This is a genomic window from Robbsia andropogonis, from assembly GCF_034047095.1.
Lineage (GTDB): Bacteria > Pseudomonadota > Gammaproteobacteria > Burkholderiales > Burkholderiaceae > Robbsia > Robbsia andropogonis.
Window position 1 is genome coordinate 3,054,449 of the sequence record NZ_CP139170.1, and the last position, 115,343, is coordinate 3,169,791.

93 protein-coding genes and 1 pseudogene (2 of these 94 running past the window's edge) are annotated in these 115,343 nt (G+C 61.9%); 48 read left to right on the forward strand and 46 right to left on the reverse strand.

The features are described 5' to 3' along the window. From SJQ66_RS26790 to fusA, 4 genes are all read left to right on the forward strand, one after another. Positions 1-467, forward strand: the 3' portion of a protein-coding gene (locus SJQ66_RS26790; RefSeq protein ID WP_036007147.1) for a pseudouridine synthase. 97 nt of this gene lie to the left of the window's left edge; the window shows 467 of its 564 coding nt (coding positions 98-564); its start codon lies off the left edge, out of view; it ends in the stop codon at positions 465-467. Positions 468-633: 166 nt separating this feature from the next. Continuing rightward, a complete protein-coding gene (locus SJQ66_RS26795) occupies positions 634-822 on the forward strand; it encodes a hypothetical protein (protein WP_024901723.1) in 189 nt (62 codons plus the stop codon). A gap of 240 nt (positions 823-1,062) precedes the next feature. Next, on the forward strand, positions 1,063-1,602 hold the full coding sequence (locus SJQ66_RS26800; RefSeq protein WP_407691576.1) for a DUF192 domain-containing protein: 540 nt from the start codon (positions 1,063-1,065) through the stop codon (positions 1,600-1,602). Positions 1,603-1,765: 163 nt separating this feature from the next. Continuing rightward, positions 1,766-3,874: an elongation factor G gene (fusA, locus tag SJQ66_RS26805; protein WP_024901725.1), complete on the forward strand. Its 2,109-nt coding sequence runs from the start codon at positions 1,766-1,768 to the stop codon at positions 3,872-3,874. A 94-nt stretch (positions 3,875-3,968) separates the two neighbouring features. On the opposite strand, the gene SJQ66_RS26810 is transcribed toward fusA, so the two are convergent. After that, positions 3,969-4,220: a hypothetical protein gene (locus SJQ66_RS26810; protein ID WP_024901726.1), complete on the reverse strand. Its 252-nt coding sequence runs from the start codon at positions 4,218-4,220 to the stop codon at positions 3,969-3,971. On the opposite strand from SJQ66_RS26810, the gene SJQ66_RS26815 reads away from it, so the two are divergent. The 6 genes from SJQ66_RS26815 to SJQ66_RS26840 all read left to right on the forward strand — a co-directional run bounded on the left by SJQ66_RS26815 (position 4,219) and on the right by SJQ66_RS26840 (position 12,660). Further along, positions 4,219-4,479, forward strand: a complete 261-nt coding sequence (locus SJQ66_RS26815) for a hypothetical protein (protein ID WP_024901727.1) — start codon at positions 4,219-4,221, stop codon at positions 4,477-4,479. The two genes, SJQ66_RS26810 and SJQ66_RS26815, sit on opposite strands and share 2 nt — an antisense overlap. A 244-nt stretch (positions 4,480-4,723) precedes the next feature. Further along, on the forward strand, positions 4,724-5,881 hold the full coding sequence (locus SJQ66_RS26820) for a porin (RefSeq protein ID WP_024901728.1): 1,158 nt from the start codon (positions 4,724-4,726) through the stop codon (positions 5,879-5,881). Between the two features lie 448 nt (positions 5,882-6,329). After that, a complete protein-coding gene (locus SJQ66_RS26825) occupies positions 6,330-8,252 on the forward strand; it encodes a PrkA family serine protein kinase (RefSeq protein WP_024901729.1) in 1,923 nt (640 codons plus the stop codon). A 126-nt stretch (positions 8,253-8,378) separates the two neighbouring features. Next, a complete protein-coding gene (locus tag SJQ66_RS26830) occupies positions 8,379-9,677 on the forward strand; it encodes a YeaH/YhbH family protein (protein WP_253463918.1) in 1,299 nt (432 codons plus the stop codon). A 55-nt stretch (positions 9,678-9,732) separates the two neighbouring features. Then, a complete protein-coding gene (locus tag SJQ66_RS26835) occupies positions 9,733-11,322 on the forward strand; it encodes a SpoVR family protein (protein ID WP_081764736.1) in 1,590 nt (529 codons plus the stop codon). A gap of 276 nt (positions 11,323-11,598) precedes the next feature. Beyond that, on the forward strand, positions 11,599-12,660 hold the full coding sequence (locus SJQ66_RS26840; protein ID WP_407691528.1) for an alpha/beta fold hydrolase: 1,062 nt from the start codon (positions 11,599-11,601) through the stop codon (positions 12,658-12,660). A 253-nt stretch (positions 12,661-12,913) separates the two neighbouring features. Here SJQ66_RS26840 and SJQ66_RS26845 read toward each other — a convergent pair whose 3' ends face one another. Next, positions 12,914-13,492 carry a superoxide dismutase gene (locus SJQ66_RS26845; protein ID WP_024901733.1) on the reverse strand — a complete coding sequence of 193 codons (579 nt, stop codon included), beginning with the start codon at positions 13,490-13,492 and terminating at the stop codon, positions 12,914-12,916. A gap of 853 nt (positions 13,493-14,345) precedes the next feature. Between SJQ66_RS26845 and lpxK the strand changes: the two genes are divergently transcribed. From lpxK to adk, 4 genes are all read left to right on the forward strand, one after another. Next, positions 14,346-15,395, forward strand: coding sequence for a tetraacyldisaccharide 4'-kinase (lpxK, locus tag SJQ66_RS26850; RefSeq protein WP_046153121.1), 1,050 nt, complete (start codon positions 14,346-14,348; stop codon positions 15,393-15,395). Beyond that, positions 15,376-15,597, forward strand: coding sequence for a Trm112 family protein (locus SJQ66_RS26855; protein ID WP_024901735.1), 222 nt, complete (start codon positions 15,376-15,378; stop codon positions 15,595-15,597). Before lpxK ends, SJQ66_RS26855 begins: the two co-directional genes overlap by 20 nt. A 22-nt stretch (positions 15,598-15,619) precedes the next feature. Continuing rightward, positions 15,620-16,585: a 3-deoxy-manno-octulosonate cytidylyltransferase gene (kdsB, locus tag SJQ66_RS26860; protein ID WP_051504153.1), complete on the forward strand. Its 966-nt coding sequence runs from the start codon at positions 15,620-15,622 to the stop codon at positions 16,583-16,585. A gap of 475 nt (positions 16,586-17,060) precedes the next feature. Continuing rightward, positions 17,061-17,720, forward strand: coding sequence for an adenylate kinase (adk, locus tag SJQ66_RS26865; protein WP_024901737.1), 660 nt, complete (start codon positions 17,061-17,063; stop codon positions 17,718-17,720). An 85-nt stretch (positions 17,721-17,805) separates the two neighbouring features. Here adk and SJQ66_RS26870 read toward each other — a convergent pair whose 3' ends face one another. Beyond that, positions 17,806-18,672 (reverse strand): SirB1 family protein, encoded by an 867-nt coding sequence (locus SJQ66_RS26870; RefSeq protein ID WP_024901738.1) that lies wholly within the window; start codon positions 18,670-18,672, stop codon positions 17,806-17,808. 1 nt (position 18,673) lies between these two features. Then, complete coding sequence (gene murJ, locus SJQ66_RS26875) at positions 18,674-20,221, reverse strand: murein biosynthesis integral membrane protein MurJ (protein WP_024901739.1); 1,548 nt, start codon at positions 20,219-20,221, stop codon at positions 18,674-18,676. A gap of 219 nt (positions 20,222-20,440) precedes the next feature. Here murJ and rpsT point away from each other — a divergent pair, with 219 nt between their 5' ends. Continuing rightward, positions 20,441-20,725 carry a 30S ribosomal protein S20 gene (rpsT, locus tag SJQ66_RS26880; RefSeq protein WP_024901740.1) on the forward strand — a complete coding sequence of 95 codons (285 nt, stop codon included), beginning with the start codon at positions 20,441-20,443 and terminating at the stop codon, positions 20,723-20,725. A 208-nt stretch (positions 20,726-20,933) separates the two neighbouring features. On the opposite strand, the gene SJQ66_RS26885 is transcribed toward rpsT, so the two are convergent. Then, a complete protein-coding gene (locus SJQ66_RS26885; RefSeq protein WP_024901741.1) occupies positions 20,934-21,251 on the reverse strand; it encodes a DUF3579 domain-containing protein in 318 nt (105 codons plus the stop codon). A gap of 404 nt (positions 21,252-21,655) precedes the next feature. On the opposite strand from SJQ66_RS26885, the gene argF reads away from it, so the two are divergent. Both argF and SJQ66_RS26895 read left to right on the forward strand, forming a co-directional pair. After that, on the forward strand, positions 21,656-22,600 hold the full coding sequence (gene argF, locus SJQ66_RS26890; RefSeq protein ID WP_024901742.1) for an ornithine carbamoyltransferase: 945 nt from the start codon (positions 21,656-21,658) through the stop codon (positions 22,598-22,600). 171 nt (positions 22,601-22,771) lie between these two features. Continuing rightward, on the forward strand, positions 22,772-23,998 hold the full coding sequence (locus SJQ66_RS26895; protein WP_024901743.1) for an argininosuccinate synthase: 1,227 nt from the start codon (positions 22,772-22,774) through the stop codon (positions 23,996-23,998). A 126-nt stretch (positions 23,999-24,124) separates the two neighbouring features. On the opposite strand, the gene murB is transcribed toward SJQ66_RS26895, so the two are convergent. Next, positions 24,125-25,366 carry a UDP-N-acetylmuramate dehydrogenase gene (gene murB / locus SJQ66_RS26900; protein WP_320534769.1) on the reverse strand — a complete coding sequence of 414 codons (1,242 nt, stop codon included), beginning with the start codon at positions 25,364-25,366 and terminating at the stop codon, positions 24,125-24,127. A gap of 159 nt (positions 25,367-25,525) precedes the next feature. Between murB and SJQ66_RS26905 the strand changes: the two genes are divergently transcribed. After that, complete coding sequence (locus SJQ66_RS26905) at positions 25,526-26,011, forward strand: YajQ family cyclic di-GMP-binding protein (protein WP_024901745.1); 486 nt, start codon at positions 25,526-25,528, stop codon at positions 26,009-26,011. Here SJQ66_RS26905 and plsY read toward each other — a convergent pair whose 3' ends face one another. The 4 genes and pseudogenes from plsY to queG form a co-directional block, all read right to left on the reverse strand. After that, on the reverse strand, positions 26,012-26,635 hold the full coding sequence (plsY, locus tag SJQ66_RS26910) for a glycerol-3-phosphate 1-O-acyltransferase PlsY (RefSeq protein WP_036007175.1): 624 nt from the start codon (positions 26,633-26,635) through the stop codon (positions 26,012-26,014). Positions 26,636-26,840: 205 nt separating this feature from the next. Then, complete coding sequence (locus tag SJQ66_RS26915) at positions 26,841-27,338, reverse strand: aminoacyl-tRNA deacylase (RefSeq protein WP_024901747.1); 498 nt, start codon at positions 27,336-27,338, stop codon at positions 26,841-26,843. A 2-nt stretch (positions 27,339-27,340) separates the two neighbouring features. Continuing rightward, a complete protein-coding gene (xerD, locus tag SJQ66_RS26920; protein WP_082102712.1) occupies positions 27,341-28,354 on the reverse strand; it encodes a site-specific tyrosine recombinase XerD in 1,014 nt (337 codons plus the stop codon). Between the two features lie 77 nt (positions 28,355-28,431). After that, positions 28,432-29,592, reverse strand: a pseudogene (gene queG / locus SJQ66_RS26925) (tRNA epoxyqueuosine(34) reductase QueG); the annotation flags it as partial. A gap of 68 nt (positions 29,593-29,660) precedes the next feature. Between queG and tsaE the strand changes: the two are divergent. Both tsaE and SJQ66_RS26935 read left to right on the forward strand, forming a co-directional pair. Then, complete coding sequence (gene tsaE / locus SJQ66_RS29820) at positions 29,661-30,503, forward strand: tRNA (adenosine(37)-N6)-threonylcarbamoyltransferase complex ATPase subunit type 1 TsaE (RefSeq protein WP_052738321.1); 843 nt, start codon at positions 29,661-29,663, stop codon at positions 30,501-30,503. 217 nt (positions 30,504-30,720) lie between these two features. Beyond that, entirely contained in the window at positions 30,721-32,265 is a 1,545-nt protein-coding gene (locus SJQ66_RS26935) for an N-acetylmuramoyl-L-alanine amidase (RefSeq protein ID WP_096335510.1), read from the forward strand. A 31-nt stretch (positions 32,266-32,296) separates the two neighbouring features. Here SJQ66_RS26935 and SJQ66_RS26940 read toward each other — a convergent pair whose 3' ends face one another. Continuing rightward, positions 32,297-32,974 (reverse strand): VTT domain-containing protein, encoded by a 678-nt coding sequence (locus SJQ66_RS26940; RefSeq protein WP_320534770.1) that lies wholly within the window; start codon positions 32,972-32,974, stop codon positions 32,297-32,299. 212 nt (positions 32,975-33,186) lie between these two features. Between SJQ66_RS26940 and mutL the strand changes: the two genes are divergently transcribed. Further along, positions 33,187-35,415, forward strand: a complete 2,229-nt coding sequence (gene mutL, locus SJQ66_RS26945; protein WP_407691529.1) for a DNA mismatch repair endonuclease MutL — start codon at positions 33,187-33,189, stop codon at positions 35,413-35,415. After that, positions 35,412-36,437: a tRNA (adenosine(37)-N6)-dimethylallyltransferase MiaA gene (gene miaA / locus SJQ66_RS26950; protein ID WP_024901754.1), complete on the forward strand. Its 1,026-nt coding sequence runs from the start codon at positions 35,412-35,414 to the stop codon at positions 36,435-36,437. The genes mutL and miaA overlap by 4 nt, the downstream gene beginning before the upstream one ends. A gap of 115 nt (positions 36,438-36,552) precedes the next feature. On the opposite strand, the gene purM is transcribed toward miaA, so the two are convergent. Beyond that, entirely contained in the window at positions 36,553-37,617 is a 1,065-nt protein-coding gene (gene purM, locus SJQ66_RS26955) for a phosphoribosylformylglycinamidine cyclo-ligase (protein WP_024901755.1), read from the reverse strand. A 318-nt stretch (positions 37,618-37,935) separates the two neighbouring features. Between purM and hda the strand changes: the two genes are divergently transcribed. From hda to panB, 6 genes are all read left to right on the forward strand, one after another. Then, on the forward strand, positions 37,936-38,778 hold the full coding sequence (hda, locus tag SJQ66_RS26960; protein WP_024901756.1) for a DnaA regulatory inactivator Hda: 843 nt from the start codon (positions 37,936-37,938) through the stop codon (positions 38,776-38,778). 11 nt (positions 38,779-38,789) lie between these two features. Next, complete coding sequence (locus tag SJQ66_RS26965) at positions 38,790-39,470, forward strand: histidinol-phosphatase (protein ID WP_024901757.1); 681 nt, start codon at positions 38,790-38,792, stop codon at positions 39,468-39,470. Between the two features lie 334 nt (positions 39,471-39,804). Next, positions 39,805-41,628, forward strand: coding sequence for a polynucleotide adenylyltransferase PcnB (pcnB, locus tag SJQ66_RS26970; RefSeq protein WP_236693512.1), 1,824 nt, complete (start codon positions 39,805-39,807; stop codon positions 41,626-41,628). Between the two features lie 26 nt (positions 41,629-41,654). Next, the gene (gene folK, locus SJQ66_RS26975; protein WP_024901760.1) at positions 41,655-42,185 is read left to right on the forward strand and encodes a 2-amino-4-hydroxy-6-hydroxymethyldihydropteridine diphosphokinase; all 531 of its coding nucleotides are present in this window, start codon (positions 41,655-41,657) and stop codon (positions 42,183-42,185) included. Between the two features lie 259 nt (positions 42,186-42,444). Then, positions 42,445-43,236, forward strand: coding sequence for a deoxynucleoside kinase (locus SJQ66_RS26980; protein ID WP_046153142.1), 792 nt, complete (start codon positions 42,445-42,447; stop codon positions 43,234-43,236). Next, positions 43,233-44,048: a 3-methyl-2-oxobutanoate hydroxymethyltransferase gene (gene panB, locus SJQ66_RS26985; RefSeq protein WP_046153119.1), complete on the forward strand. Its 816-nt coding sequence runs from the start codon at positions 43,233-43,235 to the stop codon at positions 44,046-44,048. Before SJQ66_RS26980 ends, panB begins: the two co-directional genes overlap by 4 nt. Positions 44,049-44,171: 123 nt before the next feature. Here the strand turns inward: panB and SJQ66_RS26990 are convergent, their stop codons facing one another. From SJQ66_RS26990 to hrcA, 7 genes are all read right to left on the reverse strand, one after another. Then, positions 44,172-46,403: a chorismate-binding protein gene (locus SJQ66_RS26990; protein WP_320534771.1), complete on the reverse strand. Its 2,232-nt coding sequence runs from the start codon at positions 46,401-46,403 to the stop codon at positions 44,172-44,174. A gap of 69 nt (positions 46,404-46,472) precedes the next feature. Next, positions 46,473-47,606: a molecular chaperone DnaJ gene (gene dnaJ, locus SJQ66_RS26995; RefSeq protein ID WP_024901764.1), complete on the reverse strand. Its 1,134-nt coding sequence runs from the start codon at positions 47,604-47,606 to the stop codon at positions 46,473-46,475. A gap of 164 nt (positions 47,607-47,770) precedes the next feature. Next, the gene (gene dnaK, locus SJQ66_RS27000) at positions 47,771-49,720 is read right to left on the reverse strand and encodes a molecular chaperone DnaK (protein WP_320534772.1); all 1,950 of its coding nucleotides are present in this window, start codon (positions 49,718-49,720) and stop codon (positions 47,771-47,773) included. Between the two features lie 231 nt (positions 49,721-49,951). After that, positions 49,952-50,539, reverse strand: coding sequence for a nucleotide exchange factor GrpE (gene grpE, locus SJQ66_RS27005; protein WP_320534773.1), 588 nt, complete (start codon positions 50,537-50,539; stop codon positions 49,952-49,954). Between the two features lie 516 nt (positions 50,540-51,055). Then, positions 51,056-51,529, reverse strand: coding sequence for an RNA-binding S4 domain-containing protein (locus tag SJQ66_RS27010; protein ID WP_320535385.1), 474 nt, complete (start codon positions 51,527-51,529; stop codon positions 51,056-51,058). A 32-nt stretch (positions 51,530-51,561) separates the two neighbouring features. Continuing rightward, positions 51,562-52,623, reverse strand: coding sequence for a ferrochelatase (gene hemH / locus SJQ66_RS27015; RefSeq protein WP_320535386.1), 1,062 nt, complete (start codon positions 52,621-52,623; stop codon positions 51,562-51,564). Positions 52,624-52,830: 207 nt separating this feature from the next. Beyond that, positions 52,831-53,862: a heat-inducible transcriptional repressor HrcA gene (gene hrcA / locus SJQ66_RS27020; protein WP_024901768.1), complete on the reverse strand. Its 1,032-nt coding sequence runs from the start codon at positions 53,860-53,862 to the stop codon at positions 52,831-52,833. Between the two features lie 252 nt (positions 53,863-54,114). Here hrcA and SJQ66_RS27025 point away from each other — a divergent pair, with 252 nt between their 5' ends. Together SJQ66_RS27025 and SJQ66_RS27030 are read left to right on the forward strand one after the other, a co-directional pair. Further along, on the forward strand, positions 54,115-55,038 hold the full coding sequence (locus SJQ66_RS27025) for an NAD kinase (protein ID WP_253463852.1): 924 nt from the start codon (positions 54,115-54,117) through the stop codon (positions 55,036-55,038). Between the two features lie 12 nt (positions 55,039-55,050). Then, positions 55,051-56,910 carry a DNA repair protein RecN gene (locus SJQ66_RS27030; RefSeq protein ID WP_024901771.1) on the forward strand — a complete coding sequence of 620 codons (1,860 nt, stop codon included), beginning with the start codon at positions 55,051-55,053 and terminating at the stop codon, positions 56,908-56,910. A gap of 90 nt (positions 56,911-57,000) precedes the next feature. Here the strand turns inward: SJQ66_RS27030 and glnE are convergent, their stop codons facing one another. After that, positions 57,001-60,243 (reverse strand): bifunctional [glutamate--ammonia ligase]-adenylyl-L-tyrosine phosphorylase/[glutamate--ammonia-ligase] adenylyltransferase, encoded by a 3,243-nt coding sequence (glnE, locus tag SJQ66_RS27035; protein WP_024901772.1) that lies wholly within the window; start codon positions 60,241-60,243, stop codon positions 57,001-57,003. 170 nt (positions 60,244-60,413) lie between these two features. Between glnE and SJQ66_RS27040 the strand changes: the two genes are divergently transcribed. The 3 genes from SJQ66_RS27040 (at position 60,414) to aroG (ending at position 68,476) form a co-directional block, all read left to right on the forward strand. Then, a complete protein-coding gene (locus SJQ66_RS27040; protein ID WP_320534774.1) occupies positions 60,414-65,315 on the forward strand; it encodes a YhdP family phospholipid transporter in 4,902 nt (1,633 codons plus the stop codon). A gap of 49 nt (positions 65,316-65,364) precedes the next feature. After that, positions 65,365-66,867 (forward strand): metalloprotease TldD, encoded by a 1,503-nt coding sequence (tldD, locus tag SJQ66_RS27045; protein WP_320534775.1) that lies wholly within the window; start codon positions 65,365-65,367, stop codon positions 66,865-66,867. A gap of 526 nt (positions 66,868-67,393) precedes the next feature. Then, entirely contained in the window at positions 67,394-68,476 is a 1,083-nt protein-coding gene (gene aroG / locus SJQ66_RS27050) for a 3-deoxy-7-phosphoheptulonate synthase AroG (RefSeq protein ID WP_253463850.1), read from the forward strand. 8 nt (positions 68,477-68,484) lie between these two features. Here aroG and SJQ66_RS27055 read toward each other — a convergent pair whose 3' ends face one another. Continuing rightward, positions 68,485-69,189 carry a YopJ family acetyltransferase gene (locus SJQ66_RS27055; RefSeq protein WP_024901777.1) on the reverse strand — a complete coding sequence of 235 codons (705 nt, stop codon included), beginning with the start codon at positions 69,187-69,189 and terminating at the stop codon, positions 68,485-68,487. A gap of 406 nt (positions 69,190-69,595) precedes the next feature. Here SJQ66_RS27055 and SJQ66_RS27060 point away from each other — a divergent pair, with 406 nt between their 5' ends. Beyond that, positions 69,596-70,270 (forward strand): hypothetical protein, encoded by a 675-nt coding sequence (locus SJQ66_RS27060; RefSeq protein WP_024901778.1) that lies wholly within the window; start codon positions 69,596-69,598, stop codon positions 70,268-70,270. A 63-nt stretch (positions 70,271-70,333) separates the two neighbouring features. On the opposite strand, the gene SJQ66_RS27065 is transcribed toward SJQ66_RS27060, so the two are convergent. Continuing rightward, positions 70,334-70,900 (reverse strand): cob(I)yrinic acid a,c-diamide adenosyltransferase, encoded by a 567-nt coding sequence (locus SJQ66_RS27065; protein ID WP_024901779.1) that lies wholly within the window; start codon positions 70,898-70,900, stop codon positions 70,334-70,336. A 209-nt stretch (positions 70,901-71,109) separates the two neighbouring features. Between SJQ66_RS27065 and SJQ66_RS27070 the strand changes: the two genes are divergently transcribed. From SJQ66_RS27070 to SJQ66_RS27090, 5 genes are all read left to right on the forward strand, one after another. After that, positions 71,110-72,585 carry an FAD-binding oxidoreductase gene (locus SJQ66_RS27070; RefSeq protein WP_024901780.1) on the forward strand — a complete coding sequence of 492 codons (1,476 nt, stop codon included), beginning with the start codon at positions 71,110-71,112 and terminating at the stop codon, positions 72,583-72,585. A gap of 79 nt (positions 72,586-72,664) precedes the next feature. Then, positions 72,665-73,039 carry a CidA/LrgA family protein gene (locus tag SJQ66_RS27075; protein ID WP_024901781.1) on the forward strand — a complete coding sequence of 125 codons (375 nt, stop codon included), beginning with the start codon at positions 72,665-72,667 and terminating at the stop codon, positions 73,037-73,039. Continuing rightward, positions 73,036-73,776 (forward strand): LrgB family protein, encoded by a 741-nt coding sequence (locus tag SJQ66_RS27080; RefSeq protein WP_046153109.1) that lies wholly within the window; start codon positions 73,036-73,038, stop codon positions 73,774-73,776. Before SJQ66_RS27075 ends, SJQ66_RS27080 begins: the two co-directional genes overlap by 4 nt. A 148-nt stretch (positions 73,777-73,924) precedes the next feature. Next, a complete protein-coding gene (locus SJQ66_RS27085) occupies positions 73,925-74,689 on the forward strand; it encodes a YggS family pyridoxal phosphate-dependent enzyme (RefSeq protein ID WP_024901784.1) in 765 nt (254 codons plus the stop codon). Between the two features lie 75 nt (positions 74,690-74,764). Next, positions 74,765-76,117, forward strand: coding sequence for a hypothetical protein (locus SJQ66_RS27090; protein WP_320534776.1), 1,353 nt, complete (start codon positions 74,765-74,767; stop codon positions 76,115-76,117). Positions 76,118-76,188: 71 nt separating this feature from the next. Here the strand turns inward: SJQ66_RS27090 and SJQ66_RS27095 are convergent, their stop codons facing one another. The 9 genes from SJQ66_RS27095 to recG form a co-directional block, all read right to left on the reverse strand. Further along, a complete protein-coding gene (locus tag SJQ66_RS27095) occupies positions 76,189-77,544 on the reverse strand; it encodes a GntT/GntP/DsdX family permease (protein WP_024901786.1) in 1,356 nt (451 codons plus the stop codon). A gap of 61 nt (positions 77,545-77,605) precedes the next feature. Further along, positions 77,606-77,995 carry a RidA family protein gene (locus SJQ66_RS27100; protein WP_024901787.1) on the reverse strand — a complete coding sequence of 130 codons (390 nt, stop codon included), beginning with the start codon at positions 77,993-77,995 and terminating at the stop codon, positions 77,606-77,608. Between the two features lie 92 nt (positions 77,996-78,087). After that, positions 78,088-79,617: an N-acyl-D-amino-acid deacylase family protein gene (locus tag SJQ66_RS27105; RefSeq protein WP_320535387.1), complete on the reverse strand. Its 1,530-nt coding sequence runs from the start codon at positions 79,615-79,617 to the stop codon at positions 78,088-78,090. 65 nt (positions 79,618-79,682) lie between these two features. Next, on the reverse strand, positions 79,683-80,564 hold the full coding sequence (locus tag SJQ66_RS27110; RefSeq protein ID WP_024901789.1) for a MurR/RpiR family transcriptional regulator: 882 nt from the start codon (positions 80,562-80,564) through the stop codon (positions 79,683-79,685). A 124-nt stretch (positions 80,565-80,688) separates the two neighbouring features. Beyond that, positions 80,689-81,987 (reverse strand): amino acid deaminase, encoded by a 1,299-nt coding sequence (locus tag SJQ66_RS27115; RefSeq protein ID WP_253463908.1) that lies wholly within the window; start codon positions 81,985-81,987, stop codon positions 80,689-80,691. 155 nt (positions 81,988-82,142) lie between these two features. Next, positions 82,143-83,009, reverse strand: coding sequence for a 4-hydroxybenzoate octaprenyltransferase (ubiA, locus tag SJQ66_RS27120; RefSeq protein ID WP_320535388.1), 867 nt, complete (start codon positions 83,007-83,009; stop codon positions 82,143-82,145). Between the two features lie 311 nt (positions 83,010-83,320). Beyond that, a complete protein-coding gene (locus SJQ66_RS27125; RefSeq protein ID WP_024901792.1) occupies positions 83,321-83,809 on the reverse strand; it encodes a Dps family protein in 489 nt (162 codons plus the stop codon). A gap of 786 nt (positions 83,810-84,595) precedes the next feature. Then, on the reverse strand, positions 84,596-85,555 hold the full coding sequence (locus SJQ66_RS27130; protein ID WP_024901793.1) for a LysR substrate-binding domain-containing protein: 960 nt from the start codon (positions 85,553-85,555) through the stop codon (positions 84,596-84,598). A gap of 109 nt (positions 85,556-85,664) precedes the next feature. Beyond that, positions 85,665-88,067: an ATP-dependent DNA helicase RecG gene (gene recG, locus SJQ66_RS27135; protein ID WP_320534777.1), complete on the reverse strand. Its 2,403-nt coding sequence runs from the start codon at positions 88,065-88,067 to the stop codon at positions 85,665-85,667. Between the two features lie 193 nt (positions 88,068-88,260). On the opposite strand from recG, the gene queA reads away from it, so the two are divergent. From queA to secF, 5 genes are all read left to right on the forward strand, one after another. Further along, on the forward strand, positions 88,261-89,433 hold the full coding sequence (gene queA, locus SJQ66_RS27140; protein WP_024901795.1) for a tRNA preQ1(34) S-adenosylmethionine ribosyltransferase-isomerase QueA: 1,173 nt from the start codon (positions 88,261-88,263) through the stop codon (positions 89,431-89,433). Further along, positions 89,420-90,550, forward strand: coding sequence for a tRNA guanosine(34) transglycosylase Tgt (gene tgt, locus SJQ66_RS27145; RefSeq protein WP_320534778.1), 1,131 nt, complete (start codon positions 89,420-89,422; stop codon positions 90,548-90,550). Before queA ends, tgt begins: the two co-directional genes overlap by 14 nt. Positions 90,551-90,834: 284 nt before the next feature. Continuing rightward, entirely contained in the window at positions 90,835-91,101 is a 267-nt protein-coding gene (yajC, locus tag SJQ66_RS27150; RefSeq protein WP_024901797.1) for a preprotein translocase subunit YajC, read from the forward strand. A 229-nt stretch (positions 91,102-91,330) separates the two neighbouring features. After that, entirely contained in the window at positions 91,331-93,460 is a 2,130-nt protein-coding gene (secD, locus tag SJQ66_RS27155) for a protein translocase subunit SecD (protein ID WP_024901798.1), read from the forward strand. 15 nt (positions 93,461-93,475) lie between these two features. Beyond that, positions 93,476-94,441 carry a protein translocase subunit SecF gene (gene secF / locus SJQ66_RS27160; RefSeq protein WP_046153105.1) on the forward strand — a complete coding sequence of 322 codons (966 nt, stop codon included), beginning with the start codon at positions 93,476-93,478 and terminating at the stop codon, positions 94,439-94,441. 130 nt (positions 94,442-94,571) lie between these two features. On the opposite strand, the gene SJQ66_RS27165 is transcribed toward secF, so the two are convergent. Next, complete coding sequence (locus tag SJQ66_RS27165; RefSeq protein ID WP_024901800.1) at positions 94,572-95,168, reverse strand: YceI family protein; 597 nt, start codon at positions 95,166-95,168, stop codon at positions 94,572-94,574. Between the two features lie 313 nt (positions 95,169-95,481). Between SJQ66_RS27165 and SJQ66_RS27170 the strand changes: the two genes are divergently transcribed. Genes SJQ66_RS27170 through SJQ66_RS27185 form a run of 4 tightly spaced genes read left to right on the forward strand, consistent with a single transcriptional unit; the run spans position 95,482 to position 99,540 of the window. Continuing rightward, complete coding sequence (locus tag SJQ66_RS27170; RefSeq protein ID WP_320534779.1) at positions 95,482-96,207, forward strand: paraquat-inducible protein A; 726 nt, start codon at positions 95,482-95,484, stop codon at positions 96,205-96,207. Then, positions 96,204-97,004 (forward strand): paraquat-inducible protein A, encoded by an 801-nt coding sequence (locus SJQ66_RS27175; protein WP_236693509.1) that lies wholly within the window; start codon positions 96,204-96,206, stop codon positions 97,002-97,004. Before SJQ66_RS27170 ends, SJQ66_RS27175 begins: the two co-directional genes overlap by 4 nt. Beyond that, complete coding sequence (locus tag SJQ66_RS27180; protein WP_082102702.1) at positions 97,001-98,692, forward strand: PqiB family protein; 1,692 nt, start codon at positions 97,001-97,003, stop codon at positions 98,690-98,692. The genes SJQ66_RS27175 and SJQ66_RS27180 overlap by 4 nt, the downstream gene beginning before the upstream one ends. Next, complete coding sequence (locus SJQ66_RS27185; protein WP_024901804.1) at positions 98,689-99,540, forward strand: PqiC family protein; 852 nt, start codon at positions 98,689-98,691, stop codon at positions 99,538-99,540. Before SJQ66_RS27180 ends, SJQ66_RS27185 begins: the two co-directional genes overlap by 4 nt. A 15-nt stretch (positions 99,541-99,555) precedes the next feature. On the opposite strand, the gene purB is transcribed toward SJQ66_RS27185, so the two are convergent. The 14 genes from purB to dapB form a co-directional block, all read right to left on the reverse strand. Further along, positions 99,556-100,944: an adenylosuccinate lyase gene (gene purB, locus SJQ66_RS27190; protein WP_024901805.1), complete on the reverse strand. Its 1,389-nt coding sequence runs from the start codon at positions 100,942-100,944 to the stop codon at positions 99,556-99,558. A gap of 21 nt (positions 100,945-100,965) precedes the next feature. Further along, positions 100,966-102,288 (reverse strand): tRNA 2-thiouridine(34) synthase MnmA, encoded by a 1,323-nt coding sequence (gene mnmA / locus SJQ66_RS27195; RefSeq protein ID WP_320535389.1) that lies wholly within the window; start codon positions 102,286-102,288, stop codon positions 100,966-100,968. A 101-nt stretch (positions 102,289-102,389) separates the two neighbouring features. Then, positions 102,390-103,706 carry a THUMP domain-containing class I SAM-dependent RNA methyltransferase gene (locus tag SJQ66_RS27200; protein WP_024901807.1) on the reverse strand — a complete coding sequence of 439 codons (1,317 nt, stop codon included), beginning with the start codon at positions 103,704-103,706 and terminating at the stop codon, positions 102,390-102,392. Between the two features lie 59 nt (positions 103,707-103,765). Next, positions 103,766-104,263 (reverse strand): gluconokinase, encoded by a 498-nt coding sequence (locus tag SJQ66_RS27205; RefSeq protein ID WP_024901808.1) that lies wholly within the window; start codon positions 104,261-104,263, stop codon positions 103,766-103,768. 76 nt (positions 104,264-104,339) lie between these two features. After that, positions 104,340-105,017, reverse strand: coding sequence for a bifunctional 4-hydroxy-2-oxoglutarate aldolase/2-dehydro-3-deoxy-phosphogluconate aldolase (gene eda, locus SJQ66_RS27210; RefSeq protein ID WP_320534780.1), 678 nt, complete (start codon positions 105,015-105,017; stop codon positions 104,340-104,342). Positions 105,018-105,125: 108 nt separating this feature from the next. Further along, on the reverse strand, positions 105,126-107,090 hold the full coding sequence (locus SJQ66_RS27215; RefSeq protein WP_320534781.1) for a dihydroxy-acid dehydratase domain-containing protein: 1,965 nt from the start codon (positions 107,088-107,090) through the stop codon (positions 105,126-105,128). 157 nt (positions 107,091-107,247) lie between these two features. Further along, on the reverse strand, positions 107,248-107,670 hold the full coding sequence (locus tag SJQ66_RS27220) for a CopD family protein (protein ID WP_024901811.1): 423 nt from the start codon (positions 107,668-107,670) through the stop codon (positions 107,248-107,250). Positions 107,671-107,731: 61 nt separating this feature from the next. Beyond that, a complete protein-coding gene (locus SJQ66_RS27225; RefSeq protein ID WP_081764745.1) occupies positions 107,732-109,165 on the reverse strand; it encodes a glutamate-5-semialdehyde dehydrogenase in 1,434 nt (477 codons plus the stop codon). 72 nt (positions 109,166-109,237) lie between these two features. Next, the gene (gene holA / locus SJQ66_RS27230) at positions 109,238-110,341 is read right to left on the reverse strand and encodes a DNA polymerase III subunit delta (RefSeq protein ID WP_320534782.1); all 1,104 of its coding nucleotides are present in this window, start codon (positions 110,339-110,341) and stop codon (positions 109,238-109,240) included. Positions 110,342-110,351: 10 nt separating this feature from the next. After that, positions 110,352-110,888, reverse strand: coding sequence for an LPS-assembly lipoprotein LptE (locus SJQ66_RS27235; RefSeq protein WP_320535390.1), 537 nt, complete (start codon positions 110,886-110,888; stop codon positions 110,352-110,354). 133 nt (positions 110,889-111,021) lie between these two features. Then, entirely contained in the window at positions 111,022-113,640 is a 2,619-nt protein-coding gene (gene leuS / locus SJQ66_RS27240; RefSeq protein WP_024901814.1) for a leucine--tRNA ligase, read from the reverse strand. A 233-nt stretch (positions 113,641-113,873) separates the two neighbouring features. Further along, entirely contained in the window at positions 113,874-114,440 is a 567-nt protein-coding gene (locus SJQ66_RS27245) for an ExbD/TolR family protein (protein WP_253463834.1), read from the reverse strand. Continuing rightward, the gene (locus SJQ66_RS27250) at positions 114,440-115,240 is read right to left on the reverse strand and encodes a MotA/TolQ/ExbB proton channel family protein (protein WP_024901816.1); all 801 of its coding nucleotides are present in this window, start codon (positions 115,238-115,240) and stop codon (positions 114,440-114,442) included. The genes SJQ66_RS27245 and SJQ66_RS27250 overlap by 1 nt, the downstream gene beginning before the upstream one ends. Positions 115,241-115,290: 50 nt before the next feature. Beyond that, positions 115,291-115,343, reverse strand: the final stretch of a protein-coding gene (gene dapB, locus SJQ66_RS27255; protein ID WP_024901817.1) for a 4-hydroxy-tetrahydrodipicolinate reductase. 745 nt of this gene lie beyond the right edge of the window; 53 of the gene's 798 nt are visible here — the last part of the coding sequence; its start codon lies off the right edge, out of view; its stop codon occupies positions 115,291-115,293.

Below are 115,343 nucleotides of genomic sequence, written 5' to 3' on the forward strand. Positions count from 1 at the left end.
ATATCTATCCGGCCGGGCGACTGGACGCCGACAGCGAGGGCTTGTTGCTCCTGACCGACGACGGCGCGCTGCAGGCGCGCATCGCCGAACCGCGCCAGAAGCTGGTCAAACGTTACTGGGCCCAGGTAGACGGCGAACCCGATGACGCGGCACTCGCCCGCCTGGCACAAGGCGTGGACCTCGGCGATTTCAGGACGGCGCCGGCAAAGGCATGGCGCATTGCCACTCCGGACAATCTCTGGCCTCGCGACCCGCCGGTCCGCTTCCGGGCCACGATCCCAACCAGTTGGATTGCAGTGGAAATCAGCGAGGGCAAGAACCGACAAGTGCGCCGCATGACGGCGGCGGTGGGATATCCCACTCTGCGCCTGGTTCGCGTTGCCATTGGCGCCGTGGACCTGTTCGCGCTGGGACTTGCGCCGGGTGCCTACGTCCCGCTGGCGCCCGGTGCCCCCTGGAAACGATAACCCATGCGCCCAGCCCAGACCGGTACAGCGACGTGCGCGTACCTGGGACAGTCTGGCAAAAAAGTTTGCATTCGATGTCAACCGATGTCGCCGGGGTGCGTTATTGGCTATGACAGGCCGCAAAAGACGGCCGGTCTTAACCAAATTTCGAGATATCGAGGACGTCATGAAGAAACTGATCGCTGCCGTGATCGTTGGCCTGTTCGCAACCGCTGCTTTCGCGCAAACCCCGGCTTCGGACGCTGCTGCACCGGCAGCCGCTTCGACGGCTAAGAAGTCGACGCATAAGAAGCACGCTGCCAAGAAGCACGCCAAGAAGGCATCTTCGGCTTCGGCCGCTTCGGCTGCCAAGTAAGCAGCTCAGGCCCGCGCCGCGGGAGGCCTCACCGGCTTCACACAGCGGCGGCCGACGGCTCTCGCTGCGCAATACGCGCCAAGCAGGCGGATCACCCACCGGGTATCCGCCTGTTTTCAATTGTGCAGTACCATCTTGCACATTCCTTTAGACGGAGTGATCCTCTTGAATCGCCTGATGAAGCTTCTGTCACCGCGGTTGTCGCCGCGCCGGTCCCTACGGGACATTGCCGACCAGATCATGTCGCGTTTGACGCGACGGGCTGCAATGCACCCCTTACCGCCTCGCGCCGGCCTGTCCGCTGCCGTCGCGATCACGGGCATGGTGGCCGCCCTGGCGCTGCCGATGGCGCCCGCCGTCGCCCAGCCGCTGGCTGGGGCCACGCCGCCGATCAAGCAGCCGGGCGACTTTCCGACTGTGACACTCAGCGCTGGCATCAATGTCATTCATGCGGAAGTGGCGGCGAATGATGCGGATCGCGAACAAGGTCTGATGTATCGCAAATCACTGGCGAAAAATGCCGGCATGCTATTCGTCTTTCCAGATCGCGCGGGACATTGCTTCTGGATGAAAAACACGCTCATCCCGCTATCGATCGCGTTTATTGGCGATGACGGCACGATCACCGATATCGACGAGATGCAGGCGGAAACCGAGAATAATCATTGTCCGACCCGCGCGGTTCGTTATGCGCTGGAGATGGAAAAAGGATGGTTCGCCAGCCATGGCATCAAGCCTGGCATGCGGATCGATGGCCTTACCAGTGGTGGCGCGCAGTAGCACCCGCGACAACGCCACCGCCCCGCAATGGGGCTTACGCACGTTCCCCAGGCGCTTGGAGTATGCTGACGCTTGCAATATGAACCGCTGCCTGGGGCGGTAATCTGATTGTTTCGCCCCCTTCGCCCTTCGGCTGGCAGCGGCCCCTCTCTGGAGAGACACCGTGCCCCGCAAAACCCCCATCGAGCGCTACCGTAATATCGGCATCAGCGCGCACATCGACGCCGGCAAGACCACGACGACTGAACGCATCCTGTTCTATACCGGTGTGAATCACAAAATCGGCGAAGTGCATGAAGGCGCTGCGACGATGGATTGGATGGAGCAGGAGCAGGAGCGCGGGATCACCATCACGTCCGCCGCAACCACGACGTTCTGGAAAGGCATGGCCGGGAATTTTCCGGAACATCGCATTAATATCATCGACACGCCCGGACACGTCGACTTCACGATCGAAGTCGAACGTTCGATGCGCGTACTCGATGGCGCCTGCATGGTCTACGACTCCGTGGGGGGCGTGCAGCCCCAGTCCGAGACGGTCTGGCGACAAGCCAATAAATATGGTGTCCCACGACTTGCGTTCGTCAACAAGATGGATCGGGTCGGGGCCAACTTCTTCCGCGTTCGCGATCAGATCATCGCCCGGCTCAAGGGCAATCCGGTCCCTCTTCAGATTCCGATCGGCGCGGAAGACCATTTCCAGGGCGTTGTCGATCTCGTCAAGATGAAGTCGATCATCTGGGATGACGCTTCCCAGGGCGTCAAGTTCACGTACGGTGACATCCCCGAGAATCTGGTCGCGCTCGCGCAGGAGTGGCATGAAAAAATGGTCGAGGCCGCGGCGGAAGCGAGCGAGGACTTGCTCGACAAATACCTTGGCGGCGAAAAGCTGACCGAGGAAGAAATCAAGCAAGCCTTGCGCGCACGCACGATCAAGGGCGAGATCATGCCGATGCTATGTGGCAGCGCCTTCAAGAACAAAGGCGTACAGGCAATGCTCGATGCCGTGATCGAATACCTGCCGTCACCAATCGACGTCCCCGCAATCAAGGGTGTCCTCGAAAACGACCAGGAGGCCGAACGCAAGCCATCGGATGCGGAAAAATTCTCGGCGCTGGCGTTCAAGATCATGACCGATCCGTTTGTCGGACAGTTGATCTTTTTCCGGGTGTACTCCGGCTCGGTGACGTCCGGCGAGACGCTGTACAACTCGGTCAAGCAAAAGAAGGAACGTCTCGGACGTATTCTGCTGATGCATGCCAACCAGCGCGAGGAAATCAAGGAAGTCTACGCGGGCGACATCGCGGCGGCGGTGGGGCTGAAGGAAGCGACAACCGGAGACACGCTATGTGACCCCAACGCGGTCATCATCCTCGAACGGATGGTGTTCCCGGAGCCGGTTATTTCGCAGGCGATCGAACCCAAGACAAAGGCGGACCAGGAAAAAATGGGGATTGCGCTGAATCGCTTGGCGCAGGAAGACCCGTCGTTCCGCGTACAGACCGACGAGGAATCGGGTCAGACGATCATATCGGGCATGGGCGAGTTGCACCTCGAAATTCTCGTCGATCGGATGCGACGCGAATTCAATGTGGAAGCAACAGTGGGCAAACCACAGGTGGCGTATCGCGAGACAGTGCGAGGCACGGCGAAGGACGTAGATGGCAAGTTCGTCAAGCAGTCAGGCGGCCGCGGCCAGTACGGCCACGCCGTGATCACCCTCGAGCCCAACGAGGCCGGCAAGGGCTACGAATTCATCGATGCAATCAAGGGCGGCGTCGTGCCACGGGAATATATCCCGGCCGTGGACAAGGGCATTCAGGACACCCTGAAAGCCGGTATCCTGGCGGGCTATCCGGTTGTCGACGTCAAGGTCACGTTGACGTTCGGTTCGTACCACGACGTGGATTCGAACGAAAACGCCTTCCGGATGGCCGGGTCGATGGCATTCAAGGACGCCATGCGACGTGCGCAACCGAGCTTGCTTGAGCCGATGATGGCGGTGGAAGTGGAAACGCCCGAGGAATTCATGGGCAACGTCATGGGCGATCTGTCGTCCCGACGTGGCATTGTCCAGGGCATGGACGACACTCCGGGCGGCGGTGGCAAGATTGTTCGAGCCGAGGTGCCGCTGGCGGAAATGTTCGGGTATTCCACATCCCTCCGATCCGCCACACAAGGACGCGCTACGTATACCATGGAGTTCAAGCATTACTCGGATGCGCCCCGCAACGTGGCCGACGCGATCATCAGCGCGAAAGGCACGAAATAAGCGGCATGCGGCGTGTTTCTTGTCATGTGTCTTTGCTTTTTTTTGCGTTATGTCATACGTTGAAAATATTTGTCACTGCGGTGTCATGTTTCGTTCACCAATCCGGAGTATCGTGATCACTCCACTGGCTGCGCGTTGCATGACGTGAGCCGTCGCCCGGTCCTTCCGTGTCCGGTGCTGGCGTGACGGATTCCCGCAGCTGTTGTGCGAGGAATGCCGCGCCCTCTAGCGTTCGAACGTTTGTCCGCGCCTTCTTCCTCGCATAGAACATCCAACCGGGGTATTCACCTCGGTATCGCTCATTGGCGACAGCGAGCGCGGTAAAATCGAAGGAGGGAGCGGTCATGGCGGGCTACGAAATTCCCCGAAGTTTTTTCAGTCACGCATTCAAGCGGGCTGCGCTCGAACGCGTACTGCTGGAAGGCAAGGCGCCGGACGCTGTTGCCCGCGAACTGGCCATGCCGCTCCAGGTGCTGCAGGAATGGCTTGATGCCGAGGAAGCCATGCATACCCCACCGCTCGTCGTCCCCTTGCCGCCTGTCGGTCGCCGTGTGGGTAACACCGCGCCGATCTCGGGAACGTCGCGTGGCGGGGCATTCGAATAGCCCGTTCTTTGCACTATCGAGGCCGATGCCCATGCCGATGGCTAGCGTCACGTCCGTTTCGCAGCAATACCTCTCACAGCCAATTGTTGCATCTGTAGCGTCAAATAATTATTTTTGACGAACATTGTTTCGTTTGACGAAACAATGTTGTTAATTTCCGTTCCAGCTTCTCGCTTATGTCCCGCCTTCCGGCCTTGATAGGCCGATTCAAGGGCGCGACGAAAAACTGGATCGGAGATTACACATGAAGAAGACGCTTTTCGCGGTAGCAGCGCTAGCCTGCGCGGCAGGTGCTCAGGCACAAAGTAGCGTGACGTTGTATGGCGTGCTGGACCAATCCGTCGGCTACACGTCGAAAGTCTCAGGAGTCAACGAGAATCAAGGGCGGCAGGTCGCGCTCTACCCCGCAGGTGGCCTGGAAGGCAGCCGCTGGGGTCTTCGTGGGTCGGAAGACCTGGGCGCTGGCCTGAGCGCGTTCTTCAATGTCGAGAGTGGCATTAATCTCGCGAACGGTAAATTCGCGGAAGATGGCACGATCTTCAATCGGAAAGCCTTGGTGGGTTTGCGCAGCCGTGACTTCGGTAGCGTGTCGTTTGGTCGTCAGTCCGACATGGTGGTCGACTTCGTTGCCCCGTTCAGCCAGGTTGCACGGTATGCGCGGACCATGGGCGGTGCGCGATATGACCTGAATAATTTCGACTATTCGAACCAGTTACAGAACTCAATCAAGTATGTCAGCCCGTCATTTTCCGGCTTCTACTTTGGTGGAGCCGTCAGCATTCATGGTGTAGCGGGCGCAAACCGCGAAAATCTCGTATGGTCGGCAGGCGCCGGATATGACAATGGCCCGTTCAAGTTCGGTTTGGCCTATACGGATTCCAAGAATGCGAATTTCAATCCTTTGTTGACGTCTTACCGCAGGCTTGGCAATGAGGCAGCGCAGGGTTTGGCCACAAAGTTAGGGGCTAGCGACATCGGTAACGTACAGTCGCGTTATCGGGTAGGTGCTGTAGGCGGTTCCTATACGTTCGGTCCGGCGAGCATTGCCGCGACATATAGCAACGTTCGGACAAAGCTGGGAACGTTCGATAATTCCCACGATCGTAAGATGCATATTGCTGAAATCAGCGGTACCTATCAGGTGACTTCAGCCGTGGGACTTGGTCTTGGTTACACGTTCACCCGGGGCGACGAGAATAATACGGGCGATTCCCGACAGAAAATTCAATTCCATCAGGTGACCGCAGGTGCGAATTACGCTTTGTCGCGTCGCTCGGAAGTGTATGTTACCGTCGCCGCGCAACGTAACGCGAAGGACGGCGACACATTCATCAACGGTGTTGGACCCACCGATAACAAGACCCAGATTTCAGGTCGTGTTGGTCTGCGACATGCATTCTGATTCGTAAGCAGTAATCCTATGCTGTATCAAAGGCGAGCTTGATATTCCGGGCTCGCCTTTGCTTTTCTCGGTACGCGGATACGGCGCCACGATCTACGGGTGTGGCTGTTGCAAAACACCCACCCCTATTCGGGCCATTATTTTACGGCCCCGCATCGTCGGACATTGGCTTACCATGTGACTCATGCGGTCCGTTTCTCGCTGCTCGTAACATTTGGCGTAAAGTGCGCCAGACAAGGTGAGCGGTACCACCGGTGCGCAACCATCACCCAGATGCAATGGCATCCGGTAACGTGTTACGACAACAATCGGCACGGGTTGAGTGCACAATGGTACATAGACTGGTGAGAAAAGACCCGGATCAAATGCAATTCTTGGCAATAACTGGACAGACCGGCGAAGCATTACGTTTTACCGGGTATTCGTTTCACGTTGGCGAGGGGAAAGCATGGATATCTACAGCAGTTTCGCGACCCGTTTCGACAAGTCACGCGAGGAAGAGTTCACGCTCGAAGAGTATCTCGAGCTTTGTAAGAAGGATCCATCGGTATACGCGAGCGCCAGCGAGCGCATGTTGATGGCCATCGGTGAGCCCGAGGCCCTCGATACGCGCAATGATCCCCGCCTGTCGCGCATCTTCGCGAACAAGGTGATGAAGATCTACCCGGCCTTCCGTGAATTCTACGGCGCTGAGGAAGTCATCGAGCAAGTTGTCTCGTATTTCCGCCACGCGGCGCAAGGCCTCGAGGAAAAGAAACAAATCCTCTATCTACTGGGTCCGGTGGGCGGCGGGAAGTCATCGATCGCTGAACGGCTCAAGCAATTGATGGAGCGCGTGCCTTTCTATTCGATCAAGGATTCTCCAGTCAACGAATCGCCATTAGGTCTGTTCGACTATGAGGAGGATGGGCCGATCCTCGAAGAACAATTTGGCATTCCGCGCCGTTACTTGAAGAGCATCCTGAGCCCGTGGGCGGTCAAACGGCTGCATGAATACAACGGTGACATCCGCCAGTTCAAGGTAGTCAAGCGCTACCCGTCCGTGCTGCGTCAATTGGGCATTGCGAAGACCGAGCCTGGTGATGAAAACAACCAAGACATTTCGTCGTTGGTGGGCAAGGTCGACATCCGAAAGCTCGAACAGTTTTCCCAGGATGATGCTGACGCATACAGCTATTCCGGTGGCCTTTGCCTGGCGAATCAGGGTTTACTCGAATTCGTTGAAATGTTCAAAGCGCCGATCAAGGTGCTGCATCCGTTGTTGACGGCAACGCAGGAAGGCAACTTCAAGGGGACGGAAGGATTTGGCGCGATCCCGTTCGACGGAATCATTCTTGCGCACTCGAATGAGTCTGAGTGGAAGGTGTTCCGCAACAACAAGAACAACGAGGCAATGCTCGACCGGATTTATATCGTCAAGGTCCCGTATTGCCTGCGCGTGAGCGAAGAAGTCCGTATTTACGAGAAACTGCTGCGTAATTCTTCGCTGGCCGATGCGATCTGCGCGCCGGGCACATTGAAGATGATGGCACAGTTCTCGGCGCTGACGCGGCTCCATGAACCTGAAAACTCCAGCATCTATTCGAAGATGCAGGTGTATGACGGCGAGAATTTGAAAGATACCGATCCAAAGGCGAAGTCGTATCAGGAGTATCGTGATTTTGCCGGTGTCGACGAAGGGATGAACGGTACGTCCACGCGCTTCGCGTTCAAGATCTTGTCGCGGGTATTCAATTTCGACTCGACCGAAGTAGCCGCCAACCCGGTGCATTTGATGTACGTGCTGGAGCAACAGATCGAGCGCGAACAATTCCCGGCGGAACAGGAACAAAAGTACCTGTCCTTCGTCAAGGACCAGTTGGCGTCTCGCTACGTTGAATTTATCGGAAAGGAAATTCAGACGGCATACCTCGAATCGTATTCGGAGTATGGACAAAACATCTTTGACCGCTATGTCACCTATGCGGATTTCTGGATTCAGGACCAGGAATTCCGCGATCACGATACGGGCGAAAGTTTTGACCGGGCTGCGCTAAACGCCGAACTCGAGAAAATCGAGAAGCCGGCGGGCATCAGCAATCCGAAGGATTTCCGTAACGAGATCGTCAATTTCGTGCTGCGTGCGCGGGCCGGCAATGCGGGCAACAATCCGCACTGGACCAGTTATGAGAAACTGCGCAGGGTGATCGAGAAAAAGATGTTCTCGAACACGGAGGAGCTGTTGCCTGTCGTGTCGTTTAATGCGAAGGGCTCGGCGGAAGAGCAGCGCAAGCACGACGAATTTGTCAATCGGATGGTCGAAAAGGGATATACGCCCAAGCAGGTGCGCCTGCTGTGTGAATGGTATCTGCGCGTACGCAAAGCGTCGTGATGCCATCGGCACTGCCTGCGCAATGCGCAGGCAGTGCCGCACGGCGTGTGGCGGTGTCCAATAGTCCATCCACGTGTACACGCGTGCGGTGAGGGCGCCCCGCGACGACTCATCAGATGGAGACGCATCTTGCCGCAAATTATCGACCGCAGACTTTCCGGCAAAAACAAAAGCATCGCCAATCGCGAACGCTTTCTGCGGCGCTTTCGCAGTCATATCCGTGGCGCGGTAACCGAAGCAATCCGGGACCGTGGCATCAAGGATATCGAGAAGTCGGAAAAAATAACGATTCCCCGCAGGGATGTATCGGAACCCGTGTTCGGACACGGTCCCGGTGGTACGCGCGAAATGGTGCACCCGGGCAATTCAGACTACATGCGCGGTGACCGTATCCAGCGCCCCAATGGTGGAGGGGGCGGTGCGGGTTCCGGCAGTGGCCAGGCCAGCAAGGACGGCGAAGGGGAAGATGAATTTGCCTTCGAATTGAGTCGCGAAGAATTCATGCAGTATTTCTTCGAGGATCTCGAACTGCCACGGATGATCGCGAATGAATTCCTGACGGTTCCTAATTGGAAAAGCGTCAGGGCTGGCTATGCGGCGGAAGGCACGCCAAACAATATCCATATCGTACGTTCACTGCGCGGCGCGCTCGGCCGGCGTATCGCGCTGGGCGGCCCGCTGTCCGCGGAAGTGCGTGAGATGAAGGAACGGTTGCAAACGCTGGAACGCGCGCCAGCTATCCCGGCCGATCCCGCCAGGTTGGACGAGATCAAGAAGTTGAAAGCGGAGATCATCGCGCTGGAAGGACGTATCGCGCGCATTCCGTTTATCGATCCATTCGACTTGCGCTACGTCAATCGCACGCGGCAAAGCATGCCGTCGAGCCAGGCGGTGATGTTCTGTGTGATGGACGTTTCAGGATCAATGGACGAGCAACGAAAGGACTTGTCGAAGCGTTTCTTCATCCTGTTGTATCTGTTCTTGACGCGGAACTATGAGCGTATCGAGATGGTTTTCATCCGTCACCATACACGCGCCGATGAAGTGAATGAGGAAACGTTCTTCCACTCCCGAGAGAGCGGCGGTACGGTGGTATCCAGTGCGCTGGAACTGATGGCGAAGATCATCGAGGAGCGGTATTCGCCCAACGAATGGAACATCTATGGTGCACAGGCATCGGATGGTGACAACTGGAATGACGATTCGCCAAAGTGCAGGCAACTGTTGAGCAAGGACATCCTGCCCGCTTGTCGGTATTTCGCCTATATCCAGGTCGCGCCGGAAGAGCAGAATCTATGGCAGGAATACGAACAGATGGCGGTGGATCATCCGCAGTTCGCAATGAAGAAAGTGCAAACGGCCGCGGATATCTATCCAGTGTTCCGCGAGCTGTTTGAAAAACGCGCGAATGCGAAGCAAGGCTGATCCGGGATATTGATCCGTTTGCGCGCTCCCAGCCGGGAGCGCAGAGGGGAAAGCGATGGGCGAGACGAATACGTTGATCGACCAGGCAAATGAAGTAGCGCAACGCGTATCGAAAACCGCAAGTGGCGTGGCGACAAAGCGTGACCCGTTGCCAAATCCGTCGGACTGGACGTTCGAACTGATCGAGCAATACAACGACCATATCGCCGCCGCCGCAAAGGCATACAAACTCGATACGTATCCGAACCAGCTCGAGATCATCAGCTCCGAGCAGATGATGGATGCCTATGCGTCAATCGGCATGCCGGTCAATTACCGTCACTGGTCGTTTGGCAAGCATTTCCTATCGACCGAGAAAGGCTATCGTCGCGGGCAGATGGGTCTCGCGTACGAGATCGTCATCAACTCAAATCCTTGTATCTCGTATTTGATGGAGGAGAACACGCTGACCATGCAGGCGCTGGTGATCGCGCATGCGGCGTATGGTCATAATTCGTTCTTCAAGGGTAATTACCTTTTTCAGATGTGGACCGACGCCAGCGCAATCATCGACTACCTGGTGTACGCAAAGAACTATATCGCCGAATGCGAGCAAAGGCATGGGCTGGACCGTGTCGAGGAACTGCTCGATTCGTGCCATGCCTTGATGAACTATGGTGTGGACCGGTACAAACGTCCGCAAAAATTGTCGCTCGAGAAGGAACGCGTGCGGCAACGCGAACGTGAAGCGTACTTGCAGTCGCAAATCAATGAATTATGGCGAACGCTACCGCCGCGGAAGATCGAAACGATCGACGCGATGGAAGAGCGTTTCCCGGAAGAGCCGCAGGAAAATCTGCTCTACTTCGCGGAGAAGAAGGCACCATTACTCGAGCCATGGGAACGCGAAGTCATCCGGATTGTTCGCAAGGTCGCGCAGTATTTTTACCCGCAGCGTCAGACGCAAGTCATGAATGAGGGATGGGCCACTTTCTGGCACTACACCTTGTTGAATACCCTGTACGACCAAGGCAAGTTGACAGACGGCTTCATGATGGAGTTTCTTCATTCGCATAGCAATGTGGTCTTCCAGCCACCGGTCAGCAAGCCGTACTACACTGGGATCAATCCGTACGCGCTCGGTTTCTCGATGATGACTGATATCCGGCGCATTTGCGAACACCCGACCGACGAAGATCGGTACTGGTTCCCGGACATGGCGGGCTCCGACTGGCTGGAAACGTTGCACTACGCCATGCGCAATTTCAAGGACGAGAGTTTCATCGCGCAGTACCTGTCGCCAAAGGTCATTCGCGACATGCGCTTCTTCTCGGTGCTGGATGACGAACGCGACGATGCGCTGGCGATTTCCGCCATCCATGACGAGAGCGGCTATCGTTACGTCCGGCAGGCGTTGTCCAAGCAGTATGACCTGCACCATCGGGAGCCGAACATTCAGGTATGGTCGGTGGATCGGCGTGGCGACCGCAGCCTGACATTGCGACACGTTCGCGCCGATAATCGTCCGCTGGATACGTCGACCGACGAAGTCTTGCGCCATATGACGCGGCTATGGGGCTTCGACGTAAAGCTGGAAAGCGTGGATGCCGATGGCAATGTCATCGAACGTTATAAGTGCGACGGTTTGCGCGGCATCCGTCCGTGACCACTCGCGATGCCCAGTCAACGGCATCGCGATACCGTGCAACCGCAGATGCCCGTCACCTCCCGGCGCTTAAGCTGACATTCATCAATCGATGCTCCAATGATCGCGGCGGCGTACCAGATCGTGGCATATTGACAGGCCGGGACGTCTGCCCGCACTCCGTGGCGAGTACCGTTGTATACCAACATTTGTCCGCGCCCGTGACCTGAGTGAATAAGGACCCGGGCGCCCGACGATGCTCGTCCGCGCCTTCTCCGATGTTTCCCTTTGCTAAGAATGTCCTCTCGACTCCCACGTTTTACGGTAATGGCGATCCGTACGGTGCTTGCGACTGCGTTAACACTGTCGTTGCATCCAATGACGGCGCAGGCAGAAACCGACGGGCCTGTTTATGGACCGGAACTGCAAGGTTTTGATTATCCCTATCCCGTTTCCTACTTTACGTTCCAGTCCCAACGTCAGACGCTGCACATGGCTTACATGGACGTCGCACCGCGCCCGGAAACCGCGAATGGCCGCACCGCCGTGCTGCTACATGGGAAAAACTACTGCGCGGCAACCTGGGGGCCGACGATCGGCGCCTTGCACCAGGCCGGGTATCGGGTCATCGCCGTCGACCAGATCGGCTTCTGCAAATCGGACAAACCACAGGCCTATCAATTCTCCTTTGCACAACTCGCCCGCAACACCCAGGCGCTGCTGCAGTCGCTTTCCATCGACAAGGCAACGATCGTCGGTCATTCGACCGGCGGCATGCTTGGTATCCGGTACGCATTAACCTATCCGAAGCAAACGGAACAGTTGGTACTCGTCGATCCTATCGGGCTAGAAGATTGGCGTGCGAAAGGCGTACCTCCGATCTCCGTCGACGATTGGTACGCGCGGGAGCAGAAGACCACGGCGGACCGCATCCGCAACTATGAGAAAAACACCTATTTCGCTGGGCAATGGCGCGCGGACTACGAGCCATCGGTGCAGATGTTGGCCGGGATGTACCGGGGTCCGCAGCGCGATGTCGTCGCGTGGGATTCGGCATTGCTGTATGACATGATCCTGAATCAACCGGTGTTCTACGAGCTGCCGCAGATCAAGGTGCCTACCGTGTTGATGATCGGCGCAAAAGATACGACGGCCATTGGCAAGGAGTACGCCCCCGCCGATATCCGCCCGACCCTGGGCAACTATCCGGCGCTGGCACAACATGCGGCGGCGGTCATCCAGAATGTGATCCTGGAGACCTTCCCCGATGCCGGCCATGCGCCGCAAATGCAGGAGCCCAATCAGTTCCATGCGGTGCTGTTGCGTGACATGAAAGCGTTGAAGCCGATGCAGGACTAAGGCACTGAAAAAATGTCGAGCGTCGGTGCGCGTTCGTTATCACGCGCGGTGTCTCGGCACCGTCAACCAATAAAACCCCCCCAGCGTGAACCGCGCTCCAACAGTCGGACACGCGTCCGACCTTTGAGATGCAGTTCACGAATGGGGGGCTTGGCGCCATCTGGCGCGGACCAGCAAACCGCGAGGGATGCCCGTCTATCCCGGCATCACATCGCCATGCGGAAAAAGCGATTCGTCATGCCGACCAGGGTCATCAGGCGAAGTTCTTCGCGGCAAAATCCCAATTCACGATATTCCAGAATGCCGCCAGGAAGTTCGGGCGGGAATTGCGGTGGTCGATGTAGTAAGCGTGCTCCCACACATCGATCGTCAGCAATGCCTTGGCATCGGACGTCAGCGGCGTAGCGGCGTTGCTGGTCGATACGATGTCCACCGAACCATCGGCCTTCTTGACCAGCCAGGTCCAGCCCGATCCGAAGTTGGCGGCCGCGGCGGCGGCAAACGCTTCCTTGAACTTGTCGTAGCTGCCCCACTTCGCCGTGATGGCGTCCGCCAGTGCACCGGTGGGTGCGCCACCGCCGTTCGGCGACAGGCAGTTCCAGAAGAACGTGTGGTTCCAAATCTGGGCGGCGTTGTTGAACACGCCACCGGACGACTTCTTGACGATCTCTTCGAGGGTCAAGCTTTCGAATTCCGTGCCCGGAATCAGCTTGTTCAGATTCGTGACGTACGTCTGGTGATGCTTGCCATAGTGGTACTCGAGCGTTTCAGCCGACATATGCGGTTGCAATGCATCTTTTGCGTACGGCAGCGGGGGCAGTTGGTGTTCCATAGCCGAGGACATCCTTATGTTGGTTTGCGGGGATATATTTACCTTACGTCGACCGGTTCGGTTTGTCGCGACCCACCATCACGCGATGTAATGCCGACACGATGGGCAACCCCGTCCGGCCGTGCGGCGAGGGCTTGTTCTGACCACTCCGGCGATTGTAGGGTAGTTACCGCCCCCTCGCAAACGACGGATATCGTATATGCTGCCGCGAAAACCCCGTGGCATCGGCCTCGTGCCGCTTTTTCGGTACTTGCCGATCGCCTTCGCCGAACGAGACCGCGGCCCGGCGGCCCGTCGTTCCCCGCGCCATGGTCACGCCCGGTCCATCGTGCTCAAAAATGCATCAAGCACAAAAAAGACCAGCCGCACCAGGGTTTACCTATGCCGTCCCCACGTTGTTCACATGAAAGACCGCCAAGACTGGGGACGAAACCGCGCCGGGCCATTCCTGTAAAGGCCGGACCTGTGGATAACCGAGCACGCGTCGCAATGCACCGATCCCGTTCCATCAAGAGGCAAAGCGGCATCGGAAATTGCCTAAATTTTACGCACCCACAATTTTAGCTGTTCGGCCATTGGGTTAGCGCTGCCCTCCCCAAGTTGTCCACATGCAATCATCGGTTCGATGGGGATAGCATGGCGCGGGGAACCTGGCAAAAAATCGACTCTGCCCAAAAATGCATCACCTTCAAAAAGCGCAGACCTGCCAATGACTTACGAAAACGATTCTGATGTTTCCCACAGGCTTCCGGCGCGCAGCTGTGGATGACATGCGGATGACAGCCCTGCAACCCGCTTGCCGCGCGAAGACCAGCGCGTTACATTGCGCGCTCCGGCAAGCTGGGAGGGCGGCATGAGCGTGGGGAAATGGGAGGCGCGCATAACGGCGGCGTGGCAACGGCGAGGTCTGACGGCGTGGTCATTGTGGCCATTGTCACTGTTGTTCGGCGCCATTGCGGGCTTGCGCCGCGCGGCTTTTCAACGCGGCTGGCGGCACAGCATCCGCGTGCCCGTGCCGGTTGTCGTGATCGGCAACGTGACCGTTGGCGGCGCGGGCAAGACCCCCACCGTGATTGCACTGGTCGAGGCCCTGCGGGAGCAAGGGCTGACGCCCGGCGTGGTATCGCGCGGACATGGCAGTGCGGCAAGCCGGCGCCCTCGCCCAACTGTCGTCGACGCCCATGCAATGCATGCCGCCACCCCGGCCGACATTGGCGATGAGCCGGCGCTGATCGTCCGACGCACTGGTGCACCGCTGGCCGTCGGACGCGATCGGGTGGCCGCTGCCCAGGCCCTGCTGGCAGTCGTCCCCGACGTTGACGTGATCCTGTGTGACGATGGCTTGCAGCATTATCGCCTAGCACGAGACATGGAGATTGTCGTATTCGATGCCCGCCTGGGCGGCAACGGGTTTCTTTTGCCTGCCGGACCACTGCGGGAACCGATGACACGCCGCCGTGATGCCACCGTCATCAATAACGCCCCTGTCTCCATCGCCCCGGCAGACTGGTCCAACACGTTCGCGATGACGCTCGTGCCCGGTGACGCATGGCAAGTGTGCGCAGCCGGAACGCCACCGCACCGTGCGCTCTCGTCCTTTGCAGGCCGTGACGCATCACGCACGCTGGCGGCGGCCGGTATCGGCGCACCGGAACGATTCTTCGACATGTTGCGTGGCCTGGGGATCGCGACACGCACATTGCCACTGCCCGATCATCATGCGTTCGATCGCAACCCGTTCCACGGCGACCCCGCCGAGACGATCCTTGTAACAGAGAAGGATGCGGTAAAATGCGGCGATTGGCATGATCCCCGTATCTGGGCCGTCCCGGTAGAGGGCGTGCTCGATCCTCGTTTGATAGCGCTTGTCGTGGAGAAGGTCCGTGGACGCTCGTCTGCTTGAAATCCTCGTGTGTCCGTTGTGCAAGGGACCGCTGAAACATGATCGTGCCGCGCAGGAATTGGTCTGCGCGACCGACAAACTGGCGTATCCGATCCAGGACGGTATTCCCGTCATGCTGGCAGAAGAAGCGCGTACGACCGTCGATGGTCATCGGGTGAATCCGAATGGTCCGGACGCGGACGTCGGCGCCGGAACCGTCTGAGAAACGGCTGCCGATCGTGTCCATAACGACCTCCGTACTCGTCGGCGGCGACAGCACGCCCGTCTTTGTCGCTGTCATTCCTGCTCGCCTCGCATCAACCCGCCTGCCGAATAAACCGCTTGCCGATATCGGCGGAAAACCGATGGTCGTCCACGTCGCGGAGCGTGCGCAAGCATCCGGGGCGCGTCATGTCGTGGTGGCCACCGACGCCCAATCCGTCCACGACGCCGTGATCGCGCACGGTTTCGAAGCAATGTTGACACGCCCTGACCATCCCTCCGGCACCGATCGGCTCGCCGAAGTGGCAACGCGCCTCGGCTGGAGCGACGATACCGTGGTGGTCAACGTCCAGGGCGACGAACCGTTGATCGCACCGGAACTGGTGCGGGGGGTGGCGGCGCATCTGGCCGCACATCCCGATTGCGCGATCGCCACGGCCGCCCACCCCATTCATTCGATCCACGAGATCTTCGATCCGAATGCGGTAAAAGTGGTCATCAACGCGAACGGGGTGGCGATGTATTTTTCGCGCGCGCCGATTCCCTGGTTTCGCGAAGGCTATGCCCGCCCGGTGGCAGCGGAATCGTCAGTGCTCACCGACGCCGTCGATACCGCCTCGACGTCCACATCGAATGCATCGGTCGCGGCTGTCAAGACCGGGGCGCCATCTGTTGCGCCCACGCTGGAGAGCGCGCTGGCGGCCTCGCGTGACGCCGCGGCCGATCGTCGCAGTCAATTGTCCGAGAATGCACCAGCACCCGTCTATAGGCATGTAGGCATCTATGCATACCGGGTGGGATTTTTACGCCGCTATCCGACACTGTCGCCTGCGCCGCTGGAGCGTGCGGAATCGCTTGAACAACTCCGTGCGATGTGGCACGGCGAACGGATTGCCGTACTGGTGACGGCCGATGCGCCACCGCCTGGTGTCGACACGCCGGAAGATCTTGCCCGCGCGCGTGACGCATTTGCGAAGCGCTCCGTTTAATAAAACATTGAGATAAACGGTGAGCATCGTTCATGCCTGGCCCGCCAAACCATCGTCGCGCGCCGGTTTCATCGGCGACAACCATGGCATAATCAGCGTTCGCGCTGGAAGAACGCGTGCGATTCACACGCGTAATCGACCGACTGGCAAGTCCTGTTTGTGACCCATATCGGACGCTTCCAGTGACCACGACACGCACCCGCGACGACAACGTGACGATCCCGTTGTCCTGACGATGGGACGAAACGGGGTCGGCGCGCCGGCGTTGGTCCACCATGGTTGTCCATGGGTTGGTGATCATCTTTTTTACACACCCAATTTCGAGTTGTCGGCAGGACCGCGGCGTGAACTGCCCGCCGTGGTGCCCCGGCTGTCGCACCCGCGGTAGACCCGCGACGGGGGCTGTCCCTGATGGCATGGCACCCCGGACGGGCCGACGACTCGGCACCCGATCCATATAAACGGAGTAATCGTCATGCGTTTGATCCTGTTAGGCGCGCCCGGCGCGGGCAAGGGCACCCAAGCTGCATTCATCAAGGAGCATTTCGGTATCCCGCAAATCTCCACAGGCGATATGCTGCGCGCCGCCGTGAAGGCCGGCACGCCGTTGGGTCTGGAGGCGAAACGCTTCATGGACGCCGGCGAACTGGTGACCGACGAACTGATCATCAATCTGGTCAAGGAACGCCTGCAACAACCGGACTGTGCGAACGGCTATCTGTTCGACGGTTTTCCGCGGACGATCCCGCAAGCGGAAGCAATGCGGGAAAGTCACGTTGCTATTGATCACGTGCTCGAAATCGATGTCCCGTTCGACGAAATCATCAACCGCATCAGCGGCCGCCGTGTGCACGCCGCATCGGGTCGAACCTATCACGTCACGTTCGCGCCGCCGAAGGAAGCCGGCAAGGACGACCTCACCGGTGAACCGTTGATCCAGCGTGACGATGACAAGGAAGACGTCGTACGCAAGCGCCTGGAGGTCTACAACGCCCAAACCCGGCCGCTGGTCGATTTCTACCAGCAATGGGCCAAATCGACCGATAGCGCCGGCGCACCGGTGTATCGACGCATCGCGGGCCTGGGTCCGGTCGACGAAATCCGCCAGCGGGCACTGGATGCGTTGAAAGACTGAGGGGCATCGCGGAGGATCGACGCACCGCGATCACCAGGTATGCCGACGTCGACCTCCGCCTGATAAAACCGACATGCCGCCAGGGTCAGAGACGCGCTTCGCCGTCCCCGCGGCGCTCGCCGGCGCGTTGCCGTAAGTCGGTCAGTTGGGTTTCGATAATCGTCGCGTCTTCCGACGCCGGCCGTTCTTCGAGATAGGCCTGCAGATCGGCAATCGCCGGCCGATACGCGTCGACACGGGCAAATGCCAGACCGCGATCGCGTCGCTCCTCGATGTTCTGCGGCAGGAGGATCGCTAGACGCTGCTGCACTGCTAACAGCAAGGGCCATTGCTCGGTCTGCAAATAAATCATCTTGAGGTTGCGCAACATCCGCGCGACGACCTCGCGCGCGGTTGCCGGCTGCAAAATCGCGCGCAACGCGCTGGCGACCGGTTGCCCTGCGCTGATCATATAGGGTTCGAGCATCTCCATCAGTTGTGACTCGCTCAACGAATCACCTGTTGTCGGGTCCATGATGACCTCCCCTGCAGGCAACGTCGCACGCAGCATGAAATGCCCGGGGAACGACACCCCGCTCACCTTCAAACCCAGTTGCTGGGCCATCTCCAGGTAGAGCACGGCAAGTGATATCGGTATGCCATGGCGCTTGTGCAGCACGGCGTTGAGATGGCTATTATCGGGATCGTAATAATCGTTCCGATTGCTGGCAAATCCCAGCTCCCGGAAGAAATAGCGGTTCAGCAAATGCAACTTCTGCGCCGCGCCGGCCTGTTTCGGCAACCGTCTGCGCAATTTATCGACAAGACCATCGATATCGGCCAGGGCCGCCTGAACGTCCAACTGCGGATACGCGTCTTGCGCAAGGGACAATGCCGCTTCCGTCAGCGGCAATCCCTCGTCGTCGGCGACCAGCGCGCCGAAGTAATCCAATACAACCGTCGACTTCGTCACGTCATACCCTCCGTCGGAAGTAGCTGTATTTGAAACCCATCAGCATCAGTATCGCAAAATATAACGCGATGAAGAGGACTATGCTTGCCGCCAGCAAGGCAATACGCAACCAGGGCGTCTGCCCCAATCCCACCCAATCAAATGACTGAGCGAACCATAACATGACGCCCGCTAGAATAAGGCACGCTCCGACCAGTTGCGCGAAGAATAGCGGCCAGCCCGGCTCCGGGCGGTAGACGCCCCGCTTTCGCAATACGACAAACAGGACGGCTGCATTGACGGTCGCGCCGACGCCGATCGATAACGCCAGTCCGGCGTGCGCGAAATATGGCACGAAAAAATAATTGCACAACTGTGTAAAGATCATGACGCCGACAGCCACGCGCACCGGCGTCTTGATATCCTGCCGCGCGTAAAAGCCCGGTGTCAGGATTTTCAGTAGCGTGAAGCCCAGCAGGCCAATGCCGTACAAGCCAAGCGCGCGCGCCACCATCGCGACGTCCAGCCCATCGAACTTGCCATAGCCGAACAGCGTTGCCGTCAACGGCACGGCAAAGACAAACAGTGCAACCGCGCTAGGCGCCGCGAAAAGGAAGGTGAGGCGCAAACCCCAATCGAGCAATGACGAATATTCTTTTGGGGCATTGTCGGAATGTGCCTTCGACAAGCTCGGGAGCAGAATGGTACCCAGCGCCACGCCGAGCAAGGCATTCGGAAACTCCATCAAGCGATCCGCGTAAGACAACCAGGACACGCTGCCAGCGGGCAAATGCGATGCGATATTGGTATTGATGATCAAGCTCAACTGCGCCACGGAGACACCGAACGTAGCCGGCACCATCTTGGCAAGCACCCGCTTGACACCACGGTGACCGAGGGCTTTCAATGGATTGAGCGCGATACGCGGTGCCATGTCAATGCGCCGCAAGGCGGGAATCTGTACCAGAAACTGCAGCAGGCCACCGACGATGACGGCAAACGGTAGCGCATAGATCGGCGTCTGCAAGTGTGGCGCGACGAACGTGGCGGCGACGATGAAGCTGATATTCAGCAGCAGCGGCGCGAACGCCGGCATGGAAAAATTCTTGTATGTATTCAGGACGCCCGCCGCCAAGGACGTCAACGAAATCAAGGCGATATACGGGAACATGACCCGTGTCATCCACACCGCCTCGGGAAAGGCTGGCCCCTCGTGCCGCAGTCCGGACGCAACCAGATAGACAACCCAGCTGGCACCGGCGATCCCGAGCAGCGACAGAATGGCAAGGAACCACGCCAGCACTGTTGCCATGGCATCGACCAGCGCCTTGGTCTCTTCGTGCCCTCGCTGGTTCTTAAACTCCGCAAGAATGGGCACAAAAGCTTGCGAAAATGCACCTTCAGCAGACAATCGGCGCAATAAGTTCGGGATGCGGAAAGCGACGTTGAAGGCGTCGGTATAGACGCTGGCGCCAAACGCGCGAGCAATCAACGTTTCACGGGCAAGGCCGGTTATACGGGAAAGGAGCGTAAAGCCACTGACCGTCAGGAGCGCTTTGAGTAAGTTCATGTTGCGCCTATTATACGGACCAACGTCGAAAAGCATCTGATCTCACGCACTTTGCGCCGCAACGCTTGCTTCCTGGAATCGAATCAGGCTACAATCGACGGTTCCGAATCATTCCATTTCGCTTCTCCGGTTGTTTTCGGTTGCCCGTCAACCGGTCTGGCTTCAACAATCGAAGCACGGTTGAAAAAACAGCCGAAGCACAGGACAAGGTACTTTTTCATGGCAAATTCCGCCCAAGCTATCAAGCGTGCTCGCCAAAGCAAGCAACGCAACGCCCTGCGCTCCGCGCAACGCGCTCAAGCGCGCACCTCGATCAAGAACGTCGCGAAGGCGCTGACGTCTGGCGACGTGTCGAAGGCGACGGATGCGTTCAAGGTTTCGGTCAAGACGCTGGATATCATGGCCGACAAGCGCGTTATCCATAAGAACAAGGCCGCGCGCCTGAAGAGCCGCCTGTCGGCGCGTCTGAAGAAGGCCGCTACGGCAGCGCAAGCGGCTGCCTGATCAGGCGTCGCGAAACACGCGCTTACTGCGGACTTGTCCCTTGGCGAGCCCGCAGTAAGCGCGTAGCCGCCTGAGGCTCCGGCCCGCCCTTTTTAGCGTGTGTGCATCAAGTGATTTCATCGATGCATGCATGAGTAGACCGCATCCCTATCTGGCTGCGCTCACTCAAAAAAAGCCCGCAAGCGGGCTTTTTGTATTGGTGCGTTAGCTAGCGTGGGCGATCTTCGAACATCAGACAGCCTTCGGTAACCTGCAGATCGTTATCCTTGGCGAAATTCATCACGAAATCGAAAGCCATCGGCTCTTTGGCGCGCAGCCGTTCGTCCACGACCACGCATTTGATACCGCCGAGGATCACTGGTCTGACATAGAGCGAATACTTCAGTCGCGCGTTGGGACCGCTCGCACCGGGGCCGAACGCCGACATCACGCCAGCGAGCCGCTCGGACCAGTCGCTCGGCCGAAATGTTTTACCGGACGAGGTGATGCCCTGAACGAAATATTCGCGCGGTGGAGTATCGGCCATAGCGATGAGGTTGAAGCGTCGGTCCTGCCTCTGACGTACACGGTTCCCACTGGTGGAAAAGCGGTGAGCAGGCGCCCACCCTTTCCCAGCCGTTGGTTCCTGCCGCACACGCGATACCCGCAGAGTCAGGACAGAAGGGTTGCCCGAAGGGATGCAAACCGGGTTCTGTCGAACCAAAGACCAATTATAGCGTGATCGGCCTACCGCCGCCGCCGTGAACCTGCGCAATGCTCGTCAAAACAGGCATAATCCTCTATCCTTTCGATACGATCTGAAACAATCTCAGAGATTGACATCAGACGTCTGTTTGTAGGTAACCTCGTATATGCACCCCGCACGCACCCGCGCACTCCGCGCACGCGTCGCTGCCGCGGAATGAACCGACACGGGGCCATCGCCATCTTATGACCAACAAAACGCCGCGCCACTATCTTCGCTTTACGGATTTGACGAACGATGAGTATGACTATCTGCTCGAACGAACGCGTCTGTTGAAGCAGAAGTTCAAGCGATACGAAACCTATCATCCGCTGCACGACCGCACGCTGGCGATGATCTTCGAAAAGAATTCGACACGTACCCGCCTGTCATTCGAGGCCGGTATCCACCAGCTCGGCGGCCACGCGGTGTTCTTGAACACACGCGACACGCAGTTGGGCCGGGGCGAACCGATCGAGGACGCGGCGCAGGTCATCTCGCGCATGGTGGACGTCATCATGATCCGCACGTTCGGCCAGGACATTCTCGACCGCTTTGCCGCGCACTCTCGCGTACCGGTCATCAACGGCCTGACCACGGAATACCATCCGTGCCAGGTGCTGGCAGATATTTTCACTTACCACGAGAAGACCGGTGGAACGATTCGCGGCAAAACGGTGGCCTGGGTTGGCGATGCCAATAACATGGCCTATACCTGGATCGATGCGGCGCGCATTCTCGGCTTTACGCTCCATATCTCCACGCCCCCTGGCTATCGCCTCGACCCCGCGCTGGCCGGCGACGTGGCGGCGCCGGGCGCCGTCGGCGGCTATCGGCTGATCGACGATCCGCTGGAAGCGTGCCGTGGCGCGCATCTGGTGACCACCGATGTCTGGACCAGCATGGGCTTCGAGGCGGAAAACGATGTCCGAAAGGCCGCCTTCGCCGATTGGTGCGTAGACGCGGAAATGATGGCCGTCGCCGCACCGGACGCGCTGTTCATGCATTGTCTGCCGGCGCACCGCGGGGAAGAAGTTACCGCCGAGGTCATCGACGGTCCGCAAAGCGTGGTCTGGGATGAGGCGGAAAACCGCCTGCACGTGCAGAAGGCATTGATGGAATTCCTGCTGCTCGGCGAATTGAATCATTAATACAAGTGGCGAGCCGCTCGGCCCGCCTTTGATCAATGCCGCGCCGGCAGAGGCGTTTCGCGCGCATGACGCCGTACTGCCATCGGGGTCATGCGTGCAAAATCCCCGGCTAGAGGCGCGGAAAATGGCAGAATACGGGTTTTCCTGTTCCGCGCCAGTCAAGAGTTCATCATGAGCGATATCAAGAAAGTCGTGCTCGCCTATTCCGGCGGCCTCGACACCTCCGTCATCCTGAAGTGGTTGCAGGACAACTACGATGCCGAAGTGGTCACGTTCACCGCCGACATCGGCCAAGGCGAAGAGCTGGAGCCCGCGCGCGCAAAAGCGCTGCAGCTCGGCATCAAACCTGAAAACATCTTCATCGATGACCTGCGCGAGGAATTTGTCCGCGACTTCGTGTTCCCGATGTTCCGCGCGAACGCGATCTACGAAGGCGAATACCTGCTCGGCACGTCGATCGCTCGACCGTTGATCGCCAAGCGCCAGATCGAGATCGCTCGCGCCACCGGCGCCGAAGCCGTGTCGCATGGCGCAACCGGCAAGGGCAATGACCAGGTTCGCTTCGAACTGGGCTACTACGGCCTGGAGCCGGGTATCAAGGTTATCGCGCCGTGGCGGGAATGGGACCTGCTGTCGCGTGAAAAACTGCTCGCCTACGCGGAAAACGCCGGCATCCCGATCGACATGAAGCACAAGCAAGGCGGCGCGCCGTATTCGATGGACGCGAACCTGCTGCACATCTCGTTCGAAGGCCGTCACCTGGAAGACCCGAAAAACGAAGCCGAAGCCGATATGTGGCGTTGGACGGTCTCACCGGAACAGGCGCCGGATGCACCGGAATACATCGACATCGAATATGTCGGCGGCGACCCGGTCGCGATCAACGGCAAGGCCCTGTCGCCGGCCGCGATCCTGACGGAATTGAACAGCCTGGGCGGCAAGCACGGCATCGGCCGCCTGGACCTGGTTGAAAACCGCTATGTGGGCATGAAGTCGCGCGGCTGCTATGAAACGCCGGGCGGTACGATCCTGCTGAAGGCGCATCGCGGCATCGAGTCGATCACGTTGGATCGTGAAGTGGCGCATCTGAAGGACGACCTGCTCGCCCGCTATGCATCGCTGATTTATAACGGCTACTGGTGGAGCCCGGAGCGCGTGGCGCTGCAGGTGCTGATCGACCACACGCAGAAGAACGTCAACGGATGGGTCCGCCTGAAGCTATACAAGGGCAGCGTCTCCGTGGTTGCGCGTGATTCGAAGGACACTTTGTTCGATAAGACGATCGCCACGTTCGATGACGATGGCGGCGCATACAACCAAGCTGACGCCGGCGGCTTCATCAAGCTGAATGCGTTGCGCATGCGGATCGCCGAAAACGCCCGTCGTCAACGCGGGTAAGACAATCGACGGTCGGGGCGTGGGATGCATTCCCATGCGCTCTGACCACGTACGCATTCCGGCACGGAACAAGCAGAGGCCCGCCTGACGGTAGCGTCGGCGGGCCACTTTTTTATCCGTGCGTGCCTAGAGCACCCGCGGCTCGGCCTCCAGGCGCACGCCAAAACGCCGCTCCACATCGTTGGCGATCCGTTCGGCCAGCGCCATGATCTGGCTACCGGTCGCACCGCCAGCGTTGGTCAACACCAGCGCCTGCCGGTCATGAACACGGGCAGGACTGTCTGCATCAAGGCCTCGCCCCTTCCACCCGCATCGATCGATCATCCAGCCCGCCGCCAGCTTGTACCCACCGTCCGCCTGGGCGTACGACACAAGGTCCGGTTCCCGGCCCTTCAACGCGGCATGCCGCACGGCGTCGATCACCGGATTCTTGAAGAAACTGCCGGCATTGCCAATCACGGCCGGATCGGGTAATTTGGCTTGGCGCACGGCGACGACGGCATCGAAGATGTCCCGCGGCGTTGGCATCGCGCAGTGACGCGCCTGCAGCACCTGGTCGAGATCCGCGTAGGCACGGCGGGGCGTCCACCGGCGAGGCAGGGCAAACGTCACGGAGAGAATGATCCAGCGCTGACCGTCGGTCTGCTTGAAGATGCTGTCTCGATAGTCGAAACGGCAGTCGTCACGGTTGAATTCCCGGATTTCACCGGTATGGCGATCCATCGCGGTCAGCACGTCGAAGAAGTCGGCGATTTCGACCCCATACGCGCCGATGTTCTGAACCGGCGCGGCCCCCACAGTGCCGGGGATCAATGCCAGGTTTTCCAGGCCGGGGCACCGCTGCGCCAGCGTCCAGTCGACAAACGCGTGCCACGGCTCGCCGGCACCGGCCCGGACGCGGACCACGTCGGCAGCCGCAGGATGGATTTCGGACCGATCGTCATGCGGGCGCGCCGACGCCGCACTCGCGACATGCCCGACCCCGGTGGCAGTCGAAGCGGATACAATCGACCGCCCGCGCAGGGCGATGCGGATGACCAGCGCATCGAGGTCGCCAGTCAGCACGATGTTGCTGCCCCCCCCCAGAACGTGGACCGGCAGGCCGGCCACCCGTGGATCACGCAACACCGCCCATAGTGCGTCCGCGCTGTCGACGGTCGCGCCGAAACGGGCGCGCACATCGAATCCGAACGTATTCCATTGCCGTAAGGCAACGTCCGGTATCAACCAGTCCCGCACCGGTGCATGGCGCTCGGCCGTGGCCTGGCCGGTGGCATCCCCCCCCGTCACCGGATGGCTGGACGCCACGGTCCCGGTGGCGTGGCCGGAAGTGGCTGCGGAAGGGGTGAGCGAAGCATCGACGGACATTGGCGTATCGGCGGGAAACGGGATCAGTGGAGCGGCGCGATCGGGGGGGCCATATCGCCCGGCGGGCCGACAACGGTAAAATGACGCGGTCAGAGATTATAACGGCCCGCGATCTCGAAACGCGGGTAGCCCTATCAGCGCTATCAGGAGTAAAGCACCATGCCAACATTCGACGTCGTTTGCGAAGCCAACATGATCGAAGTGAAGAACGCAGTTGAACAAGCGAACAAGGAGATCTCGACGCGCTTCGACTTCAAGGGATCGGATTCACGCCTGGAACATAAGGACACGGAACTGACAGTCCATGCCGATGACGATTTCAAGCTCGGTCAGGTCAAGGATGTCATGGTGTCGAAGATGGCCAAGCGGAATGTGGATGTCCGCTTCCTCGACTACGGCAAGATCGAGAAGGTGGGCGGCGACAAGGTCAAGCAAGTCATCACGATCAAGAAAGGCGTCAGCGGCGACTTGGCGAAGAAGATCGTGAAAACGATCAAGGACAGCAAGATCAAGGTCCAGGCCAGCATTCAAGGCGATGCGGTTCGTGTGTCCGGCGGCAAGCGCGACGACCTGCAATCGACCATCGCCCTGTTGAAGAAGGAAATCACGGACACCCCCCTCGACTTCAACAACTTCCGCGACTGATTACGTTTTCTTCTTGCCGCCCAGCTTGCTTTCCGTGCCGGAGAGCAGCTTGGTGATATTGGCTTTATGGCGCCAGATCAGCAGCAGGCTCATCACCGCGACGGCCCACGTGATGCGGTTTGCACCGCCCGAGAGCCAGGCGTGATAAAACGGCGCCGCCAGCGCTGCCGCCAACGCTGCCAGCGACGAATAGCGAAACACGGCGGCCATCACCAGCCACGTTGCCAACGTCGCCAGTCCCAACAACGGGTGAATCGCGAACAGGACGCCGGCGGCGGTGGCAACGCCCTTGCCGCCCTGGAAGCGGAAAAATATCGGCCAGAGATGCCCGACAAAGACCGCGATGCCGGAAGCGGCAATCGCGCACTGGGCATCCGGCGCAGTCCAACCATGCGTGTGCACCCATAGGCTCACGAGCCAGACCGCCAGCCAGCCCTTCAACGCATCCCCGACCAGCGTCAGAATTGCCGCCTTCCGATTGCCGCTGCGCAGCACATTGGTGGCGCCGGGGTTACCCGACCCATAGGAGCGAGGGTCCGATAATCCCATCGCCGCACTGACGACGACGGCAAATGAAACGGAGCCCAGCAGATAGCTGAGCACGACGGCAATGAGTTGGCTGATCAAGACGGATCTCGCTGGAGCATCTGGAAAACGGACCGGGTCATGCCTGACGGACAACCACGGACCGCCGCGATTGTACCGCGTCGGCGGCAGCAAGCAATCGGCCCGCAAGGGTTTGCCCGATCAGCGCAGGGACCGTCGAGCCACGTCTCGGCGTCGCGCTATTGACCTTCGCAATGCAGGCCGCGATGGCGCCCCCGATCGGTCAGTCCGTGTCGTACAGCGCGCACTCGACCGGCGCGGCAGCAAGTACCGTGGTAAGAACCGACGGCGCCAGGCTTACCAGATACCCGCGACGGCCGCCATTGATGAAAATGCGTGGCAGCAATAGGATGCTCGATTCCACGTAGATCGGCATGGCCTTGCGCAGGCCGAACGGCGAGGTGCCCCCTACCAAATAGCCGGAATGCCGTGACGCCACATCGGGCTTGCACGGTTCAATTCGCTTCGCCCCCGCCTGACGCGCCAGATTTTTCGTCGACACCTTGCAGTCGCCGTGCATCAGCACCACCAGCGGCTGCGCCCGTTCATCCTCCATGATCAACGTTTTCACCACGCTGTGTTCATCGGCGCCGAGCTGTCGCGCGGATTCGGCGGTCCCGCCGTGCTCGACGTAATCATAGGCATGCCCCTCGAACGGCACCGCGTGCTTGCGCAGGAACTGCGTCGCGGGCGTCTCCGATACGTGGTCTTTCTTCTTCACTGCTATCCCCGTGGATGGTGGCGCGCGTGCAGCGTCCGCAAGCGTTCACGCGCCACGTGCGTATAGATTTGCGTGGTCGAAATATCGGCATGGCCGAGCAGCATCTGCACCGCCCGCAGATCCGCGCCGTGATCGAGCAGATGCGTGGCGAACGCATGGCGCAGGGTGTGAGGCGATAACGGCCCGCGGATATCGGCGCGCAACGCGTAGCGCTTGATCAGATACCAGAAAGCCTGCCGCGTCATGCCCTCCCCACGCGCGGTAACGAACAATGCGTTGGCGCTGCGGGCGCCCAACAAACCGGGACGCGCGGAGCGCAGATAGCGTTGCAGCCATTCCTGCGCCTCATCGCCAAAAGGCACCAAACGTTCCTTCGACCCCTTGCCGAAGACGCGGAGTACACCCTCGTTCAGTCCCATCTCGACCGTTTTCAAATTCACCAGTTCCGAGACACGCAACCCACTCGCGTACATCAGCTCCAGCATCGTGCGATCGCGCAGCCCGAGATCGGTGTCGACATCCGGTGCCGCCAACAAGCTTTCCACCTGCTTCTCGGACAGCGTCGAGGGAAAACGCGCCGGACGCTTGGCGGCACGGAGGCGCAGCGTCGGATCGCGCTGTACATGCCGCTCTCGCAACGCCCATGCATAGAATCGCCGGAACGCCGCGAGCCGTCGGTTCGCGGATGTCGCGCGTCCATCGCCGCGTGCGGCCACATAGGCGGTCAACGCCGGCTCATCAGCGACATCCAGCGGCGGCGCGCCATGTGCGGCCAGCCATTCGGCGAAGAGACGCAAATCGCGCCGATACGCTTCGAGCGTGTTTTTTGCGAGCCCATGCTCCAGCCACAAGGCATCGCAAAACGCGTCGATCAACGCGAGACTGCGCGGCGCCGCAGGCAAACTCGGAGGCGCCACGTCATCGCCGGACGGCTTTGCAGATGCTGTCTTCGTTGCTGTCTTAGGCGTTCTCTTCAACACTGATTTAGCGGCGTCCGTCTCGACTGTCCTCACCATGCTCATTTTCCTTGCGCGGCCGGGGCCGCCGTCGTGCGCGTGATCGCGTCCGCCGTTGCCATGGATGCCGGCAGGTCCGCTTGCGCGGCGGCCCACGCGACGTGCTCCCGCACCACCGCATCCGGATGGTCGGCATGCCGCGCCAACGCATCGCACAAACGCTGCCGCGCCCCTCCTGGGGGCGTCACGCGCACCGCATTGCCCAGCGCCACCGCGATATTGCGCAACCAGCGCGCATGGCCGATACGCCGAATCGCACTGCCGCTCAGCCGCGTGTCGAAATCCGTTTCGGTCCAGGCAAACAAATCGATCAGGCGACTGCTGTCCAAACCGTTACGGCTATCGAAATCCGGCGTATCGGCGCGTTTGGCGAATTTATTCCATGGACAGACGGTCTGGCAATCGTCGCATCCGTAAATGCGGTTGCCCATCGCCGGGCGCATCGCTTCCGGAATGCTGCCCTCGAATTCGATGGTCAGATACGAAATGCAACGGCGCGCATCCAGCCGAAACGGCGCGACGATAGCACCGGTCGGGCAGGCATCCAGACAGCGACGGCATGCGCCACAATGCGCGCCATCAATGGAAGATGCGTCGTCGGCGTCAGGTGTCGCGCGGTCCACCGGCAGCGGAATGTCGAGATACAGCTCGCCCAGGAAAAAGAACGAGCCGGCATCCCGGGCCAGCAACAACGTGTGCTTGCCACGCCAGCCAACCCCGGCGCGACGCGCCAGTTCAACTTCCATGACCGGCGCGGAATCCGTGAAGACGCGATGGCCGAACGGGCCGATGGCCTCGCCGATACGGTCAGCGAGCCGCTGCAGCCGTTGCCGCATCACCTTGTGATAATCGCGGCCCCGCGCATAGACCGACACCACCGCCGCGTCCGGATCGTCGAGTCGACGTACCTCCTCCACACGCCAGTCGTCACCGAGGCCTGCCGGCAGATACGGCAGTCGTACGCTGATGATCCGTTGCGTACCCGGCACCAACTCGGCAGGACGGGCACGCTTCAGACCATGTTTTTCCATATAATGCATCTGCCCATGGAACCCCGCCGCCAGCCACGCCAACAGACCCGGCTCCGCATCACGCAGATCGATATCGCTGATGCCAACCGCGTCGAAACCCAATTCATGGGCCCACGTCTTGACCTGCGCGGCAAGGCGCGCCAGGGCCGCAGCATCGGGCGGACCGTTGGCGGCGACGGACGTGCCGGGGCTCGCCGCGCCTGGCATCGCGTCCACGTTCTCTGCGCCCGGACCGGGCGGGGTTACCATCGCACTCATCGTCGCCATTTTACGCAATGCCCGCTCGTCCCACCGTGCCAGATCCGAAACCCCACCTTCCCGCCAATGCGGCCGACGACCCGGTGAATAGTGCCGCGACCAGCGCCGGTCCAGCGGATCGCACCGGCATGTCATCCACGCACCGGTTCGTCTTGTCCGATGAAGCCGCCACGGCGGCGCTGGCCGCGCGTTTCGCATCCGTCTTCGCCACCGCCTTGTCCCCTCTTCCGACTACCGCCTCAGGTCTGGCGGATACCGATGCCCCGCACGACAGCCCCACCCCGAGCATGTCGATCACCGATGATGCACCGGGCAGCGCGGGCGACGCATCGGCAGCGTTCAGCGGGCTGCAGCCCGAGACAGGCTTACAGGTGCATCTCGTAGGAGACCTCGGCGCGGGCAAGACCGCCTTCGTCCGCGGCGTGCTAAGGGCGCTGGGCCACACCGGCCGGGTGCGCAGCCCCACTTATACGCTGGTCGAACCGTATGCCGTGCCACGCGCGACACCCGTTCCGCACACGTTGCATATCCACCACTTCGACCTCTACCGTTTTGCCGATCCCGACGAATGGCGTGAAGCCGGTTTCGATGATTACCTGGCTGCCCGTGCGTTGAACCTGATCGAATGGCCGTCTCAGGCGGCGGGCGTCCTGCCAACTCCGGACCTGATCCTGACATTGCGCGTCGAGACCGACCCGGCCGCTGCGCCGGATACCGCCGCTTGCGATGCGGACCCGATAAGCGATGACAGAAGCGAGATCAACGCCTCGCCGTTGGATCACGGTTCACCGCGGACGCTTGATGCACAGGCCACGAGCCCGCTCGGAGCGGCCTGCCTGTCTATCGTCGCGAAGGGTTGATCCCGCCCGCCATGTTTCCACGCCAGATTGCCCGCATCTCAACCCCCCGTCCAACTTCACATCGCATCAGTCGCGGCCCAAACGTCACTTTTCGTTACACAGACAGGCTGAACGGGCAACACGCAATCCGCACATTCTCGCTGGATTCTGGCAAGATAACCGCAACAAGCGCAATAAAGTTTTCTTACAAAACAGATACTAGCGCGTTTTTCTTCAGATTCTTCTCCAAATGCTGATCAAGCCTTTCCGATCGATCGAGTCCGCCGCCGGCGCTGCCAGTGGCTGGAGTCGCCGCAAGGTCCTGCAAGCAGGCGCTTCCACCGCCATGCTCGGACTTGCCGTGCCGCGTCTCGCGCATGCGTCGTCCGTGCTGGCCGTCCGCGTCTGGCCTGCGCAGGACTACACCCGTGTCACGATCGAATCGGACCAGAAGCTCGAGTTTCAACAGCAGATTCTCGCCAGCCCGGATCGGCTCGTCGTCGACCTCCAGGGGCTCGATCTGGATCGACCGCTGCGCGACCTCGTCGCGAAGATCCAGCCCAATGATCCGCAGATTCAGAATGTCCGCGTCGGCCAATACCAACCGCGCGTCGTGCGCCTGGTATTCGATTTGAAAGGGGCGGTGAAACCGCAATCGTTCACGTTGGCACCGGTGGGAAATTATCGGAACCGGCTCGTGCTGGATTTGTATCCCGCCGTGCCACCCGACCCGTTGATGGCGTTATTGAAACAAACGCAGGGGAAAGAGCAGGCATTGGCGCAGCGGAACAATCCGCCCCGCGCCCCGCTATCAGGACCGTCATCGCCGCAGAACGACGACACCGAGGCGTTCTTCCGCCAGTACGCGGACCAGGCCCGGCCGGACGCGCCACCCACTGCGCCATCGGCCTCGACGTTCGCCAACGCGAAACCGCTTTCGCCGGATGGGGCAGATCCCACGATCACATCGCGTGGCGGCAAGGCCGCGTTGCCGAAGTCGGCACCGCCGACCGAACTGGCGCAACGCGACAATTACGGTTTCAAGGGGCCGGCCAAGGCGGGACCCAGGACGCTACGACTGCTGACGATTGCCATCGATCCGGGTCATGGCGGCGAGGACCCGGGCGCGACCGGCCAGACCGGCATGCATGAGAAAACGGTGGTACTCGACATCGCGCACAAACTGCGGCAAAAGATCGATAACGAGCCCAACATGCGCTCGATGATGACGCGCGACGCCGATTTCTTCGTACCGCTTTACGTGCGCACGCAAAAAGCCCGACGCGTCGGCGCGGATCTTTTCGTCTCGATCCATGCCGATGCCTTTACGACACCGGCCGCAAACGGCTCCTCGGTGTTCGCCTTATCGGAACATGGGGCCAGCAGTGCCGCGGCGCGGTGGATGGCCAATCGGGAAAACGCGTCCGACGAGATTGGCGGCGTACCGGCAGGTACCAAGGACGTCGCGCTGACGCGTGCCTTGCTCGACATGTCGACGACGGCGCAAATCCGCGACAGTCTGAAATACGGCGATTACGTGCTCAATGAGATTGGCGGGATCAACAAACTCCATAGCCGCAATGTCGAACAAGCCGGCTTCGCCGTGTTGAAGTCACCGGATATCCCGTCGGTGCTGGTGGAGACCGCCTTCATCAGCAATCCGGATGAGGAAGCCAAGCTGAAGACCGATGGCTATCGCGATGAGATGGCCTCGGCCATTCTGCGCGGCATCAAGAAATACCTGGCGGCGCACCCGCCGTTGGCGAAGAACACCGTGGTATAAGCCGCCGCGCAGTCATGCGTCGAATCAAGGCTTACGCCTTGCGCGACGAGTCGGTCGCGCCCGGCGTTCCACGCTTTTGACGCAGCATCTTGTACAGGCCACCCAACGCAACCGGCACGACGGCCGCGCAGACACCCACCAATGCGATCACGTTCAGATACTGACGGATGAACGGCAGGTTACCGAAGAAATAACCGCACACCACCAGCAACACCACCCAGAACAGCGCGCCCAGGATATTGAACAACTGGAATCGCGCCACGCTCATTCCCGACACACCGGCGACGAACGGCGCAAACGTCCGCACGACGGGTACGAAGCGGGCCAGCACCAGGGTCTTGCCGCCGTGGCGTTCGTAGAAGCCATGCGTCCGTTGCAACGCCGTACGGTCCAGGAACCGCCAATTCGACTCGTACACCTTCGGTCCAATCGCGCTGCCGATCATATAGTTGACGGTATTGCCGAGTACCGCCGCAACAACCAGCAACACCAGCAGGGTGCCCAATGACATCGCACCACTGGCCGCGAACGCCCCCCCGATAAACAGCAGCGAATCACCGGGGAGAAAGGGAAAAACGACCAGGCCCGTTTCGCAGAATACGATCAGGAACAAGACTGCATAGACCCAGGCGCCGTAGTTCGCGATGAAAGGCCCCAGGAATTTGTCGATATGAAGAATCATGCCGGCGAATTGCAGAACGGTATCCAAATCGTCTTTCCTTGTGGTTGGGTCGGTTGACGCCATCTTGGCGCAGAACATCATACCGGAATCACCCTGCACGCCGATGGATTCGCCGGTGACGTCCGGTATTGTCGCTATAATTCGTCAAAGTCCGATGCGCTATCGGCCACACAGCCATCGCGCCGCGCGGACCTGATCCTGCCTCGTTTTCCGCATCGTTCGTTAACACCGCGTTAACCTTGAATCAAGCCCACACCCCCGATCTCGATGCCGACTCCCTTGGCGTCGGCGCACCGCTGCCTGTTGCCGAAACGGCGCCCGGCCCCCGGCGTGGGCGGCAAGCCGCCCGTCCGATCTGTGCCTTGCCAGATCAGCTCATCAGTCAGATTGCCGCGGGCGAAGTCGTCGAGCGGCCGGCGTCGGTCGTCAAGGAACTGCTGGAAAATGCGCTCGACGCCGGCGCTACGTCGCTGCGCGTGGTGCTGGAAGGCGGCGGCGTCAAACGCATCAGCATCACCGACGATGGCGGCGGTATTGCCGCCGACGAACTGCCGCTCGCGCTGATGCGACACGCCACGAGCAAAATCCGATCGTTGTCGGAGCTGGAATCCGTCGCCACGCTCGGGTTCCGCGGCGAAGCGCTGGCGTCCATCGCGTCAGTCGCGCAGGTAAGCATCACCAGTCGGACCGCCGCCGCCCCGCACGCCACGCGGATTGATGCCGATACCGGCGTGATCGCGCCTTCGGCAGGTGGCCAGGGCACCGTCATCGACGTCCGCGAGTTGTACTTCAATACACCCGCGCGCCGCAAGTTCTTGAAAAGCGAGCAAACGGAATTCGGGCATTGCCTGGAAATGGTCCGCCGCGCGGCGTTGTCACGGCCGGACGTCGCCATCTCGGTACTGCACAACGGTCGCGCCGTCGAGCATTGGAATGCCGCCGAACCGGTGCAGCGTGTCGGCGCGGTGATGGGCGAGGCGTTCAGTCGCGCATTCCTGCCGGTGGACGAGGTAGCCGGGCCGATCGCCGTCTATGGGTGCGCCGGCCTGCCCACGACCAGCCGTACGCGTGCCGATCAACAGTATTTCTTCGTCAACGGCCGCTTTGTCCGCGACCGCCTGCTCAACCATGCGGTGCGCGCGGCGTACGAGGACGTGCTGCACGGTGATCGCTTTCCCGCGTACTGCCTGTTCCTGGATCTGCCACCCGAAGCCGTCGATGTGAACGTGCATCCGTCGAAGATAGAGGTACGATTCCGCGACTCGCGATCGATTCACCAGTTCGTCTTTCATTCGGTACAGAGAGCGTTGGCGCGTCACGCGGGACAATCGCCCGACACGACGCACGGTGGCCATGCCGCGGTCATCGGCCCCGATGGCCTTGCGGCAAAGGGAGACGACGCGACCACCAGCGGCGACGCCAGTAATGTCGCGCAGACGATGCCGGCGTGGCGGTCATCCGCGCCGCTCCAACCGACCCGGCAAGCGTCGTTGCCGATCGGCCGCCTTGGCGCCGAAGGCGGTGGCACGGGCCAGTATTACGGCGGCGGCGCCGGTGGTGTCCGAGGCGGTTTCGGCACGCCGGACGCCGGTGCGACCGCTTCGTACTACGGCGCCTTGTTCGGCCGACGCGACGATACCGAGGGTGCCGACGGCACGGGTGACGCGCGTACCGGCGCCAGCGCGGAAGGCATCAGCGGACACGGCGACGATCCTCGATGGCGTCCGGCGTCGCCGCTGTTCGCAGGAGAGGCGGGGGCATCCTACCAGGCAGGCTCGGCGACCGCGCGGACCGACACAGAGGCGCAAGCCGGGTCGCCCCTTTACACGGGTCCGGGACTGGCCGGAGTGGGCGGTGACGCCAGCGACTGGGACGATGACGATGCCCATCCGCTCGGTTTCGCGCTCGGACAGGTGCATGGCATCTATGTGCTCGCGCAAAACGGGCGTGGACTCGTGATCGTCGACATGCACGCGGCGCATGAACGCATCCTGTACGAGCAATTCAAGACCGCACTGGCGAACCGGAGCATTGCCGTACAGCCCTTGCTGATTCCGGTATCGATGCCTGCCGATCCGGTCGAGGTGGGCACGGTCGAGGAAAACCGGGAGACGCTGGAAGCGCTTGGTTTCGATATCGCCCCCATCTCGCCAACCACTCTGGCGATCCGATCGGTCCCGGCGCTCCTGAAGGAAGCCGATCTGGCGTCACTCGCCCGGGCGCTGATCGCCGATCTGCACGCCTGGGGCGGGTCGCGCGTGCTGACCGAGCATCAACACACGTTGCTCGGCACGTTGGCCTGCCATCACGCGGTACGGGCCAATCGTCGCCTGACGCTCGACGAGATGAACGCGTTGCTGCGCGCGATGGAAGCAACCGAACGCGCCGACCAGTGCAATCATGGACGCCCGACCTGGTATCAGTTGACCATCGGTGACCTGGACCGTCTTTTCATGCGTGGTCAATGACGGCAGCCTCGGCCTCCCTCCCGGTCGTCTGCGTATTGGGACCTACCGCCTCCGGCAAAACCGCGACCGCGTTGGCCGTCGCGCGTCATGAGCGCGCATCTGGTCGCGCGGTCGAATTGATCAGCCTGGACTCCGCGCTGGTGTTTCGGGACATGGACATCGGCACGGCGAAACCGAGTATCGCCGAGCGCGCCGACATCCCGCATTGGCTGATCGATATCCGCGATCCGCGGCAAGCCTATTCGGCCGCCGAATTTCGTGACGACGCCCTGCGCCTGATCACCGAAATCCGCGCGCGTGGCGCGCAGCCGGTGATCGTTGGCGGCACGATGATGTATTTCCATGCGCTGACGCAAGGACTTGCCGCGTTGCCTCAGGCCGATGCCGCGATTCGCGCGCAACTCGACGCCGATGCGGCCCGCGATGGCTGGCCAGCCATGCACCGCCGCCTTGCGCAACACGATCCAGACACCGCGGCACGCCTTGCGCCCAACGATGCCCAGCGCATCCAGCGCGCACTTGAAATCCTGATGGTCAGCGGCCACACGATGTCCTACTGGCTCGCCCGGCAAAAAGCGGATGCAAACGCCGATGCGAGCCGCAGCGGCGCCACGCCCCCGGCGCCCGCCAACGCTTATACCGTGATCTCGCTGGAGCCATCCGATCGCGCCGTCCTGCACGATCGCATCGCAAAGCGTTTCGATGCGATGCTGGAACACGGTTTCATTGACGAAGTACGGCGGCTTCACGCGCGGGGTGATCTGCATCCGGACCTGGCCTCGATGCGGTGCGTCGGATATAGACAGGCGTGGGACTACCTGGAGGGTCGAGACGACTGGCCGGCTATGCGCGACAAAGGCATCTTCGCCACGCGCCAATTGTGCAAACGTCAGTTGACCTGGCTCAGAAAGATAGGTCAACGCACGGTGATCGACTGCGTCCGCGATGATATCGTGGACGTTGCAAGCCATGCCGTGATCGACGCATTGGGTCGACTACGCGTCGCCGCGGCGGAACATTGATGCCACCCGCCTTTCCCTCATCAAGGGTGACGACGGTACGAGAAGCGAACCAATAAAAAAGGGGCGCGATGGGGTCAGTTCAGACCTCATCGCGCCCCTTTTTTCCCGGACCGACTTAAATAACGACGGTCTGAGCCTCGCCCGCGGCACGCGCACGCACCGCGCCGATTTGCCAGACCACTTCACCGGCGGCCGACAGCGCCGCGCTGGCTTTCGCCGCGTCTTGGGCGGAGACGACTATCACCAGGCCGATCCCACAGTTGAACACGCGATGCATTTCCGCATCGGCCACGCCCCCGTGCTTTTGCAGCCAGCCGAATAGCGGCGGCAGCGGCCAGCCGCGATGATCGAGTTCAGCGGTCAGGCCTTCCGCCAGAATTCGCGGAATGTTCTCGACCAGGCCGCCGCCAGTGATATGGGCGATCCCCTTGACATCGACCTGTTGCAGCAGGCTCAGCACCGGCTTCACGTAGATGCGCGTGGGCGCCATCAGCGCGTCGGCCAATGAGCGGCCATCGAAATCCGCATCCAGATCCGGTTGCGCGCGCTCGATGATCTTGCGGACCAGCGAATAGCCATTCGAGTGGATGCCACTCGATGCAAGACCCAGCACGATGTCACCTGCCTGGATGCCACGGCCGTCGATGATCTTGCTCTTTTCCACCGCACCTACCGCGAAACCGGCCAGATCGTATTCACCGTCGGGATACATGCCCGGCATTTCCGCCGTTTCCCCGCCGATCAGCGCGCAACCGGCCAACTCACAACCGGTGGCGATGCCACCGACCACGCGTGCGGCCGTATCGACATCCAGCTTGCCGCAGGCAAAATAGTCGAGGAAGAAAAGCGGCTCGGCGCCCTGCACGAGGATATCGTTGACGCTCATCGCGACGAGATCCTGGCCCACGGTATCGTGACGGTTCAGCTCGAATGCCAGGCGCAGCTTGGTGCCCACGCCATCGGTGCCGGAGACGAGTACCGGCTCCTTGTAGCGCTTCGGAATTTCGAACAGCGCGCCAAAACCACCGATACCGTTCAGGACGCCTTCGCGCATCGTGCGCTTGGCCAACGGCTTGATACGATCGACCAACGCGTCGCCCGCGTCGATGTCGACCCCCGCGTCGCGGTAGGACAGACCAGAGGCGGAAGCGTTCACGGGAAGGTCTTTCGGTTCATTCATGACGAAAAAGCGGGAGAAAAGCACATGCAAAATCGCATGGCATCGTGAAAGGACACCGTCTGCTCGCGGCAGGTTCGGTAAAATGCGGATTTTACCCCATGCAGGCTGCCGCCCGATGGATTCCCCGATGAATTTGCTGTCGTTTCGCCGCCGCCTCCGCGGCCGCGCCCTGTGCGCGGCCGATGCAGGTCCGCGCACGCGGACCGGAGAAGGGTCTTGACGCGCCCTTTGCCGTCCGGTCAGGCCGGCACGCGTCAGCCGACGCCGGGCGTTCGCGAGACCGACGTCGCGATCTCCCCCTCGGGGACATCGCCTCCCATCAGCCGCCAGTTGCTGCTCGATCTGGGAACACCACCACCGGCGACGTTCGACAATTTCATTGCCGGACCGAACGCGGAACTGATCAGTCGCTTGCAACAATTGCGCCGTAGCGTGTTTGCCACACTCGATCTCCAACGGCCGGGGCTTGCCCGCGCCACCGATGACCGCGTGTTTTACGTCTGGGGTGAATCCGGCAGCGGCCGCAGTCATCTGCTGCATGCCTTGTGCGATGCGATCGACACCGCCGACGCGCCAGCAGGCGCGGCCCGGCAACGGGTACGACTGCTGACCCCGCAAAGCCCCTTGTCGAGCTTCGGCTTTGACTCCCACGTGCTGCTTTACGCGATCGACGACTGCGATCGGCTGCCGCCGGCACGCCAGATCGCGGTCTTCAATCTGTTCAACGAAATCCAGGCGGACCCGAAGGTCGCCTTTGTCGCCACTGGCGCGGCCCCGCCGCGCGGCCTGACCATTCGCGACGACTTGCGCACGCGGCTTGGGTGGGGACTGGTCTACCGTCTGGCGCCGCTGAACGACGACGAGAAGATCTCCGCCCTGCAGATTGCCGCCCGCGACCGCGGCTTTGCATTGGCGCCCGACGTCCCGCCCCACCTGCTGCACCACTACCAGCGCGACATGCCGAGCCTGAAACGACTGCTCGACGCGCTAGGGCAATTCGCACTGGAACGTAAGCGCGCCATCACACTGCCCCTGCTGCGCGCGATGCTGGCCGATGCACCCGATGGCATCTTGGCGCCGACCGTCGACACGCCGGTCCCGACGCCAAAACCGCCCCCCTCCCCCCATTCCGCGCGAACTCGCACGGGCCGCATCAAGTAGAATCACATTCCATGACCCGACTCGCCTTATTCGACCTCGACCACACCTTGATCCCCACAGACAGCGATCATGCGTGGGGACGCTTCATGATTCAGCTCGGGCTGGTCGACCCGGTGCAATTCCAACGGGACAACGAGCGATTCTATGAAGACTACAAGAACGGTTGCCTCGATATTCACGCGTACCTGCGAGTTGCGCTCGCCCCGTTGACGCGGCATTCGCGTGATGAACTGGATGCCTGGCACGCACGCTTCATGACCGAGGTGATCGGTCCACAGCTACTACCCAGTGCGCGGGAACTCGTGCATTCGCACCAGGCGCAGGGAGACCTGTGCTGCGTGATCACGGCCACCAACGCATTCGTCACCCGGCCGATCGCGCAGGCCCTGGGCGTGGATAACCTCATCGCCATCGATCTGGCGACCGAAAACAATGCGCCGCGCGGTCGTTACACCGGCGATATCGTCGGCGTGCCGAGTTTCCGCGAGGGCAAGATCACACGACTGCATAGCTGGCTGGCCGATCAAGGCAAGACACTTGGCGATTTTTCGCGGACCTTTTTCTACAGCGATTCGCGTAACGACCTGCCGCTGTTGCTGGAGGTCAGCGACCCCGTTGCGACGAACCCGGACGAGACGTTGCGCGCGCATGCGACCGCTCACGGCTGGCGCATCCTCGAACTCTTTAATTGACGTGATTACAAAATTTATTAAAAAACTGCTGGGCCGTCCGGAAGACGCACTGCCCACCACCGCGGAAGCGGATTCCGCGGCGCCGACTGATCCGGCACACGATCCCGCATCGACGGACACCCCGGCACGGTCGCGCTCGCGCGGCACGGCTCCGGCGCAAGGTGCCCCGGGCTCCGCCGCACGCGGCCGCGAACGTGCCGCGCGCAAGGTGGTGGCGCACACCGAGACCGCCGACAGCGCTGCTGGCGACGCAGCGCAGGCGGCCACGACGCGTAGCGACGGTGCCGGTGTCGCTCGCCGTGCCCGGTCGATTCGCGCGAACAGTGGCCACCTCATGAGCGCGCGCCCGGACGCCGTGTTGGCGCCTGCCGCTCGCTCCGACGCCGCGGCCATATCGCGTGGCGGCGCGGGAAGCCGCAGACCGGCCCGCGATGTCCAACCGGCCGGGGATCGAAAAAAATCCGATACGCCCGCGTCTCTCGTCACGCCGGATGTGCCGGTCGTCATTCCTGCCGACGTCCATGGTATCGACCCGTCGCTGATTTCCCGCAATGCGGTACGCGTCACCGATGCGCTGCAACAAGCCGGTTTCCGCGCCTTTATCGTCGGTGGTGCCGTGCGCGATCTGTTGTTCGGCGTCGCGCCTAAAGACTTCGACGTCGCCACGGACGCCACACCGGAGCAGGTTCAGCGCTTGTTCCGTCGCGCCCGTATCATCGGCCGACGCTTCCAAATCGTGCACGTGCAGTTCGGCATGGAGATCATCGAGGTATCCACGTTCCGCGCCATGGTGGATCCGGCGACAACACCCGAGACCGCTGCCGCCGACAGCGCCGCGGCGGCGGCAGCAGATGCCTCGATCGTTGCCGCTGCCGCCGAGACGGGACGACGCGACATGGCCCGGGCCGAAGTTGCGCCGAAGCGCCGTGTAGATAGCGACCATGAACACGACGACGGTGACGCGCACGGACAGGCCGAGGATGATGGGGACGACGCCGATCCGGACGTGCATGCAGACGATGTGAACGGGAACACGATCGGTTACCGTGGGCAGGACAGCGCGCGTGGCCCGGTGGCACAAGGTGGACGCGGCGGCGACCGGCGCGGCCGTCGACGCCGCGAGGACCCGGATCGCCGCCTGCATGCCGTGGATGCCAGTGGTCGCGTGGTGCGCGACAACGTCTGGGGCGAGCAGCATGAAGACGCACGCCGTCGGGACTTCACGATCAACGCGATGTACTACGACCCGTCGAGCCGGACGGTGCTCGACTACCACGCCGGCATCGACGATATGCGCGCGCGCACGCTGCGAATGATCGGCGACCCGGAGACGCGCTATCGCGAGGACCCGGTGCGGATGTTGCGCGTGGTGCGGTTCGCGGCAAAGCTCGGTTTCGATATCGAGCCCGCCACGCGGGCGCCGATCGCGGCCATGGCGGATTTGTTGAACAACGTGCCGGCCGCGCGCATTTTCGATGAAATGCTGAAGCTGCTGCTGTCCGGTCACGCTCTGGCATGCCTGACGAAGTTGCGCGCCGAAGGTTTGAACCAGCATCTGTTGCCGATGCTGGAGTCGGCACTGTCCGAGCCGGTCAGCGAGAAATTCATCACGTTGTCCTTGACCAACACGGACCAGCGCATCCGCGCGGGCAAACCAGTGTCACCGGGCTTCCTGTTCGCGGCGTTGCTATGGCATGAAACGCTGCGCAGTTGGAAACAGTACACAACCGCGGGCGAACTGCCCATCCCGGCCTTGCATCGCGCCATGGACGACGTGATGAATGCGCAGACCGGCAAGCTGGCGATCCAGCGGCGGTTCGTCACCGATATGAAGGAAATCTGGGGGATGCAGCCGCGCCTGGAAAAGCGCGCCGGCCGTAGTGCCTTGAAACTGCTTGAACACCCGAAATTCAGAGCGGCGTATGATTTCTTCTTGTTGCGGTGTGAATCGGAAGAGATCGAGGCTGCATTGGGTCAATGGTGGACCGATTTCATTACAGGCGACTTCGAGGCACGCGAGGCGTTGCTGAACAACGGCCCGCGTGAAGCCGGTTCCCGTGCTCGACCGCGACGTCGGCGGCGACGCGGTGGGCAGGGCAGGCAGGACGGCGGCCAGGAAGGTGATGGTAGTGCCGATGTCCCGACCCCAACGGTGTAACACGCACTTTGTAACGGTCTTACGCTATGACAGTTGCCTATCTGGGACTGGGTGCCAATCTCGGCGACGCGAGACAGTCGCTGAAAGACGCGGTCATTGCGCTGGCGCAACGGCCGGGCATCATCGTGCTCGGCAAGTCGAGCCTCTATCGCTCCGCCCCGATCGATGCAAGCGGGGGCGATTACCTGAATCTTGTCGTGGCGATAGGCACCTTGTTGCCGCCCCGCTTCTTGCTCGAATTGTGCCAGGGCATCGAGCACGAATTCGGTCGTGAACGGCCCTATCACAACGCCCCACGGACGCTGGACGTCGATATCCTGCTGTACGGCGACGTATGCCTGGACGAGCCGGACCTGGCAATTCCGCACCCACGATTGACGGAGCGGGCGTTCGCGCTGCAGCCTTTATTGGAACTCGACGGCGATGTCGTCGTGCCTGGCAAGGGGCGCGCGGCGGACTTCCTCGCGGCGGTGAGCGACCAACGCATCGACATCGTCGCGACGTGCCAGTGCAGGATACCGTCCGCCTCGCTGTGTTCGCCGCCCGACCCTGTCTAAGGTGCGCCGCTCGATCACATGATCGCCTGTCCGCAACCCATTTACCCGGTGCCCGACCCCGTTGCCTGACGGTCACCCTTCCACCATCTTTTCGTCGCCGATGAACCGATCTCGATTTGCACCAGCGCCACTGTCATCCTATTCCGCCAGCGGTGCCGATAGCGCGGCCGGTGAGCCCATAGGCGCGCATTCAAGCCTCGAGCCGGACGCCCTGCCACCGGACACGATCATCGGCGTCAACAGTATTGCCGACCTGCCGATCACCGCGCCGTCGCGGCCGGTCACGGCACCAGAATGGCCGGTAGACGCCGAAGGGCGGCCCCGCTATGGCTATGTGGTGATCGAGGGTCCGGTGGGAGTAGGCAAAAGCGCACTCGCAAAGGTGCTTGCCGAAAAATGGGCGATGACACCGGTGTTCGAACAGCCGCATGCCAATCCGTTCCTGGAACGCTTCTATCGTGACCCGGCACGGCATGCGTTGGCTGTACAACAGCACTTCTTGTTGGAGCGACGCCGTTTGGCTGCCGGTTTGAAGCACGCGGCGGTGGGTGTGGGACCCGGCGGTGGGCAGGGTATGACGTCCAGCGCCGCCGCGTTGGGAACGTCAGGATCGATCATAGGTACGGCCAGTGGCACCCTGGCGGGACTGGGGCCGGTAATCAGCGATTTCCTGCCGGAAAAAGACGCGTTGTATGCGGAACTCAATCTCGATCCGGAAGAATTTGCCCTTTACCAGCGACTGGCCGCGCAATTGCCGAACCCATCGCCGGTGCCGGATCTGGTGATCTACCTGCAGGCGAGCCCCGAAGCCTTATTCGCGCGAATCCAGAAACGCGGCAGCGGCGTTGAACTGCAGATGTCGGATGCCTATTTGCGCGCTCTGTGTGACGCTTATAACCAGTTTTTCTATCACTACGAGGCCGCACCGTTGTTGACGGTCAACGCCGAGAACATGGCTCCCGCCGAGGATGAAGCCGATCTCGCCTTGCTGCTCGACCATATCCACCGGATGCGCGGGCCACGCGAATTTTTTGTCAAAGGGTCCTTATGAGTTACCTACAGTCCACCGAACGCCGCGCCATCACGGTGCCCGCGCTGCAGGCCATGCGGGACGCCGGCGAAAAGATCGCCATGCTGACGTGTTACGACGCCAGCTTCGCGGCGCTGCTAGAACAGGCGGGCGTGGATGTGTTGCTCATTGGTGACTCGCTAGGCAACGTCCTGCAGGGACATGCCACCACGTTGCCTGTGACGCTCGACGACATCGCCTATCACACCCGCTGCGTCGCCCGTGGCGCCTCGCGGCCGTTGATCATCGCCGACCTGCCCTTCGGCACCTACGGCACACCCGCCGATGCCTTTGCATCGTCGGTAACGCTGTTGCGAGCAGGGGCGCAGATGGTCAAGTTGGAAGGCGGCGCGTGGCTCGCCGACACGGTGCGCTTTCTGGTGGAGCGGTCAGTGCCGGTCTGCGCGCATATCGGCCTGATGCCGCAATCGGTACATACCATGGGGGGATTCAAGATCCAGGGCCGCACGATCGAAGGGGCGCAGACGATGAAGGACGACGCCCAGGCCTTGCAAGATGCCGGCGCGCAATTGATCGTCATCGAAGGCGTGCCGGCGGTATTGGCAGCGGAACTGACCGATGCGCTCGCCGTGCCGACGATCGGTATTGGCGCCGGTCCCGATTGCTCCGGCCAGGTGCTGGTGCTGCATGACTTGCTCGGCGTGTTTCCCGGCAAGCGTCCGCGTTTCGTTCGTGATTTCGTCTCCGGTGAACCGTCGATCGCAGCGGGCGTTGCGGCGTATGTGCAAGCCGTCAAGGACATACAGTTTCCGGCTGAGGAACATACATTCTGATACGCCGGTGCGGTGATCGGAGGAGATCAATCCGATCACCGCACCCATTGGCCGACCTTCCGGGCAATATCGTTCCGCCTTGGATCGCGTCGCGCCACGGCATGCGCCGTCGCACATCGGCCATCAACGCTGGATGGATGCGGTTATCCAGCCGCGCAGACCGTTCGATAATGCATAGCCTTCCGCGCGGGCCAGGTCGTCGCGTCGGAGGACCCGCTCGCGGACGAGCGGCACCCCCGGCACAACGCCGTCAAGGATAGCGCCACGAAAGACGCCCGGCAGTAGCCCGCAATGCACGGGCGGTGTGTACCAGTGGCCGTCCAATTTCACATACACGGTGCTGCGGCCGCCCTCGGTCAACTCACCCGAGGTATTCTCGAACAACATATCGAACGCGCCTTGCGTCACCGCGGCCTGCCATGCCGTGTCGTAATGCCCGCGTGCGGTGGTTTTGAAACGCAACAGAAAATCATCGGCGCGAACCGGTGCATGACCATGGTCGACTGCCAGAAGCAAGCCGACGGGTTCCGCGCCCAACGGCGCCAGCGGCGCGATCGTGCAAACCGGCGTACCGTCCTTAGACAAGGCGAGTCGGACACGATGCGTCGGCGCGAATGTCTCCTCTGGCACGAAGCGGTCCAATGACATGGACGTGCTCCTGGGTGTTGGCGCGGATGCGGATGCGGATGCGGATACCGTATGCGACGGTGCGGATGACGCAACCGCCAAGACCGCTTTGAGTTGCGTCTCAATCGACGCCAATACCCGATCGATCGACCAATCGAACCCCAGTCGTTCCGCGGCCTTTTCCAGTCGGGCGAGATGGCGCGGCAGAAACGGCATGGCGCAAGTCAGCGCCGCAACGCGTGCCGCTACCGGTCGTGCGATGGTGTCCCTTCCAGGCAAAAGCGAGACGGTCTTGGCAAGGTCAGTCGCCACGGTCAACGCCATGGTTTCGAATAACGCAAATCCCGGATCCGCACCGGTGAGAAAACGCGCCTTCAGCCAGCATTCGGCATATTCGTCGGCAGCAAGGCTGTCCAGCACGATTCCCGCGCCAATTCCGGCGCGGGCCGGCAACAGGCCGTCATTCGCGCCTCGGTCACCCGTTTGTGGGTCATCGATGGTGATGGTGCGAATCGCCACCGAAAGACAGAAATCACCACATCGGTGCTTCGCTGCATCCGCGAGATTCACTGGCGGCCCGGACAGTGGATCGATCCAGCCGATGGCACCGGTGTAAAGTCCGCGCGGCGTTGTCTCAATCTGCTGAATCAGGGCCATCGCGGCATGTTTGGGCGCACCCGTAATCGAGCCGCACGGGAACAACGCCCGCAACACATCGGGGAAGCGCTTGCCAGGCGCCAGTTCGGCACGCACCGTTGACGTCATTTGCCATACGGATGGCCAGGCGTCGACGTCAAACAAGCGATCCACCCGCACGCTGCCTACGGACGCGATACGTCCGAGATCGTTGCGCAGCAAGTCGACGATCATGACGTTCTCGGCGCGATTTTTCTCGTCAGCCTGCAGCGCACGCGCCACCGCTTGATCCGCCTCCGGATCGTGCGGTATGCGCGCGGCCGTACCTTTCATCGGCTTGGCCGACAGCACGCCATCGTCATGGCGGACGAACAGCTCGGGAGAAACAGACAGCACCCAGCTTGCAGGGGTGCGGATCAATGCGCCGAATGCCACTGGCTGCCGTTGACGCAATTGGCAATACAGCGCAACGGGATCGCCATAGACACCGAATGCCAACCGGAACGTGTAGTTGACCTGATAACTGTCTCCGGCACGCAGCGCCTGATGAATGGTGTCGATTGCGGCATCGAAGGCCGCACGGGTGACGCTTGCGGACAGGTCCGCAATGCCGCTGGGGCGCGGCGAAGCGCGAGGGGAATCGGGAGAACGCAACGTAACAGCGGCGGGAGATACAGCGCACGGTACGCATGCCGCGGTGGAACGAGGCATCGCATCCGGTAGTACAGGCGCATCAAGGTCGCCATCTGCGAGTTCAGCGTTGACTTGGCTTAGCCATGCATCGGTCTGCGCCTGCGTCAGACGCGAACAGTGCGCGAAGCAGAGGACACGAAACGCGCCGCCCGCCAAGGGAATACTGCCGGACGACGCCAGCGCGGCGCCCCACTCGTAGTCGGCAAGGATGACCGCATGCAATCCAGCGGCGAGATCGACTTCAACCTGCTGCCATGTCTGCTCGAATGTCGCGGGATGGGTGCAATGACGCGTGTGTCGATAGTCGGTATAAAGCCGGCTGGTCGCTGTCGCCGGCGCGCCGCCACCGCGCTGTCCAGCCGCGACCGAAGGCCGAGCGGCATGTTGTCCGGTGGGCATGGGCCGGGCGTCGTCCAGCAAGGCAAACGGTTCCCCCCGAAGTGGCGTCCGCACCGCATCCACCGCGACTTACTCGAAGAAGCTCTTGACCTTGTCGAACCAGCTCTTGCTTTGCGGGTTATGCCGCGAGCCGCCTTCGGCCAGGGCCGCTTCGAATTGCTGCAGCAAGGCACGCTGCTCGTCAGTCAACTTGATCGGCGTCTCCACACCCACGTGCACGTAGAGATCACCGGCAATGCTGGACCGCAGACCCTTGATACCCTTGGCCCGCAAGCGGAACGTCTTGCCAGACTGCGTGCCTTCGGGGACCGGGAACGTCACCCGACCATTCAGCGTGGGCACTTCGATATCGCCACCCAGGGCCGCCGTGGTAAACGAAATCGGCATCTGGCAATGCAGATCGTCGCCATCGCGCTCGAAAACCGTGTGCGCCTTGATATGGATCTCGATATACAGGTCACCGGCCGGCCCGCCATTGACGCCAGGTTCGCCGTTGCCCGCCGACCGTATGCGCATGCCTTCGTCGATACCAGCCGGAATCTTGACCTCGAGGGTCTTCGTTTCCTTGACCTTGCCTACGCCATGGCACTTCGTGCAGGGGTCCGGAATATAGCTGCCCGTCCCATGACACTTCGGACAGGTCTGCTGAACACTGAAAAAGCCCTGTGACATCCGAACCTGGCCTTGGCCACCGCACGTGGGACAAGTTTGCGCCTTTGTGCCCGGCTTGGCGCCATGGCCGTGACAGACATCGCATTCGGTCCAGCCCGGCACGCGGATCTGTGTGTCATAGCCGTGCGCCGCCTGCTCCAGCGTGATTTCCATGCTGTAACGCAGATCGGCACCGCGGTACACCTGCGGTCCCGTACGGCCCCCCCGCCCTCCGGCCTGCTGGCCGAAGATATCGCCGAAGATATCGCCGAACGCGTCGGCAAAGCCGCCAAAGCCCTGCGCACCGGCGCCACCACCCATGTTCGGGTCCACGCCGGCATGACCATACTGGTCATACGCTGCGCGTTTCTGAGGGTCGGACAGCATTTCATAGGCTTGTTTCGCCTCCTTGAAACGCTCTTCCGCATCCTTGTTATCCGGGTTCCGGTCTGGGTGATACTTCATGGCCAGCTTCCGATAAGCTTTTTTCAGCTCTTCGTCGCTGGCATTCTTCGCCACACCCAGAATTTCGTAAAAATCACGTTTTGACATCGTCGTACCTTGTGTCGCCTCTTGACGGTCAGCCTATCCCTGCGCGCCGCGCGACGCGTTATCCAGTCAGGCAGCAGCGGAAAAAACCGATGGCGGGCGGCCGCCGGAGCCAGGCTCCGACGCCGTCCGCCACGATACGGCAGACTACCTGTTGCAGGTGACGCCTAGTCCTTCTTGACTTCCTTGAAGTCGGCGTCGACGACGTCGTCTTCAGCCTTGCCGCCAGACGCCGCACCCGCCGCCGCGCCTGCCGCACCGGCACCTGCCGGCCCACCTGCTGCGCCCGCCGCCGCCGCATCGGCGTACATCTTCTCACCGAGTTGCTGCGAAGCGGTTGCCAATGCCGTTACCTTCTCGTCGATCGCGGCCTTGTCGTTGCCCTTCAGTGCTTCCTCGAGATCCTTGATGGCTGCTTCGATCTTGCCCTTCGTTTCGGCATCCACCTTGTCGCCGTGTTCGGTCAAGGCCTTCTGCGTGCTGTGAACCAGCGCTTCACCCTGGTTACGGGTATCGATCAATTCACGCAGCTTCTTGTCTTCCTCGGCGTTTGCTTCGGCGTCCTTGACCATACGCTCGATTTCTTCGTCTGAAAGACCCGAATTCGCCTTGATCGTGATCTTGTTTTCCTTGCCCGTCGCCTTGTCCTTCGCGGAGACGTGCAGGATACCGTTCGCATCGATATCGAACGTCACCTCGATCTGCGGCGTACCACGCGCGGCCGGCGCGATTCCTTCCAGGTTGAATTCACCCAGCAGCTTGTTGCCGGACGCCAATTCACGCTCGCCCTGGTAGACCTTGATGGTCACGGCCGGCTGGTTGTCGTCGGCGGTCGAGTACACCTGGGAGAACTTCGTCGGGATGGTCGTGTTCTTCGTGATCATCTTCGTCATCACGCCGCCCAGCGTTTCGATCCCCAACGACAGCGGCGTCACGTCCAGCAGCAACACGTCACTACGGCCACCGCCCAGCACCTCGCCCTGGATCGCCGCACCCACGGCCACCGCCTCATCCGGGTTCACGTCACGGCGCGGTTCCTTGCCGAAGATTTCCTTCACCTTTTCCTGCACCTTCGGCATGCGTGTCTGACCGCCGACCAGGATCACGTCATCGATGTCGCTGACCTTGATGCCCGCATCCTTGATCGCGATACGGCACGGTTCCATGCTGCGCTCGATCAGGTCCTCGACCAGTGCTTCCAACTTCGAGCGGGTGATTCGCAGATTCAAGTGCTTCGGGCCGCTGGCGTCCGCCGTGATGTACGGCAGGTTCACGTCCGTTTGCTGCGCGCTCGACAACTCGACCTTGGCCTTCTCCGCCGCTTCCTTCAGCCGTTGCAGGGCCAGAACGTCCTTGCTCAGGTCAACGCCTTGCTCCTTCTTGAACTCGCTGATGATGTAGTCGATGATGCGCTGGTCGAAGTCTTCACCGCCAAGGAACGTATCACCGTTCGTCGACAGCACCTCGAACTGCTTTTCACCGTCGACGTCGGCAATCTCGATGATCGATACGTCGAACGTCCCGCCACCCAAGTCGTACACGGCGACCTTGCGATCACCCTTTTCGCTCTTGTCCAGGCCGAACGCCAGCGCCGCCGCGGTCGGCTCGTTGATGATGCGCTTGACGTCCAGGCCGGCGATGCGTCCCGCGTCCTTCGTGGCCTGACGCTGGCTGTCGTTAAAGTACGCCGGCACGGTGATCACGGCCTCCGTCACCGGCTCGCCCAGGTAGTCCTCGGCAGTCTTCTTCATCTTGCGCAGGATTTCAGCGGACACCTGCTGCGGCGCCAGCTTTTCGCCGTGCGCCTCGACCCACGCGTCGCCATTGTCGGCCGACACGATCTTGTAGGGCATCAGGTCAATGTCCTTCTGCACTTCCTTTTCACTGTACTTGCGACCAATCAGACGCTTGACCGCGTACAGGGTATCGCGCGGGTTCGTCACGGCCTGGCGCTTTGCCGGTGCGCCGACGACGATTTCGCCGTCCTTCAGGTAACCGATGATCGAAGGTGTGGTCCGCGCGCCTTCCGCGTTCTCGATGACCTTGGCCTGTTTGCTTTCCATTACCGCAACGCAGGAATTTGTCGTTCCGAGGTCAATGCCGATGATCTTGCCCATCTTGTTCTTTCTCCTGGCTGTGTCAGCCGTCAGGCGGAGCCCGGCTCCGCGCAACAAATCAAATATGTTCGAAAAATAGGTCCGGTCACGCCGATTTCAAGAGCCTGACCGCGAAAATGCTGCATTCCTTCGCACATCCCATGCCACGCCGATCCACAGACCATCCGGGGCCGCGCAATATGCCGCCGCAATAGGGTTTCGCGCCAGCGGCAGGCCCATGAGAACCCGGCGTCACTTCGGTGCCGCCACCATCACCAAGGCCGGGCGCAGGACACGCTCCGCAATCACATAGCCCTTTTGCAGGACCGTGACGACTGTATTCGGCTCTTGGTCGGCCGGTACCATCGAGATGGCCTGATGGAAATGCGGATCGAACTTGTCATTCGCTTCCGGCGCCACCACCTTGATCCGACCCTTTTCCAATGCCGCCAGCAATTGCTTCAGCGTCAGGTCCATTCCTTCGCGCAGCTTCTCGGCGTTGGATGCGTCCGCCCCGAGACCGGCCTCCAGGCTGTCCACCACCGGTAGCAAGTGCTCCGCGAAACTTTCGATCGCGAACTTATGCGCCTTTTCCTTTTCTTCCTGGCCGCGGCGGCGGACATTCTCCGTTTCCGCCTTCGCCCGAAGGAATTCCTCCTTCAACGCGGCGATCTGCGCCTGCGCTTCGGCCAATGCCGCTTCGGCTTCGTGACCTCTACTTTCCAATTGGTCGCTCGACACCGACGCTGCTGCGTCCGCCTGCGCTGCCTGCTGATTCACCACGTCCGCCGCGGCATTGTCCGTCGTCTGCTGATCGCGGTTCGCTGGATTGTCTTGCATGCTCGTTTCCCGTCTGAGTCTGTGTGATTGATCCGGCGCACGGCCCTCTGTTCCCGACTTGGAGACGATTTCGTTGTTTTCAAGCCCAGATCTCAGAAATTTGTGCCCGTGAAGGCACTTGTCCCGCGCGACACAACACCGCTCGCCGCCACGCGCGGCTAGACACAGGGAGGGAACGCCAGGACCAGGGTTTGTCACAGCAGGGTGGAGCACATCGCGCGCTCACCGCGCACGCTTGCCATGCCAACGGCAACAGCTCGTTACATTCTTTACCCAGAACAGGGACTTAGGGCCATGACACGGCGACGGCGGCCGCATTAAAATCAAGCCGTGCTAAGGGGCTTGACCTTCCGGAATCAGCGCGTAAAAAAAGAGGTGAATAAATGAAATTGACGTTCGCAATCGTCTTTATCCTGTCCGTGCTGATCGCTGGAACCACCACCATTTGCTTGTCAGGCGCAGTCAGTGCACGGACATCGGAGTACGGCACCGCGAAGGCGCTGACCCGCGATTGGCTCAATCCTTATCCGGCCAGCCATCAGGCGGGCCATACGAAGGATCGTGACCTGGGCTCCCTGCTTGCGCAATGACGCGCCGGTCGCGCTTCGTGGGCCGGCCATGCCACCCGGCGGCGGGCTCCCGGAACAGGTGACGTCGGGTACGTTCGGCCTCACGCGCTTGCGCGCTGGCCACGGTTTCTTCATAAAGTAGCCGTGCAACGGGCGCCGGCCCCCTCACTTCGCTGATAGTCCGCACTACGACAGTCCACCGTCCCGCTTCCAGATCGATCGTGATCACGTCTCCGATGCGCACGTCGCGCGACGGCTTGACGGCATCGTCGCCAATCAGAATTCGCCCCTTTTGAACGGCCTGCTGCGCCAACGATCGCGTCTTGAAGAACCGCGCCGCCCATAGCCATTTGTCAACGCGCGCTTTTTGACCAGGTGCATCCCCGTTTGACGAATGGCGGTCCCTATCGAGCGTCTCCACCGTGGTTGCACGGCGGCCCGATTGTCCGCGACTCACTGCGGCGCCCCTCCCGGCCAACCGCCGAGGTTGTCGGCGCACAATGTCGCGAGTCCGGCGATCCAGGCCGGCGCATCGTTCAGGCAAGGAATCCTGCGAAATCTCTCTCCGCCAGCGTGCAGGAACGCGTCGCGCACTTCAAGACCGATTTCCTCGATCGTCTCCAGGCAATCGGCGGTAAAACCGGGGGTGAAAACATCGATCCGGCGCGTGCCGGACTGGGCCAGTGCAATCGCGGTGGGCTCCGTGTAAGGTTGCAACCACTCCGCCTTGCCGAACCGTGATTGAAAGGTCACGCGGCATCTATCGGCGTCCAACCCCAATACGTCGGCCAACCGCGCGCCAGTGGCGAGGCATTCGGCCTGGTAGGGATCGCCCAATGTAATCGTCCGTTTGGGGACGCCGTGAAAACTGAGCAACAACTTGTCGCCCGCGGAAAAATCCGGCGCACCGTGTTCCCGCCAGAAGCGCGCGACCTGCTCGGCAAGCGCCGCGATATAGTTGGGATCGGTCGGGTAAGACTTGACCGCACGCAATGCCGGTTGGTCGCGCAATCCGCGTAAATGATCATAGGCGGCATCGAAAGCGGTGGCCGTCGTGGATGCGGAGTACTGTGGGTACATCGGCATCAATAGAATGCGCTGCGTACCCGCGGCCTGCAATGCGTCGATGCGTGCCGCGATATCAGGTGTGCCGTATCGCATCGCGTATTCGACCCGCACGTTCATCCCGAGTTCCGCGAAACGGCTTCGCAGCGCCGCGGTCTGGCGTTCCGTATAGACCCGTAGCGGCGAGCCCTCGTCCATCCAGACCGAAGCGTATTTCTTCGCGGAAGCGCGTGATCGCAACGGGACGATGACCCCTCGCAATAACGGCTGCCATAATAACGCTGGAATCTCGACAACGCGGGGATCGGACAGGAACTGCTTCAGGTAACGGCCGACCGCACCCGCTTCCGGCGCATCCGGCGTGCCGAGATTGATCAGTAATACCGCCGTGCCCGAGGAACCGACCGCCTCGACGGGAGGCGCGCTCGCCAGAGATCGTCCTGGCGTCATTTCAAGGGGCGACGCAGGATCGACCAAGAGATCGGGTGCATTTGGCGACATCGGCACGGCGGATGCCGTCGACAGGATTGGCCCGGATGGCATCGTTGCGTCGGATGGACTGATCGGTGAATTCATGGAGAGACACAAAGGCAGATGTACTACCAGTGTACCCCGAGCGCGACGGTGGGCGGCAGCGTGCAGACCACTGTCGCGCCGTCAGTGCTGACTGAGCGCGTTCGATAACAACCGCGCGGTGATGTCCACAATGGGAATGACACGGTCATAAGCCATCCGTGTCGGGCCGATGACGCCAAGGGTGCCGACGATCTTGCCATCCACTTCGTATGGTGCCGTCACGACGCTCATCTCCTCGATGGGGACCAGATTCGACTCGCCACCGATATAGATTTGCACCCCTTGCGCGTGGCTCGACACATCCAGCAATTGGAGCAGACTGGTCTTCTGGTCGAACAGGTCGAACAAGCGACGCATCCGCTCCATGCTGGACGACAGATCAGTGACTTCCAGCAGATTGCGTTCGCCGGAAATCAGCAGATTGTCGCCATCGTCCGACGCTTCCTCACTGCCCGCTTCCACCGCCTCCTGCATCAGGTGCGTCATATCGGCTCGGACGGCGTCGATCTCCCCGCGCAAACGTCGCCGGACCTCGTCAAATGACTGGCCCGCGAAGTGTGCGTTGATGTAATTCGACGCTTCGATCAGTTGCGACGGACTGTATTCACGCTGCGTCGCCATGATCCGATTCTGGATATCCCCTTCCGGGGTCACGATGACAAGCAGGATGCGCTTGTCGGACAAGCGCATGAACTCAATCTGGCGGAAGGTCTGACTCCGGCGTGGCGTGAGGACAACACCGGCAAACTGAGACAGGTTCGACAACACGCCCGCCGCCGCCGCAACCACCTTCTGCGGCTGGCCGTGCTGAAGCTGCGCGGCAACCCGTTTCGCAAAATCAGCCACCTCGCCATCAGCGGTAAGAGGCTTGGATGTCAGCATCGTGTCGACGAAGAGCCGATAGCCACGCGGGGTGGGAATACGCCCCGCAGACGTATGAGGGCTCGTCACCAGGCCCAGCTCCTCAAGGTCGGACATCACGTTGCGGATGGTCGCCGGACTCAGGGCAAGTCCGGAAAACTTCGAAAGCGTGCGCGAGCCGACAGGCTGACCTTCGGCGATATACCGTTCGATCAGGGTCGTCAGCAGAGTTTGGGCGCGCGGGTCTAGCATTCAGGAATTCTAGCGCAATCCGCCCCGGGCAGGCCGTTCAAGGCATTGTTTACAATCGCATGGCGGCAATTCCGCCACTGCGCTGCGAGAACCCGCTGCCTCGTTTGCATTGCCGGGGCACGATGCACCTCGCGTCGGCCCATCCATAGACGCAGGGTTCCGACGCAGCGGCTGGTCACACGCATCCGCCATTAGGACGCAATCGGGCTGAAGCGGTAGAGTTTCCCCCGTCGCCTGTGGTGTAATGCGCAAATGGAAACCCGTACCTCTTTCAAGACCGTCGCGCTGATCGGCAGGCCTAATACGCCCAATATCGGCGAGCCGCTGCTGACACTGGCCCGCGCCATCGAAGCCCGCGGCTTCACGTTGATCTTCGAGGCCGCCACGGCCAGCGAGATAGACCTGACGTCCCAGCTCGGTTCCCTGCGCCATAGGCCGGCCGTCGCGACCACCGCCGAGATAGGCTCGCGCGCCGATGTGGCCGTCGTCGTCGGTGGCGACGGCACGATGCTCGGCGTTGGCCGCGAACTGGCACCGTTCGGCACGCCGCTGATCGGCATCAACCACGGGCGGCTCGGCTTCATCACGGATATCCCCATCGTCGACATGAACCGGGTCGTGCCGGACCTGTTGGCGGGCCACTACGAGCGCGAGGAACGCACGCTGCTGGAAGCGCGGATCATGCGCGACGGCAAGCAGATCTACGACGCACTGGCGTTCAATGACGTCGTCGTCAACCGCAGCGGGTTCTCAGGCATGGCAGAGCTGCGCGTGGTGGTGGACGGAAGATTCATGTATTCGCAACGATCAGACGGATTGATCGTGGCCACGCCAACGGGTTCGACCGCCTATGCCTTGGCGTCCCAGGGGCCAATCCTGCATCCACAGGTCGGCGGCATCGTGTTGGTGCCGATCGCCCCTCAGGCGCTGTCGAACCGACCGATCGTGCTGCCGGACAAATCCGAGATCAGCGTGCAGGTCATTGGTGGGCGGGAAGTCAACGTCAACTTCGACATGCAATCCTTCACGGCGCTGGCACTCGACGACATCATCGAGATCCGGCGTTCATCACACACGGTGCCATTCCTTCACCCGGTGGGTTACAGTTATTTTGCGACGCTGCGCAAGAAGCTGTACTGGAACGACCACCCGGCCAACGATCCGCGGCAGAGCTAAACGCCGTCCACCATGCTTCGACAACTTTCGATTCGCGATTTCGTCATCGTCGACCGCCTTGACATCGAGTTCGACGCCGGCTTCACGGTATTCTCCGGCGAGACCGGCGCTGGCAAGTCGATCCTGATCGATGCGCTGGCGTTGATCCTCGGCGCGCGCGGTGACGGCAGTATCGTCCGGAACGGCGCGGTTCGAGCCGACCTGAGCGCGGTATTCGATGCGCCGCCGGACGTGGCCGAATGGCTGCATGAGCACGCGCTCGACGACACTGGCCACGCGGCCGAGGTTCTCGCCGCGACAGCGGCATCCTCGGCACGGGACAAGGACATGACAAAGTCATCGCGCGGGGCTAAAACGAGCCGCGCGACCGGGAACCAGGCAAGTGCGATGCATGCACCGCCCGTGATGCTTCGACGTGTCATCGATGCGACCGGCGCTCGATCGCGCGCCTTTATCAACGGCACGCCCGCGACGCTTGGGCAGCTCCGCGAATTGGGTGAAATGCTGGTCGACATCCATGGTCAGCACGCGCACCAGGCATTGATGCGCCCAGATGCGCAACGTCTGCTGTTCGACACGCATGCGGGTGCGACGCAGGCGGCCGCGCGCACCGCCGCGGCCTGGGCGGCATGGCGCGCCGCGCGGGCGCGTATCGATGATGCCCGCAAGCGTGCCGAACAGATCCAACTCGAACGAGAGCAATTGGCCTGGCAAGTCAATGAACTGGAAACGCTGGCGCCGCAGGCGGGCGAATGGGAAGAGATCGGCGTTGAACATAAGCGCTTGTCGCACGCGGCCAGTTTGATCGATGGCGTGCAGGGGGCGATCGACGCGCTATCGGAATCCGATGATGCGTTGATTGGGCGGGTCTCCGCCATCACCAGCCGCCTTCAGGCACTGGCCGAGATCGATGAAAATCTACGCGACGTCTTACTTGCGCTCGAACCTGCGCAAATTCAACTCCAGGAAGCGGCGTACTCGCTGACGCATTATGCGCAGCGGCTTGACCTCGATCCGCAGCGCCTGGAGCAAGTGGATGAGCGTATGAACGCGCTGCATGCGGCCTCGCGAAAATTCCGCATCGCTCCCGAAGCCTTGGGTGATGCGCTCGGCGAACGCCGCGGTCGGCTTGCGGCATTGGACGCGGAAGCCGATTTCACCGCGCTGGAAAAAGCGGAGCAAGACGCCGCCGTGGCGTACCGCGATGCGGCGCACGTGCTGTCCACGATCCGCAAGGCTGCGGCCGGCGTCCTGTCCGAAGGCGTCACCACTGGCATGCAGGAACTGTCGATGGTGGGTGGCAGCTTTGAAGTCGCGTTGACGCCCGTCCAGTCGACGCGAGATGGGGAGCATCCCGACGTGGTCGGTGGTCCGAACGGTCTCGAACAGATCGAGTTCCTGGTGGCGGGTCATCCGGGTGTGCCGCGACGCCCCTTGGCGCGGGTCGCCTCCGGTGGCGAACTGGCGCGGATCAGCCTGGCATTGTCAGTCATCGCCAGCGCGGCCAGTCCGACCCCCACGCTGATTTTCGATGAAGTGGATACCGGCATTGGCGGCGCGGTGGCCGAAGTGGTCGGCCGGTTGCTGCATCAATTGGGCGGCATGCGGCAAGTGCTTTGCGTGACCCACCTGCCCCAGGTGGCGGCGCGCGGCGATCGTCATCTGCGCGTGACCAAACAGGTCCGGGATGTCAGCGCCGATGTCGTGGCCGGGCAACCGGTGGACGGCGGCGCGCAGACGGAAAGCGAGACCGTCAGCGCAGTCACACGGATCGACGGCGCCGAGCGCGTCGAAGAGATCGCGCGGATGCTCGGCGGTATCGACATCACGCCGACGACTCGTCGCCACGCCAAGGAAATGCTGGCGGCGTGACGCCGGGCGAAGGCGAGTGACGCGCACCGAAAGGCGGATCACGCGCCGGCGTCTTCAATCGTGACCGCGCGCCTTCATTCGATAGCGACGCTACCCCCTCGCCATCGGATCACCCAATGCCGAGGGCCCTTCCGCGGCGGCGATGTTTCCGAGCACATGATCCCAGAGTCGACAGACGGCGTGACGCTCGGTTTCTACCCGGCTCATGGCAACCCTGGCATGTAGCGCACCGTCCAGACGCACCCGATGCTGCAGTATGCGATAGCGCCGGTAGGCCGCCTGCACCGCCTGAATATCCGCCAGCGGCGCGAAGTCCAATCCCGCCAGCACATCGAGCAGCGCCAGATTCCCGCTGTTGCGAATCAACGCCGGGTGCGCCGCTGCATGGCGCAGCACGCCGTATTGGACGAGAAATTCGATATCGACCATGCCACCGCGATCGTGCTTCAGGTCGAACAACCCGCTGTGATTCGGATGCCCGTCATGCACGCGGGACCGCATGGCGACGATCTCGGCCGCCAACGCCCGAGCGTCACGCGGTGTCGCCAGCACCTCCTCGCGAATTTGTTCAAACGTCGCGCCAATGGCCGGATCGCCCGCGCAGTATCGCGCGCGCGTAATCGCCTGATGTTCCCAGACCCACGCGGTATTTGCCTGGCCGGCCTCGCGTTGTTGATAGCGACGAAAGCCATCGATCGGCGTCACCAGCAATCCCGACGATCCGTTCGGCCGTAATCGGAGATCGACATCGTAGAGCTGCCCGGCGCCGGTCGCAGTGGTCAGCCAGCTGATCAAACGCCGCGCCAGCCGCGTGTAATGCTCGGCGACATCGTCGCCCTCGCGCTGATCGTCGTAGAGGAAGATCAAATCGAGATCGGAACCATAGCCCAACTCCTTACCGCCCAACTTGCCATACGCAATGATGGCGAACCGGGGCAGGTCGCCTTCGAGCATCGGCCGCTCGGCGATCGCGCGCCAGACGGTTTCAAGCGTCACATCGAGCACCGTATCGGCCAGCTCCGACAAGCGGTCACTGACCGCCTCCACGCTCAATAGACCATACAGATCACGCAACAGAATGCGGAACACTTCCGCATGCTGCGCGTGCCGCAAGAGGTCCATCTGCTGCTCGACATCCGGCGCGGCATGGACTTTCGTGCCCCGGACGTGACCGGTCTTCGCCGTGCCATGCAATTTTTCACGCAGATCGTGTGCAAACGCCGACCAATCGAACGGTGCATGCACCGCTTCGTCATCAAGCAATTCGTCCAGTAGCTGGGGGTGCTTGATCAGATAGGTCGCCGCCCACTGCGCACCGGCCAGCACCTCAAGCACCCGACGCAACGCCACGGGAAACTCGGTCAGCAGCGCGAGATAGGCCCGCCGCCCGCAGATGCGCTCCAACAGATCGAGCCATCGCGCCAGCACTAGACGCCGCGCGGCGGGTCCCGATTCGCCGGCCGCTGCCGCATCGCGCGATGCCGCCGAGGCGTTGGCGGATATCTCCACCAACGCGCGCCGCACCAATGCATCCACGCGCTCACGGCTTTCCGATGGCAATTGCTGATAGCGCGACGCCACATGCATCGCGCGCATCCGTGCAATCAGATCATCGAGCGCCGCGTCATCGGCAGTGCCCGGACGCCGCGCCGTATCCACGCCATGGTCCCGCACCGCATCAAGATCCGGCTCGACAAGGCCAAGACACGCCGCATGCTGCCACAACACCGCACGCGCCTGCGGCCCATCGGACGCCCCTTCCTCCGACGTTTCATGCCACAACGCCTTCGCGGCGTCATCGGCGGTGCGAGATGGCGGCAACGTCCCCAGAGCTACCTCCTCCCCCGTCGCGCGCGGCACGGACGTCGCCGACGATCCATTGACCGTCACCGCCGCCAGTGCGTCCTGCGGTGCGAACAGTTGCTCGAACTCGCGCTCCACCACATCCCGGTGCGCGGCCAGCGTGGCTTGCAACGCCGCATAGTCACCCTCCCCCCGGGCGTCGACATGGCCCATTGCCGTTGCCAGGGCCGCGCGCCGCGCGGCATCCACAGGCATGGCATGCGTCTGTGCATCCTCGGCATATTGCAGACGATGCTCCAGGCGCCGCAGAAACGCATAGGCGTCGCGGAGCTGCGTCACATTCGCCTCACCAATCAAACCGCGCTGCACCGCAATCGCCAGCACCTGCAACGTGGGTCGTACGCGCAACGCCGGGTCCTGACCGCCTCGAACCAGTTGAAACACCTGCGCGCCGAATTCGATTTCACGAATCCCCCCTCGGCCGAGCTTGACGTCATCGGACAGGTCGGGCCGCAGCAGCGCCCGCCGCCGCGCCTCCTCACCGATCTGCTTGTGCAGGGAGCGGATGGCGTCGATGACGCCGAAGTCCAGGTAACGCCTGAATACAAACGGCCGTACCAATTGATCGAGTTGCACGGAGAGCCGCGCCTGCGCCTCACGCGCGGCAATCTGATCGACGCAAGGCAACAGGCGGCCCTTGATCCACGCGTAGCGCTCCCATTCACGCCCTTGCACGAAGAAATACGCCTCCAGCATCGCCATGCTGCATACCAACGGCCCGGAATCGCCGTTGGGCCGCAGCCGCATATCCACACGAAACACATAGCCGTCCGCCGTGCGCTCGGACAATGCGCCAATCAGCTTGCGGCCCATGCGCGTGAAAAAGTCATGGTTGTCGATGCCGGCACGCTCGCCTCCCGCTGTCTGGCCGGCCTCCTCGTAGACGAAAATCAAATCGATGTCCGACGACACGTTCAATTCCCGCCCTCCCAGCTTACCCATGCCGACGACGCCAAGCGCCAATGGCGCGCCGTCGGATTCGCGGAGCGGCATGCCGAAGCGTCGAACCATCGCATGCTCGATCGTATCCAGTGCCTGCGCGATGGCCACCTCGGCCAGGTCACTCATCGCATCGGTGACTTCGGTGAGATCCGCCAGCCCCGCCAGATCACGCGCCATCACCGTGCAGAAAATGTCGGCCCGCAGACGCCGCAGGGCGGTACACAATGCGTTGTAGCGCTGATCATCGTCGAGCGGTGCGTCCGCCTGCAAGCCATGCGCGGCGCGTATGACCGCCTCGGCGTCGGCGCGGCGCGCACTGTAACGCGTCATGATGCCGTCACGCGTCACCGGCCGATCGACATTTGCGTCGACATACGCGGCCACGTCCGGCCAGGCGGCAAAGGTCCTGGCGGCAAAACCGGAAAAGGCCGCGGCGCATCGTACCGCCCGACCGTGCCAAAGCGGGCCAGGCGGCACGACCGCTGCAAGCGATGGTGTGGCGGGAAGCGCGGAAAAGTCGTTGGACATGGAGCAAACACACAAAACGCGAATAGAACCGGAAGCGTATGCCAAAACGCGGGGCCATGGTAATAGGAGGGGCACTTCGTATCATCATCACCCGCCGTCTCGGGCCTGTCGCATCACTGTGATACATTGGGACATCGCCCCAAACTTACCTAGCCGTCCTTCCACGCAGTATGCTCGATCGCCGCGCACCCGTCGCCCCGTCACCGTCGTCAGCGCAATCGCAAGACCGCGAACATCGGGCAGGTGCCGGAAACGTGGTCAGTGCCGCCGCGCATGATCCATCCGTCACGACAAGCGGCACCGATGCGCCCATCCTGTTGGAGCGTGTCGAACCCCGCATGGGTAGTGGGGGGCATGGCGGCGGCGATGGCCCCGGTGACGATCAAGGCGACGACGCGCGCGGCCGGCGCACGCGATATTTCGATTACTCGATGCGCGTACTGAAGCGTGTGCTGGCAGTCGTCACGATCATCGCGTTGATCATCTATTTTGTCTTCGGCGCGGTGGCATTGACGCTACGCTATGTCGTGATGCCGAACGTGGACCGCTTTCGTCCCAGGGTGGAAGCGATAGCCAGCGCGGCATTGCATACGCCCGTACGCATCGGTCATATCTCGGCCCAGTGGCGCGGGTTCAAGCCGTCGTTCACGGTGACGGATCTACACATCGGCAACGGCGATACGCCCGGCGCGGCCACGGCGGCCGCGTCGACATCAATGGTCCCGGCAACCATCACCCTCCCCGCCCCGACCGCCGATGCCGACGCCTATGTCGACCGGGTACAGGCGACGCTCGCGTGGCGCTCGTTGCTGCGGCTGCAACCCATCTTGTCGCAACTGGTCATTGATCACGCGCGGGTGAACGCGGTTCGCGACGGCACCGGACGAATCATGATTGCCGGTATCGCGATCGGTCAGGGTGACGTGCGCAATCCGTATGCCTTGCCGAGCTGGCTGCTCGGCCAGCGCGAGATCGTGGTGCAAGACCTCGACTTGAGCTGGGTCGACCAGGCGGGTCCGGGACATGGCGCGCCGCCGCCACCGCCACTCCAATTGACGCATGCGCGCCTGGCCCTGATCAACGGCGGGCGGTATCACCGCGCCGGACTCCAGGGGAACCTTGTGGTCGACGCCGAGGGCTGCGCACAGACACCTTGCACCGGTGCCCCACGCGCCACCATGCCGATAGACCTCCGCGCCAGTTTCCAGAGCGCGCCTTTCAGGGCGTGGTTGCCGGGCCGGGCCGGCCGCGGCAATCCACGAAACTGGCACGGCGAAGTCTATATGGGGGCCACCCGGTTGGACCTGGCGGCATTGAACGACTATGTGGATAACACGATCGGCGCCCGTGCCGGCCATGCCGATATCCGAAGCTGGTGGCAATTCGATCACGGGGATGTCGGGCGCGTTCACGGCGCGATTTCGGCCCGCGGGCTTGCGCTGCAACTGCGACAAGGCTTGCCGCCCTTGCGCATCCCCACCGTCGACAGCCAATTCGCGGCGAGCCAGCACGACGGGGACTATCGCGCATCCGTACGCAACCTGGCGCTGGAGCTGGACGATCAGTCGTCGCTACCGGACGGAACGACACTGGGCCGCATGTTGAATGTCTCCCGCTTCGATGGCGAATATCGAACGCCGCGCGTTGGACGTGGCGAGAAGATCACCTTGTCCGGCGACGTGCTGGACATCGGCCTGCTTGCGGATTTCTCACGGACGCTGCCGCTGCCACGCCGCCTGAAACGCAATATCGATCGTTACGATCCGAGCGGCGTTCTCTCCAACTACCAGTTGGAATGGGAGCGCGAGGCACCGAAGGACGCGGCCGCCGCATCGGCGGCGCGGGTGCAAGGCGATGTGCCGCTACGCCGCTACAAGCTGCATGCAACGCTCGACGGCGTAACGCTGGCCGCCATGCCACCGCGTCCCGGTGTGAACGCGGCCGGGCATCCCCATATCGGACAGCCCGGCTTCTCCAATCTACGCGGCGTGATCGACGCGGATCAGGATGGCGGGACGGTCACACTTGATTCAAAGGAAGCCACGGTCACGATTCGCGGCATGTTCGACGATCCAACCCTCATGTTCGACACCCTGAGCGGGGCGGCGAGATGGCGGATCGTGCCTCAGGGGGATGCGAAGCGCATCGATGCCCATATCGATCATTTGACCGTGTCGAACACCGATGCCGCGGGACAGGTGCAGGCACGCTTCCGGGCGCTGCTCGATGCGGCACAGGACGGCTATCTCGATATCGACGGAAAACTGGACAGCGCCAACGTGCCGATGGTGCCGCGCTACCTGCCGACATCCATCACCCCATCAGTCCGGCAATACCTGACGCGCATGCTGAAAGCGGGTAGCACGCACGGCGCCACGATCGAAGCGCATGGCCGTTTGAATGACCTGCCCTATCCGCATGGCGCCTATCGCATTGCAACGTCGCGCGCCGCATCGACGCCCCCGTCGGAGGCAGGCAGAACGCAGGCGACCACGGCGATCGACTCACCGGACGACGGCGCGCCGCCCGGTGGCACGAGCACATTCAAGGTCAGCGCACCGTTTGCAAATGCCTCGGCTGATATCTCGCCGCCCCCGTCTGTGCGACTATCGAACGGGGAGCCGGAAAAATGGCCAGTGTTCGACGGACTGGGCGGACACTTTTTCATCGATGGCCGTCAGTTGGGATTCGATGTGGACAGCGGCCACTACCGGCAAGTGCGCATCGATACGATGCAGGGCCGCATCCCGGACCTTGGCGACCGTAAGCGTGACTTGCATATCGAGGGCCGGGTGCGCGGGCCGTTGTCCGATTTCGTCGACTTCGTCGGGCATAGCCCGCTAGGCTATTGGAGCAACCAGCTCGCCGCGCCGGCGAAAGCGCAAGGCAATGCCACGCTGGCGCTGCGCATCGATGTCTCGCGGCAGCAAATTGAAGGCGCGACAAACACCAGCACCGCCATTGTCGCGGGCGCGCCACGTAGCACGACCGCAACCGCGCCGGCGACGCCACCGGATAAGCAGACGACCGGGAACGCGACCGCCTCGACCGATGGCGCCGCGGGCACGACACTGGCTCGCCCGGAACCGGTCAAGGCCTCCGGGACCGTGCGCTTCGAGCGTAATCGCGTGATCTATGGCGCCGCGCCGCCGATCGACAACCTGACCGGAGAGGTGAATTTCACGAATCACACCGCCGTCTCCCGCAATCTGCAAGGGCGATTCCTCGGCGGTGACGTGCGTGCGGACGGCACGATGACAGCCGACGGCGGCTTGAATATCCAGATTCGAGGCCGCGTCGCGCCCGAGCGCGTGGCGACGGCGAGCGACCCACGATATGCCTCGCTATTGCGCCATTTCTCGGGCACGGCACCCTATCAGGTGCAGGTGCGCCGCACAGGTCACGAGCCCATCCGCATGACGCTACGCTCCGATCTGGCAGGGCTTGGCATCGACTTGCCCGCACCGCTGCACAAGGCGCCGGACAGTCCGATGACGGTGTCGATGGATTGGCGCACGCTCGGCGGCACTGGCGCCCGGGGCAGTACGGAACCATTGCAGCGAATCGATCTCGTGGCCGGCCCCGTCTATGCGGCCTATCTGAGACGGGCCAGCACGACGACCCCGTCCGCCATGACGGGTATGGGCGGCAACGCAGGCACATCAGGTACGATCGTCGCTGGCGCGATCGGGCTCGGCGGCCTGCCGGCGCTTCCAGAACAAGGCGTGCTGGGGGAATTGCACGTCGCGCAATTCGATGCCGACGCGTGGCGGGCGGTCCTCGCGGAGGTCGACCTGTCCGGCAGGACCACGACCAGGCGCGACTTCACACCGGACCCTGCCGATGCCTCATCATCGGATGCGAATCGCCCGGGCGACGGCTGGTTGCCTGATCACGTGGATATCGCCGTCGATGACCTGCATCTGTTGTCGCGCCACTGGCACGATGTCCGTCTCAACGGCAGCCGCACATCCCATAAGGGCTGGCGCGCAAACGTCGACGCGCGTGAAGTGAAAGGGGAAGCAAGTTGGCAACCGCAAGGCGGCAGCGCCGTTCATGCACGCTTTTCGAGATTGCTGATTCCCGCCGGCGACGCCGCGACCGAAACCGGGACCGCGACGCCCGCGGCGCAACAGCAAGCGGCGCGGACCACACGTGTGCTCGCCACGGCACCACAGGCGGCGACGCACTTCCCCGCCATCGACCTGAAAGCCGATCAATTCGGTTTCGATGGCCGGCCCATCGGCAAGCTGTCGCTATTGGCGCACAACGTGGCGACCGCCGATGACACCTTATGGCAGGTCGACGATCTGACCCTCAGCCACCCCGCCGCCACGCTTCACGCCAGCGGCGACTGGCGCGTTGACAAGTCAGGCGACGTTGCGCACACCGGCGTGGACTTCCAACTGAACTTGCACGACAGCGGTGCCTTGCTGACCGCGCTCGGCATGCCTGACACCGTCAAGGGCGGCAAGGGCACACTCGACGGCGCGTTGAATTGGGAAGGCAATCCCGGCACGCCGGATGTCAGGACACTCGATGGGAAGCTCAAGCTCGACTTGCATCGCGGCCAGTTCCTGAAGGTCAACCCCGGCGCGGCACGGCTACTGGGCTTGCTGAGCCTGCAAGGCCTGGTGCGCTTCCTGCAGCTCGATTTCAAGAGCGTATTCGGCAAGGGTCTGGCCTTCAACCGCCTCTCCGGCACCACCACCGTTCGCAAAGGGGTGGCCAGCACGCTGGACGCCACGCTATCGACGGCGCCGGCGCTGTTCACGATGTCCGGTACCGCGAACATCATCGACGAGACGCAGGATTTTCATGTGACCGTCGTGCCGCACTTGAATGCCGTGACGGCATCCGTTGCCGCCGCGGTGCTGAACCCGATCATCGGGCTGGGGACGCTCGTCGCGCAATTGGCGCTGTCCGAGCCAATTTCCCGCAGCCTGACGCGACACTATCTGGTGCAGGGAACGTGGGATAAACCACAGGTTCGGCGTGCCGACGGCAATCGCGGTAACATTGCCCCAACGGCCGACGCAGTCGCCACGCAGCAGTCGGCCCCCGCGCATTGATACGGTAAATCTTGCCGTTACGCGCGTATCCTTTTTACGAGGACTCTGCATGCATCCGACCGATTCCGCTATCCGATCCCTGAGCATCGCGCAACAAGCGTTGCTGGCGCCGCATGGCCTTGACGAAGCCCAGTTACTGCGCACGCTCGGCTCGATTTTCAAGGCCCGGGTCGATTACGCGGACCTGTATTTCCAGACGACCCGCTCCGAAGCGTGGAGCCTCGAGGAAGGCATCGTCAAATCCGGTTCGTTCAGCATCGATCAAGGTGTCGGCGTCCGCGCCATCGCAGGCGACCGTACCGCGTTCGCCTATTCAGACGACCTCTCCCCTCAAGAGCTGATGCAGGCGGCCGAGGCCACGCGTGCGATCGGCACGTTCAACCAGGGCAGCGGCAAACGCAAGGTGCCTGGCAATGGCAACGGCGGCAAGCGCATCGTGCCCGCCAACGCGCTGCACGGTGTCTACGGGCGCGATCTCTACCTGCCGCAAGATCCACTGGCCTCCCTTGACGCGACCGCCAAAGTGCAATTGCTCGAACGGATCGAGAAGATGGCCCGCGCACGCGACTCGCGCGTCACGCAAGTGATGGCCGGACTCGCCGGCGAGTATGACATCGTCATGGTCGCGCGCAGCGATGGCGTGATGGCGGCCGACATCCGCCCACTGGTTCGTATTTCCGTAACGGTCATCGCCGAACAGAATGGTCGCCGCGAAGTAGGCAGCGGCGGCGGCGGCGGCCGCTTCGACTACCGCTACTTCGACGACGAAAAGCTGGAAAGCTATGTCGACGACGCGGTGCGCGCGGCACTGGTCAACCTCGACGCCAAGCCGGCTCCCGCGGGCAATATGAGTGTGGTGCTCGGCCCGGGCTGGCCGGGCGTGTTGCTGCATGAAGCCGTCGGGCATGGCCTGGAGGGTGACTTCAACCGCAAGGGCTCGTCGGCATTCGCGGGCAAGATCGGTGAACGCGTGGCGGCAAAAGGCGTCACGGTCGTCGACGACGGCACGCTGCCACACCGCCGCGGCTCGCTGAATATTGACGACGAAGGCAATCCGACGCAGTGTACGACGCTGATCGAGGACGGTATCCTGAAAGGCTATATTCAGGATTCGCTGAATGCCCGCCTGATGGGCATGCCGGTGACCGGCAACGCGCGACGCGAATCGTACTCGGCGTTGCCGATGCCCCGCATGACGAATACCTACATGCTGAACGGCGACAAGACGCCCGAAGAAATCATTGCATCGGTCAAGAAGGGCTTGTATGCGGTGAACTTCGGCGGCGGCCAGGTCGACATCACGAACGGTAAATTCGTGTTTTCCGCATCCGAGGCCTATATGATCGAAGACGGCAAGATCACCTATCCGGTCAAAGGCGCGACACTGATCGGCAGCGGTCCGGAATCGCTGAAGTACGTCAGCATGATCGGCAACGACATGGCCCTGGACCGCGGCGTAGGCGTCTGCGGCAAGGACGGCCAGAGCGTGCCGGTAGGGGTGGGCCAGCCTACGCTGCGGATCGACCGGATGACTGTCGGCGGCACGGCCTGATCGCGGCGATGCGATAAGACAACGCCACGACTGCGATACGCATAAAACGTCGAATCAACGCGGATTATTCGCAGAAATTCGGCGCTTTATGCTTCTTATCCGCGAAATCACCCCCTCTACTTGCGTTGTGCGTAACCAGGGCGTATAAAGTTTCCTTATCGATGCGCCCGCGACGTCTTGCCGCGGGACGGCGAAAACGCGTAAAGCGCTTCCCTTTCGCCGCATCTCTGAATGTGCATGTATCGCCAGTGACGACAATGTCTCAATCTGCCCGCCTTTATTTTGCGTTTTATTTTTATCTCGAGCCCATGGCGGACGGAGAGGGGTGCTGACGCACTGAACACACCGAAACGAACCGCCGCCCAGTCTGGCGGTTTTTTTTTATTCCATTTTTGCGGTACCGCTTTTTGCTGCATCTCCGCCACCGCCGGGCCGGGCCCGCGGTTGATGTGCTCCTCGAACGCCTCCGCGGGATGTGAAGGGAACACTGGCCGAGCGCAGACCAACAGACAATTAGGAGACCGATATGGGCCTGCACAATACCGATGACGTCCGGATTCGCGAAATGAAAGAGTTGACGCCCCCCGCGCACCTGCTGCGTGAATTCCCGTGCGACGATGTCTCGTCGCAACTGATCTTCCATACCCGCGCCGCACTGCATCGCATCCTGCACGGCATGGAAGATCGTCTGATCGTCATCGTCGGTCCCTGCTCGATTCATGATACGAAGGCCGCACTGGAGTACGCGGATCGCCTGCGTGCACAACGAGATCGCTTCAGCAGTGAACTCGAAGTCATCATGCGCGTGTATTTCGAAAAGCCGCGCACCACGGTTGGCTGGAAAGGCCTGATAAACGACCCGAGGCTCGACAACAGCTTCAAGATCAACGAAGGTTTGCGGACCGCGCGTGATTTACTCGTCGAGATCAATCGCCGAGGGGTGCCGGCCGGCACCGAATTCCTCGACATGATCAGCCCGCAATACATCGCCGACCTGGTGTCATGGGGCGCGATCGGCGCACGGACGACCGAGTCGCAGGTACACCGCGAACTGGCATCGGGACTGTCCTGCCCGGTCGGCTTCAAGAACGGCACGGACGGCAATGTGAAGATTGCCGTGGATGCCATCAAATCGGCATCGCAACCGCACCACTTCCTTTCCGTGACAAAGGGTGGTCACTCGGCCATCGTCTCGACCTCCGGCAACGAGGATTGCCACGTCATCCTGCGCGGTGGCAAGACACCCAATTACGATGCGGCAAGTGTCGATGCCGCATGCAATCAGATCGGCCAAGCCGGTCTGGCCGCCCGCCTGATGGTAGATGCGAGCCATGCAAACAGCGAGAAGAAGCACGAGAACCAGATCCCGGTCTGCGCCAATATCGGTGCACAGATTGCCGGTGGCGAGCAGCGGATCGTAGGCGTGATGATCGAATCGCATCTGGTCGCCGGCCGCCAGGACCTGACGCCTGGCTGCACGCTGGATGCATTGCAATACGGCCAGAGCATCACCGATGCCTGTATCGGTTGGGAAGACAGCGTTGGCGTACTGGAGACACTGGCCGCCGCGGTCCGGCAACGACGCCTCCTGCGTAGCCGCGGTAACTGACCTCGCTTTTACGGCTGCACGGGCAGCGTCCTAAGCGCGCGGCGCACGTAGTCCCATCGTTTATGGAGGATGGACGCATTGTGGTTTCGTGACGGATCGTCCGAACGTGGTGTCATGTACTTGCCACCGCGCATCATGCGTGATTCATTGCGTTTGTTCACGACCACTCCATCGCGCCGGTCCGCTGAAATCGCGCCGATCTGGCGCAACGACGATGCATGCTTGTAAAATGCGGACGGAAGGTTCAACGCCTCCGCCTTTACCACCGTCGGCCAATCCATGCATGATGCCGGCGCGTCAAGATTCTCACGATGCCATCGCGCGGTCTGCTCGCTCGTCATTTTCCTGGCTAAAAACAAACAGAACATCGCGTAGTCCTGCCGTGGTTTCTGAAGACCCATGGCGATGACACAGCGATGCAGGGCCGCAATAGCGTCAAACGCATCAAGCAACGTCGCGCCGAAGAAATCGTGATAAATCGCTGCGGTAGGAAGCCCCATTGTGTGCATTGGACTCAGCCACTCGTGCTGGACGACTTCAGCCACGTCGTCCGCCGGCAACACGGCGCGATCCAGACTGTTGTTCTGAAAGTCGATCGGGCGGTGCGTCTCCAGATTACGCTCTATACGCTTGAGTATCTCGTGCGCCGCCTGCTCATCAGACCGCGTCGGCGTGCCGTGAACATCGTCCAATGGTGCCTCGCGCCCGGTCATACCTCTTCGACTTGACGGCGTGAGGCTCGGATTGCGTGCTGTCTTGATACATTTTATTTCTTCTCCTAAATAATTTATCAATATCTTCCAAATTTCTGACTTTACGCATTGCAAGCAGGGACGGAAGCATCCCGCTATTTCTTTCCCATCTCGACGGAGATTACGCGAATCGAATATCGATCAACGCTGGCGCTGAAAAAAGCAGTTCACAAATGTCGGACGCAGACACCTGTCTTACATCACAGGATCTGCCTACGATAATGCCAATCGGATCTTTTGAAGCTTAACAGGCATCCAAGGTATTTTTATAACATGCGCCGTCAAAAAGACGAGACTCAGCGCATGCCTCCACTACGCTTCCCTTGATTCGATCGGCAAAACGATTTATCCACGAGGGAGCATCATCATGCCTAGCGCCTATCCGCCAGCAACCGTCACAGTCGACCAATTACAGCGAGGCGACATCCTGCTATATATCGATGAACCGGAGACGACGACCGCCGCGCACTTGTTGATCCATATCGCGCAGTTACCGCAGCAACTAGCACGTTGGCGCACTCGCCACGGCAACTCGAGAATAGTCCATGCACTACTTTGGACGCGACTGTCCGATGGTGCACACGACGTCACGGAAATGTCAGGCGGGGACGTCCTGAGAATCCGAAACGCGCGGTTGGATGCAGGCTTTTATCGCGTTTACCGAATGATCGATAATCACGACATGGCACATACGGCTGCAACAGTCGCGGCGGCGTGGGGCGCCGAGGGTAACGTTCCCTATAGCAAACGAGGGGCGGCAACCTCAGTCGTCCGGTCTTCTCATTATGGATCGATGGCAAGAGCCGAAACTGAGAAACACGCGGCGGACGCGTTTGTTTCACATCCGGCATGGGCGAGTGAGGGTGCGTTCTGTTCGCAGTTAGTCATCGCGGCGTACCAGGCAGCCGCATCGATGTGTGAGGTCAAGCCGAAGCGGGTGCTCAACTTGCACGCGGCGGCGACATCGCCCGTCACGCTGCACCGCGGATTGAAGAAGAGCGAACACTTTCATGAATGCGGGTATTTACGGCATGTTGCGTGACAGCGCATACGATTGCGTAGCCCATGACCTTACCTGCCGATGTTATTCGTTCCCTTGTTCCTTCTAACGCCCGCCCCGCTCGCGTGGAGAACGCCAATAGACTTCGTCGTGCCCCTCGGTGCGATTAAGCTGCCGCGCAACAACAAAAAGCCAATCGGACAGCCGATTTAAATACAGGCAGCCCACGCGCGAACCACCGTCCTCCGGATCGTCAGCCAACGACCACAGACTACGCTCCGCGCGCCGGCTGACGGTTCTTGCAACGTGCGCAGCGGCGGCTGCGGCGGTCCCACCCGGCAAGATGAATTCTCGCAACGGCGGCAAATCGGCATTGCCGTCCTCGATCCATTGCTCCACGGCCAACACTGCTTTTTCGGGAAATACGCTGATGCCCGGCATCGCGAGTTCCCCGCCAAGATCGAACAAATCGTGCTGCGCCGCGAGCAAGCACGTGCGGATCGACTCCGGCAACGCATGCGTCAATAGCACGCCTAGCGTCGCATTCAGCTCGTCCACATCGCCAAGCGCGGCAATCCGCAAGGAAGTCTTGGCAACCCTACGCCCGTCGCCAAGGCCGGTCGTCCCGGCATCCCCCGTGCGCGTCACGATTTTCGTCAGTCGATTTTTCATTTCGTTCCCTCATTACACGGCAGCGCCACCCACCCTTGCGCCGCTATCGCGCCGCCAGACATGTGGCAAACACCTGGCATTGTAGAATGGAAGGCACATACCGGATCATGTACATCGCATTATCCCTCTGCGTGATAATGCAGCAATAAAGCGTAGAATTCAGGTCATCCCACGACCTTTCTGTGGTGCTTCGGCACACGCCTCCCATCATGACGTCTGGCCTTCATTCGCCTTCCGCCGCACCGTCCGCACATGCCGCGCGCGGTGTACCGCGCCGCCCGCCCCTCTCACCCGCGCTGCTCGACGCGTTGCAAACGCGTTTTGGCACCCGCGTCACGACGGCGGATGCCGTCCGCGAACACCACGGTAGCGACGAATCACCGTACGACCCGGTGCCGCCCGAAGCCGTGGTGTTCGCGCATTCCACCAAGGAAGTCAGCGACATCGTCACGCTCTGCGCGCATCATGGCACGCCGTTGATTCCCTACGGCGCGGGATCATCGATCGAGGGGCAACTGCTGGCCATCGAAGGCGGCATCTCGATCGACCTGTCCGAAATGAATGCCATCGTGTCGGTGCACGCCGAGGACCTGACCGCGACAGTGCAGGCCGGCGTGACGCGCAAGGGGCTGAACGAACACCTGCGCGACACGGGGCTGTTCTTCCCGATTGATCCAGGCGCCGATGCCAGCCTGGGCGGCATGGCATCCACGCGTGCGTCGGGCACGAACGCGGTCCGCTACGGCTCGATGCGTGAAAATGTACTGGACCTGACCGTGGTGCTGGCCGACGGCCGCGTCATCAAGACCGGTACGCGCGCGCGCAAGTCGTCGGCGGGCTACGACCTGACACGCCTGTTCGTCGGTTCCGAGGGAACACTGGGCATCATCACCGAGGTCACGGTCCGGCTATACCCGCAACCGGAACATCTGTCGGTGGCAATCTGCACCTTCCCGACGATGAACGAGGCAGTGCGGACGGTAATCGAGACGATCCAGATTGGCGTTCCGATCTCGCGAGTCGAATTCATCGACCCGCTGGCGATCCGCGCGCTTAACGACTATTCAAAGCTGTCGATGACCGAGGCGCCCACGCTGTTCTTCGAGTTCCAGGGTTCGCAATCGGCGATCGACGAACAGATCGCGGCGGTGCGCGAACTCGCCGACGGGCATGGTGCATCCGATTTTCAGTGGGCGACAAGGCCTGAAGAGCGCAACAAGCTGTGGACCGCGCGACACAACGCACTGTTCGCCTTCCTGCAATTGCGCCCCGGTTGCAAGGCCATCACAACTGATGTCTGCGTGCCGATTTCGCGTCTGGCCGACTGTGTCAACGAGACCGCGGCGGATCTGGCCGAGTCCGGGCTCTTGTGTCCGATCGTTGGTCATGTGGGTGACGGCAACTTCCACGTCCTGATCCTGGTGGACCCGAACACCGAAGGCGAATTTGAAAAAGGCGAAGCGCTGAACCAGCGTCTGGTACGCCGCGCCATCGCGATGGACGGCACCTGCACCGGCGAACACGGCATCGGCCTGCACAAGATGGGCTTCCTGGTGGAGGAGCATGGCGAGGATGTCATCGGCGTCATGCGCGCCATCAAGCAGGCGCTTGATCCGAAAAACCTGATGAACCCAGGCAAGATCTTCGCTTTCGAGGGACCGACGGTGCCCGCGTTATCCGTCTGACACCGTTCTCCACCAGATACGATGCCGCGCAGGGTTGCGTCGCGCGGCCCCGCTGACTTTCATTGCTACCCGCGTTCTCATGCTTGCTGCCTTCACGGCCCTGCTGGGCTTTCAATTGCTAGGCGAGGCGCTTGCCTTGCTGCTACATCTGCCGATCCCGGGTTCGGTCATCGGCATGATCCTGTTGTTCCTTTTCCTGTTGTGGCGTCCGAGCGTGGCGAAGTCCGTGGAACCTGCGGCGGATACGCTGCTCAAGCACCTATCGCTGTTGTTCGTGCCGGCCGGCGCGGGCGTGATGACTTTTGGCGCCCGTATGGGCGACGAGCTGCCTGCCCTCGCTGTCACCCTGCTTGTCAGCACGGTCCTTGCCATTGCCGTAACGGCGCTGGTGACCAGTGCGCTGATGCGTGACGGTAGGGGTGACAAGCCCAAAGGCGGACAGGTGGAGCAATGACCACGACGACCACGCTGCCCGCCATCTGGATCACGCTGTCGGCATCGCCGTTGTTTGCATTGATCTTGACCATTGGCGTGTACCTGATCGCACTGGCCGTGTCGCGGCGCACCGGCTCGCACCCCCTGGCCAATCCCGTGCTGATGTCAATTGTCCTGATTGTCCTCGTGCTGTCCCTGACGCATACGTCGTACGCGACGTATTTCCACGGCGCGTGGACGATCCATTTCCTACTTGGCCCCGCAACGGTCGCGCTTGCCGTGCCCTTGTTTCGGCAATCGGTGAAACTGCGACGCACCTTACTGCCCTTGTTGGGCGGCCTCGTGGCGGGTTCGCTGACCGCCATTCTCTCCGCCGTGTTCGTGGCGCGTTGCCTGGATTTGCCCTGGCAGACCGTGGCGTCGCTGGCACCGAAGTCCGTCACGACACCGATTGCCATGGCGATTTCCGAAAAGATCGGTGGCCTGCCGTCGCTGACCGCCGTGTTGGTGATTGCCACGGGCATCATCGGCGCCGCCCTGGGACCGACGATCCTGCGCCTAGTGCGAGTGCGAGAGCATGAGGCCGGCGGCTTCGCGATCGGCGTGGCGGCGCATGGCATCGGCACCGCACGCGCCTTTCAAACCAGCGCCGAGATGGGCGCATTCTCCGGCCTCGGCATGGGTATCAACGGCCTCTTCACCGCTATTGTCGTCCCCTTTCTGCTGCCCCTGCTTTCCGGCTGGCTGGGCCACTGACAAGCGGAGCGACGTGGCGGACGCCGCATCCTCGAGCAACATGCGCGTTCCTTGCAGATCGCGGGCGGCGATTTGAACGTCGTCGACCGCTGCGCTCGCCAAAAGTGATACCTTGACGACTCTTGTTCCATGTTTCCCAGAACGCCCCATGCTATCGTCCACCACGCCTCTCGCCAATGACGGCACACGCCTGCGGCAGCAACTCGACGCGGTGCGCGCCCGTATCGCGGAGACCGAGCGGCTTGCGCATCGTCCACCGAACAGCGTCGGCCTGCTCGCCGTCTCGAAAACGTTTCCCGCGGAAGATGTCCGTCAGTTGCATGATCTTGGCCAGCGTGCCTTTGGCGAGAACTACGTGCAGGAAGCGCTTGAAAAGATCGCAGCGCTGCGTGATCTGCGTGCATCGCTGGAATGGCATTTCATCGGTCCGTTGCAAAGCAACAAAACACGCGCGGTCGCCGAGGCGTTCGACTGGGTTCATACGGTGGACCGCCTGAAAATCGCAAACCGGCTGTCCGAGCAGCGGCCGGCGCATCTGCCGCCCCTGAATGTCTGCGTGCAGGTCAATATCAGCCACGAAGCGCGCAAGCATGGTGTGGCGCCATCGGACACGTTGGCGCTGTTGCGCGAGGTTGCAAAGCTTCCTCGACTGCGCCTGCGTGGATTGATGGCCATTCCCGCCGCACTTGGCAATGACACGTCTTCATCGACAGACATGGAGGCGCAGCGGACGCCACATCGTGCGTTACATACTTTGCGCGATCAAGCACGCGGTGCAGGGATCGACCTCGACACGCTGTCCATCGGCATGTCCGCTGATCTGGAAGCCGCCATTTTTGAAGGAAGCACCTTGGTGCGCATTGGCTCTGCGATCTTCGGACATCGCGCCTACGGCACTACATCCATCGGTTAGGTCGTCGGCACGCGCGCGCCGCATTAACATGACTTGAAGCGCGGAAGATGCTTCTTATCAAGCTGAGGGCCTTTGTTGCATTCTCGTATTTGCAGCGAATCAACCATTCGCCGGCGACCATCCACCAATACGTCGTTCACGGCGGCCAAGCCTTACGATGCAGCCCGGTCGAATGACGCGCAAGCGCGAACCGCCTCATGGGTCGAAAACACAGTCGGCATGGCGCATGCGGATGGCGCGGAAGAGAGCACCGATATCGAGGACATCGACTACGCCAGGCGCAACCGATTCGAGATCGTCAGAGCGTGGGGGGAACGCCGGTCACGACAGATGGCAAACAAGGTGGAACAAACGGGATGCCCGGCCAGTGCTGATGCCAGGCGCGCGATGCGTCGATTCCTGAAGCGTTTCCAGAAACCGACCGCTTCATCGGAGCCGATGGCGACCACGGAAAGAAAGGCCAGACCTGGCCCTCTGGCCGACTATCTCGACCTTCGCACGTTCAACGTAGCCGAGAGAGAAGCATTCGATTTGTCTCGCCTGCGCGCGCCACCATCCATCGTGCCGCAACCGCCTTGCCCAGCGACCTTTGGGTGGGAAACCGACTTATTTTCCAGCAATGCCCATGATGGCGACATCGTTGCCGCGAGGGCTTTAGCATTGGATGCGCTTCGGGCCGAGCATGACGATATCGCGTTACCGGAAACGTTGACACGCTGTGCGACAGGCTTGTTAGGACGCGAAAATTTTTTTGTCATGTACCGTGTCGACATTCGACCCGCCGAGGTCCTTTTGCGCACGGGCTTCGGACGATCCCGATGTTTCCTCGGCGTCGATCCAATGCTTTATTCCGGCGACCCTACCCGCGGCGCGAAAGACGCCGGACAAGATGGCGCCTATGATCCCTTGATCGGCAGCGCATCGTTACGCGGCGCACGGTACGTGTTCACGCGCGGCATCGTCAACGTCACCGGGCACGATATCCCCCGCCTCTACGCAATTCGCGCGGACGGTATTCGCGGCGCCTCCAATGCGGAAAATTTTTGCTATCTCGACCGCGCTATTGATCATTATTCAGGTGACGCGCTACGTGAAATGGACGAGATGCATCTCGACGCGGAACCGGTCACCTCGGCGCATATCCATCTGCTCGATTGCGAAGATCCCGCCGAACGCAGACTGATCGCCACGTTGCTGCATAAGCTGCCTTACGATGTCTTCGGCGTGCCGTTGCGCGATTTCGTCGCGTTCGAGGCGTTGGCGAAACGCCACGGTCATCCGATCATCGATACGTACGATTTTCCAGAGGCGGAAGCGTTCTTCAAGGCACGCTGGTTACCCGTGCCATGCAATGACGCGTCATTGCGCCGCGTGGCATGGCCCCATGACGGGCTCGACCAAGGCGGCACCGGGGATCACCCCCAATAGCGATGCCGTGGATGCCGGACGGTTGAAACCTACCCGCTTTCGCGCCGCGCCCGCCGGCACGGCCTGATGGATCACATCACAACCGACAGACCCAAGGTCAGCGCGAGTGCCACCACGGAGATGATCGTCTCCAGCACGGACCAGGTCTTAAACGTCTGCGCCACGGTCATGTTCAGATATTCCTTGATCAGCCAAAACCCACCGTCGTTGACATGCGACAGGATCAACGAACCTGCCCCGGTCGCCAGCACCAACAGTTCCGGACGAGTGCCGGTAGCCACTGCCGCGATCGGCGCAATGATGCCCGCAGCGGTCGTCATCGCCACCGTGGCGGACCCCGTCGCAAGACGGATCAGCGCCGCCACCAGCCATGCAAGCACCAACAGCGGTACATGTGCGCCCGTGGCCACGTCGACGATCGCCTTCGATACGCCGCTATCCATCAAGATGCGGCCAAAACCGGCACCCGCACCTACCACCAGCGTGATGCTCGCGGTGGGCGCCAGGCAGTCGTTCGACCATTTCAGAATCATTTCACGCGTAAAGCCGCGTGCCTTGCCGAACGTGTAGAAGCTCAGCAACACCGCCAACAGAAGTGCCATGTCGGGGTTACCGATCAGGCGTAGCAGGTCGTTCGCCGTTGATTTCGGCGTCGTGAACAGGTCGGCCCAACTGCCGACTAGCATCAAGACCACGGGCAGCAACACCGTCACCAGCGTCAAGCCGAAGCTCGGCAGTTGCCGTGTGCTGCCGTCCTCCTTCGCCGTGAACTGCTCGGCGATCGGATTGTGCTCCGGCAGCGTGATATGCGGCGCGATGAATTTCGCCCAGAGCGGGCCAGCGCAGATCGCGGTGGGAATACCGACGATCAGCGCGAACAGGATCGTTCGACCGATATCGGCGTTATAGGCGCTGACCGCCAGCAAGGCCGCCGGGTGAGGCGGGACCAGACCATGCACGACGGACAGACCTGCGATCATCGGCAGACCGACCTTGATCATCGACACGCCGGTACGGCGCGCGACGTTGAACGCGATCGGCACCAACAGCACGAAACCCACCTCGAAGAACACCGGCAGACCGACGAGAAAGCCGATGCACATCATCGCCCATTCGACATTCTTTTCGCCGAACGTATTAATCATCGTGCGGGCGATACGTTCCGCCCCACCGGACTCGGCCATCATCTTGCCAAGCATAGTGCCCAGCCCGACGACGATGGCAATGTGGCCCAAAGCGCCACCCACACCTGTCTCAAAAGACTTGACGATCGTCGGGATCGGCATGCCGACGACCAACGCCAGAAGGACCGACACCACCATCAGCGTGATGAATGGATTCAGCTTGAACTTGGCGATCAGCACGATCAGTGCGATCACCGCCACCAGCGCATAGACCAGCAGCATTCCACCATGAACGGGTGTCATGACTTCCCCTTTAGAATCGGACGTGTATTGTATTGAAATTGCAGGCTACGGCGGCGTATTGTCAGGATCTCTTATAGGCAACGCAGTCGACTTCGACCTTGCAGTCGATCACCATGCTCGATTGCACACACGCGCGGGCCGGTGGATTCGCGCCGAAATATTCCGCGAACACGCGATTGAACGACATGAAGTCCCGGGCATCGTCAAGCCAGACACCACACCGCATTACATGCTCTGGACCATAGCCGGCCTCTTCCAGAATAGACAGCAAGTTGCGGATGGCCTGGTGCGATTGCGTGACGATACCGCCCTCGACAACCTCGCCATTGACCATCGGCGTCTGGCCCGACACCCACAGCCAGCCGTCCGCCTGCGTCGCGCGCGCAAACGGCAGGTTTTGTCCTCCCGTGCCCTTGCCGCCCTCCACGCCATAGCGCTTGATATCCGTCATCGTTGATTCTCCTGCATCAGTAAAGTAAGCAAATGCTTTCAACCGTCCCACCGCCCTTGTTTTATCCAACAGGCATCGGCATGCGTCGTGCCTCACCCTTCATCGAGCGGCGATGTCGATCCCATTGTCATCGGACCCCGCGCGACGAAGCGCCCGCTGCGCTCGCCCGTGAGCTGTCCGTCCCGATAAGTGAGGGTTCCGTTCACCCAGACCGCGACAATGCCCGCCGCCGCCTGAACCGGATCGTCGAACGTCGCCACATCGATGATCGTCTCCGGATCGAACAAGGTCAGGTCAGCCCAATACCCGGAACGAATCTCGCCGCGCTCGGTCAGGCCGAAGCGCGCGGCCGGCAAGCCCGTCATCTTGTGTACCGCCATGCTCCGCGGCATCAACGCGAGATCGCGACTGTAATGACCCAGAATCCGCGGAAAGGCGCCCCACAGGCGTGGATGCGGGCGCGGATCCTCCGGGAGGCCGTCCGATCCGAACATCGTCAACGGATGCCGCATGATCCGCTGCACATCGTTCTCGTCCATGTTGTAGTAGACCGCCCCGGCAGGCTGCAACCGACGTGCCGCATCTTCTAGCGACAATCGCCAATCGGCGGCGATATCCGCCAGGTGCCGTCCCGCTTGTTCCGGATGCGGTGTCGACCAGGTGATCTTGATCGGAAAGTCGCTGGTCACCTGCTTTATATCCAGCGTCGACGAACTGGCCGCGTAGGGATAGCAGTCGCAGCCTACCGGCTGATAGCGCGCGGCACCGGCAACGCTGTCCAGCACCTCGGCGCTGCGGCCCCAATTGCCGGCGCCGGCGCATTTCAGATGCGAGACGATCACGGGCACGCGCGCCTGACGACCTACGGCGTAGGCTTCATCGAGCGCCTCCAGGATAGGGGCGAACTCACTGCGCAGGTGCGTCGTGTACACCGCGGCATGGTCGGCCAGCACCCCGGCAAGCCCTTGCACTTCTTCCGGCGTGGCCGCAAACGCATTACCGTAGGCAAGGCCGGTACTCAATCCCAACGCACCATCGGCGAGTGCGGCATCGAGCTCGGCGCGCATGGCTGCCACTTCGTCATCGGTGGCGGCGCGGTCGAGGCGGTCGAGATGGTTGCTGCGCAAGGCCGTATGACCGATCAGCGCCCCCACGTTGACCGCGGGCTGCGCGGCATCCACTGCCACGCGATACGCCGTGAACGTCGGATAACGGAACGCGTCCGGCGTGCCGAGCAGATTCATCGGATCAGGCACCGGCGCCGCCGGGTCGCGTAAGCGCACGGGTGACGCGCTGATGCCACAATTGCCGACGATCACCGTCGTGATGCCCTGCGATACCTTCGGCAGCATGTCCGGTGAACGGATCGCCATCGTGTCGTCGTGCGTATGGGCGTCGATGAAGCCCGGTGCCAGTACCAACCCGCGACCGTCGATGTCGTCGTGTCGCGCGACGGCTTTCAGTCGCAGCATATCGCCCGGCGCCATGATATCGATGATGCGGCCGTCGCTTAGACCAATATCAGCACGATATGACGGTCCACCACTGCCATCTTCCACTTCAACGTCGTGGATGATCGTGTCATATGCCGGCTTTTCCTCGGCCGAACGCACACGCCGCATGGCATTGTCGTTCCCCATCGTTCTGGCCGCTTCGTGACGGTCCGTCATCATTGCCTCCTGTCCATTCAATCACCGAGCGGCAACCTGTCATGCCGGCCGTCGTCCCGGTAGCTATCCAACACCAGCTTCACGCGACGCAGCCGTTCCTGGTTCGCCTCCGCGTGCAGCAAGGCAAATTGCGTCATCAGGATGTCGATCGCCAGCAACATGCCGTAGCGCGCGGCAGTCGGCTTGTAGATGAAATCCGTTTCGTCCACGCGCAACGGCAAGGTCACATCCGCAAGGTGCGCCAACGGCGAATCCGGCATCGTGATGGCCAGTACTTTCGCGCCATAGCCCTGTGCAATGCGAATCGCGTCCAGCAACTCGGGGGTCAGGCCCGTCAGCGACAACGCGATGATCAGATGATCAGGCCCGGCAACCGCGCTCGCCATCCGCATCAGTACCGGGTCGTGGTATGCCGCCACCGCTTTGCCGAGCCGGACGAGCCGATGCTGGCACTCGTCCGCCATCACCGTCGATGCCCCGCCCATCCCATAGCTGTGCACCGTCCGTGCATGGTCGAGCAATGCGACGGCCGCCTCGAACATCGGTGAATCGAATTGTCGCAACTGCCCATGCAGAATCGTCTCGATGTCGGCTACCACGGCGCCAAATACACCGGAACGCGTGCCGTCGTCCTTGGCATGCGCGGCAGCACGCGCGTTAAAGCGCGCGCCTACGGTCTGGGCCTGCGCCAATTGCATTCGCAAATCGCGGATGTCCTGGCAACCCATGGTTTTCGCGAACCGCGATAGCGCCGAGCGGCTGACGCCGGCCCGCGCCGCCAGCTGATCGATCGTCGCCGAGGCGGCGAAGGTCAGATCTTGCAAGCAGGCGTCGGCGATACGGTGCTCGGTCGCGCTGAAACGCGCACGCAATGCGCTGATCTGATAAACGAGATCCATCGGACGAAGAGAATGCGGCACGAGAGGCGGGTGAGGCGACTGGCGCTATCGGTTGGATGACAGGCGTGGTCATCGGCGCGGTCGGCACGCGCGGCGCAGCGTCTCCGCGTCAGACCGCCATCGCCTAGAAAAACGTCGTTACCGCGCCGGTCACTTTGTAGTCTTCATCGACGAGCAAGAGCTGCTTCCATTTGTCGAACGTCAAGCAGGGATGGGAGATATCGAAGCACAGCATGTCTCCTGGCTGGATATCGGCGCCGGGCGGCACCGTCAGGAAAGCATGCTGGTCCATCATCGCGGTGATCTTCCAGTCGGCGGGCGCCGCCACGGGCGGTCGCTCGCCCACCGCATCGGCCGCATTTGCCAGCGATGACGGCCGGTAATGCAGCGATACCTCTGGAAAACCGGCGTCGAACGCCGCATCACGTTTGCCCAGCGCAACGATGGCCTTGCCCGATTCGGGCACAGACTGCACATACGCCCACAATTGCAGCGCTGGCAGCAAGCTGCGCTGCATCTCGCGCGCTATCGGGTTGTCCGCCTGGATACGCTCGTTGGCGCGTCGGTAGATGCCGACGTCATGGGTGAGGTAGCAGCCCGGACGCAGCACCAGTTCCATCGTGGCGGCGCCGGCAGTGAACTCCTCGGCGACCACGTCATACCATGCGGAACCAGCGCCGGACAGGATCGGCGCCATCGACGTCCCTTCATGCTGAAACGTTGCTTCACCCGTCGCGAAATCACCGGCATCGGCAATCGCCTGAACCCGGGCGCAAACCCGTCGCAGGAAATCACGGATCGCGCCCTCTTCATTCAGCACGCCTTCGTACAACTCGACACCGACTAACGCCAGCGCTGGCCAGCGACGCACTGCCATGCGCACGGCTTCTTCCTGCGCCACATCGCGCACGCCGGTGCGTCCACCCGGCACGCCATATTCGAGTAGCACGCGCAAACGCTGGCCGGCTGCCGTGAAATAAGCACCCAAGGCCTCGACGTTCTCAACGGAATCGACACAACAACAGAACTCGAAAGCGGGATCGGCTTGCTGCAGAGCGGCGATGATGGCCATGTTCGCGCGACCGATCAACTGATTCGCCAGCAGCACGCGACGCACGCCATGCCCGAAGGCAGCACGCGTCTGCGCCGCCGTCGCGAGCGTGATGCCCCACGCGCCATGCGCCAACTGGCGCTGGAACAACGCCGGGCTCATGGTCGTCTTTCCGTGGGGAGCAAGTTTGACGCTGTAGCGGTCGATAAACGCCTGCATCCATTGCAGGTTGTGCGTGATGCGTGCCTCGCGCAGCACCGCAACCGGCAGGCTGACGTCTTCGCGCAGAATCTGCCAGCCGGCTTGCGCGACGTCGGCGACGCTGGCGGCGGCGATCTCCACCCCGAGGCCCTTGCCGAAACGATCGAGCATGGGATGCGTGTCCGCCTTCCACGCCGACACCGGCGCTCGTGACTGAAAATTATTTTCACGCATCGCATCCTCTCCAGAAAGCCAAATACCCGATTACCGCTGATCGGATGCTAGGCGAACCAAAAGCGAATGGCAATAGGTGAAAATAATTTTCGTCAGCCGATGCCGCGCAGCAGGTATTGCGCGACGATACCCGCGAAGAGCGCGGCGCCGAGCCAATTATTGTGCAGGAACGCCTTGAAGCAGCCGTCGCGATCGCGATCCCGGATCAATCGGTGGTGGTGGATCACGCACGCCGCGGCCAACACCAGGCCGACCATGTACGGCAGCGAAAAGCCCAGCGCGGCGCCAATGCCCGAATAGGTCGCGAGGAACACCAGATAGCACGCCATCACGGCTGCCACATCATAGCGACCGAACGTAATGGCAGAGGTGCGCATGCCGATCTTCACATCATCGTCGCGATCGACCATCGCATACTCGGTGTCATAAGCGACCGCCCAGAAAACGTTGGCGGCGAGCATCACCCACGCCAGCAGTGGCACGTGATCTTGCACGGCGGCGAAGGCCATCGGAATGCCGAAGCCGAACGCAATCCCGAGATAGGCTTGCGGAATCGCGAAGAAGCGCTTGAAGAAGGGATAGGTTCCGGCCACGAAGACAGCCACGAGAGAGAGCCACTTCGTCAGCCCATTCAGTGGCAGGATCAGCAGGAACGACAGCACGGCAAGCCCCGCAGCCAATGCCAACGCTTCCCACGCGCGGATACGTCCCGACGTCAATGGGCGATTCGCGGTGCGTTTCACGTGCTTGTCGAAATCGCGGTCCGCATAGTCGTTGATCGCGCAGCCCGCGGAACGCATCAGGATCGTGCCGATAATGAAAATCGCCACCATACCCGGCTTCGGATGCCCATCGGATGCAATCCACAATGCGTTCAGCGTGGGCCACAGCAACAACAAGCTGCCAATCGGCTTGTCCATCCTGATCAGACGCAGATACAGCGGCAGCCGCGCGTGCAATCGCGCGATCGGGCCGTCAGGCGAACCTGCGGGCGGAGGGGACGAAGGGGAAGGTGAAACGTGCGGCATCATGCATCCTCGCTGGGGTGAATGCATGATACACGCTTCACTTGAACAGGCCGTCGATGGCGCACCCTCGATGCGGCATGCACGGTAAACGTAGCGCGGGCCATCGTCCCCCCCTGGTAAATCAAGGGAAAACGATGGCCCGCCAAAATCAACGGTCCACCTTCGCACGAGCAGCATGCGTGGACCGGTTCACGCGTCAAGTCCGCGGCGTCACGGCAAGTCCGATCACGTGACGCGGCTTTTTACGCCAGCAGGGAGCGTAGCATCCACGCGGTCTTTTCGTGCGTCTGCATGCGTTGCGTCAGCAGGTCGGCGGTCGGCTCATCACTGGCGGCATCGCAGATCGGGAAGATGGCGCGCGCGGTGCGCACCACGGCTTCCTGGCCTTCGACCAGTTCCTTGATCATCGTGCTCGCGTCCGGCACGCCGTCCGTTTCCGCGATCGTCGTCAGCTTCGCGAACTCCTTGTAGCTGCCCGGCGCGAAATATCCCAATGCCCGGATACGCTCCGCGATGTCGTCGGAAGCGACAGCCAACTCCGTGTACTGCGTCTCGAACATCGTGTGCAGCGAGTTGAACTGCGGACCCGTTACGTTCCAGTGGAAGTAATGCGTCTTCAGGTACAGCGTATACGTATCGGCCAGCAACCGGCTCAAGCCTTCCGCCAGCTTCTTGCGGTCGTCATCACCAATGCCGATATTGACCGCCACGCTTTTCTCTTTCTTGCCCATTGCAGCACTCCTGTTATTGTCCGCTCAAGTTTATCGGAACCTTTTCCATCCTGCGCGTCTTGCGCAGGCGCGCAGATAGCATACCAAGCGCCTTTTCCGCTCGCGCACTCGTCATGACACCCGCGCATTCACTTGCGACGAGAACCCTTATCAAGAACGTCCTCGACACCCTTGAACGCAGTGTACAACGGCTTACATAATTAATAAAATTAATCTATTATATTATTTCGATAGCTTTTAAAAATCACAAGGATTGCTTCATTTCGTCTGTTGCTCAAGCACGCGGCCATCCGTCATCGTGCCGCGCGGGGCAATGCCGGCGTGGGTGACCGCGATGAAGCGCACTCAGTGCGCGCGGGCGAAATGGGCAAACAGGCGGGTCAACGTCGACATCGGCGTGCGATTTCGATGTTGCGGGCGAACGGCAGGGGTCGTCGAGGCGTTGGAAGTGCGATTCGTGCTCATGGTATTTCGTCTCCTTACATGCAATATCTATCAACGCGGCGCCCGGGGTGACGCCATGAAAACGAATTTACATTAAACTATCGAAAAATTGAAATTGATTATTTTTATCTATCAGATAGTCTGACAGCAGCACCGGTCGGACATTTATTTAATACGCACCGCTCTTTGGAAATACGCGCGGGTTGGCAAGTTCTGTGGCCGAGGACGTGCCATCTGCAATCGGCCGGTGGAAATCAGATGTCGCGCGCCCTTCTCGACCGTGCAGGCCAGACGTCCGCACAGCGCCACGCGATGGCCACACAGGATGGTGGCGTGATCGGCTTACTGCGCGACCGCGGGCAGGTCGAGTTTTTCCACGCCCTGTAGCTCGCAGGCCAGGACTGCCTGGCATACGGCTTCGATCGCCTCGTTGCGCGTGAAGCTCTTGCGCCACGCCAGGACGACGCGACGGTCCGGTGCGGGTGCCGTGAACGGCACGTAGGACAACAGCCCGCTATCTGTCGTGCGATCCAGCTCGGAGATCTGGGGGACCGATGTGCGCGGCAGCACCGTGATTCCGACGCCGCTCGCCACCATATGCCGAATCGTTTCCAGCGATGAACCCTCGAATGTCTTCTGAATGCCGTCGGCGTTCTGCGAGAAGCGCATCAGTTCAGGGCATACGCCCAGCACCTGGTCACGGAAGCAATGGCCATTGCCAAGCAACAACATCGTCTCTTTCTTCAGATCGTCGGCGACGATCGCCGGACGTCGTTCCCAATCATGACCACGCGGCACGGCAACCACGAATGGCTCATCGTAGAGCGGGCGCACCATCAGCCCCGTTTCAGGAAACGGCAATGCCATGATGGCCACGTCAAGTTCACCCTGCTTCAGCAATTCGAGCAGCTTCAACGTGTAGTTCTCTTGCAGCATCAGCGGCATCTGCGGCACCAGCTCGATCATGTTCTTGACGAGCGCCGGCAACAGATACGGGCCAATCGTATAGATCACGCCAAGGCGCAGCGGACCGGCCAGCGGGTCCTGCCCCTGTTTGGCAATCTCCTTGATCGCCAGTGTCTGCTCCAGCACCCGTTGCGCCTGTGCGACAATCTGGTTGCCCACTGGCGTTACGCTGACTTCGTTGGTGCCGCGCTCGAAAATCTGCACTTCGAGCTCGTCCTCTAGCTTCTTGATCGCCACCGACAGCGTCGGTTGGCTGACAAAGCAGGCCTCTGCGGCACGGCCAAAGTGACGTTCGCGCGCTACTGCGACGATATATTTCAGTTCAGTAAGCGTCATGACAATCGAAAAAGGGAACGCGATAGATTTTTTCTCTCACTGTGGTTTATACACGCGTTGTCCTCATCCGCCAACCCGCGCCGGCACGACATTCTTGTCGTGGCAGTCTTTATGCCTTCAGAAATTGTGCCCTTGTGCCCAGCCAGCGGTCCAGATGCGCCTGAGCCGCATCGGGATGCGTCGCCAGTAGCTGCTGTGCCAGCGCATGCGCCGGCTCGACCAGCCAGCGGTCGACTTCCAGGTCGGCGAAGCGCAGCATGGCGGCACCGGATTGACGCGCGCCAAGGAACTCTCCCGGACCACGAATTTCCAGGTCCCGACGTGCGATCTCAAAGCCGTCCGTGGTGTCGCGCATGGTTTGCAGCCGTGATTTGGCAATCTGCCCGAGCGGTTGCGCGTACATCAGGACACACGCGGACGCGGTACTGCCCCGGCCCACGCGGCCACGCAACTGGTGCAACTGCGCCAGGCCAAACCGCTCGGCGTGCTCTATCACCATCAACGATGCATTCGGAACATCCACGCCGACTTCGATCACCGTAGTCGCCACCAATACCTGCGTACGGGCGGCGGCGAAATCGTCCATCACCGTCTGTTTCTCCGCCGCGGACAGCTTGCCGTGGATCAAACCGATGCGCAGCTCCGGCATGGCGGCGGCCAGTGCGCCATGCGTGTCCACCGCAGTCTGCAATTGCAGCGCTTCGCTTTCCTCGATCAGTGGGCAGACCCAATAGATCTGCGCACCACGCAACGCCGCCTGGCGCACCCGCTCCACCACCTCGGCGCGGCGCAGGTCCGAGATCGTTTTCGTGATGATCGGCGTACGGCCGGGCGGGAGAGCGTCAATCGTCGACACGTCCAGATCGGCGTAATACGTCATCGCCAGCGTCCTCGGGATGGGCGTGGCGCTCATCATCAGTTGGTGCGGCTGCACCCCCTCCGCCAGCGGCGCAAGTACCGGCGGGCGGGCGATCGGCGTATCCGGGCCCGCCGCGGTGTCACGCGCGCCCGCGTCCATGCCGATGCGCGCATCACGATGCGCAATGGTGCCCGCATGGCGCGCCTTCTGACGTAGCGCGAGGCGCTGCCCGACCCCGAAGCGATGCTGCTCATCGACGATGACCAGACCCAACCGCGCGAACGTCACGGTGTCCTGGATGATGGCATGGGTGCCGATGGTCAATTGCGCCATGCCGGAAGCCGCGGCCTCGATGGCCGTCCGCTTCGCCTTCGCCCCGAGACTGCCCGCGAGCCATCCGACATGCACGCCCAAGGGCTCGAGCCAGCCACGCAGTTTTCGCGCGTGCTGCTCAGCCAGGATTTCCGTCGGCGCCATCAAGGCAACCTGATAGCCCGCATCGATCGCCTGCGTGGCCGCCAACGCCGCCACGACCGTCTTGCCACTCCCCACATCGCCCTGCAGCAATCGTTGCATCGGATAACGGACCGCCAGGTCACCCGAGATCTCCGCACACACCTTGCGCTGCGCCTCCGTCAGTTGAAACGGCAAGGCCCGCAGCAGGCGTTCGGTCAACGACCCGGCATGAGCGTTGGCATCAACACCCGCACGTGCGCCAGGCGCCGGTCCCGCAGTCCTCGTCGCGGGGGACACTTCGCCCTGTTGCAATGGTTGCGGCACCGGCATGGCTGGCGCCGCCTGCGCGCGCCGCTCGGCACGCGCCCGCGCCAGCGACAATTGCTGAGCCAGCAGTTCATCGAATTTGATCCGGACCCATGCGGGATGCGTGCGATCGATCAGGGCCTGCGCATCGACATCCTTCGCCGGATGATGCAATGCCCGTACCGCATCGGCCAAGGTGGGCAAGCCGCGCGCGCCGTCACCAAACCGCCCGGCCCTGGCAATCTCGTGTGTCGGCATCACGTTTGCCGGAATCACTTCGTGCAAGGGCGTGCGTGCCATCGCATTATCGATTGCCTTGCGCAGATAGGCCTGGCTGACCCCGGCCGTCGACGGATAGACCGGTGTCAATGCAGTCGGCAGCGGCGTGTCCGGCTCCACCGCGCGATAGGTCGGATGCACCATTTCAAGACCGAGAAAACCGCCGCGCACTTCCCCGCGAACCCGCAGCAGCGTACCGGGCGCGAAATGGCGCAATTGCGACCCGTAGAAATGCAGGAAGCGCAAGCTCAATGGTTCGCCAAAACGGCGCCCCGACATGTCGTGCCCGACGGGACGCTCGACATCCGCGCCCGGCGTATCCTCAAGGGGATCCGTGCCGCGCGTGGCCCCCATCGCCGCGGCATCCTCCACCCGTACGACGAGTTGCTTCCGGGGCCGATAGGACACTTCCGAATCCACGACGCGCACCTCGACCTGCGCAAGCATGCCAGGCAACAACTGCGCGAATGGCGTGATCCGGGTCTCATCCTCATAGCGCATCGGCAGGTGCAGGACGAGATCGATGTCGCGCGCCAAACCGAGCTTGTTCAGCTTGGCGGCCGCATCGCTGCCGGCGGCTTTTTTCGCAGGAACCTTTTTCTCCGCGGGCATAAGTACACTTCACCAGTACAATAACGACTTTTGCGCATTCGCCCGGGCCACCCTGGCCCGCATGCCCTCCGTGTCCGGATGCCGGAATTCCCGGCTCGTAAGGATCCGCAGGGCATCCCGGAACCGCTCTGCCGTGCTCCCGGTGCCGCGTTTGCGCGCGATTACAGCATGTCCGTCAAGCATGCGTTCCTTTATGTACACGCTCTCCGATTTCGATTTTAATCTGCCCGAGGCGCTTATCGCGCAATATGCACTGCCCGAACGCAGCGCCAGCCGCCTGCTGCACGTCGGCCCACCGGCTCCGGGCAGCACATCCCCCCATCTGACCGACCACCATTTCGCCGATCTTGTCTCCTTCCTGCGTCCCGGCGACCTGCTGGTGTTCAACGACACCAAGGTCCTGAAAGCCCGTTTTTTCGGAACGAAGGCCAGCGGCGGTCACGTCGAGGTACTGGTCGAGCGTCTGATCGAAGACCCGCCCGGCACGCGACCGGTCGGCGCTGGCGGCACAACCGCCCTTGCCCAGATTCGCGCCAGCAAATCGCCTCGCGCCGGCACCACGTTGCGGCTGGCCGATGCATTCGATGTCATCGTCGGCGAGCGCGTGGGGCCCTTCTACACGCTGACGTTTCCAGGCCCCTGCCTGGACCTGATCGAGCAGTACGGCCGCTTGCCGCTGCCACCGTACATCCAGCACACGCCGGACGCAAGCGATGAGACCCGCTACCAGACGGTCTATGCGGCCCATCCGGGTGCGGTCGCGGCACCCACCGCGGGGCTGCATTTCGACGAAGCCCTGCTTGCCGCGCTGGATGCCGCCGGCATCCAGCGCGGCACGTTGACGCTCCACGTGGGGGCGGGCACATTCCAGCCGGTGCGGACGGAAAACATCGCCGACCATGTCATGCACAGCGAATCATACGAAATTCCAGCAGCGCTGGCCGACGCGATTTCCACGACCCGCGCCGCCGGCGGCCGCGTCATCGCTGTAGGCACGACGTCGATGCGTGCGCTCGAATCCGCCGCGCGCGATCAGGCCACGGCGACAGGGGCATCGGACCTGGGCACGCCCGCCAATGTCGCGGTCGATGACCGGTCTTCAACCGCGCCGCAACTGCGCGCGCATCGCGCGGAAACCGACATCTTCATCACGCCCGGTTACCCATTCCGGATCGTTGATTGCCTGATCACGAATTTCCATTTACCGAAATCGACCTTGATGATGCTCGTATCGGCCTTTGCCGGCATGGCGCCGATCCGCGCCGCCTATCGCCACGCGATTGCCGCGCAATATCGTTTCTTCAGCTATGGCGATGCCATGTTCCTGACCCGCACGCCCGAGGCTCCTTCCGATGCTCAAGTTTGAACTGCTCGGCCACGATGGCCATGCCCGTCGTGGCCGTATCACCGTGAACCATGGCGTCATCGAGACGCCGATTTTCATGCCGGTGGGCACCTACGGCACCGTCAAGGCGATGACCCCACGCGACCTGCACGAAATCAACGCGCAAATCGTGCTGGGCAATACCTTTCACCTCTGGCTGCGCCCGGGCCTGGATACGATTGCGCAACACGGCGGACTGCATGGCTTCATGGGGTGGAACAAGCCGATCCTGACCGATTCCGGGGGCTTTCAGGTGTTCAGCCTGGGTGATCTGCGCAAGATCAGCGAGGACGGCGTGCGCTTTGCCTCGCCCATCAACGGCGACAAGCTGTTCCTGTCACCGGAAATCTCGATGCAGATCCAGCGGGTGCTGAACTCGGACATCGTCATGCAATTCGACGAATGCACGCCTTATCAAGTCAACGGTGTTCCTACCTCGCAAGAACTGGCGGCGGAATCAATGCGCATGTCGGCGCGCTGGGCTCGGCGCTCGCGCGACGAGTTCGATCGCGAGGGCAATCCGAACGCCCTGTTCGGCATCGTCCAGGGCGGCATGTTCGAGGACCTGCGTGACGAATCGCTGGAGCGGCTGCGCGACATCCCGTTCGACGGACTGGCGATCGGCGGGTTGTCCGTGGGCGAGCCGAAGGCGGACATGATGCGCATCCTGGCGTACACGGGGCCGAAGCTGCCGGCCGACAAGCCGCATTACCTCATGGGCGTGGGCACGCCGGAAGATCTGGTCAACGGTGTGGCCAACGGCATCGACATGTTCGACTGCGTGATGCCCACCCGTAATGCCCGCAACGGGTGGTTGTTCACGCGCTTTGGCGACTTGAAGATCAAGAACGCCTCGTTCAAGAACGACCTGCGGCCCCTGGACGAGACCTGCGGTTGCTACGCCTGCAAGAACTTCACGCGGGGCTATCTGCACCACCTGCACCGGACAGGCGAGATTCTCGGGGCGCAATTGAACACGATCCACAACCTGCATTACTACTTGGCATTAATGCAGGAGATCCGGGACGCGATTGATGCGCGGCAATTCGACGCATTCGTAAAGCGCTTCCAGACGGACCGTGCACGTGGCGTGACCTGACATGGACACGGTGCCGATGCGTGCGCAAAACCGCGCCGGGCACCGCATTCGACGATCCGGCACCACGTCGCCAAGCCACGTGATTTCGGTCCTCACGCCACGCTTTCCAGGAATTGGACACGTTCCCCGGGTTTGGCCGTACGGCGGCGGGTCGCGAGGGTGCTAGAATACGCCGCTCTTTTTGGCTTTTGTTTTTCTTTGCTTTTCTTTTTTAGATCGCTTCAGACACACGCGGAGACTGTAACGTGTTTAATCTACAAGGCGCTGGCGGCGAATCCAGCCTGATGAGTTTCCTGCCACTGATCCTGATGTTCGTTGTGCTGTACTTCATCATGATTCGTCCGCAGATGAAGCGCCAAAAGGAACATCGGAACATGCTGGCCGCCGTCGACAAGGGTGACGAAGTCGTCACCAGCGGCGGCCTGGTTGGCAAGATCAGCAAGGTCGGCGAAGCCTATGTCGGCATTCAGATCGCTGAAGACGTCGAGATCACCGTGCAGAAGGGCGCGATCACGACCGTGCTGCCGAAGGGCACGATCAAGTCACTGTAACGCCGTGCCCGCCCTGCCGCGTGACGCATGCGCGGCGGCGCTTGGGCGAGACAAAACTTGCCGAGGCACATTTCGTGGCACGTTTTGTCCGCGCCGCCTTCGGGCGGCATTGCTGTTTTGAGGGGGCGGGTCTGCGCCTGAGTGCGCGACCGCCCCGACGAGCCTTGGGCTCCGCGAGCGCCCGTTCGATCCCCGAATGGAACGCCGCGCCATTCTTCGTCAGCCTGCCATGAATCGTTACCCCCTCTGGAAGTACATCGCGATGCTGGTGGCGGTCGCCATCGGCCTCTTGTATACGTTGCCGAATCTCTTTGGGGAGACCCCCGCGGTCCAGATCCAAAGCTTGAAGGCGACCGTCAAGGTGGACGCATCGGTGATGGCGCGCGTCGAACAGACGCTGCAAGCCAATCACATCGATGCCGCCGACGTCTCGTTCGAGAACAGCGCGACCAATGCCAGCATCCACGTCCGCTTGCACGACGGCGACACGCAACTGCGTACGAAGGACCTGCTGCAGCACGCGTTGAACGACGATCCGTCGAACCCGACCTATATCGTTGCATTGAGCCTGCAAAGCGCGTCGCCGCATTGGCTCACGGCGTTGATGGCGCGACCGATGTACCTGGGGCTGGACTTGCGCGGCGGCGTGCACTTCCTGTTGCAGGTGGACATGGCCGGCGCGCTGCAAAAACGGTTGGAATCGGACGCTTCGGACGCACGCACGCTGCTGCGTGGCAAGAACATCCGCGATGGCGGCATCAACCGTGTGAACGACACGCTGACCATCAATTTCGCCAACCCGCAGGTCGCGGCGCAGGCGCGTGATGCACTGGTGGCGAGCGGCTCGGATCTGCAATGGAAGATCGTGGACGCCGGCGGCAACGGCGCCCAGGTCGTCGGTACCTTCTCGGATCAAACGCGCCGCACGGTGCAGGACGACGCCGTCAAGCAGAACATGCAGACGCTGCATAACCGCGTCAACGAACTGGGCGTCTCCGAACCGGTGATCCAGCAACAGGGCGCGGACCGGATCGTCGTCGAACTACCCGGCATCCAGGACACGGCGAAGGCGAAGGACATCATCGGTCGGACGGCGACATTGGAAGCACGCCTGGTCGATACGAACGCCCCATCGAATCCGCAGCCCAACGACCCGGTGCCGCCGGGTGACGATCTGTTCACACAAGGTCGCGGCGCACCGGTGTTCCTGAAGAAACAGGTGATCTTCTCCGGTGACCAGATCACCAGCGCGTCCGCCGGCTTTGACGAGCAACAGCGGCCGGCCGTGATGATCAAGCTGAACGCCGCCGGCGGCCGCATCCTGCGCACCGTCTCGCGCGAGAATCTCCAGAAACCGATGGCGATCGTCCTGTTCGAACGCGACAAGGGTGAAGTGCTGACGGTGGCGACGATTCAGTCGGAACTGGGCGAAAGTTTCCAGATAACCGGCTCCGCCGACACGCAGGCCGCGAACGACCTGGCGCTGTTGTTACGTGCCGGAGCGTTGGCGGCACCGATGAACATCATTGAGGAACGGTCAGTGGGTCCGAGCCTGGGCGCGGACAACATCAAACGCGGCTTTGACTCGGTGGCGTACGGCTTCGTGGCCATCGCCGTGTTCATGATTGCCTACTACATGCTGTTCGGCGTGTTCTCGACGATTTCGTTGTCGGTGAATCTGCTGCTGCTGGTGGCAATCCTGTCGATGCTGCAAGCCACGCTGACACTGCCCGGCATCGCGGCCATCGCGTTGACACTGGGGATGGCAATTGATGCGAACGTGCTGATCAATGAGCGCATCCGCGAGGAACTGCGTAACGGCCAGCCACCGCAAACCGCGATCTCCGCCGGTTTCCAGCACGCCTGGGCGACGATCTTCGACTCCAACGTCACGACGTTGATCGCGGGCCTGGCGTTGCTCGCCTTCGGCTCAGGCCCGGTGCGCGGCTTCGCGGTCGTGCACTGCATCGGTATCGTGACGTCGATGTTCTCGGCGGTCTTCTTCTCACGCGGCCTGGTCAACCTCTGGTATGGCGGTCGGCGCCGGCTGCAATCGCTGGCGATCGGCCAGGTCTGGGGGCGCCCCGCCTCCGGCCCGGAAGCGGCGGGCGCGCTGGGTCATGGCGCCACGGCCGGCAAACCGATACCAAAGTCCAGTCAGTTGATCGGTTCGAACACGACGACGCCCAAGAAAAGCAAGCTGAGCCGCGCGCAAGCAGCACGGGACAGTTCTCAGGGCAGCGCGTCGGTCGGGGACGCCGGCAGCAACGCGAACAACAATACAAGCAGCGCCGGTGGCAATGCCGGCGGCACGGGCAACAAGGCCGCCCAAGGCAAGCGCGGCGGCAAGTCGCGCTGATACCTAGAGGACATCATGGAATTCTTTCGTATCCGCAAAGACATCCCGTTCATGCGGCATGCGCTGATACTGAACACGATCTCGTTGATCACGTTCGTTTTAGCGGTGTTTTTCCTGTTGCATCGCGGGTTGCACCTGTCCATCGAATTCACCGGCGGGACCGTGATCGAGGTGCAGTACACCCAATCGGCGAATCTGGAAGCCGTGCGCGGCAACCTTGACACCATCGGTTATGCCGATGCGCAGGTCCAATCGTTCGGGACGTCGCGTGACGTACTGATCCGCCTGCCGCTGAAGAAGGGTCCGGACGGCCAGCCGCTGTCCTCGGCCATGCAAAGCGATCAGGTGATGAATTCGCTGAAGGCGCAGAACAGCGATGTGTCGTTGCAGCGCGTAGAGTATGTCGGCCCGTCCGTGGGCAAGGAGTTGGCGACCAACGGGCTGTTGGCGCTGGCGTGCGTGGTGGTCGGCATCATGATTTATCTGTCGATCCGCTTCGAATGGAAGTATGCGGTGGCAGGGGTGATCGCGAACCTGCACGACGTGATCATCATCCTGGGCTTTTTCGCGTTCTTCCAGTGGGAGTTCTCGTTGTCGGTGCTCGCGGCAGTGCTTGCGGTCCTGGGCTATTCGGTCAATGAATCGGTCGTGATCTTCGACCGGATTCGCGAAACCTTCCGCAGGGAAAAGAACCTCGGCACCGTCGGCACGATCAACCACGCGATTACCAGCACGATCTCGCGGACGATCATCACGCACGGCAGCACGGAAATGATGGTGTTGTCGATGTTGCTGTTTGGCGGCGCGACGCTGCACTACTTCGCCATCGCGCTGACGATCGGCATTCTGTTCGGTATCTACTCGTCGGTGTTCGTCGCCGCGGCGCTGGCGATGTGGCTGGGCGTCAAACGCGAGGATCTGATCAAGTCATCGAAGACCGCGCACGATCCGAACGACCCGAACGCCGGCGCGCAGGTCTGACCCGCCGCCACGGATCCTCGGCGCCCCGGCGGGGTGCCACAGGACGACACGGATAATAAAAAAGGAGGCGCACTGGTGTGCGCCTCCTTTTTTATTATCCTGTTACCCGATCGCCGACCGGCGTAAATACTTACTTCGTCACGACGAGGTGGAACTTGATGTCCACTTCATCGGCGACAACCGAGGTGTCCTTCCACTCGTTCGCACCAATGCCGTAGGCCAGGCGCTTGATCGACGTCACACCATCGAAGGTCTGGGTCGCGCCGGCCACTTGGTACGACAGCGGCACTGAGACGTCCTGAGTCTTACCCTTGATCGTCAGCTTGCCTTTGACGGTCAGCTTGCCCGGGCCGGCCGAGGCGATCGATGTCGATACGAACGTCGCCTGCGGGAACTTGGCCGAGTCGAACCATTCAGCGCTCTTCAACGTATTGTTGTACTCGTCCGAGCCAATGTCGTAGCTGCCGATATCGATGGTTACCTTCGCCGAACCCGCGCTCGGATTGGCCGGATCGAACGTCACATCGCCGCTGAACTTCTTGAACTTGCCGTCGACAGCCACGCTCATCTGCTTCGACGTCGTGATCACGGAGCTCTTCGCCACGTCGATCGGCGCCGCCGATGCCGAGGCGGCGCCAAACAGCGCGCATGCCGCGGCCGCGAGCAATGCCGATTTCAGAACGATCTTATGGGCCATCGCGGACCGCGCGTTTACGATCGAAAACATCATCACATTCCTTCAAGTGTGCCCGACCGGCCTCGCATGAGACCGACGGATGCTGTTGCCTTGCAGCCTTGGCCCGTCATCCGCACAGATCTCGCGCCCCGGCGACCCGAAAAGAGCGCGCGTGAGCCGAAACGTGGTGCCGATTGCGTGCCGCGGCCATCCTTCCCCCTTGGGCGTCATCGTACCTTAAGCGATTTGTTTGCGCCGAAAAAACACCGTATGTTACGTAGTCACGGCAGCACCGGCCTGCCGGGACATGCACATCCTCACCGCCCCCGTGGCGGTGACACACGCCGGTAACCGATTTGGTAAGATGGATCGCACCATTGCCCCTGCAATACTCATGGCTTATACCGAACTCGTCGCCTGCAAGTACTGTGACAAACTGCACCGCAAGGTTCGGCTGCCTCGGCGTTCGGTTGCCCGGTGCACGCGCTGCCACGCAATCCTGTATCAGCATACCGACGGTCGCGTCGACAAATTGCTGGCAGTGGCACTGACCGCGTTTATTGCCTTCCTGATCGCCAACGGCTTCCCCATCGTCGAATTGGAGGCACAAGGCATCAGCACGCAGACGACATTGGTCGGGGCGGTCTATGAGCTTTGGGACGACGGGCGCTGGATCATTGCGCTGATGGTGCTCTGCTGCACGCTCTTGTTTCCGATATTTGAGACGCTGGCGCTACTTTATTTGTTGATTCCATTACAATTTCGCCGGCGTCCCCGGTATTTCGACCCCGTACTCCGCGCGCTGCTCGCCGTGCGTCCCTGGGGCATGATCGAAGTCTTCATGCTCGGCGTGCTGGTCACGCTAATGAAATTGTCCAGCCTTGCCCGATTGATGCCCGAGCCCGCATTGTTCGCTTTTGGCGCGCTGACAGCCCTGACGGCGCTGACGCTGTCGTTCGACCCGCACACGCTTTGGGATGTCGCGGATGCCCGGTGTGGGCGGTGGCGCCGGTCGCGCCGCCGTCTGAACGCGTTGCGCGCCGCGGATACCGCGATGGCACAATCGATGCTCCCGCCCCCCTCGCCATGACCTTGCACGGTACGCCGCCCTCCCCGGAAACATCGAATGCGTCGGATACCCCCGATACGCGCTCCCCGTTGCAGGACCCACGCGCCGTCATGCCGTTGATGGAGTACGACGACGTACCGTTGCCGGAGATCGATGCGCCGGCGGGTGAGCGACGTCACCGAAATCACCGGGTCAGCGCCCGGACGCGCGATCTCGTCGGTTGCACCGATTGTGGCCTGGTCACACCACGAGTGCGGACGATCGACGTGCAGTACTGCCTGCGTTGCGGGTCGCCGTTGCTGTCACGCAAACCCGACGCGACCGCCCGCGTCTGGGCGCTGCTGGTCTCGGCGGTGCTGCTGTATATCCCGGCGAACCTGATGCCGGTCATGCATACCGCATCGCTGCTGGGGGCATCGGACGACACGATCATGAGCGGCGTGGTGTACTTCTGGACATCCGGCTCGTACGCACTGGCCATCATCGTGTTCGTTGCCAGCATCCTGGTGCCAATGCTGAAGCTTGCCGCCCTGTCGATCCTGAACTACTCGGTCCAGACCCGCTCGGACTGGCGCCCGGAACAACGTACGCGGCTTTACCACGTCGTGGAGGCCATCGGCCGTTGGTCGATGCTCGACATCTTCGTGATCACGCTGACTGTGGCGTTGGTGCGCTTCCAGTCGCTGGCGGTAATCACGGCCGGGCCCGGCGCGGTGGCGTTCGGCGCCGTCGTCGTGTTGACGATGTTCGCCTCGCTGCAATTCGATTCCCGGCGTATCTGGGACCCTATCGACGAATCTGGAACCGCGCGTAAATGAGCGATCAGCAGCACACGCCCCCTCGGACCGACGACCGTACCACCGGCGTGTCCGGCCCCCCTCGAACGGAGAATACCGCCGCGACCGGCCCCGGCGGCCTGCCCGACTGGCAAGAACCGGTGGTCGCGCCACGCGGCCGCTGGCTGCCGTCGCTGGTCTGGTTGGTCCCGTTGATCGCGGCGCTGATCGGCATTTCGCTGGTGGTCCGGCAGGTGGTCCAGCAAGGGCCCACCATCACGATCAGCTTCAAATCCGCGGAAGGCATCGAAAGTGGCAAGACCAAGGTCAAATACAAGGACGTCGACATCGGCGAAGTAAAATCGGTTCGACTGGCGGATGACCGTTCCCGGGCGATCGTCACCGTCGATCTCACCAAGGAAGCGCAGGGATTCGCGGTCAAGGACACCCGCTTCTGGATCGTCAAGCCGCGCGTGGCGGCCAATGGCATCTCCGGCTTGAATACGTTGCTGTCCGGGTCGTATATCGGCGTGGATGCGGGACGCTCGCCCGACTCCGAAAAGGAATTCACCGGACTGGAGAACCCGCCGGCGGTCACCCGTGACCAAAAAGGACATCAGTATGTATTGAAGGCAAGCGACCTGGGCTCGCTCGACATCGGTGCACCGGTGTATTACCGGCGCATCCAGGTCGGCCAGGTGGTTGCCTATAATTTGAACCCCGACGGCAGCGGGGTCACGCTGCGTGTTTTCGTCAATGCGCCATACGATCAATTCGTCACCACGAATACCCGCTTCTGGAACGCGAGTGGCGTGGATGTTCGCCTCGATTCGGGCGGTTTCAAGCTGAATACCCAGTCTCTGGCGGCCGTGCTGTTAGGGGGCGTGGCGTTCCAGGCACCCCCGAACGAAGCACCGGGCCAGGTTGCCGCGGACAACCGTGAATTCCGCTTGAACGCCGACCTGGGTACGGCGATGAAACCGCCAGACACGGACCCCGTACCGGTCGTCCTGAACTTTAATCAATCGCTGCGCGGCCTGACCGTGGGCGCGAACGTCGATTTCCGTGGCATCACCGTCGGCGAGGTCACGCATATCGGCGTCGACTTCGACCCAAGGAAGCAGGAGATTTTGATGCCCGTGACGGTGAACATCTATCCGGAACGGTTGGGCAAAGCCTTCGCCAACGCCATCCGCAAGGACAATGCCGACCGTAGCCACCAGATGTTCATAACGATGATCCGGCGCGGCCTGCGCGCGCAATTGCGCACTGGCAACTTGCTGACCGGCCAGTTGTATGTCGCGCTGGACTTCTTCCCGAACGCCCCGCCGGTTTCGGTCAACTACGACAGCGAGCCGACGGAATTGCCAACGCTGCCGAACACGTTGGACGAGCTGCAATTGCAGGTGGCGAATATCGCGAAGAAGATCGACAAGATCCCCTTCGACCAGATTGGTGCGAACGTCAATACCGCCTTGATCAACGCGAACAAGCTGTTCGACCAGTTGAACACCCAGGTGGCGCCGCAAGCCGCGCAAACGTTGCAAGAAGCAAAGAAGACGTTCGCCAGCGCACAGCAAACGTTGTCGTCGGATTCGCCGCTGCAAGGGGACGTCCGCCAGGCAATGCGCGAATTGACCCGTACCGCGCAGCAATTGTCGGTGCTGGCCGATTACCTCGAACGACATCCGGAAGCGCTGATACGCGGAAAAACAGGGAAAGACAAATGACGATGCGCCGTACGCAGAACTATCGCCGGGGCCGCCTGGCCCTGGGGTCGTCCCTCTTCCTGGGGCTGGCGCTGGCCGGATGTGCCAATTCGCCGGACAGCCAGTACTACACGCTTTCCGGGGGCGGAACGGGCGCGATCGCCACCACTTGCGGTGCGCAACGTCCCGCGCAAAACGGGCAGTCCTGCGGTACCGCGGATCCGGCGCATCCATTGATGATCGAAATGACGCCGGTCAATATCCCGGATGCGGTGGCCCGTCCGCAATTGGTCACGTCCACCAAGCAGGGGCAGGTCGACATCCAGGACTACCACCGATGGTCCGGCCCGCTCGCCGATGAGATCGGCGGTGCGCTGTCGACATCGCTGACGCAAGCGCTGCCCGCCATCGATGTCTACCGCGCACCGCGGCCAAAAGGCGCCACCGTGTATCAACTCACCGTCAATATCCGACGTTTCGAATCGGTCCCCGGTGAACGCGCGACAATCGATGCGGTCTGGAGCGTGGTGCGCTCGACGGATCACCTGACGATGACCTGCCAATCCATTGTGTCGCAGCCGGTTGCATCAGGCTATGACGCACTGGTCGCAGGTCATCGCAAGGCGCTTGCCCGCGTCGCGAACGACATTGGCGCCGCGATACAGCAAGAACGCGCCGAGCCGGTACGGATGCCGATGGATTCGCTCGATACCATCGGCGGTGCCGATAAAGGCGGCACGGCCGGCAAGGGTACGAGCGGCAAAAAGCCCGCGAATGCGGGCTTGGGAAGTACGGCATCCGGCGTCGCGGCCCGCAGCATGCCGCTACCGGTACTCCTTTGTCCGAGCAACGCGGCAACGTCGGATTGACCGCGCCGCGGCGGATTATCCGATCCGCTTGGCCAGTTCGATCGCCTTGCCGATATAGTTTCCGGGCGTCATCGCCAACAGCACGTGTTTCGCTTCGTCGGGGATGGCCAGCGTGCCGATGAAAGTATGCAGCGCGTCCCGGGTGATACCTTTGCCGCGGGTCAACTCCTTCAATTGCTCGTACGGATTCTCCACACCGTAGCGACGCATCACCGTCTGCACCGGCTCCGCCAGCACTTCCCAGCAGTTGTCCAGGTCGTCGTTCAGGCGCTGTGGATTCACCTCCAGCTTGTCCAGGCCGCGCATGCACGCATCGTACGCCAACAAGCTGTAGCCGAACGCAACGCCGATATTACGCAGCACTGTCGAATCCGTCAGGTCACGCTGCCAGCGCGAGATGGGCAGCTTCTCCGACAGATGGCGCAGCAGCGCGTTCGCCAGACCCAGATTGCCTTCCGAATTTTCGAAATCGATCGGGTTGACCTTGTGCGGCATCGTCGACGAGCCAATTTCGCCGGCCTTCAGCTTCTGCTTGAAATAGCCTTGCGAGATATAACCCCAGACATCGCGGTTCAAGTCCAGCAGAATCGTGTTGGCCCGGGCAACCGCGTCGAACAGTTCGGCCATATAGTCGTGCGGCTCGATCTGGATCGTGTACGGATTGAACGTCAGACCCAGCCGTTGCTCGACCACCTGCTTCGAGAACGCTTCCCAGTCCATCGACGGATAGGCCGACAGGTGTGCGTTGTAGTTTCCTACCGCACCATTCATCTTGCCCAGCAGCTTCACCGCCTCCACGCGCTCGATGGCGTGCGCCAGGCGAGCCGCGACGTTGGCCATTTCCTTGCCGAGCGTGGTGGGGCTGGCAGGCTGGCCGTGCGTCCGTGAAAGCATCGGCTGTTCCGCTTGTGCCTGCGCGATCGCGACAAGCTTGCCGTGCAGCTTGCGCAATGCCGGCAACATCACATGCTTGCGCGCGCCCTTCAGCATCAGGCCATGCGACGTGTTGTTGATGTCTTCCGATGTGCAGGCAAAGTGAATGAATTCGCTCGCCGCTTCCAGTTCCGGCTGCCCCTTGACAGACTCCTTCAGCCAATATTCGACTGCTTTCACATCGTGATTGGTGACACGCTCGATGTCCTTGATACGCGCGGCATCATGAACGCTGAAGCGTTCCGCAAGCGCCAATAGAAAGGATTCCGATGCAGCCGAGAACGGCGGCACTTCGGCCAGACCGGCCTGCGACAGCGCGATCAGCCAGTGGATTTCCACCGTCACGCGGTGGCGCATGAATGCCGCCTCGGACAACCAATCACGCAGCGCCTCGGTCTTCGTGGCGTAGCGGCCGTCGAGCGGCGACAGCGCGGTCAGCGCATTCAAGGATTCGATCTGGGGCGTGGACATGAGGAAATCGGATAGAAACGGTTAGAGACGACGGGCGGCTTGCTGTGCATGCCGGGCCCGGCCGGCCGCACGGCGACGGGCCTCGTCGGCCTTCGCGGCGCGATGGGACGCCTGCAAGGCGTCCCAGGCAGCGGCGGCATCACTAGCGGCCGCGATTTTACCATCCATGTCGCCCACCGCCTCGATGATCCCGCCCCCCAGGCATTCGTCACCGTCATACAACACCGCGGACTGGCCGGGGGTCACGGCCCATTGCGCCGTATCGAAATGCAACCCAAATGGCACCGCCGCAGGCGCGTAGCCTGGATTGCCCGCCACGGCGAACGCACCGAGTCCAGCCGCGACCGGGTTGTCGCGGTGTGCCGACCGTCCCGCCCGGGCCGCGGCGGCGGGATCGAGGCGGCATGCCGCGTCGGCCTGCCGGTAACGGGTCTTCGCCGCCAACGCCGGATAACGCGCCGCGTCCGGGGCGGCCGCGCTGGTCCAACTCACCTGCCCTGCAGCCAGCGTATGCGACAACAGCCAGGGATGATCGTGCCCCTGGACCACGTACAGCGTGTTGGCCGCCATGTCCTTGGCGGCGACAAACCACGGATCGCCGCTGCCGTCCTTGCTCCCGCCAAGACCGATGCCCTTGCGCTGGCCGAGCGTATAGAAGGCCAGACCGATATGCTCGCCGACCACCTCGCCATCGGTCGTACGCATCGGCCCCGGATCGGTCGGCAGGTAGCGATTCAGGAACTCGCGGAACGGTCGCTCGCCGATAAAGCAGATTCCGGTGGAGTCCTTCTTCGCGGCATTCGGCAAGCCAATTTCCGCCGCGAGACGCCGCACCTCGGTCTTTGGCATCTCGCCCAACGGGAATAAGGTACGCGACAACTGATGCTGGTTCAGTCGATGCAGGAAGTAACTCTGATCCTTGGTCGCATCCAGCGCCTTGAGCAAGGCAAAACGACCGGCGGCGGCGCCGTTGCCCACTTCGCGCACACGTGCGTAATGGCCGGTTGCGATGGTTTCCGCACCCAACGCAACCGCGTGATCGAGAAACGCCTTGAACTTGATCTCGGCATTGCACAGTACATCCGGATTCGGCGTGCGGCCGGCCGAGTATTCACGCAGGAACTCGGCGAATACACGGTCCTTGTATTCGGCGGCAAAATTGACTGCCTCGACGTCGATGCCGATCAGGTCCGCCACCGATACCACGTCGATCCAATCCTGCCGCGTCGAGCAGTATTCGCCGTCATCGTCGTCCTCCCAGTTCTTCATGAACAGGCCGACGACGTCGTAGCCCTGCTGCTTCAACAGCCACGCGGTCACCGACGAATCGACGCCGCCCGACATGCCGACGACCACGCGCCGGCCACGGCCCACATTCTCGAACGCACGCGTCACGATGGCCGGCGCGCCGGCAGGATCCGCACCCGTCGAAATGGGGGTGTCACTCATCCTTCTGCTCCGGAAGCATCCACGGGCGGTTGTCCCCTGGACGGTTTCAACGAGCCGGCCTGCATGTCGAAACGGAATAGCCGGCATTCCAGTGCGCCGTTGTATAACGGCGTTTTTTGCGATTCGCGCAGGCGCATCAGACCCGGTAACCCCCGGTCCGACGTGAGCACGAAAGCCCGCCAGTCCGTGAAGCGCTGCTTCAATGCATCGCCAAGCGCATGGAAGAATTCCGGATCGACCGATTCCTCGGCGCTCGGTTGGGCCCTGGAAAAACCACGGTCATCCCCGTTGCCGTCGCGGTTGCGCTCGATCCGCTCGCCGCGCGCATTGCGTCCACGCACCTCGATCCGTTCGCCATACGGCGGATTCGCGATCAGAATGCCCGGCACGTTCACCGGTGGTGTCATCGATCGCGCGTCCTGCTGCTTCAGCGTCGGCATCGGCAAGCCGGCACGCTCGAAATTCTGGCGCGCCTTCTGCAGCATGTCGCCAGAAATATCGCTGCCGTAGATGCCCAGGTGCGCACGCGAGGACTTCGCCTTGCGGCGCAGATCCATCGCATCCACTTTCATCTGCTGCCAGGTGCCCACGTCATAGCCGCGCAGTTTCTCGAATGCGAAACGCCGGTCGCTGCCCGGAGGCACGCCGAGCGCCATTTGTGCCGCCTCGGCGATGAACGTGCCGCTGCCGCACATCGGATCGTAGAGCGTTTGCCCCGGCGCCCATCCCGACAGGCGCAGAATGCCCGCCGCCAAGTTTTCGCGCAGCGGCGCCGCGCCTTTGTCCAGACGCCAGCCCCGCTTGAACAACGGCTCACCCGAGGTATCCAGATACAGTGTGCAATGCGTGGCAGTCACGAAGGCGAACACGCGCACCTCGGGGTGCGCGGTATCGATATCCGGACGGCTGCCGGTTTTCTCGCGCAGACGGTCGCATATCGCATCCTTGATCCGGAGCGTCGTGAATTCAAGGCTCTTCAGCGGTGACTTGACCGCCGTGACGTCCACGCGCAACGTCTGGCGCGCCGAAAACCAGTCCTCCCACGCCTGGGCGAGAGCCAGCGCGAACACGTCGCGCTCGTCCTTGTACGAACCAGTGGCGATTTTCAGCAGTACACGGCTGGCAATGCGTGAATGCAGGTTGACGGCAAACGCGGCCGCCCACCCCCCACGGAAATGCACCCCACCAGGCGTTTCCGCACCCGGCACGATGCCAGCGGCAGCGCCGACGCCACCGGCCAGCTCGCGCAATTCCGCCGCTAACGGCCCTTCCAGGCCGCGCGGGCACGGTGCGAAAAAATCAAATTGAGGCATCGTATCGCTTGGTTCGGATAAAAATTAAAACGACTATGACCCGTCTGGCGGGCAGCGCATCAGGCCTGCTTTGGCAACGCCGCCATGACCTTGTCGACGATTTCATCGAGCGGCGGCGTGATGTCGATCGTGATGGCCTCCGCGCCATCGGGCACTTCCAGCGTGTCGACCTGGCTCTTCAGCAACGCCGGATCGAAGAAATGGTTGGCCCGCTTCGCCAGCCGTTGTTCGAGCAGCGCGAAGCTGCCGGACAAGTAAACGAAATACACGTCCTTGTCACCATTGCGCAAACGGTCGCGGTAGATCTGTTTTAGCGCCGAACAGGCGTAGACATGCGTCTCGCCGTTCGCGATGTTCTCGGCAATGGCCGCACGCATCGCATCCAGCCAAGGCCAGCGATCATCGTCGGTCAGAGGCGTGCCAGCCGCCATCTTTGCCTTGTTGGCCGCGCTATGGAACGCATCCGCGTCGGCAAAACCGCAGCCGAGGCGACGCGCAACCATCTGCCCCACGCTGGTCTTGCCCGAGCCAGACACGCCCATCACGATAATGATCATTGCCACACCCTCTTCTGTTGTTTTCCGATGTCGTAGACCGGCGTACCCGGCGCGTGGCGTCGCCACGCGCGGTGCCTCATGCGTTCTCGCGCAGCGGCCCGAGCGTTGTTGCTTCCTTCGCCAATTCGGTGATCCGCGCCCAATCCTTCGCGGCGACCGCTTCTTTGGGCGTCAACCACGAGCCGCCCACGCAAACCACGTTCGGCAAGGACAAAAATGTCGACGCCGACGCCTGGGTTACCCCTCCCGTCGGGCAGAAACGCAACGATGGGAACGGCCCATGAAGGGCGCTCAACATCTTCACGCCGCCGGCCTGTTCCGCTGGGAAAAACTTGACGATTTCGTAACCGGCGGCGATTGTCGCAAGAATATCGGACGGCGTCATCACGCCCGGCAACAACGGCAGCCCGGCATCCTTCGCGGCGCGGTCCAGATCAACGGTCAAACCTGGCGACACGCCGAATGTCGCCCCGGCGCGCACGGCCAATTCGCATTCCGCCGGGCGCGTCAACGTCCCCACGCCCACCGCGATATCGTCGGCAATCTTCGATGCCTCACGGATGACATCCAGTCCAACCTTGGTCCGCAACGTGATCTCGAATACTTTGACGCCACCGTCGTACAGCGCCTTCGAGACCGCCAGCCCTTCCTCGACGCTGTCGAATTTCAGGACGGGAATCACCGGACCCATCTTCACGATCTGGTCCACGGTGAAACGCGTTGCCGATGCCTTGCCTGCCGTAGTGCCACTCATTGTCTCTCTCCTTGGCCCGTTGCGGGCGTTAATCATGCGCGTCGTAGAGGGTGTCGTCCAACCGCGCCCGGTGACCGTGGGTATCGGTTTTTCCGTACCGCTGCGTCGTCAGGCACTTCCCGGCATCGCGCCAAAGACACCGGCGCCCGTCTCGGCGCTTGACGCCGCCTGCCGGAACACGGCGAACAGGGCGGTACCCAGGGTTGGCTTGCCCGAATCGGTCACGGGTGGCCGTTCGCAGGCGCGCGCCTGCCATTGCGCATCGTCCATGACCACCTCCAGTGTGCCTGCCTCGGCGTCCAGTACAATCATATCCCCGGTGCGAAGCTTGCCGATCGGACCGTCGAGCAACGCCTCCGGCGATAAATGAATGACCGCCGGGACCTTGCCCGATGCACCGGACATCCGGCCATCCGTCAGCAGTGCCACATGGCGCCCCTTGTCCTGCAAGGAGCCGAGCAACGGCGTCAGTTGGTGCAGTTCCGGCATGCCGTTTGCCCGGGCGCCCTGAAACCTGACGACGGCAACGAAATCGCGGTCCAGTTCGCCAGCCTTGAACGCCGCCTGCACGGCTTCCTGTGAGTCGAAGACGATGGCGGGTGCCTGCACCTTGCGATGCGCCGGCGCCACCGCCGAGATTTTGATCACCCCACGGCCAAGGCGCCCCCGCATCAAACGCAAGCCGCCATCTGGTGAGAATGGGTCCGTCGCCGGACGCAACACCGCCGGGTCCAAGCTCTGCGCCACGGCATCCACCCAGATTGGCACGGGCGGCACGCGCGAGGCGATCGCGACGTCAGCACCGGGCTGGCGCGCCGTGCCATCCGATGCGATCGGTGCCGCCACTACCGCCGAAGCCTCGATCGGTGCCCCCGCTGCCGCCGCGCGAGCCGGCGTCTCCGACAAACGCGGCTCACGCGCGTACCGACGCAAGCCCGCGCCGACGACAGTGGTGACGTCCTCGTGCAGCAGACCCGCATCCAGCAATTCGCGGATCAGGAAGGCCATGCCGCCCGCCGCATGATAGTGATTCACGTCCGCCTTGCCATTCGGATAGATGCGGGCCAGCAACGGCACGATCTGCGACAGCGCATCGAAATCGTCCCAATCGATGACGATACCGGCTGCCCGTGCGATGGCGACCAGATGCAAGGTGTGATTAGTGGAACCGCCGGTGGACAGCAAGCCAACGATGCCGTTGATGACCGCCTTCTCGTCGACTACCCGGCCGATTGGCGTGTACTCGCCGCCATCGGCGGTGATCGCCAGCACCCGACGCGCGGCCTCCGCCGTCAGCGCATCGCGCAGCGGATCGTGCGGGTGGACAAATGCGGCGCCCGGCAAGTGCAGCCCCATCACCTCCATCAACAGTTGATTGCTGTTGGCGGTGCCGTAGAACGTACACGTGCCCTGGCCGTGATAGGCCGCCGATTCGGCTTCCAGCAGCGCGTCACGCCCCACCTCGCCGGTGGCGAACCGTTGTCGTACCTTCGCCTTCTCGTCGTTCGACAGGCCACTGGACATGGGGCCGGCGGGTACGAAGATCGTCGGCAGGTGCCCGAACTGCAAGGCACCGATCAACAGACCTGGCACGATCTTGTCGCAGACGCCCAGGCAGAGGGCCGCATCGAACATATTATGTGTCAGCGCCACGGCGGTCGACATCGCAATGGTCTCGCGCGAAAACAGCGAGAGCTCCATCCCGATGTTGCCCTGCGTCACGCCATCGCACATCGCCGGCACGCCACCGGCGAACTGGGCGGTGCCACCTGCTTCGCGCGCCGCACGCTTGATGATGTCGGGAAAACGCAGATACGGGGCGTGCGCCGACAACATTTCGTTATACGACGACACGATGCCGATATTCGGGGTTTTCAACGCCTTGATCGCAAATTTGTCGTCGCCTTCGATGGCCGCAAAGCCGTGAGCGAGATTCGCGCACGACAGCGCGCCGCGTATCGGAAAATGGCCCTGCGCGTTGTCGATCCGTTGCAAATAAACCTGGCGCGTGGGCGCACTGCGCGCCACCACGCGTTCCGTGACTTGGCGCAGCGTCGAGTGAATCGTGGGCATGGTTCTGTCTCCTGGTCGGATACCGGCAACAGGCCATCGTCATGTGGCCCGTTTGCATGCTTCCAGCGCGTGATTACACCTTCGGCACCGGTTCCAATTTTATAAAACACACGGCCGGACGGCGAACCGGTCGCATACCGGGGGCGTTGGGCGGGTCTTAAAAAGGTTTGAAAACGACGAGACAGACCGCGCTCAGCAAGCCCAGGACTGGAATCTCGTTGAAGATACGATACCACCGGTGGCCATGCCGGTTCTGCCCGGCTTCGAACTGGCGTAGCAATCGACCGCACAGGTGGTGATACACCAGGATCAACACGACCACCGCCAGTTTCGCATGCATCCATCCGGCGCCTTTGCCGATGCCGATGCCGAACATCAGGTAAAAACCCAGGACCAAGGCCGGTACGGCGATGATCGTCATGAAACGGTACAGCTTGCGTGCCATCAGCAGCAAGCGGTTCACCGCCGCCGGCTCGGTTTCCATCGCGAGGTTCACGAACAAACGCGGCAAGTAAAACAGCCCCGCGAACCAGGATGCGACAAAAACGATATGCAGCGATTTCGCCCAGAGATAAGCCATGCTGTCCTTTTTTCAGCAGCCGGTCGTTCCAATCCGAAAGAGGGGAACCACGAATGCGCCCTCAGGCGCGCTGTTCACCGTGTCCGAAAACGATATATTTCAGCGACGTCAGCCCTTCCAGACCAACCGGACCGCGCGCATGCAGCTTATCGTTCGAAATGCCGATCTCCGCCCCCAGACCGAATTCGAAACCGTCGGCGAAGCGCGTAGAAGCATTGATCATCACGCTGGCCGAATCCACCTCGCGCAGGAAGCGCATGGCGTGATCGTGGTGCTCGGTGATGATCGCTTCCGTGTGCGCGGAGCTATAGGTGTGAATGTGATCGATTGCCGCGTCCAGGTCGTCGACGATCCGCACCGACAAAATAGGCGCCAGGTATTCGGTGCGCCAGTCTTCCTCGGTGGCCGCGACGATGCGCGCCGCACCGTCCGGGCCCACTTCCCGCGTATCGACACCGCGCGACACCGGCAATCCGGCTTCCGCCAATGCATCCAGCGTACGCGTGCAACCACGCAGCGCGACGCCTTTTTCCAGCATCGCGCGGGCAATCGATGGCAGCAACGCGACCGGCGCCTGTGCATCCACCAGCAACGTTTCCATCGTGTTGCATGTGCCGTAGCGTTGCGTCTTGGCATTGACGCAGACGTTAACGGCCTTGGCCGAGTCCGCATGACGATCGACGAAGATGTGGCAGATGCCGTCGAGATGCTTGATCATCGGCACGCGCGCCTCAGCCATCAATCGGGCGATCAAGTTCTTGCCGCCACGTGGCACGATGACATCCACGTATTCGGTCATCGTGATCAGCGCGCCCACGGCGCGACGATCGGTCGTGCCCACGACCTGCACCGCATCGCGTGGCAAGCCGGTGGCGGCCAGCGCATCGGCAATCAGCGTTGCAAGCAAGGTGTTGCTGTCGATGGCCTCCGAACCGCCGCGCAGGATTGTCGCGTTCCCGGATTTCAGGCACAGCGCCGCCGCGTCGATCGTGACGTTGGGGCGCGACTCGTAGATGATGCCAATGACGCCCAGCGGCACCCTCATCCGGCCGACCTGGATACCGCTGGGCCGAATCTTCAGGTCCGACATTTCACCAATCGGATCGGACAGCGCCGCCACCTGGCGCAGACCTTCTACCATCGTACGCAACGCTTTCTCGGACAGCGTCAGCCGATCGATGAAAGCCGCATCCATCCCATTCGATGCGGCACGCGCCACATCACGCCGATTCGCCTCCGCGAGCGCGTCACGATGGGCGTCGATGCTGGCGGCAATGCGCAGCAGCGCGTCGTTTTTCAATGCGGTGGACGCCCGCGCCATCGCCCGCGAGGCCGTCCGCGCCCGCTTACCGATGGCCGCCATATAGGCCACGACGTCCGTATCCGGACAATCCGCTGCCGGAATCGCCGGCAGGGGCGACGCCACCGATGCGGACGTCGGCGCGGCCGGGTCGATCTCGGGAGGACGGACGAGTGTGGAGAGGAGCGTGGACATCGGCGTGATATCGGTTGATCGTACTTAAAACAAGTCTGTCATTGTAAGCCAATTGCGCCTTGGCACCGCTTTTCAACCGGCGAGCGCCGCATGGTGCGCGGGGCGCGGCGAGGCAATCCGCATCGCCAGTTCGAACAGACCGTCCCAGGCATCCCCTGGCAGCGCCGCATGCGGCGCCATTCCCCGGTCCGGATGCAGGCCTTTGACCTGCCGATCCAGGCGCGCGGCAATGGTCAACGCCTGTTCCAGCGTGGTTGCATCCAGCCGCTGCAGCGCCGGCCCGATAAGGCGTTCGCGCGGCCCCCAGACACGGTATTCGCGCAACAATGTCGCCAACGGCTTGCCCCCATCCATCCCGCGACGCACCCGGAGCAAGGTACGGATTTCTTCCGTGACCGCCCACAGCACGAGCACGGCAGCCTCGCCCTCACCGCGTAGCCCGTCGATCATCCGCATCAGACGGGCGACATCGCCGGTCAGCATCGCTTCGTTCAGCTTGAACACGTCGTAGCGCGCCACGTTCATCACCGCTGCCTGGATCTGTTCCAGCGACATCTCGCCCTCCGGATAAAGCAGGCCGAGTTTCTGAATTTCCTGGTGTGCGGCCAGCAGGTTACCCTCCACCCGCTCTACCATGAACTGCAGCGCTTGCCGCCCGGCCTCGCCGCCTGGCACACGCTGGCGTTGCATCGCCAGACGTTCACCAATCCATTGCGGCAGACGACTGCGATCGATCGGGTCGATCTTCAGCGCCACCCCCGCATCGCTCAGGGCGGTGAACCATGCACTCTTTTGCGTCGCGCCATCCAGGCGCGGCAACGTGACGAGGGTCACCGTATCCGGATCCGCCGCGCCGTGGGCGTCGGCTGCCGATGACGCCAGCCGCTTCAGCGCATCGGCCCCCTCCTTGCCGGGCTTGCCGGAAGGAATGCGCAACTCGACGAGGCGCCGGTCACCGAACAGCGACATCGCCTGCGCCTCGCCCAGCAACGTGCTCCAATCGAAACCGCGCTCGACGGAATAGACCAGTCGCTCCGAACAACCTGCCGCGCGCGCGGCGCGGCGGATGCGATCGACGCACTCCTGCACCAGCAGGGGTTCGTCACCCCAGACCGTGTACAGCGGCTTGATGCCGCGGGCGAGTTGCGCGTCCAGCGCATCGGCGCGAATCAGCATCGGACCACGCTCACAACGGCGGTGTCGGCAGCGGTGCGCGTTGATTCACGCCCGGCGCCGGCGCGCGCGCTGGCGACATCGACTGCACCACATCCAGACGGTGTAACAGCTGGTCGACGATATCGCTTTCCATGTCCTTGTACAGCAACGTAGACTCGGTCGACTTCGCAAGTGCGTAAGTGGTGTTGTAGCCCATCGCCCGATTGACGCTCAGCGTACTCTGCGGAATCAACGTGACCCCGCTCGTGCTTGTCAACGAATACGTGGCGGACGTCGTCAACTGATATTCCTGCGTGACGCCGTTGACATCAAAGCTGAGCGAGTTCTGCCCGCGGCCCAGCGACACCGACAGGATCGCGTCCGCATCCTTTGCCGTATTGACAATCCGGGTGTCGCTACCGGATTCGATCAGGCGCTTCATCCGCGTCTGCATTTCCGCCGACAGATTGCCGGTAATCAACAAATGCTTGAACGGGTAGTTGTGGCTCCCGCGCAATTGGAAACCGCAGGCCCCCACCGCCAATAACATGGCCAGGCCAGCCACCATGCCGACCCACCGTCCCCAGATGCCGCCCGCTGCGTGCTGCGTTGCTGCTGTCTTCACAATGATCCCTTCACGTTGACGCTTTCCGATCCCGTCCGATGCGGTGCCTGTCATTGGACACGGCACCGCACGCGGATCAGGCGACGATATTGACCAGCCGACCCGGCACCACCACCACTTTCTTCGGCGGCTGACCGTTACCAAATCGCGCGAACATTTCATGTGCCAACGCCGCCGCTTCGATCGACTCACGGCTAGCGTCCTTCGCCACCGTCAAGGCGCCGCGGACCTTGCCATTGATCTGCAGCACCAGCTCGATCTCCGAGACCTCCAGCGCCTTGTCATCCACCTGCGGCCAAGGCGCATCCAGCAAATCGCCAGCCTCCCGTGCATAGCCCATTTCCTGCCAGAGCGCATGCGTCACATGCGGCACCACTGGATACAGCACGCGCAACAGGACACCATACGTCTCGCGCAGGACCGCCGCGCCGTTCGCCCCTTCGGCCAGCACGTCGACACGCGCCTGATCAATCGCGTTCAACATCTTCATAGCGGCCGATACCACGGTGTTGTACTGAATCCGCTGATAATCAAAATCCGCCTGGCGAAGCACCGTATAAATCTCGCGACGCAGCGTCTTCTGTGCATTGCCCAGCGTGCCGGCCTCGTCCAATGCACCCGCCGACGCAATGATGTCGCGCGTGGCATGACCGAATGCCCACAGGCGACGGAGGAAGCGGCTCGCCCCTTCCACGCCGCTGCCCGACCATTCGAGTTGCTGCTCGGGCGGCGCGGCGAACATCGTGAATAACCGCGATGTATCGGCGCCATGCGAATCGATCAGTGATTGCGGGTCTACGCCGTTGTTCTTCGACTTCGACATCTTCTCGACACCACCAAGCTGCACTGGCTGGCCGTCCACCTTCGACACGGCGCCCGTCGGGCGCCCCTTGTCGTCGGTCATCACGTCGACGTCCAGCGGATTGAACCACACCTTCTTGCCGGTGGCATCGTCGCGGAAGAACGTGTCGTTCAGCACCATGCCCTGCGTCAGCAATCGCTTTGCCGGTTCATTGAAGCTGACCAGTCCCAGGTCGCGCATCACCTTCGTCCAGAAACGCGAATACAGCAAATGCAGGATCGCATGCTCGATGCCGCCGATGTATTGGTCCATCGGCATCCACTGCTCGGTGCGTGCGTCGACCATCGTCGGCGCGTCCGGGCAGGTGTAGCGCGAGAAGTACCAGGCCGAATCGACGAAGGTGTCCATCGTATCGGTTTCGCGTTTCGCCGCGGCGCCACACTTCGGGCAGGTCGTGTTCACGAATGCCGCGGACTTCGCCAACGGATTGCCGCTGCCGTCCGGCACCAAGTCTTCGGGTAATACCACCGGCAGTTGTTCTTCCGGCACCGGCACGTCGCCGCAGTGATCACAATGGATAATCGGGATCGGCGTGCCCCAGTAACGCTGGCGGGAGATACCCCAGTCCCGGAGGCGCCACGTTGTCTGCTTATCGCCAAAACCACCCGCTTGCAGGTCCGCCGCAATCGCATCCACCGCTTGCCCAGGCGTCAGGCCGTCATATTTGCCGCTGTTGATCAGCGTGCCCTGTCCCTTGTCGCCATACCACTCCTGCCACGCGGTATCCGAATAGATCTGCCCCTCCACCTGTACAACCTGGCGGATCGGCAGGTCATAGCGGCGCGCGAACGCGAAATCGCGTTCGTCGTGCGCGGGCACCCCCATCACGGCACCCTCGCCATAACTCATCAGCACATAGTTACCAATCCACACTTCGACCGGCGCACCCGTCAGCGGATGCGCGACGAAGAACCCGGTGGCCATCCCTTTCTTTTCAGCGGTGGCCATGTCGGCTTCCGCGACGCTGCCGCTCTTGCATTCGTCGATGAATGCCTGCAATTCGGGCTTGTCCCGCACCAGACGTGTTGCCAGTGGATGTTCCGCGGCAATGGCGCAAAACGTCACACCCATGATCGTGTCCGCACGCGTGGTGAAGACGCGCAATAGCGCCTTCTGGCCATCGATCTCGTAAGGGAAACCGAAATTGACGCCAAAGCTCTTGCCAATCCAGTTCTGCTGCATCACCTTGACGCGCTCGGGCCATTCGAGGCCTTCAAGATCGTCCAGCAAGGCGTCCGCGTAGTCAGTGATCCGCAGGTAGTACATCGGGATCTCGCGCTTTTCCACCACGGCACCGGAACGCCAGCCACGACCGTCGATCACCTGCTCGTTCGCGAGCACGGTCTGATCAATTGGATCCCAGTTGACGGTGCCGGTTTTCTTGTACGCGATGCCCTTTTCCAGCATTTTCAGGAACAACCACTGGTTCCACTTGTAATAGTCCGGGCTGCAGGTGGTCACCTCACGCGACCAGTCGATTGCCAGCCCCATCGCCTGCATCTGCTTCTTCATGTAGGCAATGTTGTCGTACGTCCACTTCGCCGGCGGCACGTTGTTCGCGATCGCGGCGTTTTCCGCCGGCATGCCGAACGCGTCCCACCCCATCGGCATCAGCGTGTTATAGCCGTTCATCCGCAGATAGCGGTACATCACGTCATTGATCGTGTAGTTCCGCACATGGCCCATGTGCAATTTCCCCGACGGATAGGGCAGCATCGACACGCAATAGAATTTCTTGCGCGCGTTGTCTTCACGGGTCAGATAGGCGTCGGTGTCGCGCCAATGCTGCTGGGCGGCGGACTCGACTTCGGCGGGAACGTATTTCTCTTGCATGGCGTGTGGTCGGGCGAAGCGGCGAACGCGCCGGCCAGACACGCCATTGCAGGCAGCGTCCGGGCAGCGCGCCGCAAGGGCGATCGGATCAGCGCCGCTCCATCATGAGCGGCGTCTTGATGACTATTGTCGGCGTAAAACCCGGATTATACCGTGCCTGCCGTACCCGCAAGCACCGTCTGCAGGCCGGTCCAGCCGGGTAGGGTCAGGCGCGCACCGGCGCCACGTGACGCTCAGTGGTTCGGCTGCAATGGCAGCTCGGATGCTGGTCCGGGGCCGGAGTGGATGTCGAGCGTCGATCCAGGGCCAGCCGCCGCCCCACCAGTCGGCGTGTCGACGACGAAGCCGAATCGGGTCAGGCCCACGCGTTGTGCGGCCGCCATCACCTCCGCGATGCGTGCATAGGGGGTGCGCTGATCGGCCTGCAGCGCGATCTGCGGCTGCGGATCTCGGGCGGCAGCCGCCCGCAATCGCGCATCCAAGCCCGCTGCATCAACCGCCGCCCCGTTCCATTGCCGCGCCCCGTTCACGTCGATCGAAATGGTGATCGTCGGCGGCGTCGGCTCCGCTGGGCCCGGTGACCGTGGTGCCAGCGCCGTCTTCGGCAATTGCAGTCCGATCTGACGTGGCGCCAGCGACGAGGCCAGGATAAAGATTACCAGCAGCACCAACATCACATCGATCAGCGGCGTCATATTGATGATCGCCAGCGGCCCCGGACCGTAGCGGCCCGAGGCACTGGATTGTTCGGTGCCTCCGTCTTGCCCATTGCCGTGCGGATCGAAGCCACCGAACCCCATCAGCTGCTCCTGCTCACACCGGACAGCCGCTGCAAATCGCCGGCAAAACCGTCCAGGACCTCATGCAGCAACCGTCCCGAACGGCCAAGCAAATTGTAGGCAACCAAAGCCGGGATGGCGACGACCAGTCCCAACGCGGTCATGATCAACGCTTCCCCCACCGGACCGGCGACAGCGGTGATCGACGGCTGGTCCGTGCCAGCGATACCGATCAACGCATGATAGATGCCCCATACCGTACCCAGCAGGCCCACGAATGGCGCGGCGCCGGCAATCGTCGCGAGCCAGGTCTGACCGGCGTCGATGCGACGTTGCAGCACCAGAAGGACCTCTCGCAATGCGCGCGTGACGCGATCGGCATGCGAGGCACGGGAGGCCAGCGACGAAGGCGGGCGAGACGGCGAGCCAGAGGCCGCGGGCACCGGCATCGCGGGAGAGCCGGCCTCTGACGCAGGCCCGGTTGACGCATCGGCCGACGTCGCATGATTTGCAACGGTCGCCGATGGCGCGGGCGCGGGGACGGGCGCGTGATCGGGAAACAGCGCGGCCAGCGCCAGCGGGGAAAGCCACGCATCGGCGCTGGTTTTCTGCAACGTTTGCAACGCTGCCTCGGGACTCGTTTCACGCCAGAACCGCGCGATCGCAGGGTCCACGCCGCGGCGCGCGCCACGGAGATTCCAGGCTTGATACAGCGCGATGATCCAGCTCAGCAGCGACATGGCCAACAGCAATAGCGCCACGACGTGGGTCACCACGTCGCCCTCTTCCCAATACTGCATCAGACCGGACATGGCGGTCATTGCGCTCTCCGAAGCGGCCGGCCCGCTTGCACGGTCGGCCGACGCTTGACTTACTTGAGGCCCAGCACGTCCTGCATATCGAACAGACCAGCCGGCTTGCCTT

What these genes read in the sequence shown, in the direction of transcription:
- SJQ66_RS26795 (WP_024901723.1), top strand. Translation starts at nt 634, where the DNA reads ATGAAGAAACTGATCGCTGCCGTGATCGTTGGCCTGTTCGCAACCGCT.
- SJQ66_RS26800 (WP_407691576.1), top strand. Translation starts at nt 1,063, where the DNA reads ATGTCGCGTTTGACGCGACGGGCTGCAATGCACCCCTTACCGCCTCGC.
- SJQ66_RS26815 (WP_024901727.1), top strand. Translation starts at nt 4,219, where the DNA reads ATGGCGGGCTACGAAATTCCCCGAAGTTTTTTCAGTCACGCATTCAAG.
- SJQ66_RS26810 (WP_024901726.1), bottom strand. Translation starts at nt 4,220, where the DNA reads ATGACCGCTCCCTCCTTCGATTTTACCGCGCTCGCTGTCGCCAATGAG.
- SJQ66_RS26820 (WP_024901728.1), top strand. Translation starts at nt 4,724, where the DNA reads ATGAAGAAGACGCTTTTCGCGGTAGCAGCGCTAGCCTGCGCGGCAGGT.
- SJQ66_RS26825 (WP_024901729.1), top strand. Translation starts at nt 6,330, where the DNA reads ATGGATATCTACAGCAGTTTCGCGACCCGTTTCGACAAGTCACGCGAG.
- SJQ66_RS26835 (WP_081764736.1), top strand. Translation starts at nt 9,733, where the DNA reads ATGGGCGAGACGAATACGTTGATCGACCAGGCAAATGAAGTAGCGCAA.
- SJQ66_RS26840 (WP_407691528.1), top strand. Translation starts at nt 11,599, where the DNA reads ATGTCCTCTCGACTCCCACGTTTTACGGTAATGGCGATCCGTACGGTG.
- SJQ66_RS26845 (WP_024901733.1), bottom strand. Translation starts at nt 13,492, where the DNA reads ATGGAACACCAACTGCCCCCGCTGCCGTACGCAAAAGATGCATTGCAA.
- lpxK (WP_046153121.1), top strand. Translation starts at nt 14,346, where the DNA reads ATGAGCGTGGGGAAATGGGAGGCGCGCATAACGGCGGCGTGGCAACGG.
- adk (WP_024901737.1), top strand. Translation starts at nt 17,061, where the DNA reads ATGCGTTTGATCCTGTTAGGCGCGCCCGGCGCGGGCAAGGGCACCCAA.
- murJ (WP_024901739.1), bottom strand. Translation starts at nt 20,221, where the DNA reads ATGAACTTACTCAAAGCGCTCCTGACGGTCAGTGGCTTTACGCTCCTT.
- rpsT (WP_024901740.1), top strand. Translation starts at nt 20,441, where the DNA reads ATGGCAAATTCCGCCCAAGCTATCAAGCGTGCTCGCCAAAGCAAGCAA.
- SJQ66_RS26885 (WP_024901741.1), bottom strand. Translation starts at nt 21,251, where the DNA reads ATGGCCGATACTCCACCGCGCGAATATTTCGTTCAGGGCATCACCTCG.
- argF (WP_024901742.1), top strand. Translation starts at nt 21,656, where the DNA reads ATGACCAACAAAACGCCGCGCCACTATCTTCGCTTTACGGATTTGACG.
- SJQ66_RS26895 (WP_024901743.1), top strand. Translation starts at nt 22,772, where the DNA reads ATGAGCGATATCAAGAAAGTCGTGCTCGCCTATTCCGGCGGCCTCGAC.
- murB (WP_320534769.1), bottom strand. Translation starts at nt 25,366, where the DNA reads ATGTCCGTCGATGCTTCGCTCACCCCTTCCGCAGCCACTTCCGGCCAC.
- SJQ66_RS26905 (WP_024901745.1), top strand. Translation starts at nt 25,526, where the DNA reads ATGCCAACATTCGACGTCGTTTGCGAAGCCAACATGATCGAAGTGAAG.
- xerD (WP_082102712.1), bottom strand. Translation starts at nt 28,354, where the DNA reads ATGGTGAGGACAGTCGAGACGGACGCCGCTAAATCAGTGTTGAAGAGA.
- tsaE (WP_052738321.1), top strand. Translation starts at nt 29,661, where the DNA reads ATGCCCGCTCGTCCCACCGTGCCAGATCCGAAACCCCACCTTCCCGCC.
- miaA (WP_024901754.1), top strand. Translation starts at nt 35,412, where the DNA reads ATGACGGCAGCCTCGGCCTCCCTCCCGGTCGTCTGCGTATTGGGACCT.
- purM (WP_024901755.1), bottom strand. Translation starts at nt 37,617, where the DNA reads ATGAATGAACCGAAAGACCTTCCCGTGAACGCTTCCGCCTCTGGTCTG.
- SJQ66_RS26965 (WP_024901757.1), top strand. Translation starts at nt 38,790, where the DNA reads ATGACCCGACTCGCCTTATTCGACCTCGACCACACCTTGATCCCCACA.
- pcnB (WP_236693512.1), top strand. Translation starts at nt 39,805, where the DNA reads ATGAGCGCGCGCCCGGACGCCGTGTTGGCGCCTGCCGCTCGCTCCGAC.
- folK (WP_024901760.1), top strand. Translation starts at nt 41,655, where the DNA reads ATGACAGTTGCCTATCTGGGACTGGGTGCCAATCTCGGCGACGCGAGA.
- panB (WP_046153119.1), top strand. Translation starts at nt 43,233, where the DNA reads ATGAGTTACCTACAGTCCACCGAACGCCGCGCCATCACGGTGCCCGCG.
- SJQ66_RS26990 (WP_320534771.1), bottom strand. Translation starts at nt 46,403, where the DNA reads ATGCCCACCGGACAACATGCCGCTCGGCCTTCGGTCGCGGCTGGACAG.
- dnaJ (WP_024901764.1), bottom strand. Translation starts at nt 47,606, where the DNA reads ATGTCAAAACGTGATTTTTACGAAATTCTGGGTGTGGCGAAGAATGCC.
- dnaK (WP_320534772.1), bottom strand. Translation starts at nt 49,720, where the DNA reads ATGGGCAAGATCATCGGCATTGACCTCGGAACGACAAATTCCTGCGTT.
- grpE (WP_320534773.1), bottom strand. Translation starts at nt 50,539, where the DNA reads ATGCAAGACAATCCAGCGAACCGCGATCAGCAGACGACGGACAATGCC.
- hemH (WP_320535386.1), bottom strand. Translation starts at nt 52,623, where the DNA reads ATGACGCCAGGACGATCTCTGGCGAGCGCGCCTCCCGTCGAGGCGGTC.
- hrcA (WP_024901768.1), bottom strand. Translation starts at nt 53,862, where the DNA reads ATGCTAGACCCGCGCGCCCAAACTCTGCTGACGACCCTGATCGAACGG.
- SJQ66_RS27025 (WP_253463852.1), top strand. Translation starts at nt 54,115, where the DNA reads ATGGAAACCCGTACCTCTTTCAAGACCGTCGCGCTGATCGGCAGGCCT.
- SJQ66_RS27030 (WP_024901771.1), top strand. Translation starts at nt 55,051, where the DNA reads ATGCTTCGACAACTTTCGATTCGCGATTTCGTCATCGTCGACCGCCTT.
- glnE (WP_024901772.1), bottom strand. Translation starts at nt 60,243, where the DNA reads ATGTCCAACGACTTTTCCGCGCTTCCCGCCACACCATCGCTTGCAGCG.
- SJQ66_RS27040 (WP_320534774.1), top strand. Translation starts at nt 60,414, where the DNA reads ATGCTCGATCGCCGCGCACCCGTCGCCCCGTCACCGTCGTCAGCGCAA.
- tldD (WP_320534775.1), top strand. Translation starts at nt 65,365, where the DNA reads ATGCATCCGACCGATTCCGCTATCCGATCCCTGAGCATCGCGCAACAA.
- aroG (WP_253463850.1), top strand. Translation starts at nt 67,394, where the DNA reads ATGGGCCTGCACAATACCGATGACGTCCGGATTCGCGAAATGAAAGAG.
- SJQ66_RS27055 (WP_024901777.1), bottom strand. Translation starts at nt 69,189, where the DNA reads ATGACCGGGCGCGAGGCACCATTGGACGATGTTCACGGCACGCCGACG.
- SJQ66_RS27060 (WP_024901778.1), top strand. Translation starts at nt 69,596, where the DNA reads ATGCCTAGCGCCTATCCGCCAGCAACCGTCACAGTCGACCAATTACAG.
- SJQ66_RS27065 (WP_024901779.1), bottom strand. Translation starts at nt 70,900, where the DNA reads ATGAAAAATCGACTGACGAAAATCGTGACGCGCACGGGGGATGCCGGG.
- SJQ66_RS27070 (WP_024901780.1), top strand. Translation starts at nt 71,110, where the DNA reads ATGACGTCTGGCCTTCATTCGCCTTCCGCCGCACCGTCCGCACATGCC.
- SJQ66_RS27075 (WP_024901781.1), top strand. Translation starts at nt 72,665, where the DNA reads ATGCTTGCTGCCTTCACGGCCCTGCTGGGCTTTCAATTGCTAGGCGAG.
- SJQ66_RS27080 (WP_046153109.1), top strand. Translation starts at nt 73,036, where the DNA reads ATGACCACGACGACCACGCTGCCCGCCATCTGGATCACGCTGTCGGCA.
- SJQ66_RS27085 (WP_024901784.1), top strand. Translation starts at nt 73,925, where the DNA reads ATGCTATCGTCCACCACGCCTCTCGCCAATGACGGCACACGCCTGCGG.
- SJQ66_RS27095 (WP_024901786.1), bottom strand. Translation starts at nt 77,544, where the DNA reads ATGACACCCGTTCATGGTGGAATGCTGCTGGTCTATGCGCTGGTGGCG.
- SJQ66_RS27100 (WP_024901787.1), bottom strand. Translation starts at nt 77,995, where the DNA reads ATGACGGATATCAAGCGCTATGGCGTGGAGGGCGGCAAGGGCACGGGA.
- SJQ66_RS27105 (WP_320535387.1), bottom strand. Translation starts at nt 79,617, where the DNA reads ATGCGGCGTGTGCGTTCGGCCGAGGAAAAGCCGGCATATGACACGATC.
- SJQ66_RS27110 (WP_024901789.1), bottom strand. Translation starts at nt 80,564, where the DNA reads ATGGATCTCGTTTATCAGATCAGCGCATTGCGTGCGCGTTTCAGCGCG.
- SJQ66_RS27115 (WP_253463908.1), bottom strand. Translation starts at nt 81,987, where the DNA reads ATGCTCGATCGTTTCGGCAAGGGCCTCGGGGTGGAGATCGCCGCCGCC.
- SJQ66_RS27125 (WP_024901792.1), bottom strand. Translation starts at nt 83,809, where the DNA reads ATGGGCAAGAAAGAGAAAAGCGTGGCGGTCAATATCGGCATTGGTGAT.
- SJQ66_RS27130 (WP_024901793.1), bottom strand. Translation starts at nt 85,555, where the DNA reads ATGACGCTTACTGAACTGAAATATATCGTCGCAGTAGCGCGCGAACGT.
- recG (WP_320534777.1), bottom strand. Translation starts at nt 88,067, where the DNA reads ATGCCCGCGGAGAAAAAGGTTCCTGCGAAAAAAGCCGCCGGCAGCGAT.
- queA (WP_024901795.1), top strand. Translation starts at nt 88,261, where the DNA reads ATGTACACGCTCTCCGATTTCGATTTTAATCTGCCCGAGGCGCTTATC.
- tgt (WP_320534778.1), top strand. Translation starts at nt 89,420, where the DNA reads ATGCTCAAGTTTGAACTGCTCGGCCACGATGGCCATGCCCGTCGTGGC.
- yajC (WP_024901797.1), top strand. Translation starts at nt 90,835, where the DNA reads ATGAGTTTCCTGCCACTGATCCTGATGTTCGTTGTGCTGTACTTCATC.
- secD (WP_024901798.1), top strand. Translation starts at nt 91,331, where the DNA reads ATGAATCGTTACCCCCTCTGGAAGTACATCGCGATGCTGGTGGCGGTC.
- secF (WP_046153105.1), top strand. Translation starts at nt 93,476, where the DNA reads ATGGAATTCTTTCGTATCCGCAAAGACATCCCGTTCATGCGGCATGCG.
- SJQ66_RS27165 (WP_024901800.1), bottom strand. Translation starts at nt 95,168, where the DNA reads ATGTTTTCGATCGTAAACGCGCGGTCCGCGATGGCCCATAAGATCGTT.
- SJQ66_RS27170 (WP_320534779.1), top strand. Translation starts at nt 95,482, where the DNA reads ATGGATCGCACCATTGCCCCTGCAATACTCATGGCTTATACCGAACTC.
- SJQ66_RS27175 (WP_236693509.1), top strand. Translation starts at nt 96,204, where the DNA reads ATGACCTTGCACGGTACGCCGCCCTCCCCGGAAACATCGAATGCGTCG.
- SJQ66_RS27180 (WP_082102702.1), top strand. Translation starts at nt 97,001, where the DNA reads ATGAGCGATCAGCAGCACACGCCCCCTCGGACCGACGACCGTACCACC.
- SJQ66_RS27185 (WP_024901804.1), top strand. Translation starts at nt 98,689, where the DNA reads ATGACGATGCGCCGTACGCAGAACTATCGCCGGGGCCGCCTGGCCCTG.
- purB (WP_024901805.1), bottom strand. Translation starts at nt 100,944, where the DNA reads ATGTCCACGCCCCAGATCGAATCCTTGAATGCGCTGACCGCGCTGTCG.
- mnmA (WP_320535389.1), bottom strand. Translation starts at nt 102,288, where the DNA reads ATGTCGGGCGGCGTCGATTCGTCGGTGACCGCGTGGCTGTTGAAGCAG.
- SJQ66_RS27200 (WP_024901807.1), bottom strand. Translation starts at nt 103,706, where the DNA reads ATGCCTCAATTTGATTTTTTCGCACCGTGCCCGCGCGGCCTGGAAGGG.
- SJQ66_RS27205 (WP_024901808.1), bottom strand. Translation starts at nt 104,263, where the DNA reads ATGATCATTATCGTGATGGGCGTGTCTGGCTCGGGCAAGACCAGCGTG.
- eda (WP_320534780.1), bottom strand. Translation starts at nt 105,017, where the DNA reads ATGAGTGGCACTACGGCAGGCAAGGCATCGGCAACGCGTTTCACCGTG.
- SJQ66_RS27215 (WP_320534781.1), bottom strand. Translation starts at nt 107,090, where the DNA reads ATGCCCACGATTCACTCGACGCTGCGCCAAGTCACGGAACGCGTGGTG.
- SJQ66_RS27220 (WP_024901811.1), bottom strand. Translation starts at nt 107,670, where the DNA reads ATGGCTTATCTCTGGGCGAAATCGCTGCATATCGTTTTTGTCGCATCC.
- SJQ66_RS27225 (WP_081764745.1), bottom strand. Translation starts at nt 109,165, where the DNA reads ATGTCCACGCTCCTCTCCACACTCGTCCGTCCTCCCGAGATCGACCCG.
- holA (WP_320534782.1), bottom strand. Translation starts at nt 110,341, where the DNA reads ATGCTGATTCGCGCCGATGCGCTGGACGCGCAACTCGCCCGCGGCATC.
- SJQ66_RS27235 (WP_320535390.1), bottom strand. Translation starts at nt 110,888, where the DNA reads ATGGTGGCTGGCCTGGCCATGTTATTGGCGGTGGGGGCCTGCGGTTTC.
- leuS (WP_024901814.1), bottom strand. Translation starts at nt 113,640, where the DNA reads ATGCAAGAGAAATACGTTCCCGCCGAAGTCGAGTCCGCCGCCCAGCAG.
- SJQ66_RS27245 (WP_253463834.1), bottom strand. Translation starts at nt 114,440, where the DNA reads ATGGGGTTCGGTGGCTTCGATCCGCACGGCAATGGGCAAGACGGAGGC.
- SJQ66_RS27250 (WP_024901816.1), bottom strand. Translation starts at nt 115,240, where the DNA reads ATGACCGCCATGTCCGGTCTGATGCAGTATTGGGAAGAGGGCGACGTG.